At 43.3% G+C, this 115343-nt stretch carries 71 protein-coding genes and 2 pseudogenes (2 of these 73 cut by a window edge); 14 read left to right on the top strand and 59 right to left on the bottom strand.

Going from position 1 to position 115343, the window contains the following annotated elements; genetic code table 11:
* The 4 genes from CJF29_RS00535 to CJF29_RS00520 form a co-directional block, all read left to right on the top strand.
* On the top strand, positions 1 to 651 hold the 3' portion of the coding sequence (locus CJF29_RS00535; RefSeq protein WP_099146355.1) for a SusC/RagA family TonB-linked outer membrane protein. It extends 2538 nt beyond the left edge of the window; 651 of the gene's 3189 nt are visible here — the last part of the coding sequence; its start codon lies off the left edge, out of view; its stop codon occupies positions 649 to 651.
* Positions 652 to 662: 11 nt separating this feature from the next.
* Positions 663 to 2339: a SusD/RagB family nutrient-binding outer membrane lipoprotein gene (locus CJF29_RS00530; RefSeq protein WP_099146356.1), complete on the top strand. Its 1677-nt coding sequence runs from the start codon at positions 663 to 665 to the stop codon at positions 2337 to 2339.
* A gap of 20 nt (positions 2340 to 2359) precedes the next feature.
* Positions 2360 to 3622: a hypothetical protein gene (locus tag CJF29_RS00525; RefSeq protein WP_099146357.1), complete on the top strand. Its 1263-nt coding sequence runs from the start codon at positions 2360 to 2362 to the stop codon at positions 3620 to 3622.
* 112 nt (positions 3623 to 3734) lie between these two features.
* Positions 3735 to 6029: a glycoside hydrolase family 3 N-terminal domain-containing protein gene (locus tag CJF29_RS00520; RefSeq protein WP_099146358.1), complete on the top strand. Its 2295-nt coding sequence runs from the start codon at positions 3735 to 3737 to the stop codon at positions 6027 to 6029.
* A 254-nt stretch (positions 6030 to 6283) separates the two neighbouring features.
* Here CJF29_RS00520 and cysK read toward each other — a convergent pair whose 3' ends face one another.
* A complete protein-coding gene (gene cysK / locus CJF29_RS00515) occupies positions 6284 to 7231 on the bottom strand; it encodes a cysteine synthase A (RefSeq protein WP_004324060.1) in 948 nt (315 codons plus the stop codon).
* Between the two features lie 127 nt (positions 7232 to 7358).
* Positions 7359 to 8159: an alpha/beta hydrolase gene (locus CJF29_RS00510; RefSeq protein WP_004324061.1), complete on the bottom strand. Its 801-nt coding sequence runs from the start codon at positions 8157 to 8159 to the stop codon at positions 7359 to 7361.
* A 397-nt stretch (positions 8160 to 8556) separates the two neighbouring features.
* Between CJF29_RS00510 and CJF29_RS00505 the strand changes: the two genes are divergently transcribed.
* Together CJF29_RS00505 and CJF29_RS00500 are read left to right on the top strand one after the other, a co-directional pair.
* On the top strand, positions 8557 to 8751 hold the full coding sequence (locus CJF29_RS00505; protein ID WP_229036689.1) for a hypothetical protein: 195 nt from the start codon (positions 8557 to 8559) through the stop codon (positions 8749 to 8751).
* Positions 8752 to 8840: 89 nt separating this feature from the next.
* Positions 8841 to 9887, top strand: coding sequence for a TIM-barrel domain-containing protein (locus CJF29_RS00500; protein WP_229092016.1), 1047 nt, complete (start codon positions 8841 to 8843; stop codon positions 9885 to 9887).
* A gap of 153 nt (positions 9888 to 10040) precedes the next feature.
* On the opposite strand, the gene CJF29_RS00495 is transcribed toward CJF29_RS00500, so the two are convergent.
* The 11 genes from CJF29_RS00495 to CJF29_RS00445 all read right to left on the bottom strand — a co-directional run bounded on the left by CJF29_RS00495 (position 10041) and on the right by CJF29_RS00445 (position 26921).
* Positions 10041 to 10937, bottom strand: coding sequence for a heparin lyase I family protein (locus CJF29_RS00495; protein ID WP_074556590.1), 897 nt, complete (start codon positions 10935 to 10937; stop codon positions 10041 to 10043).
* Between the two features lie 4 nt (positions 10938 to 10941).
* Positions 10942 to 11931, bottom strand: coding sequence for an alpha/beta hydrolase (locus CJF29_RS00490; RefSeq protein WP_074556591.1), 990 nt, complete (start codon positions 11929 to 11931; stop codon positions 10942 to 10944).
* 27 nt (positions 11932 to 11958) lie between these two features.
* The gene (locus tag CJF29_RS00485; protein WP_074556592.1) at positions 11959 to 13161 is read right to left on the bottom strand and encodes an alginate lyase family protein; all 1203 of its coding nucleotides are present in this window, start codon (positions 13159 to 13161) and stop codon (positions 11959 to 11961) included.
* 225 nt (positions 13162 to 13386) lie between these two features.
* Positions 13387 to 14139 carry an SDR family NAD(P)-dependent oxidoreductase gene (locus CJF29_RS00480; RefSeq protein ID WP_004324067.1) on the bottom strand — a complete coding sequence of 251 codons (753 nt, stop codon included), beginning with the start codon at positions 14137 to 14139 and terminating at the stop codon, positions 13387 to 13389.
* Positions 14140 to 14161: 22 nt separating this feature from the next.
* Positions 14162 to 15628 carry an MFS transporter gene (locus CJF29_RS00475; protein ID WP_074556593.1) on the bottom strand — a complete coding sequence of 489 codons (1467 nt, stop codon included), beginning with the start codon at positions 15626 to 15628 and terminating at the stop codon, positions 14162 to 14164.
* A 4-nt stretch (positions 15629 to 15632) separates the two neighbouring features.
* The gene (locus tag CJF29_RS00470; protein ID WP_004324069.1) at positions 15633 to 15977 is read right to left on the bottom strand and encodes a cupin domain-containing protein; all 345 of its coding nucleotides are present in this window, start codon (positions 15975 to 15977) and stop codon (positions 15633 to 15635) included.
* A 26-nt stretch (positions 15978 to 16003) separates the two neighbouring features.
* Positions 16004 to 18211 carry a heparinase II/III family protein gene (locus CJF29_RS00465; protein ID WP_099146359.1) on the bottom strand — a complete coding sequence of 736 codons (2208 nt, stop codon included), beginning with the start codon at positions 18209 to 18211 and terminating at the stop codon, positions 16004 to 16006.
* 36 nt (positions 18212 to 18247) lie between these two features.
* Positions 18248 to 20524 carry a chondroitinase-B domain-containing protein gene (locus CJF29_RS00460; protein WP_074556595.1) on the bottom strand — a complete coding sequence of 759 codons (2277 nt, stop codon included), beginning with the start codon at positions 20522 to 20524 and terminating at the stop codon, positions 18248 to 18250.
* Positions 20525 to 20527: 3 nt separating this feature from the next.
* The gene (locus tag CJF29_RS00455; RefSeq protein ID WP_099146363.1) at positions 20528 to 22213 is read right to left on the bottom strand and encodes an IPT/TIG domain-containing protein; all 1686 of its coding nucleotides are present in this window, start codon (positions 22211 to 22213) and stop codon (positions 20528 to 20530) included.
* A 21-nt stretch (positions 22214 to 22234) separates the two neighbouring features.
* The gene (locus CJF29_RS00450; protein ID WP_074704284.1) at positions 22235 to 23752 is read right to left on the bottom strand and encodes a RagB/SusD family nutrient uptake outer membrane protein; all 1518 of its coding nucleotides are present in this window, start codon (positions 23750 to 23752) and stop codon (positions 22235 to 22237) included.
* Positions 23753 to 23765: 13 nt separating this feature from the next.
* Complete coding sequence (locus CJF29_RS00445; protein WP_004324074.1) at positions 23766 to 26921, bottom strand: SusC/RagA family TonB-linked outer membrane protein; 3156 nt, start codon at positions 26919 to 26921, stop codon at positions 23766 to 23768.
* A gap of 240 nt (positions 26922 to 27161) precedes the next feature.
* Here CJF29_RS00445 and CJF29_RS00440 point away from each other — a divergent pair, with 240 nt between their 5' ends.
* Positions 27162 to 27881: a FadR/GntR family transcriptional regulator gene (locus CJF29_RS00440; protein WP_074556597.1), complete on the top strand. Its 720-nt coding sequence runs from the start codon at positions 27162 to 27164 to the stop codon at positions 27879 to 27881.
* An 84-nt stretch (positions 27882 to 27965) separates the two neighbouring features.
* On the opposite strand, the gene CJF29_RS00435 is transcribed toward CJF29_RS00440, so the two are convergent.
* The 10 genes from CJF29_RS00435 to CJF29_RS00390 form a co-directional block, all read right to left on the bottom strand.
* Positions 27966 to 28451 (bottom strand): HU family DNA-binding protein, encoded by a 486-nt coding sequence (locus CJF29_RS00435; RefSeq protein WP_009001246.1) that lies wholly within the window; start codon positions 28449 to 28451, stop codon positions 27966 to 27968.
* A gap of 199 nt (positions 28452 to 28650) precedes the next feature.
* Complete coding sequence (locus CJF29_RS00430) at positions 28651 to 29445, bottom strand: endonuclease/exonuclease/phosphatase family protein (protein WP_009001247.1); 795 nt, start codon at positions 29443 to 29445, stop codon at positions 28651 to 28653.
* A gap of 61 nt (positions 29446 to 29506) precedes the next feature.
* The gene (locus tag CJF29_RS00425; protein ID WP_074635794.1) at positions 29507 to 30886 is read right to left on the bottom strand and encodes an SMP-30/gluconolactonase/LRE family protein; all 1380 of its coding nucleotides are present in this window, start codon (positions 30884 to 30886) and stop codon (positions 29507 to 29509) included.
* Between the two features lie 17 nt (positions 30887 to 30903).
* Entirely contained in the window at positions 30904 to 31737 is an 834-nt protein-coding gene (locus tag CJF29_RS00420; protein ID WP_074556598.1) for an endonuclease/exonuclease/phosphatase family protein, read from the bottom strand.
* A 26-nt stretch (positions 31738 to 31763) separates the two neighbouring features.
* A complete protein-coding gene (locus tag CJF29_RS00415) occupies positions 31764 to 32492 on the bottom strand; it encodes a DUF3823 domain-containing protein (RefSeq protein WP_009001250.1) in 729 nt (242 codons plus the stop codon).
* A gap of 32 nt (positions 32493 to 32524) precedes the next feature.
* The gene (locus CJF29_RS00410; protein ID WP_009001251.1) at positions 32525 to 34465 is read right to left on the bottom strand and encodes a RagB/SusD family nutrient uptake outer membrane protein; all 1941 of its coding nucleotides are present in this window, start codon (positions 34463 to 34465) and stop codon (positions 32525 to 32527) included.
* A gap of 14 nt (positions 34466 to 34479) precedes the next feature.
* Positions 34480 to 37647, bottom strand: a complete 3168-nt coding sequence (locus tag CJF29_RS00405; RefSeq protein ID WP_074556600.1) for a SusC/RagA family TonB-linked outer membrane protein — start codon at positions 37645 to 37647, stop codon at positions 34480 to 34482.
* 8 nt (positions 37648 to 37655) lie between these two features.
* Positions 37656 to 38816, bottom strand: coding sequence for a glycoside hydrolase family 130 protein (locus tag CJF29_RS00400; protein WP_175486871.1), 1161 nt, complete (start codon positions 38814 to 38816; stop codon positions 37656 to 37658).
* 166 nt (positions 38817 to 38982) lie between these two features.
* Positions 38983 to 40230 (bottom strand): MFS transporter, encoded by a 1248-nt coding sequence (locus tag CJF29_RS00395; protein WP_009001254.1) that lies wholly within the window; start codon positions 40228 to 40230, stop codon positions 38983 to 38985.
* Positions 40231 to 40247: 17 nt separating this feature from the next.
* On the bottom strand, positions 40248 to 41294 hold the full coding sequence (locus CJF29_RS00390) for a glycoside hydrolase family 130 protein (protein WP_007762513.1): 1047 nt from the start codon (positions 41292 to 41294) through the stop codon (positions 40248 to 40250).
* Between the two features lie 156 nt (positions 41295 to 41450).
* Here CJF29_RS00390 and CJF29_RS00385 point away from each other — a divergent pair, with 156 nt between their 5' ends.
* Together CJF29_RS00385 and CJF29_RS00380 are read left to right on the top strand one after the other, a co-directional pair.
* Entirely contained in the window at positions 41451 to 45434 is a 3984-nt protein-coding gene (locus tag CJF29_RS00385) for a hybrid sensor histidine kinase/response regulator transcription factor (protein WP_074556651.1), read from the top strand.
* A gap of 21 nt (positions 45435 to 45455) precedes the next feature.
* Positions 45456 to 46328: an endonuclease/exonuclease/phosphatase family protein gene (locus CJF29_RS00380; RefSeq protein WP_009001257.1), complete on the top strand. Its 873-nt coding sequence runs from the start codon at positions 45456 to 45458 to the stop codon at positions 46326 to 46328.
* Between the two features lie 188 nt (positions 46329 to 46516).
* On the opposite strand, the gene CJF29_RS00375 is transcribed toward CJF29_RS00380, so the two are convergent.
* The 7 genes from CJF29_RS00375 to CJF29_RS00345 form a co-directional block, all read right to left on the bottom strand.
* Complete coding sequence (locus tag CJF29_RS00375; RefSeq protein WP_099146360.1) at positions 46517 to 47950, bottom strand: sialate O-acetylesterase; 1434 nt, start codon at positions 47948 to 47950, stop codon at positions 46517 to 46519.
* Positions 47951 to 48021: 71 nt separating this feature from the next.
* Positions 48022 to 49263: a BACON domain-containing protein gene (locus CJF29_RS00370; protein WP_074556601.1), complete on the bottom strand. Its 1242-nt coding sequence runs from the start codon at positions 49261 to 49263 to the stop codon at positions 48022 to 48024.
* 17 nt (positions 49264 to 49280) lie between these two features.
* A complete protein-coding gene (locus tag CJF29_RS00365) occupies positions 49281 to 50765 on the bottom strand; it encodes an alginate lyase family protein (protein ID WP_074556602.1) in 1485 nt (494 codons plus the stop codon).
* Between the two features lie 27 nt (positions 50766 to 50792).
* Entirely contained in the window at positions 50793 to 51104 is a 312-nt protein-coding gene (gene rhaM, locus CJF29_RS00360) for an L-rhamnose mutarotase (protein ID WP_074556603.1), read from the bottom strand.
* Positions 51105 to 51150: 46 nt separating this feature from the next.
* Positions 51151 to 52872 carry a RagB/SusD family nutrient uptake outer membrane protein gene (locus tag CJF29_RS00355; protein ID WP_074556604.1) on the bottom strand — a complete coding sequence of 574 codons (1722 nt, stop codon included), beginning with the start codon at positions 52870 to 52872 and terminating at the stop codon, positions 51151 to 51153.
* Positions 52873 to 52883: 11 nt separating this feature from the next.
* A complete protein-coding gene (locus CJF29_RS00350; protein WP_074635808.1) occupies positions 52884 to 55976 on the bottom strand; it encodes a SusC/RagA family TonB-linked outer membrane protein in 3093 nt (1030 codons plus the stop codon).
* A 24-nt stretch (positions 55977 to 56000) separates the two neighbouring features.
* Positions 56001 to 56486 carry a hypothetical protein gene (locus CJF29_RS00345; protein WP_099146361.1) on the bottom strand — a complete coding sequence of 162 codons (486 nt, stop codon included), beginning with the start codon at positions 56484 to 56486 and terminating at the stop codon, positions 56001 to 56003.
* Between the two features lie 61 nt (positions 56487 to 56547).
* Here CJF29_RS00345 and CJF29_RS00340 point away from each other — a divergent pair, with 61 nt between their 5' ends.
* Positions 56548 to 57522, top strand: coding sequence for an IS982 family transposase (locus tag CJF29_RS00340; protein ID WP_004310694.1), 975 nt, complete (start codon positions 56548 to 56550; stop codon positions 57520 to 57522).
* Between the two features lie 111 nt (positions 57523 to 57633).
* Here the strand turns inward: CJF29_RS00340 and CJF29_RS00335 are convergent.
* Positions 57634 to 58017 (bottom strand): annotated as a pseudogene (locus CJF29_RS00335) (alginate lyase family protein); the annotation flags it as partial.
* A gap of 289 nt (positions 58018 to 58306) precedes the next feature.
* Positions 58307 to 59506, bottom strand: a complete 1200-nt coding sequence (locus CJF29_RS00330; protein ID WP_099147642.1) for a glycoside hydrolase family 88 protein — start codon at positions 59504 to 59506, stop codon at positions 58307 to 58309.
* Positions 59507 to 59838: 332 nt separating this feature from the next.
* On the opposite strand from CJF29_RS00330, the gene CJF29_RS00325 reads away from it, so the two are divergent.
* Positions 59839 to 62631 (top strand): two-component regulator propeller domain-containing protein, encoded by a 2793-nt coding sequence (locus CJF29_RS00325; protein WP_255299458.1) that lies wholly within the window; start codon positions 59839 to 59841, stop codon positions 62629 to 62631.
* A 27-nt stretch (positions 62632 to 62658) separates the two neighbouring features.
* Here the strand turns inward: CJF29_RS00325 and tnpC are convergent, their stop codons facing one another.
* The 3 genes from tnpC to CJF29_RS00310 all read right to left on the bottom strand — a co-directional run bounded on the left by tnpC (position 62659) and on the right by CJF29_RS00310 (position 65240).
* Positions 62659 to 64437: an IS66 family transposase gene (gene tnpC / locus CJF29_RS00320; protein ID WP_004300191.1), complete on the bottom strand. Its 1779-nt coding sequence runs from the start codon at positions 64435 to 64437 to the stop codon at positions 62659 to 62661.
* An 88-nt stretch (positions 64438 to 64525) separates the two neighbouring features.
* Positions 64526 to 64870: an IS66 family insertion sequence element accessory protein TnpB gene (gene tnpB / locus CJF29_RS00315; RefSeq protein WP_004297053.1), complete on the bottom strand. Its 345-nt coding sequence runs from the start codon at positions 64868 to 64870 to the stop codon at positions 64526 to 64528.
* Between the two features lies 1 nt (position 64871).
* Positions 64872 to 65240, bottom strand: coding sequence for a hypothetical protein (locus CJF29_RS00310; RefSeq protein WP_170834904.1), 369 nt, complete (start codon positions 65238 to 65240; stop codon positions 64872 to 64874).
* 102 nt (positions 65241 to 65342) lie between these two features.
* Between CJF29_RS00310 and CJF29_RS00305 the strand changes: the two genes are divergently transcribed.
* Entirely contained in the window at positions 65343 to 66656 is a 1314-nt protein-coding gene (locus tag CJF29_RS00305; RefSeq protein WP_255299376.1) for an ATP-binding protein, read from the top strand.
* A gap of 46 nt (positions 66657 to 66702) precedes the next feature.
* Here CJF29_RS00305 and CJF29_RS00300 read toward each other — a convergent pair whose 3' ends face one another.
* From CJF29_RS00300 to CJF29_RS00275, 6 genes are all read right to left on the bottom strand, one after another.
* Positions 66703 to 69219 (bottom strand): glycoside hydrolase family 31 protein, encoded by a 2517-nt coding sequence (locus CJF29_RS00300; RefSeq protein ID WP_074556608.1) that lies wholly within the window; start codon positions 69217 to 69219, stop codon positions 66703 to 66705.
* Between the two features lie 52 nt (positions 69220 to 69271).
* Positions 69272 to 71050 carry a glycoside hydrolase family 66 protein gene (locus CJF29_RS00295; protein WP_074556609.1) on the bottom strand — a complete coding sequence of 593 codons (1779 nt, stop codon included), beginning with the start codon at positions 71048 to 71050 and terminating at the stop codon, positions 69272 to 69274.
* Positions 71051 to 71064: 14 nt separating this feature from the next.
* Entirely contained in the window at positions 71065 to 72579 is a 1515-nt protein-coding gene (locus CJF29_RS00290) for a SusF/SusE family outer membrane protein (protein ID WP_074556610.1), read from the bottom strand.
* Positions 72580 to 72615: 36 nt separating this feature from the next.
* Complete coding sequence (locus tag CJF29_RS00285; RefSeq protein ID WP_371126684.1) at positions 72616 to 74079, bottom strand: RagB/SusD family nutrient uptake outer membrane protein; 1464 nt, start codon at positions 74077 to 74079, stop codon at positions 72616 to 72618.
* Between the two features lie 42 nt (positions 74080 to 74121).
* Positions 74122 to 77121, bottom strand: a complete 3000-nt coding sequence (locus tag CJF29_RS00280; protein WP_074556652.1) for a SusC/RagA family TonB-linked outer membrane protein — start codon at positions 77119 to 77121, stop codon at positions 74122 to 74124.
* Positions 77122 to 77332: 211 nt separating this feature from the next.
* A complete protein-coding gene (locus CJF29_RS00275) occupies positions 77333 to 78982 on the bottom strand; it encodes a DUF6377 domain-containing protein (protein ID WP_009001272.1) in 1650 nt (549 codons plus the stop codon).
* Between the two features lie 171 nt (positions 78983 to 79153).
* Here CJF29_RS00275 and CJF29_RS00270 point away from each other — a divergent pair.
* Positions 79154 to 80287: pseudogene (locus tag CJF29_RS00270) on the top strand (AAA family ATPase).
* A 511-nt stretch (positions 80288 to 80798) separates the two neighbouring features.
* On the opposite strand, the gene CJF29_RS00265 reads toward CJF29_RS00270, so the two are convergent.
* The 7 genes from CJF29_RS00265 to CJF29_RS00235 all read right to left on the bottom strand — a co-directional run bounded on the left by CJF29_RS00265 (position 80799) and on the right by CJF29_RS00235 (position 92675).
* Positions 80799 to 82526, bottom strand: coding sequence for an ATP-binding protein (locus CJF29_RS00265; RefSeq protein WP_074556613.1), 1728 nt, complete (start codon positions 82524 to 82526; stop codon positions 80799 to 80801).
* Between the two features lie 245 nt (positions 82527 to 82771).
* A complete protein-coding gene (locus tag CJF29_RS00260; RefSeq protein WP_074556614.1) occupies positions 82772 to 83233 on the bottom strand; it encodes a hypothetical protein in 462 nt (153 codons plus the stop codon).
* Between the two features lie 778 nt (positions 83234 to 84011).
* Positions 84012 to 86216 (bottom strand): glycoside hydrolase family 2 protein, encoded by a 2205-nt coding sequence (locus CJF29_RS00255; RefSeq protein WP_074556653.1) that lies wholly within the window; start codon positions 86214 to 86216, stop codon positions 84012 to 84014.
* 5 nt (positions 86217 to 86221) lie between these two features.
* Positions 86222 to 87889: an arylsulfatase gene (locus tag CJF29_RS00250; RefSeq protein WP_009001277.1), complete on the bottom strand. Its 1668-nt coding sequence runs from the start codon at positions 87887 to 87889 to the stop codon at positions 86222 to 86224.
* Positions 87886 to 89016, bottom strand: coding sequence for a family 43 glycosylhydrolase (locus tag CJF29_RS00245; RefSeq protein WP_099146769.1), 1131 nt, complete (start codon positions 89014 to 89016; stop codon positions 87886 to 87888). Before CJF29_RS00245 ends, CJF29_RS00250 begins: the two co-directional genes overlap by 4 nt.
* 30 nt (positions 89017 to 89046) lie before the next feature.
* Positions 89047 to 90591: a sulfatase gene (locus tag CJF29_RS00240; protein WP_099146770.1), complete on the bottom strand. Its 1545-nt coding sequence runs from the start codon at positions 90589 to 90591 to the stop codon at positions 89047 to 89049.
* A 26-nt stretch (positions 90592 to 90617) separates the two neighbouring features.
* On the bottom strand, positions 90618 to 92675 hold the full coding sequence (locus CJF29_RS00235; RefSeq protein WP_099146771.1) for an alpha-L-arabinofuranosidase C-terminal domain-containing protein: 2058 nt from the start codon (positions 92673 to 92675) through the stop codon (positions 90618 to 90620).
* A gap of 208 nt (positions 92676 to 92883) precedes the next feature.
* On the opposite strand from CJF29_RS00235, the gene CJF29_RS00230 reads away from it, so the two are divergent.
* Positions 92884 to 96894, top strand: a complete 4011-nt coding sequence (locus CJF29_RS00230; protein WP_099146772.1) for a two-component regulator propeller domain-containing protein — start codon at positions 92884 to 92886, stop codon at positions 96892 to 96894.
* Positions 96895 to 97334: 440 nt separating this feature from the next.
* Here the strand turns inward: CJF29_RS00230 and CJF29_RS00225 are convergent, their stop codons facing one another.
* The 11 genes from CJF29_RS00225 to CJF29_RS00175 form a co-directional block, all read right to left on the bottom strand.
* Entirely contained in the window at positions 97335 to 98237 is a 903-nt protein-coding gene (locus CJF29_RS00225; protein ID WP_099146773.1) for a BT_3987 domain-containing protein, read from the bottom strand.
* 29 nt (positions 98238 to 98266) lie between these two features.
* On the bottom strand, positions 98267 to 100063 hold the full coding sequence (locus CJF29_RS00220) for a RagB/SusD family nutrient uptake outer membrane protein (protein ID WP_099146774.1): 1797 nt from the start codon (positions 100061 to 100063) through the stop codon (positions 98267 to 98269).
* A 25-nt stretch (positions 100064 to 100088) separates the two neighbouring features.
* Positions 100089 to 103175 (bottom strand): SusC/RagA family TonB-linked outer membrane protein, encoded by a 3087-nt coding sequence (locus CJF29_RS00215; RefSeq protein ID WP_099146775.1) that lies wholly within the window; start codon positions 103173 to 103175, stop codon positions 100089 to 100091.
* A gap of 22 nt (positions 103176 to 103197) precedes the next feature.
* A complete protein-coding gene (locus CJF29_RS00210) occupies positions 103198 to 105084 on the bottom strand; it encodes a RagB/SusD family nutrient uptake outer membrane protein (protein ID WP_009001286.1) in 1887 nt (628 codons plus the stop codon).
* Positions 105085 to 105104: 20 nt separating this feature from the next.
* Complete coding sequence (locus tag CJF29_RS00205; RefSeq protein WP_099146786.1) at positions 105105 to 108290, bottom strand: SusC/RagA family TonB-linked outer membrane protein; 3186 nt, start codon at positions 108288 to 108290, stop codon at positions 105105 to 105107.
* Between the two features lie 140 nt (positions 108291 to 108430).
* On the bottom strand, positions 108431 to 109417 hold the full coding sequence (locus CJF29_RS00200; protein WP_099146776.1) for a glycoside hydrolase family 43 protein: 987 nt from the start codon (positions 109415 to 109417) through the stop codon (positions 108431 to 108433).
* A 28-nt stretch (positions 109418 to 109445) separates the two neighbouring features.
* A complete protein-coding gene (locus CJF29_RS00195) occupies positions 109446 to 111077 on the bottom strand; it encodes a DUF1735 domain-containing protein (RefSeq protein ID WP_099146777.1) in 1632 nt (543 codons plus the stop codon).
* A gap of 21 nt (positions 111078 to 111098) precedes the next feature.
* Positions 111099 to 111503, bottom strand: coding sequence for a hypothetical protein (locus CJF29_RS00190; RefSeq protein ID WP_009001290.1), 405 nt, complete (start codon positions 111501 to 111503; stop codon positions 111099 to 111101).
* Positions 111504 to 111524: 21 nt separating this feature from the next.
* The gene (locus CJF29_RS00185) at positions 111525 to 113183 is read right to left on the bottom strand and encodes a hypothetical protein (RefSeq protein ID WP_099146778.1); all 1659 of its coding nucleotides are present in this window, start codon (positions 113181 to 113183) and stop codon (positions 111525 to 111527) included.
* A gap of 113 nt (positions 113184 to 113296) precedes the next feature.
* Positions 113297 to 114820 carry a sulfatase-like hydrolase/transferase gene (locus tag CJF29_RS00180; protein WP_074635830.1) on the bottom strand — a complete coding sequence of 508 codons (1524 nt, stop codon included), beginning with the start codon at positions 114818 to 114820 and terminating at the stop codon, positions 113297 to 113299.
* 181 nt (positions 114821 to 115001) lie between these two features.
* On the bottom strand, positions 115002 to 115343 hold the end of the coding sequence (locus CJF29_RS00175) for a hypothetical protein (RefSeq protein ID WP_255299377.1). The gene runs 1281 nt beyond the window's last position; only the last 342 of its 1623 coding nucleotides appear in the window; its start codon lies beyond the right edge, outside the window; the stop codon is at positions 115002 to 115004.

The following is a 115343-nucleotide window of genomic DNA, read 5'->3' as shown; positions in this document are numbered from 1 at the left end:
CAAACCGGTCTGCCGCAATATGACAAGAGCAACCACGTATTGGGTAATGCCTCTTGGGACTGGACAGGTGGATTACTCACCAACTTTACCTACAAGAATCTCTCGCTGGTAGCAGTATTCGATGTGAAAGTAGGCGCCGACCTCTATTCTATGTCTGCCCGTGCTGCTTACGAATCGGGTAAAAGTCCGGAGACATTGGCAGGACGCGACGCCTGGTATCGCTCGGAAGAAGAAAGATTGGCAGCCGGCATTGCAAAAGGAGCCGATAACTGGAAGCCGACAGGCGGATTCGTTGCTCCGGGTGTCATCGACAACGGTGATGGAACGTATCGCCCCAACGACATCTACATCAATCCGGAAGACTACTGGATGAGCGTTTGCCGTAATGCACCTTCTATGTTTATTTACGACAACTCATACGTGAAATGCCGTGAACTGACGTTGAGTTATAATGTACCCAAATCCTGGCTGAAAAATGTAGTAAGCGGACTGACCGTTTCGTTCGTTGCCCGCAATCCGTTCATCGTATGGAAGAATATCCCGAATATCGACCCGGATTCCAACTACAACAATACCACCGGTATGGGACTTGAATACGGTTCGTTGCCTTCACGCAGAAGCTATGGTTTTAATGTAAATGTGAAATTCTAAAAAGATATATCATGAGACAATCTAAATACATCACAATCATCACGATGGCATGTGCCCTGTTTTTCGCTTCTTGCAGCGATGAATACATGGAAAACATGAATACCGACCCTTCCAAGGCCGCTACCATCGACCCGAATGCGCAGCTCACCACTGCCCAACTGCAAACGTACGGAGACCTTAGTATGATGGAAATCTACCGTAACTACCATTATGCATTCACCCAACAACTGATGGGATGTTGGAACACCACCAACTACGGCGGACGCCATACGCTAGACAATAATGAAATGAGCCGTATCTGGACATCGTTCTACACTCAATCCTTGAAGAATATCATTGATGCTCAATATCGCACAGCCGAAGATGCAGAGAAAGTGAACATCAACTCTGTGCTCCGCATTTATCGGGTTTATCTTATGTCTATCATCACCGACACTTACGGAGACGCTCCTTTCAGTGAAGCCGGCCTGGGATTCCTTGAAGGAAAGTTCAATCCGAAGTATGACAAACAGGAAGATATTTACAACGCTTTCTTTCTGGAGCTGGAAGATGCCGTCAATAAAATCGATCCGACCAAAGATAAAGTGACAGGTGACCTCATCTATGCCGGTGACGTAACTAAATGGCAACAACTGGCAAACTCGCTTCGCCTACGTTTTGCCATGCGAATCTCCAATGTCAATCCTACAAAGGCACAAACGGAATTTGAAAATGCTTTAGCTGCCAATGGGGGTGTGATAACGGACGCCTCAAGCGATGCGCTCATCAAATACATGACAATCGCATTTAGTTTCGGACAAGAAGCTTACTCTGATTATCGCGGATATTCATTGTCACAGTTGTTGTTCGGCAACGACCCCGCTAATAATCCAAGCTACCTCTGCTCCACTTTCTTTAATCAGCTACGCCAATCCGGTGACCCTCGTACATTCAAAATTTCCCGTTGTTATTATGACGGGCTGATGAGTGCCACCAGTCCCGACAATCGTGTCGACATCACCCAGGAGATGATTGAAAAAGGGATTGATTTCAGTCCGCGCGACCCGGGTGCCTACTCGTGGGAGCCATGGCCTACAGGATACGACAGCGATATTTGTAAGGAATTAGCCGTTAACAACCCTTCTGTTACAGCAACCATGGCTCGTGAAGTGGAACCCAAACTTGCCAATAATTTCCTAAAAAGCGACAATCCGGGCGTAGTGATGACCTCTGCAGAAGTGAAGTTCCTGATGGCAGAAGCTACCGTGAAAAAATGGAATGTCGGCAGTGTGTCGGCAGAAGAACTTTACAAGCAAGGAGTGCGTGCAGCTATGGATTTCCTGACAGACAACTACGGTTGCACGGCTACTACTGATGCAGAGTTTGATGCATTCATTCAAGGTAGAGGGACGTTCGGACATACGGACAATCAGAAACTTGAAGCTATCAATACACAGGCCTGGATTCTTCACTTCACCAATCCTGCCGAATGTTGGGCAAACGTGCGTCGTTCCGGTTATCCGAAGTTGAAATCACCGGCAGAATATGGGTTCGGACAATACCTCACCGGTGGAACGGAAATTCCGGTACGTCTCTGCTATCCTGTATTGGAATCTTCCTATAATAAGAAGAGCTACAACGAAGCCATCGAGCGCATGGGAGGAACAGATAATTGGCACAGCCTTCTGTGGTGGGATACTGAAAACTAACTATTAAACAATCATCCATTATGAAAAAGATATATATTGCACTATTTGCCCTACTCGCTGTAGGCTCCACATTTACTGCATGCACCGAGGAAGAACCGTTCGCTACGGTGACGGAAAATGATGATCCGCATATCCTTGCCCCGGTATTCCCTGACAGAACAAACGGGCAATTGGCTACATTCGCCAACATCAGCCGGGATGCGAACTTATCCATCGCGCTGACCGTGACTCCGAAAGATTACACCACAGTAACCTGGTTCATTGATGGGCAGGAAGTAGAATCGGGTACCGACTCCGACAAAGAAATCAACCGTAGTCTGAAGGCCGGTACGTATAATTTGAAAATAGAAGTGGAAACCGTGAAAGGGAAGAAGACTTCCCGTGAAGGATTGGTGGTGGTCAATCCGTTGGCTGATGACCCTCAATCTAAAGAAGTAGCCTTTGAGAGAATTGTATCTCCCGGTAAGACTGCCCGTTTATATGGCAGTAATTTACAGAACGTAACAGCCATCCTCTTGGGAGGAAACACGATCACCGATCCTACTTATGTTGAATCGGAAGACGAGAACTATCTGGAATACATCGTTCCGACAGGCGTAAGCGAAGGCGATTACCGTATCGTTCTGCAAGATGCCGCCGGCAATGAATATGGAGCCGACATGGTGAAAGTGACCAATGCTTCCCTTGTCATTTCGGGGGCTAACCGGGCTACTGCCAACGTGGACTGGACCATTTCCGGTATCAATCTTGAAAACATCGCTTCTCTAACTATCGGCGGACAGACGGTGTCTCAATTCAGCAATCAATCTTCTACGGAAGTTACGCTGACTTGTCCGGATTTGTCTGATGGAAGCTATACGCTGACAGGCAAAGCCCGTAGCGGAGAGGCTGTGCAGTTCTTGAACGACAATGCTACGACTACCGAACAGACTGTGACCGTATCTACCGAAATAACGCTTTGGTCAGGACACCATTACGTTTCGTGGGATAAGCCGGACGGTGACCCCAACAAGAGTTTCGGTCTGATTCCAAAAGATGTGTTTGCCGGTATCACAGCCGGATCAACACTGAAAGTAGTCTACTCCATAGAACCAACTGCCGAATATCATCAGATGCAACTTGCCACAGGTTGGTGGACTGGCCTGGCAGATAAGATAGAATTTACGGAAAACGGTGAATACACACTGGTACTGACACAAGAGATACTGAATAAGATTCAAACTGAAGACGGATTCTTATGTACGGGTCATGGCTATTATGTAGACCTGGTAACCGTGAAATAATGTTCCTAAGTAAGTTTAAAAATCATTCATACCATAAGTATCTGTCATTCTTCGGGTTAAATCCCTCTGAATGACAGATTACATAAACGATGCTACTTAAAAACAAATCATAATGAAACTAAGAAATATTATATTAATGACCGCATCTATCGCAATGACTGCCTGTTCCAAACAGGCAGTTCCCACTGCCATTCCTGAAGACGCAAAAATAGAACAACAAGTGGAAGAGCTTCTATCAAAGATGGACCTCGATGCCAAGATTGGGCAGATGACCGAGCTTGCCATTGATGTATTAGGAGAGACGATAAATGGTGAATTTCAATTGGACGAGGCAAAACTCCACAAAGCGATTGCTGAATACAAGGTAGGTTCGTTTCTCAATGCTCCCGGCCCGGTAGCACAAAGCCCTGAAAAGTGGAACGAGATTATCGGTCAAATACAAGAACTGTCGATGGCGGAGATTGGTATTCCATGTATCTACGGCCTGGATCAGAATCATGGTACTACCTATACATTGGGCGGCACGCTCTTTCCTCAAAATATCAATATGGGTGCTGCCTTCAATCCGGATTTGACCTACGAAGCGGCACGTGTAACGGCTTATGAAACAAGGGCTAGCAATTGTCCCTGGACATACTCCCCCACCGTCGATATGGCACGTGATCCCCGTTGGCCGCGTGTATGGGAAAATTATGGAGAAGACTGTTTAGTCAATGCCATTATGGGCAGCACTGCTGTCCGAGGCTTCCAAGGAGATGATCCTAACCATATTCCCGCCGACCGAATCGCCACCTCCGTGAAACATTACATGGGATACAGCATGCCACGTACCGGTAAAGACCGCACACCGGCTTATATATCGGTTTCCGAACTACGTGAGAAATGTTTTGCACCGTTCAAGGCTTGTGTGGAAGCTGGTGCACTGACTATAATGGTCAACAGTGGTTCCATCAACGGAAAGCCTGTGCACGCCGACCGCGAACTCCTTACACAATGGCTGAAAGAAGACTTGGGATGGGACGGAATGTTAATCACCGACTGGGCGGACATCAACAATCTTTATACCCGCGAACATGTGGCGGCAAACAAAAAAGAAGCCATCGAAATGGCAATCAATGCAGGTATAGACATGGCTATGGAACCGTATGATCTCAATTATTGTACACTATTAAAAGAGTTAGTGCAAGAGAAGAAAGTGCCCATGAGCCGTATTGACGATGCCGTCCGCAGGGTGCTTAGACTTAAATTCCGTCTAGGTCTGTTCGATCATCCGAACACTTTATTGAAAGATTATCCTCTCTTCGGCAGCAAGGAGCATGCACTTATCGCACTTCATGCAGCTGAAGAATCGGAAGTATTGCTAAAAAATAAAGATAATATTCTTCCGCTTCCTCAAGGGAAAAAGCTACTGGTAACCGGTCCGAACGCTAACTCTATGCGCTGCTTGAACGGCGGTTGGAGCTATTCGTGGCAAGGACATCTGACCGACAGATTTGCCGACAAATATAACACCATTTACGAAGCAATCTGCAACAAATTCGGAGCCGATCATGTCCGTCTGGAACAGGGCGTAACCTACAAACCCGAAGGTGCTTACATGGAAGAAAATGAACCGGAGATTGAGAAAGCTGTGGCCGCCGCCCGCAACGTGGATATTATTATCGCCTGCATCGGTGAGAATTCATATTGCGAAACACCCGGTAATCTTTCCGAACTTGCCATCTCTGCCAACCAAAGCAAACTGGTAAAGGCACTTGCCGCTACAGGAAAACCGATCATCCTGATACTCAATGAGGGTCGTCCCCGCATTATCAACGAGTTGGAGCCATTGGCTGATGCAGTTATTGACATTCTATTACCCGGAAACTATGGTGGCGACGCATTGGCGAACATTCTGGCAGGAGACGTGAACCCCAGTGCCAAGATGCCTTACACATATCCGCGACACGAAGCAGCACTGACTACCTACGATTATCGGGTGAGTGAAGAAATGGACAAAATGGAAGGAGCTTACGACTACAATGCGGTAGTCTCCGTTCAATGGCCTTTCGGATACGGATTGAGCTACACCACTTTCGAATACAGCAACTTCCAAACGGACAAATCTTCGTTTACCACAGGAGATGGTTTGCACTTTTCCATAGATGTAACCAATACCGGTAAATATGCCGGAAAAGAAGTTGTGATGCTGTTCAGCAGTGATCTTGTGGCATCGCTTACTCCCGAAAACCGTCGGTTACGAGCCTTCAAAAAGGTGGAACTGCAACCGGGCGAAACCCAGACTGTCACTCTATCCATCAAAGGCAGCGACTTGGCTTTTGTCAATTCTGACGGGCAATGGGTACTGGAACAAGGGGATTTCCGTATGCAATGCGGAAATCAAGTAGTGACTATTACTTATAAGTAGGCATTTATAAGTAGGTATTTATAAGTAAATGCGCATTATTAATGTATACACTCCCGACAATAACTCTATGAGACACTGCGTTACTTTGTGGTGAACTCAAATTATCATCTAACCGGTTGAACAGCCTCAAACGGCTGTTCAACCAAATTTAAACAACCGCTCCTCTTGATCCAAACGACCGTATGTCTACAACAAAAAGACAATCGTTTGAGCCCAAAGGAGCGATTGTTTTTATCTGAAGGAAAGCGGCATTATTACAAAGGGTATTCCTCAAAAGCATACAAAATGGTAGATAAATAACGTTCACCTGTATCGGGTAATAATGCAACAATCATTTTCCCGGCATTTTCCGGTCGCTTCGCCAGTTCCGTAGCAGCATATACGGCTGCTCCTGAAGATATGCCTACCAACAAACCTTCCTGTTTAGCCAATTCACGACTCGTACGAATGGCATCGTCATTCTGCACCTGAATAATTTCATCTACGACAGAAGCCTTGTACGTCTTAGGAATAAACCCTGCACCGATTCCCTGAATCTTATGCGGACCTGGTTTACCTCCCGATAGTACCGGAGAATCAGAAGGTTCTACTGCCACAATCTTTATACTCGGATCACGCATCTTCAGCGCTTCCCCTACACCGCTAACTGTCCCGCCAGTACCTACTCCGGCCACAAAGATATCGACTTTCCCCTCGGTATCTCTCCATATTTCCAGACCGGTAGTCCGTAAATGCATGGCAGGGTTAGCAGGATTCTCAAATTGTTGTAAAATGACAGCTCCCGAAGTGACCGCCTTCAGTTCTTCAGCTTTGGCAATGGCTCCTTTCATGCCATCCGCACCAGGAGTCAATACTAATTCCGCCCCTAAAGCTTTCAGAAGATTACGCCGTTCGATACTCATGGTATCGGGCATCGTCAGAATCAGTTTATAGCCTTTAGCAGCTGAAACAAAAGCCAATCCCACACCGGTATTCCCACTGGTCGGTTCAATGATAGTTGCTCCGGGATGCAAAATTCCTTTCGTTTCTGCATCCTCAATCATAGCCAATGCTATGCGGTCCTTCACGCTTCCTGCGGGATTGAAAGATTCAATCTTTACAATCAGACGAGCTTTCAGGTCGTTACTTGTATTATAGTTACTAAGTTCCAATAACGGAGTATTACCTACCAAATCCGTCAATTTTCTTGCTATCTTTTCCATATATATCTGTTTTAAATTTCTCTTGTTTTAATATATGACAAAGATAGTGCGGATTCTGTTCAGGGTAAATACCATATATATGGTAAATTCATACCACATATATCTGACTTCTTGCCAGAACAATATATCATTTGAATCTCTTCACATAATCTGCAATCAGATAACATGCCGGACCGAGTACTTGACCATGATCGAATCCTTGCATTTCGTACAAAGTCACTTTCTTGTTACCTATACTTTTCAAGACAGCTTCCAGCAACGCATTTTCTTCATACCTTGCCGCCATCTCCAGATGCTTGTCCCCCGTAATCAACACGAGAGGAGCTGTTTCCTTACGAGCCTTATTTACCGGAGCATACTCATCAACCACCGGAATACCGTCAGGCAAACCGCGTTCCTTGCGAATAGTGAAATGTGTCACTGTCTGACCACTCACCGGAAGATAAGCAGCTACACTATCGGCATCTGCTCCGTATGCTGCCATGTACTTTTTATCCATTGCCAGAATCAATGAAAGATAACCTCCCGCAGAATGACCGGAAACAAAAATATGATCCCTACGACCACCATACTTTTCAATATTCTTGAAAACCCATGCCACAGCTTCAGCCGCATCTTCGATGTAAGCCGGATTCTTTGCTTTCGGACTCAAACGGTAATTCACCGTCACTACTGCAAACCCTTGTTCTCTCAATTCTTTTGGGACAAATTTATTTCCGCCTTCCATACCACCACCGTGAAACCAGACAATAGTTGAGAAATCCTTCTTGTTTTCAGGGTAATAAATATCCAGTTTACAACGTTCCAGACGATAGGTATCCGTTTCGGAACCAGAGACATAAGATATATCTTTGTCTGTGCGATAAGCATTTTGTGCTTGAGCAATGCAAGTACAAAACAAAAAGAGAAGAAAGCAAATCTTTTTCATAACCACATTATTCAGTGTACTTAATAAAAATGCAATATTACGAAATCTTAATAAGAATAGAAAAGGAAAATTACTCCAATAACTACCACTCCACAAATCAACCAAACATTTAAAAGAATAAAAGCGTAAAAATCTCACAATTTTTATTTATGTTTATGACCTTATTTAACGGAAAGAGCCGCATAAAAAGTCATATATAAATAAAATCATTAATGGACCAATAACAATAAAGAAACTATTAATCTATCTTTCTCTAATTACAACAGGACTATTGTCCACTATACAAGTATCCGTCCAAAAAGAAATTGCTCCAGGGGTTATTAAACTACAAAAGGGAGAAATTGACCCTTTCACCCCCCCCTATTCTCTATTTGGCGGAAAGCCTGTTATAGAAACTATGAAGTCACTTCCTACAGCCAAGTTACCTTTCGACATTCAAGAAATACAAATAAAAATAACAGATAGAGGATGCTTGATAGAAGCCCCCTTGGAAGACAATGAACAAATCTATGGCTTCGGACTCCAGTTTGAAACCTTCGGTCAACGTGGCTTACGTAAACGTCCGATAGTGAACGACAACCCTCTAAACTGACTCGGATATACACACGCCCCACAAACATTCTACGTCTCTACCAAAGGTTATGGCATTCTCGTCAATACAGCACGTTATACCACTTTTTTATGCGGATCCAACCAAAAAAACAGCAAAATATACAAAACGCGAAAACCCGCAAACATATTTCCACCACCACGGAAGACTTATATAAAAATAGAAGCAATGGAGACAAAGTTTTTATCGACATTCCTGGTGCAAAAGGTATCGAAGTATTCATTATCACCGGACCGGAATTACTTGATGTAATGAAAAAATATAATCTTCTCTCCGGTGGAGGCTGTCTCCCCCCAATGTGGGGACTCGGATTCAAATACCGTGTGAAAGGAGATGCTATACAAGATTCTGTTATGCGTTTTGCTGATTATTTTCGTAACAATCATATTCCATGTGACGTACTAGGGCTTGAACCCGGATGGCAAACGGCTACTTATTCCTGCTCGTACATATGGAGTAAAGAACGATTCCCACAACACAAAGAAATGCTAGCCCAACTCCAGCAGAAAGGCTATAAGATCAATTTATGGGAACACGCTTACGTACACCCCACCTCTCCCATCCGAAAAGCGTTGGAACCTTACCTTTATACAGCTTTCCACACATACCAGCAAGAGGGAATACCTCCTTTTCGCCCGCTGCTGATGGATGATCCCAAGGATGAACGTCTGCGCACCATCAGCGATCAATACATGATTGGCAACGGAATGATGGCTGCTCCCCTGTACGAGAATAAGAAATCACGGAAAGTTTACTTCCCGGAAGGAGTCTGGTACAACTTCAACACCAATGAAAAGTACGAAGGTAACCGTGAATATGAGATAACGACCGAGCTTAATCAATTACCACTCTACGTACGTCAAGGAACGTTATTGCCTCTTGCCGAGCCTGTTCCTTATATAAATACGCAGACCGTATTCAACCTGAACTGCAAAATATACGGCACTCCCACCGCTACTTGCCAACTTTTCGAAGATGATGGTGTAAGCTATAATTTCCAGAAAGGGCAATTCAATCAGGTTACGTTGAATGCAGCTAAGGGAAAGGTCAAACTTACAAGAACAAAAGGCTGCAAGATTAAGAGATACAAGCTCAAAGGCTACGAATTTATCAACTAGAGCATGTCTTTTTAAGAAGATATACTTACTATATAACTTTCTTGAAAGGACATTTTCACCAGGGACACAATACGACAATCTCCCGCCCGAATATGTACCCGAAAACACATTTCCAGACAGGAGATCCACCATTATAGACAACAAAGTCCCTCTCTAAAGTTTCTTGATGGAGAAATCGGCGAAACGGATTTCTTCATCGCGCAACTGGTCTTGCCAGCTACGGTTCTCGCCCAAATAGCGGTAGATACCCCATTTGGGGCGAAGTCCCGTACAATCGGTGCGCCACATATCCATCTTTTGGGGATCGAGTTTCAAGAGAACTTTCCCGTCTTTCACGCGCGTGATGGTTACTTCATAAGAACCATCCTCACCGAAACGGGCTTTCTCTTCCACCTCTACCCAGTTACCGAGGAAGTCGGCCAAATCCGTGCTGGCAATAGTCGTAGTACTCTCGCCACGCTTGTCATAGCGCACACGTAACTGTTGTCCGCCCTTACTATTCGAATAGGCAGTCAGTGTGATGAGCGGAGAGCTGACGTCTGCCGTACCGGATGCGTTGTCGATGCCTTTCAACTGGTGAAGATGGGAGAATTTGGTAGTTGTACGAAATCCTGCCGGCAAACAGAATTTCCAACGGAACACCATTGTCTCTCCTTGCTGGCCAACAAGGCTTTGCGGAGATTTATTATCTGTTTTTATTTCATTCCGCTGACGGTCTGTGATATTCGGCAGACCGCGGTCGTCGTCTATCGCAGCATGAATAAAAAATGCGAATACATATTTGTTCAACTGATTGTCACGCACCTGCTGAATATGCTGGAAATGCTCCGTTTTATGCTCGCGCGAAGAATCGGGAGCCTCGTGGTTGTAGCCCGAGCGCTTTATCAAGTCGTACGTTTTCGCGCTGTTGCCATCGGCTATTAATGAACCGTCCACTTGCTGTTCCGGTTGTTCGGGCTTCGGCTGTTCCTTGTCGTCTATCACTTCGGATGAACTATTGGAGCAGGCAATAAAGGCAAAGAGGGCTAAGAATAAGATTCCTGTTTTCATACGTTTATTTCATATAGGTGGTCAGGAAATCGACAGACTTGAAGAAAATCTCTTCCATCTTATCAGAAGTCTTTGAACTTACGTTGTGGTCATAATACTTATACGTCAGCAGGTTGCAGACGCCTCCTTTTTTCTTTAGTGCCGATGCAAACATTTCACTTTGCTCACACTCTACCGTCACATCACACGTGCCACATACCAGCATGGAAGCAGGGATGTTCTTCTTTGGAATGAGATTGATAGGAGATGCTTCGCGCAGGACTTTCGGGTTCCGGTCACAGAAATAAGCGATGCGTTGAGCATCTTTTGTCTTCATGGTGATGGCAGCCTTTTCCAGGTCATAGATACCGGAATAGCCGACAAGTGCTTTCGTTCCGGGAACAGTCATGGCAGCAACTGCCGCTAGGTGTGCACCTGCAGAAGTGCCCAGGAAGCCGACACAGGCAGGATTTACATTCAATTCGGCAGCATGCTCCTGCACGTATTTCACAGCATCCAGAATATCTTGAATGGAGACTTTCACGGTTGCGTCGGATTGCGGTGCCAGTGTATAAGAGACACGTACACCTGTAATACCCTTTTGCTTTGCCAGGTATTGAGACAGAGATCTGGACGAACCATTATCTCCACGTGCCCATCCACCTCCGTGGATGTAGACCACGAACGGAGCGGGCTTGTCAGTCTCTGCAAAGTCTACTGTGAGTATCAGTTCATAATCCTTATGTTTCTTATACACAATGTCTTTGGTAGTCACTCCCTTATAGTCCTTGCTTTTCAGGCGGTCCGGCTGATAGGTATAAGGCACCATCACATCGGGAATGGTATTCACATCGATAAACTTCGCATATTTCTTTGCATACAGCAGCGCATAGGAGCCGTCCTCATTCTGCGTCATCTTCATGCCATAGCGATTGGAAAATTGCTGCGGTTGCGCTTCCTGGGCAAGGCAGAAAAGCGGCAGCATACACAAACATAAAATCAGTTTCAATTTCATGATATCACTTCATTAGGTGGGATAATCTTATTTCTTCTTTAAAATTAGATATGGTATCGTTTCTACATCCGACGTACTGTATTTCAGTCCGATGCACTTTGCCGTATCTATGTACTTCTGATTGCCCAATGCCGTTCCCGCTTCATAAAGAAGAATGGCGGCACGCGACTGGTCGAATGGTTTAATCTGCTTGAACTTCCAGCTTTCGGGGTTCACATAATAAGGATACAGATAGTCTACTGCCTGCGAAGCCACTTTGCCGTTGGCGGCCGGAGTATTCCACAAATTGATACCTATCTGGCTGGTAATCTGATTGGCTTCCATCAGAGCTTCGAGAGCGAAAGTTGAATAATGCAGGGAGAGCGTCCGTTCCAGTTCTTGGGGTAGTGAGCCGTCATCGGCAATCTGTGCACCCATTTTGGGGAGGATGCTTTGCTCGGCTACTTCACGGATGCGGTCGGTGCGGTCCAGATAGGCGAGTACCATCAGGTGAATGGCTTCGTACCACAGGCCATGATTGTTGGCAGCATGAGATTCTCTTTGTCCCTGTGTGCTGTTCTCCATCCAATAACAGAAAGCGGTAGCCCAGTCATCGAGCTTTTTCTTGTCCGAGGCAGTCCAGCTTTTCGAGCTTTCTATCAATTTGGCAACTCCCAGTGCACGACTGAAACGACGGGAGTCAATGAAGCCCGAACCACGCATATTTTTCATTCCCGGAACGGATTGTGCATAAGTCATATTGGGGTTCATACCCAATTTCGGGTCGGTAAACCATGTTCGTAAATGATCGGCACAGGCTTTGGCGTAGACTTCTTTTCCGGTGATGTAATAGAGTACGCCCAAACAGTAGGCAGCGTCGCCAAAACGGTTGGCATTCTCACGTTCAGGGTATTCATAAACTTCCGGGTTGCGTTCGCCATCCTTACGGATATAGGGAAGCCCATCTGTCTTCGTGGAGTCCGGCCACCAGTATGGGGATAGAGTCATATAATCCCGGGGGTCCTTGCTGGGAGGTAATTTCTTTTTAGCTGTTACCGACAGAGGAGACATCTTTATATATTTCTCTGCCGCCTTTTCCTGTAATTCGATGTACTGGGTCACCTCTTTATCGCCTTTCTGATAATCGGTCTTCAGCTTCTCGAGCAATGTCGCATTAAACGGTCCCAACGGTGCCGCGTTCAGTACTCCCCAACAAAGGTATAGAGCCCATATAGCAAAGATTCGTCTCATAAATGTATTCTTTTAGAGTAGTGGAGATGAGTGGTTAAAATAAGATGTGTAATGGTAAGATTAATAGTGAAGCAAGTAAGAGGTAAGTTAGCAAAAAGCAGGTAATCAGGAAATAAGCAACCAAGCAGTAAGTAGTTGAGTATAAAACATTTGCTACTTAACTACTCACTACTTGATTGCTAAATCTTTACTACTTATACTAGCTCCAGATTCGGTGATTCTTCTTTAAGAGAAGAAACAACCACCGTTAATATCAATATTCGTACCTGTCAGGTAAGAAGATTCGGAGCAAGCCAAGAAGCAAACCAGTTCGGCAACTTCATCAGCAGTTCCCTCACGACGCAATGCGTAAGAGCCTTTCATACGTTCACGATTCTCCGGTGTATTGAAGCGGTCGTGGAACGAAGTAGCAATCGTACCCGGACAGATAGCGTTGCAGCGGATTCCTTGAGGACCGAGTTCTTTGGCCATAGAGCGAGTGAATGTCATTACAGCGCCTTTGGCAGTTGCATACATGGAAGCTCCGTTGCCACCGCCGTCGCGGGCAGCCAATGAAGAGAAGTTTACGATAGAACCACCCTCCGGCATCATCGGAACTACCTCACGGGTACAAAGGAATACGGAACGCATATTGACATCCATCAGGAAGTCATACCAGTCTTCATCCTGTTCGGTGATTTTCTTACGACCTACGATTCCGCCTACTACATTTACCAATACATCTACCTTGTCGCCAAAAGCCTTGTTGCACTCTGCAAAAAGATTCTTCACCGCAGCAGCTTTCGTCATATCACCCTGAACAGCGATTGCTTCACCACCCACGTTTTTAATCAATGCTAGTGTTTCCTGTGCATCGGCTTCATTATCAAAATAGTTCAAACAAACTTTAGCGCCTTCTGCGGCTAATTTTACAGATATTGCGCGACCCAGGTCACGTGCACCACCAGTTACAATAGCAACTTTTCCTTCTAATTTCATAATTGTCTTTTTTAAAATACGTTTATTTATTGATTTGTTTAATCTCTCCTACTGTCAGGAAGATGGAGCACAACGATAGTGGTACCAAAGCTCCCAACAGGCTGAATAATAAAATCCAGTTTGTAATATAGCTGGCAAAAAGAATAGCCAGAATTGTACCCAACACGGCCGAAGCACCTCCCAGACCTGCCAAAGAACCTACCGACTTGCCGCTATGCAAATCGCTCGGAATGGTCTGCAAGTTCGTCATGCAGAACTGGAAGCCTCCCAATACCAGTGCCATAAAGAGAATGGCAACCGGAGCCGTGGTAGACATGATAGCTGCCAGAATGGACGGAATAATTATAAATCCACCAATCAGCATGGCTGCTTTGCGGGCATAGTTCACAGTCTTTCCACGGTTTATCAGCCAACCGGAATACCAGCCCCCGGCAACACTTCCCAAAGCCGCGCCCACATAAGGCACCCAGGCAGAGAACGCCACCTCTTTTATATTCAGATGGAATACGTCGGCAAGATAAAGCGGCAGGAAGGTTACAAACATCCACCAGATAGGGTCGAGGAAGAATCGGCCGAGAATGACAGACCAGTTCTTTTTCACACGCAACAGTTCGCCCCAGCTCTTTCCTTTATCTTCTGTCTTTATCTCCTTTTCGGGCTGACCGCTTAGAATATAAGTACGCTCTTCTTCCGTAATCCAGGGATGCTCTTTCGGAGTTGCCTTATTGATTATCAACCAGGGAATCAGCCAAATCAATCCCAATCCACCGACTACAATGAAAGTCAGTTTCCAGCCAAAGGCGATGAACAGCATCAGAATGATAATCGGAGCAAGAATGGAACCGATGGAAGCTGCCGCTCCAAACAATCCCTGTGCAAAAGCACGTTCTTTCTGCGGGAACCATTCGGCATTACTTTTCGTAGTGCCCGGCCATGGGCCGGCTTCACCCAAGCCCAACATCATCCGGAAAAAGGTCAGTGAGAAGATTCCTCTGGAAAGAGAGGCCAGCGCATCCGCCGCTCCCCATACCAGCACACTCCAGAAGAAACCTTTCCGGCATCCGATTTTATCGTACAACTTGCCGGAGACAAGTTGGCTGATGCCGTATGCAATCATAAAGAAAATCGTAATCAGGCCGAGAATGTCTTTCGCTTTCTGCGACGCATCGGGATCGTTACGGTCTATCAGACCGAGGTCGATGGCGATACCCTCGCGATTGGTGACAAAGGTGACTCCGTTCTTCTCTTTCATCTGCACATTGGCTACGCTGACCGAATCGCGGTTTCCGTTGGCGGCTGTCAGGATATACTGGTCGCCCACCAATGCGGCGTGGTTGCCTTTATCGCTCAACGCCTCCGCCTCGGGCAGAAGACGATAGTCGATATTAGCCACCCACATATAGTTGAGCGTGCCTCTATCCAGATAATTGATGATGGTTATCAACATGATTAATCCGATAACCACCCATCTAAGTCCTTTTACTTTCATGCGCCTAGAGGTTTAAGAAGTCTGCACGCACGGGACTAAAAGTATCAATCAGAATACCGGCTTCCAGGCAAACGCATCCGTGCCATTCATCCGGTGCTACGTAATAACCATCTCCGGCAGAAAGAATCTCTTTCTTATCGCCGATGGTGAGTTCGAATTTGCCGCTCACCACGTAAGTGGCCTGGCTGTGATAATGCTCGTGCATGGTTCCTACCGCACCTTTATCAAATTTCACTTTGACCATCATCAACTGTCCGTCATACGCCATAATCTGACGATTGACACCCGGAGCGGGGTTTTCCCACTTCAAATCTTTCTCAAACTGAAAAGTTTCACTACATGTTTTCATACTTTCTATCTATTAATGGTTTGTTCTCATTTGGCAAAAACTCCGCAACGACCGTTCCAGTCGTAATTCTTTCCTTCGACGGACAAGTGATGTTTATTCTCTTTGCTGTCTTCTGCGTTGGCCAGACAGAGTGTTACGGAATGTCCACCTTTATATATAGCTTTGATAACGGTGTATTCGGCCGTATCCATCACCACTTTCACTTCCTCGCAGGAGGATGTCAGATTGTTGGAAGTCTCCATCACTACGTCATAATCTCCATGCGTTTCGATGGAAGTAGCAAACGTGTGATTCTTCTGTTCTTTTTCTCTGATTAGAAACGCTGTCTCGTTTCGCAAATTGAAATCCGGATCATTAGCTCCCAGGCGAAGCATCTTTAGTTCTGTCTGGGGAGTGGTGGCCGCACTAATGGTATAGAGGCGGTTGTCCTTGACAAAAGTGAAACTGGAGGTGTTCATTTTCTCATTCTGTCCCCAGGCTTCCAGCCACAGATGCTGATAACCGTTCTTTGTTCCGAGGGTTTGCAATCCGTTGCTTGCTTTGGTATATGGGAAATTCAAAGAAACGAAGTGCCCGTTATACCATAGCGGATAGTCGTATTGGTGTTCCTTGTCGGAGTTGGCCTGCAACACGTCCAGTATCAGCGGGAATTGCAGGAAAGGAGTAGTCACATACACCAATGTACGTTTCATTTCCACTCCGGAATATGCATTGGTTTCTTTGGCTACCATCACTTGGAAATGATCTCCGTTGAAATCACTGTAAATGATGTCCGAATGATAACGGGAAGACACTTTTATATCGCCGCCGAAATTGGAAGTTTCATCGACCACCAGTGTGTTGTGTGCAATGGTCTGTTTGGCAAACGATTCGTTCTCACGTGTGTAATGTCCCTTATTCTTGGCTTCGATATTGAGAAAACGGGAAGCTCCGTAATCTGTCAGAATCTCGTTTCCATTATCGTAATAGGCCATTGTGAGTTTATCGTAATGTCCGTGGCTAAGGCCATGAGAAGTGGCTTTCAGGGTCAGGGCACTATTCAGTTTAGGGTCTGTCGAGCGAATCACGGCAATGCCTCCCTCGTCTCCTTTGCGTCCGTCGCGGAACACACTGCTGCGATATACGATTGGAGCAGCTTCGCCACGGGCAATATCACGGGCTACCCGGAAACCACCGATTGTAGGCAGATAAGTATGCTGGTATTCGTTCGCTACGAAGAGCAATGATTTATCCGACGGATGGACATTGTATAGAATATCTGCAGCGTAAACCAGTTCCTGTGCAGAAAGTCCTTTCAGCAGGGCATCGTTGATGTGGAAGAATTCTCCCTCATAAGATAGCTGTATTAACGTGGAAAGTGCTTTTGAGAGTATGCTGTCGCGATAGCTGAAGATTTTCAGCTCCGGCAGTTTGTTTTCAATGCATTGGGCGAAGATGACGAAAGGCCAGATGGCATAACGTTGATAGTAGGCCCCCTCTGTGAAATAGCCATCGGGAGAGAATAGATAATCCATTTGACGGATGAATCCTCCGTGTTTGCCTGTTTCGTCGGAGCCATAAAGGGCTTTCTTCACGTAATCTTCACGATTCATGGCGAAACCAATCATACCTACGGCAGCCGTAGCCCAAGTGGCATGATTATGCATCTTGTTGAAAGTCTTATTGTTTGCATGGTTATCGCCCATACCATCCATGATGAAGTCCGCCATTGGGGCAAACAGATTCTTTTCGATGGTGGTGCGCTGCTTGGCCGAGAGTGTATGATAGATGCAATCGTATGCTACTGCTGTATGTACCAGCCATACACTTTCATTCAGCGTCTGCCAGAACAGGCGTCCGGGAACAGGGGAAAGTGATACGGGATGGAAACTCAGTGTAGGATAGAGCTTTGCATAGGCTTCCAGCATATCTGCTACGTAATGGGCGTATTTCTTGTCACCGGTCAGCTGATAGGCAACTCCGCAATGAAACATGGCATAATAGTTCGACTTATGCTGTTCGTGTACCACCCCGCCACCGCCATCTGTCGGAACGGGAACGGAGATAGGAGAATTCAACGCTGCGTCGGCTGCGCTCAATACTTCCGAGAGCGTTTTATCGAATGCAGGCACGGTTCCCTTTCCTTCCCTCATCTCGTTCACTTCTTCCTGTGTGAAAAGAAGAGACGGATGTTGGGCAAACGAAAGGAGACATCCTCCCAAGACCATGAATATACAAATAATAAGTTTTCTCATCTAATCATTATTTTCTTGTTCCACTTACGGTTACGGTTATTGCGGAAGCGAATTCTTTTTCAAGCCAATAGAGAGTTTTTCCAATTCGCTGCCCGGCACTGGAGTATAATTGTATGCGTCGGCATTGATATATGCGGGACGGATATTATACATTTTTCCTTGTATAGCTTGGGAAGTGGTAGTTACCATTCTGCCGGAGTTCCACAGGTTACAGTTGGCTATGCGAACTTTCTCCCAGGTGGCCTCATCCAAACGGATGGTTGCTCCTCCGCGTCCGCTGTTGTCAAAATTACAATTCTCTACTGTCAGTACTTGTGGACCAATCAGGCGCATCACGCTTCCACGCTCTTTGTTACAACAGTCTGCGAAATTACAATGTCTGATAGTGATATAAGGGCCAGCCGTACTTTCATCACTTCCTCCACGATAAATATTAATAGGTAAACCCAGCAAACGATAGAAAGAACAGTTTTCAATCAGCATATCATCCGCATTGTAACGACCGATATCGTCTTTCTCGGCGGCATAGTTGATGGCATCTCCGGATAAGTCGCGGAAAAAGCAGTTTTTGATTGTCACACTCTTGGCGAAAGTGGCTTTCGTTCCTTTGATGGCAAAGAAGCCGCCCTCTCCGAAGTTCTGAAATTCGCAACCGTCTACTGTCAGTGTATAAGGTTGTATCATATCGATGGCTGTAGAAATTCCCGCCTTAGCCAAGGCTTTACCGGGTTCCAGCACTCCGTCAAATGCGATATTCTCAATAATCAGTTCACCACCGTCGGCGATGGTTACCATGTTATCCGGTTTCTCTCCGTTGAAACGAACCAACGGTTTATTGGCTGCGTTGGCAGCGCGAATTGTCAGCGGTTTATCGATGAACATGGCGCTTTGGATAGGATAGGTACCCTTAGCCAGAACAATAATCCCACCCGGTTCTGCTGAACGAATGATTTCAGAAAGATCAGTTCCCGGAGCTGCGTTGTATTCCTTATGAGTCTTTGCAGATGGTTGCGCTACCCGGTTTTCAAACCAGGAAGCACCTTTATCCTTACGTATTGCGGCCTGATCCGGCAACTGGGGAGCCTTTAGTTTCTCCGTAGTAAATCCCGGAGCCGAATAGTTCTTTGCCAGTTGCACTTTATTGCCTTTGAACTGAATACCTGATACATCATCAACGGCTATATAAGGTTGAGACAGTTCCTTATTTATTATGATATTATCCGTAAAGCTCACATTGTCCGGTGCAAGGGTACGTTCCATGTCTTTGCCTGTGCCGAATTCGATATTTGTACAGTCTACGAAAGTATTACGGTACATCTTCACGTCAACTACCTGGCAATAACGGTTAGGCAATGAATTAGGCACGGCATCCATCACTCCCAAAGCAGAGAAGAAACGGGTTCCTGCCAGACCGACCAAGGTATTGTCATAAATCTGATGTCCGGCATTGACCACGCGAATACCGCCTGTGTTACGGAGCCCGTTGCCAATAAACAGGTTATTATTAACCGTGTTACGGTCACCGTGTCGCAGTGCTACTACTCCCTCGCATTCTAGCAAGATATTGTTCCGAATCACATTATCGCTGGATTTTATAGAGATTACTTCCACTTCGCCGGAACAGCGTTCGAACAGGTTATTTTCAATTATTGTGTTCGAGGAACTGTATGCCTGTTGGGAAGTTCCCACACGCATGGTTTCCGCACCGTTCGAACCGTACACCGGCCTCTCTCCGAAATAATTATGGTCTATCTGATGATGATTTTCCAGACAACGTTCATCGTTGAGGATGACAATCAAGGTCACCCCCAAATTAAGTTTTCCTGTCAATGAGCAATGATCTACACGGTTATGACGACCATAAAGCAAGATATAGCTGTAAGCCTGGTCCCGACGGGACGGATTGAATCCGTCTATCACACAATTTGTCAGGCGACAGTGATTGGCCAGTTCCTGTCCGTTGCGGAATTCTATCACAGAACCTTTGGGAGCGTATCCATCTGTAAAATGTAATCCACCGACAGACATCCACTCTCCTGCTATCCGCAAAGTAGAGCCTCCCTCAATTTTTACTTTTCCAGGATTCAAGGCTTCTATCTTGATAGGAGCTTTCTCGGTTCCCTTACCTGTCCACTTCAACTGCATGTCTTTATACTGACCGTCTTTGATATAAATCTGGTCACCCGGTTGTGCAGTCTTCAAGCAGGAAGCTACTTCGGGAAGTGTCACATCATATCTCTTTGCAAAAGAGGTGAAGGGAAGCCCGATAAGTAAGGAGGCTATAATCGCTTTATGTATCTTTCGTGTCATCATTGGTTATTGAACTTTTAAGTAATCGTAGTCTTTCTTCTGCCAGTACATATCAAATTCAATGGAACTGGATGAAGGAGCATTGGTGTTATTGTACATTTTAAAGTCAATCGTCTTTATATGCAGTAGTCCAATACGTTTCACGTTATCAGCGACATTAGACGTCGAACCATTTACATTATAATATAATATAAGCAAGACGGCACCTACATTCACTTTTTGCTCTTTTCCCACTTCAAAAATACCAGGTGCCCATACATCTGTGTTTATTGATGTTTTCATGCTCGAAATGCTAAATCCACGACAAGTTTTAGCTTCAACATCTATCGGGAAGGTAGTTTCATCAATATTATCCAACGTACCGTTTTTCACTTCATCTATCAATGCTTTATAACCAGACTTAGTTGGGTCTAAGTATAAGAAAGTCAATACCGGAGTACCATAACAGTTTCCATTGATTCCTGGCACCCTATTCTCATCTGCCGAATTATTTATCATATAAAAATTCTTCAACTGTCCATTAGAACCCGCGGGGCTATTGATTTGCAATGTTCCTGCATTAACACCCGAGAAGAAGAAATAAGGATTCACAGAATTATATTCACTTTCAGAGACAGCCGGTTTATTATTTGCAGAACAAGTTGCAGCCTTGTATTGGTAAGATATTGGATCTACTTTTGTTCTCCAATCCGCATTTGCATACACCAATCCAGTTTCCGGAGAGAAGAATGAAGATAATTCTTCTACGTCACGGCCTTGTGCATATACTTTCTTGTTCTCCCAGAAATAAACGAAAGGCACTTTGACTACAAATGCATCTGTCAGAGTATGCACCTCACGTCCGTCAAAATAAGAAATCTTCAATGCCATCGTATTATCTCCATCCACATAGTTTTCCGACGAAGGTACGGCAAATTTCAGTTCATTCTCTGTTTGAAGAGCAATATTACATTCAATGGTTCCCAATATTACTTTATCAATCTTATTCAAATAAGTACCATTCAGAACGACTATATCTCCTATGTTTGCAGGTTCAAAAGAAGAAGTAGTAACATTCGGTTCATAACGTGCCACGGTCATCTGCGGTGCAGATTCAATCGGAGTTTCCACCTGTGACGTACCATTGAAATATCTGAATGTAATAGCAGCTTTATCACTTTCTACATAAGGAATCTTCACTAAGATTTCATCCTCATTCTGCGAAAGTATGCTAGCCTCGTTTCCAGTAGTATGTCCTTCAGCTGTAAAAAGCACAGCACTGATTACGTTCATATGGGAACCTGAAATCAACAGTTTATTACCCATCTCTACCTCGGTAGGCATTCCCGTTGAGGAAATAGTGGGAGCCGGATATTCAATGGTAAAATTGCCTTCTGAAACTCCTTCGCCAACTGAATTACTTAATACAATTTTTCCGCTCTTTGCATTACCGGTCACTTTGAGTGATAAACGCTCATTGGACACTTTTTGAAGTATCGTGACTTTTTCTCCTCCAATTGTCGCACTGACCACATCGTCCAGATACTCTCCGGTAACTACGATTTCACTTCCGATGCTTCCACTCTCCGGTGAGAAAGATACGATTTGTGGCGCACTGACCACAACGTCTTTCATGGATATAGAATCACAACTGGTCCAAAAGATAACACATGCAAATAAGGATGCAAGGCTCCATTTTCTATATTGTTTCATATTCGTATTCATTTTAAGAGATTAATAACCCGTATTCTGTGCAATATCCGGATTGATGTTGATTACACTTACCGGAATCGGGAGGAATGTCTGCCAATCAGCAATATCATTCACGACATAGGTATATTCCGAATAGAAAGTCTCACTTTTGAAATAATTATTCACTGTTTGAGCAGCCGTACCCCACCGGAGCATATCGAACCAACGCTGGTTTTCAAAAGCAAGTTCCAGTCTTCGTTCATTACGTACGGCTTCTCTGAAGTCGTAACGGTTAGAAAGATCGGCCAACGTATAAGTTGAAACACCGGCACGTTCGCAAATCATATTCAGATATTTCAAGTTATCAGCAGACGGACCCGATATTTCATTCGTCAGTTCTGCGTACAACAATGCGATATCGCCTACACGGATAATCGGCCAGTCACTCTCACCATCATACTGCGTAGACACAGGATTTGTGTACTTCTTGCAATAACGGCAGTTACCCGTAGTCACCCATTCTTGAGTAGTCGAGTTAAAGTACTTCTGGGCAATATTTACATCCAGGCGTTTGTCTGTTGCGCCTCTCATTGTATAGGCAGTAATGATATTATCACTTGGAGTATTATAGCCGGAAGAAGTTCCTATAATCACATTTGCACCATTATTGACCGGAGCAAACATATTACCGAATGGAGAACCGAGTCCTACATTACCCGAAAGATAACGGGCTGCAAAAATGATTTCCTTGTTCATCTCATTTGTGATGTCGAATATCTTATTATATGCTACCAGATCAGCACCTGTCTGCGGATTACCTACGGCAGCACTTTCAAGTACCTCCTTGCATAACTGTGCGGCGCGGGCATACTTGGCGTCTCCCGATTTATAATGAGTCGCATACACTTTTGCCAACAATGCTTTAGCAGCATTTCTGTCCGCACGCCCCATATCTGCATCCGCCATTCGTTCAGGTAACATTCCATTTTCAAGAATCCGTTCCAGATCACCCTCAATCAGTGCATAAACCTCTTCTACCGTAGAACGCTGCATATCACGGGCTACATCTGACGGAACCTTGGAAGTAACTATAAACACAGGACCCCATAAACGAACAAGATTAAAATATTCTAAAGAACGGAGAAACAAAACCTCTCCCTCATATTGATTCCGGGTAGTTTCATCTTCTACCACATCAAGATATGAAATCGCATTATTGACACGGGCAATCGTTGCATAACAAGAATTCCAATACTCTTCCACCCATTGGTGCTCTGCCACGATAGTTCCCTGGTCAAGCTGTTCAACCAATTTCGTAGTGCTGGCGGAAGAACCAGTAGCATACATACGTCCATTATCCGAACGTAATTCAGTCATTGCCCATTCATAATACATCACGTCATGAAGAGAATTATAGCAACCAAGTACCAGATTATTCACTGAAGAAGCATTTTTCACATATTCATCCGCAGCAACTTCCGAATAGGGATACTTGTCCAAATCACAAGATACAAACAGTAATGTTACTAACAGTAATCCTATATAATTTACCTTTTTCATCGTTCACTTTCCATTAAAAGTTAATATCAAAACCTGCGGAGATAGTACTGGTCAATGGGAATCCACCGCGCTGATATCCCGAAATCATAGAGCTTGAGTATTGAGAAGAAGTCAGGCGGGATTCCGGATTGATACCCTTATAACTGCTTCCCCAAATGTAGAGCAAGTTACTACCGGACACATAGAAACGTACACCCGACAGTTTCAACTTACGCGCAGCCGTACTTGGCAATGTATATCCCAATGTGAAGTTTCTCAAACATGCATAAGAAGCATCCTGCAAAGGATAATCAGTCAAACAGATATCATATCCCAACTTCAGATAAGGCACTTTTCCGTTACCCGGATTTTCTGCACTTACCCAACGATCCTTGGTGTAAGCTTTGTTCCATTTCACTGTCTCATTGTAATAAACGTCACCATTGTAAACGTCAATTCCCTGTACTCCCTGAATCAGGAACGAAATATCAAAATTCTTAATCTGGAATGTGTTCGTGATTCCCCATGTAAAATCCGGATACGGATTACCCAAAGGAACACGGTCTTCAGGAGTCAACGAACCGTCATTGTTGGTATCTACGATACGCAATCCACCCGGTACGTCATTCGAGAAGTGAGGATTCGCATTGATTTCCTCCACACTATTCCATACACCATTCGTTTTATATCCATAAAATTGAATCAACGGTGAGCCAACTTTAGCAATGTAACACTCGCTTCTTTCCCCCTGATTGATAACCTGTTGTTCACCTCCCAGCTCCAGCAATTTATTGCGCGACAAGGAGAAATTTATATTTGTATCCCATGAAAACTTACGATTCTTGATATTGTGCGTATCGATCTGTATTTCCACACCCGAATTACGTACCTTTCCAATATTATTCCAATAATAACTATATCCGGTGAATGACTGTGTAGGCTGCTCAAACAACAGAGCACGAGTCACAGAGTAATAAGCATCTATCGAGAGATTAATCCGGTTCTTGAAGAATCCCAGATCCAGACCATAGTTGAATTCATCTGTCTTCTCCCATGTAATGTGAGGATTAGCAAGCGAAGAAGATATATTTGCCGAACCATTAACCAGTTGTCCATTACCAGTACCTGTCACATAGTTCGCACTGTTCAATACTTCAAGAGCTGCATCATAACTGATACGGTTATTTCCCGTCACACCGTAAGAAGCACGGAGTTTCAAATTAGAAATAACTTCGATATTCTTCATAAACTTCTCCTCATTCACACGCCAGCCCAACGATACAGAAGGGAACCAGGCATTGCGATTTCCTTTCGAGAACAAGGAAGAACGGTCCAGACGTAAAGAAGTAGACAAGAGATAACGACCCAAATAACTGTAATTGATACGTCCCAAATAAGACTCTAATACCACATCCGGATAACGGAAAGTTCCCGTACCATCAGTATTCCCATTCCCTTTACTTGCCAATGAATAAACAGTTGCCGCATTCAGCGTATGAACATCATCAGTAGCAAATCCTGTTGCAGTCATGGCTACTCGCTGGTTGCGAGTGGACTCCACAGTATAACCCAACAAAGCATCAATGCTATGAGCATTATTTCTTCCGAAATCAATGTGATAATTCAATGTATTCTCGCTCAACAAATCTACATAGAGTGTGCTAAAATAAGTAGCTCTGCTCTCTTCTTTATCTTTTGTCGCGTCTTTATTACCATAATAGTAAGACGGGCTAAAACGGACATTCAAACCATTGGACGTCTTGAATTGCAACCCTTTACAAAGATCAATAGTCAGATACATACTTGCCAAACCCTGCATGGACTCACTCCAACGAGAAGTATTAGCCATCACACTACGGGGATTATTATTGGCTGACGAGAAAGGAGATGATTTCTCCAGCGTCGGATTTCCCTCCGCATCCGGTGTACCGGTAGGAGTCATGATATTATTGAAATGACTACCTCTTGCAAAACCTGAATACCCTGTCATTTCAGTACTCCAATCATTATGATAAACAGGAAGAAAAGACGGAGTACGATAGAAATCTATAAAATTATTTTTCGGACGTTCTGTTTTGGTATAAGTCCCGGATAAGTTGACCCCTACACTAACAATATTCGAGAGTTTGGCATCCAATTTCGTACGGAAATTCAATTTATCCAATGAGTTCTGCAACATCACACCCTCATCTTTGGTATAGGCAGCCGAAATAAAGTACTTCGTTTCTTTACGTCCACCGGAAACGCTCATCTGCACATTGGTAATACCTGCCATATCGCGCAATCCCTCTTTCTGCCAGTCGGTAGTCCCCATCTGACTTTCCAGATAAGCAGCGCCACGAGCTGCCGCCGGTACAGACGGACCTCCCATTTCTGCTTCCTGCGTCAACAGATTCAACCACTCGGAAGAAGTCATCATATCGTGCAACTGATAAGCATACTTAAATCCCTGATAGAACTTGAACGAATATTTCGGTTTATCGGGAGTACCGCTTTTGGTGGTTACCATGATAACACCATTTGCCGCACGTGACCCATAAATAGCGGCAGAAGCCGCATCTTTCAATATTTCAATAGACTTCACATCTGCCGCATTGATAGATGAAAGTCCACCGGCTACCGGAAAACCATCAATAATCACCAACGGCTCACTTTCAGCCGAGATGGAACCTGTTCCACGGACACGGATAGACGGTGTTACACCGACTTCAGACGTTTCATTAGAAACGGTAAGTCCGCTCATAGAACCTTGCAAAGCAGTAGTCATATCACTCACAGGAGCATTAATCAGTTTCTCACCTTCCAATTTAGAAATCGAACCCGTTAAATGAGACTTAGCCTGTGTACCGTAACCGATTACCACCACATCATCCAGCATCTTCGAATCTTCTTCCAACGTCACATTGACAACGGTGCGTTTGCCTACCGCCTCTGCCTTATCAACGTAACCGATATACGAATAAACCAAAATGGTCTTTGAGTTAGGAACTTTAATGGAGTATTTACCTTCAGCGTCTGTCACAGTACCTGTAGGAACAGCAGCATCTTTAATTGTCACTGAAGCCCCGATTAACGGACCTTGTTCATCTATCACCTTACCAGTAACTACATGCTGGGAGTAAACGTTCAATGCTCCAACTAACAACAAGAGCACCAATACGACTTTTTTAAAATGCAGAAGTTTGTTCATAGATTAGCGTTTTAATTTCTGTGACAAACGTAACGATTAAAATTGGTAAACCAAAATTTTGGTCTACCAATTATTATTTATTAACAACACTAAATAAACGTCTAATAAACAGTACGTTATGCGTACCTCTTTATAAAAAGGGAAAAGAATATTTTTGCTGTAAAGCTTTACTTTGAAAGATAATATTCGTACTTTTACACCCGAATTAAGAAAGAAAACCTTTTAAAATTTTTATATCTTATGAAGGACGAAGTAAATTCGCAACCAGTTAAACTTGTCATCGAGCACATAAAAAAACAAATCGCAGAACGTCAAATTCTGCCTGGTGAACGTCTACCGTCTGAACGGAAATTATCGGAACTGCTGAAGGTTAGCCGTTCCCATGTTCGTGAAGCTTTGCAAAAGATGGAGTTGTATGGTATTGTAAAAACATATCCTCAAAGTGGAACAGTGGTTTCCGAGTTCTCCAAAGATCAATTGGATACCATGATTACCGATGCTTTAAAGATAAGCAAATATGACTTTTCCAGTTTGGTATATGTACGCGTTCTGTTAGAGATCGAGGTCTGCAAACTGTGTGCATCAAACCGTACAGAAGAGGATTTGGAGAATATTGAAAAAACACTTATCGAATTGGAGGAAAAGTTTGATACAGAGCTTCGTGTTGAGAAAGATTTTGCGTTTCATCAAGCAATTGCACAAGGTGGACACAACCCGGTAATTAGTTCACTCTTGCTTATCATTACTCCTGATATATTAAAATATTATCAAAAATATAAAGTCTGCGCTGTTCCACAAAAAACAGTTCATGCAGAACATAGAGAAATGTTGCAAAAGATAAAAGATAAAGACAAGGACGGGATGAAAGAACTGGTACTTCGCCACTTGTCCAACCTGATTGATTTTGCCAAATTATCAGCTAAAGGAGAGATCCCTGAATTCGAATACGGGCATATCTAAAAAGCAAAAGAAAGCAATAAAAAATAATAGAGGAAGACATTTGTTCTCCTCTATTATTTAATATTATAACAGCCACTCTTTCAATTAAGCTGCCGGATCGGGAGCTTCCCCTTGATTGCCGCCCGGATTTTCGCCATTGCCAGGATCAGAGCCACTATTACTGCCACTTGTTGCCACAACATCCAATGGTACATATTTTGAGATACTCATCTTATTCAACATCGTTTTTAACTGGGTTCCCGGAGTAAAAACTATTTCTCTCACTATGATATTGCTACTATCGACATCCTTAGCTTCTATACCACTTTTAGCGTTAAAAGTAGGACGAAGTGTACCGAACTCACCTAACTTCACCGTTTTTCCCTCATCCATATATCCTTCCAATGAATCAAGCAGACCATCTAAGACTAATTTAACCTGACCACAATGAGTGCTACAAATCAATGATACATTTTTACACAATTTCGAAAAATCAATCACTCCGTCACTCACCGGAGCAGCAACATACTTCTTAGTTTTGGTTTCATCGAAATTAAAGACCCTTTCTTTTACTGCATACCGTAATCCCATAATTTTAAGTTTTAAATTATTTCATAAAAATGTTGTTTTGTGATCACGATGCAAAGATACAGCAGGAAAAAACCGTCGAAGTGCTTTAATGGTGCTTAACTACTCGTTAATCTAAAATAGTCCTTTTAGACAAATATTCGTGTAAGCCACCAGCACGATCTTCTTTCCATTGGAAACAACCTCAACTGGAAGGTTAATCTTATTTGATAAGATAAGTAGCCACTACCGGATAATGATCCGATTCTTTATCTGCCCAATAACAAACATTGTACGCCTTTACTGTAAAGGCTTCATTCGGAGCATAAATCAGCCAGTCGCAGGTATAAGTCGGACTTGGAACGGGCACCGTCCACGGAGCAGCATCACTCAAACAGTTTACTGTGAAATACTTTTGAAAAACAGCCATGGTAGCAGAACCACGACGGGAGTTCAAATCCCCACCGAGGATGATTGGTTTGTCCAGTTGTTCCATACAAGCAAGAATCTCATCAATCTGTTTCAGACGGGCAGCATCTTCGTACTCATGGTCCAGATGTGTCGTAGCAAAATAAAATTCTTTGCCCTCTTTCATCACTTTTACATAACCAAACGAACGAACGTAGTCGTTTTCCTTCAATACACTCAATTTAAAGCTTTTCTCTTCCGAAATCGGAAACTTGGAAAGAATTACATTTCCATAGTCTCCTCCGGTAGGAATATCAAGTGCGTGGGCAAAATAATAATACTTCATGCCTGTCAGTACCGATAATCTTTCAGGAGTATCCCAGGGATTAATCTCTGTATTTCTTTCTATTTCCTGAAGTGAAACAATGTCCGGATCTTCCAGTTTTATAACCTCGGCTATTTTATCAATACCTTGTTTGCGCCCACTGTAAGTATTGTAAGTCATCGCTTTTACTGTAACTTCTTTCTGCTTATTTTTGTCTCTCTGCGCCATCACAGGGGACAACAGACAGCATACCAGAAATAACAAAATGCATATTCTGAAATTCATATATCGTCAATTAGTGAGTGAATGTTATCCTTCAAAACAATCTTTTTTACCTAATACCCTATTAATCCTTTTCTATCTTGCGAATCTTATGATTCCAATAATCTGAAACATACAATGCACCGTCGAGCCCGAATTGCAGTCCTTCCGGATGATTGAATTGTGCCTTATCCAATGGCCCATCCGTAGTACCGGAAGTACCTGTACCTGTATAACTTGTCACTACTCCATCAGGTGTAATTTTCGCGATACGATGCTTTTTACGGACTGCCACATAAATATTACCTTCTTCATCCAAATCCATCTGACAAGGCTCCTCGAGTCTGGCATCGTTTCCTTGCCCTTCTACAAAGCCTGTTTTATCATACTGTCCAATCCAAATATGAAGATTAGAAAATAATCCGGTCACCATATCATAATCCCCTTTATAAATCACATCCTTCTCCTGTGAACTCATATACACTGTAGTTCCTTCCTTATCGAAAAGGATACAACGGATCTTCACTTTCGATGCATTCTTTCCGTCCGCATCGGGAAGTTGTTGTCCGGTAGTCACCATCGTATTCTGTTCCGGATCATATTTGTAAATCATGGCATTTCCATGAGCTACGGAAAAAACTTCTCCCGTAACAGGATGTACGCCCACATTGGTAACACCGTTACCTAAAGACGAAGTTATCGACCATATTGCAGCAAGACTTCCAGTATCATACTGATGCGCATCATTACTCCATGACATAGTGGCAATATGTGCGCTTCCAGAGCCATTCGCATCATTAGACAAGAACAAAGTGTTGCCATCCAGTGAGAAAGCGATATTCATCATTCTAAATGCAACTCCACCCGTTGCGTCCCCACGAAGAAAAGTAGCTACTTGATTATCTTTCGCAATACGAATATCACGGTCATCGTCTTCCACAATATACAAAGTGCCTTCCTTATCAAAGGCTATAGAACCCGGTTTCCAAAGGACTGCTTCCATCAAGGAACCCTCTTTTTTCTCTGTTTTGGCAGCAGGAACATAGCTGCCGATATACGAGCTTACAATAGGAGACTGAGAATATTCGAATTCCGTTTTATAAGTCAGTTCCTGAATGTTTTCCCCCTGACCGATATATATTTTCACCGGACCGGAGCCAGAACCTCTCTGCACATTGGCAGTAATAATATTCCCCAAAGCACCTGTCACCTCTGCATCTACTCCGTTGACCGTCACTCGGATATTATCCAAGTCCGTACCAAAATGAGTACCATATAAAGTCAGGCTAGTAGACTTTCCACCTGCCGTCGGAGTATACATCGTAATCTTAGGAGTAACTTCACCTTCTCCGATTTCAGGCGTCATATCCTGCCGATTCTCATCTTCGCAACCAGCAAAACCTACTGCCCCAAGCAATAGTGTATATATAGAAAATCGTTTCAAATGATGAATCAATGTTTTCATGTTTCTATCTTTTTAGATTAATCGTTTATACTGAATGTAGCTACTACCGGAAAATGGTCTGATTCTACATAAGCATCATAATACACATCATAAGCCTTCGGAGCCATTCCTTTATCCGGGGTATACAACACGAAGTCAATAGCCTTTACCGGAACGGGAGTTCCGGTCGTCAATCCATAGTTCCCGTTCAGGCAACCAATATCAAAACGCTCATACAATATCTTCATCGGACCCGAATCAGCCAACGCATTAAAGTCGCCGGTCAATATCATCGGGGCATCCATCCCCTTCGTTTTTTCCAGAATAGTTGAAGTCTGATTGATACGGTTGGTTTCATTACCGACATGAGACAAATGAGTTACTCCGAAATAGAAGTTCTTCCCCTCTTTTTCTGTTTTCATGACTCCCATAGAGCGTGGATAAACATCTTCCACGGTCTCTATTCTCGGTAAATCATAATTCACCTCGTCGCTTATCGGATATTTTGAGAGAATCAGATTACCGTATTCTCCACCATCCACATCACGGGTTTTAACGAAGAAAGCATATTGCATTCCCGTCACCTCCTTCATCAAAGCAATAATATCCGCATTCTCCACCTTATTGGTTTTCGTTTCAAACTCCTGTAAACCAGCCAGATCCGGATTTATCTTTTTAATCACTTGAGCAATAGCCTCCATTCCTTTCTTTCCAGAATAAACTTTCTGGCCGCTGTATATATTGTAGGACATGACTTTTACCAGTACTCCATCCTTATCGTCAGGAGGAGTTACACCATCATCATCCGAACTGCAGCCGATAAACAAACCGTTTATCAACAGTACCAGTAATAAATAGAATTTATGTTTCATTGTTACATTCTTTTTTATCGTTTACCTTATCTGATATCATTCACAGTTACTTCCACCACCCGGCTATAGTTCACATACGGTTTGCTTTCCGCCGTTACCGTAGCCGCAACACGCACGTATACCCGATTCTTATTGGAAACAATCTTATAGTGATTCTCAATAAATTCGGTATCACTCATCAAGTCAATGACATGCGTACCACTGGCCTTTGTTCCCAATGAAGAAAGAGTAGCATGATTAGCATTGTTCACGTCTACTCCCGGAGCATAATTCCAGATAACGGAAACATCTGTCAGTTGCAATGTTTCGTTCGATGTCTTTGCATCGTAGGTAAGTGTCAGTTTATTATCTGCGGATACAGTAACATCAAGACTAATACGCGAAAATGGAATGGTATATAAGTCAACCTGCGTTTGTCCGTTCACGGTGACATATCCCTCACACACTCCAACAAAAGGGCCGTCCTTTGCCTGAATGCGGTAATTACCATTAAATACTTTGGTATGCTCAAATGTCCCATCCTGCCGGGCCCGGAAATCGACCGAAGCAGTAGCTCCGGTGTTCTGCTCATACAAACTCATCATCACCCCACTACTTCCCGGCACAGGCATGGGAATCGGCTCATTCGTTTCCTTGTCATAAATGGTGCCATGCACACCGCCATTCGGCGCATCATAATTGTCGATGTCATTTTCGCATGCTACCATGAAGCAGGCGAATAATGCAGTCAATCCTATATTTATTATTTTATTCATATCGGTTTTTCTTTAACTTATAATTGAACATATCAGTTGCCGTAACCCGGATTCTGCGTCATCAACGGATTTGTACTCAAATCTTCCGCACGGAAAACCGTATAATAGTTCTTTTCGAGGAAAAGACGTTTTCTCTTTTCAGGTACCCCAGTTTCAAATGTGTATTTTCCACTCTTGACATTGTAATATGGACAAAGAGCTGTACCACGGAAATTAGTCAAGCCACCTTTGCTGACATCCAAATGGGCCAGACGCCAACGTTTCAAATCCCAGTAACGATGCTTCTCAAAAGCAAGTTCCACTTTTCGTTCATGGCGAACCTTGTCAAGAGTCAGATCGCCGGCAGTCAACAGCTTGATACCTGCCCTGCCACGGATCTCATTGATATCTTTCAAAGCCACATCCAAATGCTGATTCAACTCCATACAAGCCTCTGCACGATTCAGGTAGATTTCTGCCAGACGGAACACAACCCAAGGAGTAGAAGAACGTTTTGCATCAATATCCGTATAATCCGTCAGACTTTCGTCCAAAAACTTACGCTGATAGAAACCTGTTTTGCTGGCGTCACCTACACTTAATGAACCACCGTCTTTCCCGGAAGTATTGTAAGTCTGTCCGTCGATAACTACCTTATTCTCCTTATCCGGTTGAGCGGAAGCTTCATATTTGGTTCCTATTCCATCCTGTCCGTTGATTACTCCGCGCATCCACTCTATTTTACCACCGCCATATCCTTTATAATCAGCGCCAGGCAAGTAAACGGAACCTAATAAACGAGGATCTTTATTTTTAAAGATGTCATACGAACTGTCGTAGCTAATCGCCTTTCCACCGCTATCCTTCATTTTTAGTTTACCTTCTGTACCGTCGATATATTCAAATTCCTCAACCATTTCCAGAACCGGAGACATACCACATCCCCAACCATCACCACGATATGAGAAAGGAACGTTCAGTTTATCCCACATATGCCCTTTTCCGGCAGCTACATTATACTGTTTCTGAAAAATATACTCTCCATTATCTCCGTTCACTGTCTTAGAAAAAAGATTATAAAAGTTCTGTGCCAGCTCTTCCGGATCCGTACTTGTCGACTTGTACAAGCTATATACACGAGGAACCATCTCATCCAAAATCTTTGATGAAGCTGTATAACATTCGTCAAAGTAACGCTCTGCTTCTGTCTCTGGAATATAAACATAGCCTTTGGAAACGGCTTCCCCCGTCAAGGTAAGTGTTTTAGAGTATTTGGCAATAGTACCGGCATACAATGCTGCACGAGACCACAAAGCCAATACCGCCCCACGATTGGCCCGATATTTGGCATCGCTGTTGCGCACTTCCGGCAATGATCCATAGATGGCTTTACACTCTTTGATTATAAAATCATACGTAGCTGCTTCCGTATCACGAGCCTGATACAGCGCTTGCGTATTTCCGGCGGTGTATTCTTGAGGAATAGTTTGCAAAGGCACACCTCCGTAACGTTTCACCAACCCAAAATACTGCATTGCACGGATAAAGCGAGCTTCTGCTCCAATCTCTTCTTTTTCATCCTCACTCAGCACTGAAGTCTTTTCGATATTCAGCAGGAAGTTATTTACGATACGGATCTGTTTATAACGAGTCACCATATCGTCATTAAATACATAATCGCCATAAGAATAAGTAGAATTTGATTTATCAAATGCACTCTCTTTCTGATAACTGGCCGTAGCCTCATCCGAAAGACTGGTCTGATTCGCCAAATTCGCTTTCTTGCTTCCATACCAATCATCAAACTCATCCAGCTTTAATCCGGAATCATACATATCCGCCAAAACGGCTGTAATTGCTTTCGGATTCTGCCAAATTAGATCCGGAGTGTTAACCCCACTGGTACTTTCACGATTCAGGTAATCATCACATCCCGTCAATCCGAGGATAGATACTCCGGCTATCCATATATATTTCAAATAATTTCTATTCATTGTCTTTATAGATTTTAGAAGGTTACATTCACACCAAAGTTATATGTCTTCATTTGCGGGTAATAGCGCACTCCGCTAGAGTTGCTTTCCGGGTCAACATTCTTCATCAATCCATCACGATTAGTGAAAGTCAGCAGATTGTTGCAGTTGATGTAAAAACGCACACGGTCGATAGCTGCTTTCTTCGTCAATGCTTTAGGTAGTGTGTACCCTAGCTCCAATGTTTTCAGACGCAGATAACTTGCATTGTGCAGTGACCATGAATTACCAGAACGATTATCCGCAACACCCGCTACACGAGCGGCAGGCATATACCCGGAAATCCACTTACTATAAGGATCGGTCGGGTCTTCCCGATGCCAACGGTCGGTCATGATGGCCAGTCCATTACCCAAACCCTGCTGGATAAATGGGTCCAGAATATCCCCACTGACATAAATATCATGACCTGCTGCCCCCTGAAAGAATACCGTCAGGTCGAATCCTTTATATTCTCCGGACATATTCAATCCATAATACATACGTGGAGTAGCACCATGTCCGAGTGGCTGCGTATCGTTATCATCAATAATGCCATCCCCATTATAGTCTTCAAATTTCAGATCACCTGGCATTAATGAACGGTTACCGTCTTTATCCTGAACCGGTGAATTCAAGATTTCCTCGAAACTGGAGAACTGTCCAATAACTTTCTTTCCCCAACGAATATCTTTATAACGACCGTTCGTGTTATTACGCCAATCATCATACATATTGGTAGAAGCAGCTCTCTCTACATAATCATACTTAATCCGGGTAGTAGAGAAATTAGCCGACACATTATAATTGAAGTTACCAATCCGGTTCTTATGTCCAACTACAATCTCAAATCCCGTATTAATATCAGAATTCAGATTCTCCTGCGGCATTGATTCTCCGAAAATAGTAGGTAATGATCCTACACGAGTAGCAGGAAGTCCCGAACGGTTTCTACGGAACCAATCGAATTCTACGGAAATCAATCCTCTATGATAAGAGGCTTCAAAGCCAATATTCATAATCTTTGATTCATACCAGGTCAGCCACGGATTGGCCATACCTACCGTAGTCATACCGGAAGTCACTCCGTTGCTGCCCATAATATAGCTCCCATGAGATGTATATCCATCCAGATATTGAAAAGCGTCGAAGTCTCCTTCATCTCCCACTTTGGCATACGAAGCACGGATTTTCAGGTTGTCCATATCAGGCAACAGTTTCTTGAAAAAGGCCTCTTCGGAAACACGCCACCCTAAAGACACACCTGGAAAAAATCCCCAACGGTTACCTTCACGGAATTTATAGGTTCCATCGTAGCGGAAATTGAACTCAACAAGATAGCGATTGGAAAAATCATAATTCAAACGCCCCACCAGACCGGCATGTGCCGTTTCCTGTGTTTTACCGGAGGCTTCCTGATTGGTTTTATCTCCATAATCCAAGTCAGGAATGAGTCCGATAGCAAAATCACGTGTTCCGGTCACCCAACTTCTTTTGTCATTATACATTTCCCATACCAGCATAGCACCAATATTGTGCTTCTTGGCAAACGTATTATTATAGTTCATTGAGAACTGATAAGTCGGTTTATCATAATTTTCCAGTTTCGATTCCAGATGTGCGGTATTAATCACCTTCTCTATATACTCTTCATTGGCATAATCATAAGTATATTCCGACAAATCTTTCCTCCATGTTTTCCATTCCTTATTTGTATAATCATAAGCAACCAATGCTTTTGCCATCAGTCCTTTCACCCATGGAAGTTTCCAGGTAATAGCCAATGAGCTGTTAAATTCACGACGCAGACGATCTTCATATCCGCTGTCATCCGAACTGGATACATGTACAGGATTAGCCATATCACCTACCGCTCCCCAATAATCCGGATTATCATTGGCATACATGGAATAAGTCGGGATTGCCATTTGTGCCGAACGGAACAGATTATCGCCGTTATAAGGCTTCTTGCGGTTATCAAACCGTCCGCTCAAACGCAACTCTACGTTCACCCCTTTAGCAACTTCTACACTTAGGTTTGAACGGACATTGTAACGTTGGTAGTTCCAGTCGCCCGAACGGATGATGCCGCCCTGATCCATATATCCGATAGACATATAATATTTCACCTTCTCCGTACCTCCCGTCATGCTCAAGTTGTGTGAAGTTTGAGGAGCTGAGCTACGCATGGTTTCATTCCACCAATCCGTACCTGCCGTACCATTCCGGTAAGCTTCCAGCTGCTCCTGCGAGTAAGCAGAAGCTCCGCGCCACGGATTCGCATTATGAATCGCTTCATTGTAAAGTGAAGCATACTCATAGGCATTCATCATTTCCGGATAGCGGGTCACTTTCTGAAAACCTACGTAACCATTATATTCTATCTTTGCCTTTTGCTCCGTTCCTTTTTTAGTAGTCACCAATAAAACTCCATTAGAACCTTTAAAACCGTAAACAGCTGCGGCGGCATCCTTCAGTATGGAAATTGATTCGATGTCATTCGGGTCTAGTTGGGCATAATCACGCTCGATACCATCCACAATCACCAACATACTTCCATATCCGCGAATATCAACAGAAGCTCCGTCATCGCCAGGACTACCACTACGTTGCACGGCACGCAGCCCCGGCAAACGTCCGGCAAGCATATTTGTCACACTAGGAGCTTTTACCTCCATCAACTTATCCGAAGAGATGGCAGCTACCGATCCAGTCACAGAAGCTTTCTTCTGAATACCATAACCTACTACTACCACTTCATCCAACGTTTCCGTATCTTCCTGCAAAGTTACTTTCAATCCGGCTTGTCCGTTTACTTTCACTTCAGCCGTTTTATATCCGATATAGGATATTTGCAACACTCCGTTAGCCGGAACTGACAAAGTGAACTTACCATCCAAATCAGTAATCGTTCCTATACCGGTACTCCCCTTCAACTGTACCGAAGCTCCGATAACAGGTTCTCCATTGGCATCAACCACCACACCCTTTACCGAGATATTCCGTACCGTCTGTTCAACATCTGATATCAAAGGATTTTCTGCATATACCGTGAAAGGTAGACACAAGAACGTCCCTGCCATTAAAGCTGAAACAGTAGCTATCTTCAGCCGGTCATTGAACGACTTTGAGACAACCGTGTTCATTTTACAACCATGTTTCATAGATTAAATTAGTTATGTGTTTTGAGTTTTAAATCCATATTATTATCACATATCGCTACTGCAACCTGCGAATCAGCGCAGCCATAATAGAGATATAGTTTATTTTTGAAGTAAGCCAATCCTTCTATAAATACTGTTCCGTCTTTATATTGACCACTCTTCTCAAAAGCAGCCTCAGGCACAAAGAATGGTTTATCCAAACGACCCAGTACTTGATAAGGATCATCGGCATCGAACAAAAACTGCCCTGCACAATAAGCTCCAGCTGGATATTCCGAATCTCTTTCTTCTTTATATCCGTTCTTACCATTATACAGTAGGACAATACCATCTGTTGTTTTTATGGCAGGAGGACCACACTCTGTCAAACGACTATCAAAATAGCCGCTGCGGGGTTTGGCAATTTCTCTCAATTCATTATTCTCGTTCAATACCGGTGTCCAATCTGTCAGGTTGTCGGAAGTTGCTGCACATACGGCATTTTCCCCCCAATACATAAAATATTTGCCATTCACTTTCTCAATGACAAGTTTTCCATCCTTCACCCCGGTAACAATAGAAGCAGATTTGCTCGCTATATTGGCAAAACGTCCGTTATACGCTTTTGCAAAAGCAAGTCCATGCTTTGTCCAGTTCTTCAGGTCGGTGGAAGTAGCAACTGCCAGACGGGGGAGATGACGATTCCAAGCTGTATAGAGCATTACATATAATCCATCCTCCGTCATTGCCACACGCGGGTCTTCGCAACCTCCTTCCCATTCTATTTCTTTATAATCGTCTTCGGAAGGGAATAATACAGGGACATCCGATTGTTTCATCGTCACTCCATCCGTACTTTCTGCATAGCCAATGCGGGATGTTCTCTTTCCTATACCTTGCGCTGAATTATCTTCTGCCCGATAGAGTACTACAATCTTTCCATCTTTAACGGTGGCTGCCGGATTGAAAGTATCACTCTCCTCCCATTTTACCAACTGCTTGCGCATCGGGCATTGAAAAGTAGTCGGTTGTGGAGAAATCACCGGATTCACTCCTTCCGGACGAACGAAAGGACCTATTATCCAATGTTCGTTCTGCTCTTCAACAACAGCAGATGTTTGCTTCTGACCCGAGCATCCGGCAAGTGTCATCATACTAATTAAATAGATTACAGCTTTTAGTTTTATCATACGTCATTTTTTAGTTTTTCCGAATCAGTCGTTCCTTGTTTTTCTGTCAGCAAAACTACCCTCGCTCCACAAAAATTGAGTGTACTATATTCTCAAAAGGGTATATAGGTGCTGTACAACATAATAATTCATTCGTTTGCAACGACGATTTAACGATTTTGAAATATTAGCGAATAGCTTGATTCTGTCTGATGATGTTCCGGGCTAATGGATAGGCAATCAACTGCAAAGCTCCCACCAGGATCAATGCATACTTCAATGCAAAATCCTGTGATATGACAAATGCGAGTACCATAAAAAGTATTAGTCCGAAAGCACGTCCCAGAAATAGTCCGAACTCATGGCTTAAAATATAGGTATATTCATTTCTTTTTTCGATTTTTACTACTGCATCGATGGTTTGCATCATAATAGGGTAATAAGGCAAGTCAAACAATGGCTGAAAGATCACCTTACAGAGGACAAAGATAATCACTCCGGTGGCTGAAAACAAGATTCCGTTGAACAGAGTACCGATAAAAAAGACAAGTAGCCCGGCTATAAATACCTTCGACCGGTCTTCAGGTTTGGTTATTCGTCCCAATACATAAACCAAAACAGCTGTCAGTGTACCACTGATTCCCTGTATTAAACCCAATACGCCTTCATCACCTACTAACTTCAGAACCAGAATAGCAGGAGCGGTCACCAAAAATCCCTGTACCATTCCTTTCAGGGAAGCCAGCAACAACATTTTTTTCCAAAGTGTACAAAACCGGAAATACAGAAAATTCTTCTGCACCGGATTGGCGAACTTACCACGCCATAAAACGGCTACAGCAAACAAAGTCACTATGATTACTCCAACCGTCACCAACCGATAGGCTCCATTAATATCAATCAGGCATCCCATTATTTCCCTGCCATCTATCTGACTGATAAATGCTCCAATCAATAAAGGTACAGTAATCGAAGTAATGGAAAAGAAAAAAGACTCCAGCCCGAAGAAGTAGTTACGACTATCATCTGTCGTGTTATTCAGAGTCAGCAGATAGCGATTGGTCCAGAAGAAGCCCGATGCAGCTCCAAGTACAAATCCGGCTATACCCAATTCCACAAAGCCTAATGACTTTACCAACATCATGGCAAACATCGACAATCCACTAACTAATATCCCTCCTGCATACAGCATCTTCACACTCACATGTCGCAACAAGAAACCATTCACAAATGAGGTAGTGATGATACCAATGTACATGAAAAGCTGATAAAAAGCCACCGAAACCGGTTCACTGGTATGGCGCATCACATAAGCGCCCACAAAAATCTCAACTACAGGAAGCACCAGCGCATAAAGAAGATTAGTCATCAGCAAGACCCGTACATTAGAAGTTTGCTGTTTGAAGAACTGATACTCTCTTTTTAGTTTATTCATTATCTATCTTATTTATATTACGACTTTAATGAACGGAGAATCTCTGCAATAGACAACTCCGCCCCACAGATTACTTCATCACTGGCACCATAATAAAGCCTTATCTTATCTCCCTCTACCAAATGTCCGTTGGTGAAAACTACATTCCCGAAAAATCCGGTTTGTTCGTAAGGAGCAACAGGCTCCATGATAGGTTCTTTACTTCGGGCAATTACCTTTGAAGGATCATTTAAATCAAGTAGAAGAGCTCCCAGACAATAACGGTTTTGATAGTCCGCACCATGATAAATTTCCAACCACCCTTCCTCTGTACAAATAGGTGCCGCTCCTGCACCCACGCGGGCACAGTCCCAACTATCAGGACGGGTAGTTGCAATGCAACAGTGGTTGCCCCAATGCAGTCGGTCGGGTGATTCGGCAAGCCAAATATAGTTGCCACCCAACTCTGGGCTACTCGGACGATGCAGTGCAAGATATTTTCCGTTCACTTTCTCTTCAAACAGCGCGCAATCTTTATTATGAGGAGGGAAAATCATGCCATAACGAGTATAGTTTTTCCAGTCATAAGTATGAATCAGCCCTACACCAACAGCTACAGAAGAGACTTCCGTAAACGTAAGATAATAACCATCGGCAGTAGTGGCCACCCGGCAATCTTCAATGCCAAAAGCCTCTAATGCTCCTTTACCAAAAATAGGAGGATAATCCGGCTCTTCCTTGAAGTGAATTCCGTCTTCACTCGACACCAGTCGGAGATAAGACATGGTAGTCAGATAATTCTGCCCTGCATATCCTATCACACGAGGATCAGAAGCATCCAGTTTCGGGTCATTCTCATCGAAAGAGAGCACTTCTATTTTTCCATCTTTATTATATACGGGAAAACTAATAACTCCCTGTTTCTGCACAGGCCGTTCGGCCACTCGCAGTAATAACCAAATTTTTCCGTCGAAACGGAACACACCGGGATTCAGGAAACAGGTGATTTCCATACCTTCTATTCCTGGTTGTAAGTCGGAGGGTTTCAACAATGGGTTTTGATGAAATCGTTTTGCAATATCCATTTTCAGATTATTAAATATGTGTTGTTTTTATTTCTGGTGACAAAGCTACCCTGCACAACAACGGAAAAGGTGTACTATATTCTCAAAAGGGTATACAGGTGTTGTACAGCATATTTTTATCTTTGTTTTCTTATTTTTCCTCTCTATCTTTGCGACATGATTCTACGAAAACACTCATATTTCCGCTACATCTGCATCCTTATTTATTCATGCCTGATGCCTGTTTTATTACATTCCCAGAATGTAGTGAAACAGATTTCGAATGCAGACGGGTTATCCAATAATTCAGTGAATTGTTTTCTGGAAGATTCGGAACATACTCTCTGGGTAGGAACATGGGACGGGCTGAATGCCTACAACGGACGTAGCTTTAAAACCTATTCTTATAATAAAAAAAATGCAGGATCTATCAGTAATAATGTAATCTGGCAAATTATCGAGCAAAATGACTCTGTCTTGTGGGTATCTACCGACTATGGTGTCAACCGGTGGAAACGTTCCACACAGCAATTTACTCCTTATTATTTAGGTACGCAGAACAATCCGCCCAAACAAGAGAAATCATTCCTGCTGGGTATCACTTCCGGCAAATACATTATCTGCTATGTGAAGGAACAAGGTTTATTCTATTTTGACGACCGGAAACAGGACTTTGTTCCATTGAAGAATAATCTTCCTGATGACATCAAAAATTTCGTTATTGATTCCAAAGACCAAGTATTCTTCCTCACAGGACATGGACAATTATTACATTATCAACTATCTGTCCATAGCTCTAATCCAGAACTCTCGTTCAAAAAAGAAATCAAACAACCTGCTTCCATTTCCGGCATTTATCTTTCTCAAGATTATCTTATCATTAACGATGACCGGGCATTAACTGTTTCTTTGGACAACCGCATACTGAATAGCATAGATATTCCAGAAAATAAAACGGTTTCGCAAGTTATCCGCCACAAAGAGTATCTTCTCATCAGCTTTATCGAAGGGGGATGTATCAGGTATAATCTGGAAGATAATGCTTCAATGGAATTACCTCAATTACCAGCGAAAGCATCCATTTTCACCATCTACATCGGTTCGCAGAATATACTCTGGGTAGGCACCGACGGGCAAGGAGTATTGGAAGTCTATGAACACAGTTCTCCATTCCACACCGTAAAAACTGATTATCCCGTACGTTGTTTTTGCGAAGAAGATAATGGTAATATACTCGTGGGAACCAAAGGAGAAGGAATTCTGCTGCTTGACAAACAGGAACGGCAGGTCGAACCTTATCTGTCAACCGGCAACGGATTGATTTCCAATTCTGTCTATACTATCCGAAAAAATATGTCCGGAGACATATTTATCGGAACCGAGGGAACGGGCATCAATTATATTCCACTTAATAGCAGTCAGGTAAAGAAGTTAAGCATTCCTGCTGAATATCCGACTTTCAAAGCTGTATACAGCATTCTGTTCACTCATAACGACTCACTATTATGGTTGGGCACTTCCGGCTATGGACTTATCAAACTAACCTTGCAAAGGGAAGGAAAAAGTTATAAAGTGACAGAAATGAAACAATATAAATCTCCCGGACCTTCCTCACCAAGTAATAATATCATTTATTCGGTCATTGCCGGGTATAATGAAAATGAACTTTGGCTAGGCACACGAGGCGGCGGAATCAATAAGTTCGATATCGCATCCGAATGCTTCCAACAAATTCATGAGATAGACTCTACTTTATCCCTAACCAACAATGATATACTCTATCTGACCAAAGGAGATTCTGCCAGCATTTGGATAGGCACCAGTTACGGCCTCAATCGATTATCTCCGGCAGACATTCCGCCATCTATTATGGAATATACGGATCACAACGGACTACCCAACAATACGATTCACGGTATTCTGAAAGATGAAAACGGTAATATCTGGGCAAGTACCAATCAAGGTATCTCTTTTATTAATCTATCTTCGGGAAAGATTACTAACTATTCTTCCAGAAACGGATTACAAAATGATGAATTTTCCGATGGAGCGATTTTTAAGGATAAAGCAGGATGGTTGTATTTCGGAGGAGTCAGTGGGCTGAATTATTTCGATGAGAACAAAATACGTTTACGGGACCATATTGCTACTCTAAGTTTGAATAGTCTAAAAATTAATAATACCAGCCAAAACATTTACGAGCGTATTTTTAATCATACGCTCCGGCTCGACTATGACGAACCTTACATTACATTAGGGTTCACAGCACACGACTTTATCAACAACGAGAACTGCGAATTTAGTTATCGGATTATTGACTTCGCCGATGAATGGATTTACAACGAAAACAACCCCAATATCGTCATCACCAAACTTCCTCCGGGGAAATATAAACTGGAAGTAAAATGTACTAATGGTGACCGTGTATGGAGCAATCAGATCTACTCTCTTCATCTGGATGTCGCCTATCCCTGGTGGCTAAGTACTACTGCCTTTATTATCTATTTTATTTTAATTGCTATTGCTATTTATATAACACAGTCTGTCATCAAGAATCGTATCCGACTGAATCGCCAGATTTTACTAGAACATATTGAAAAGCAAAATCAACAACGTATTCATGAATCGAAGTTGAACTTCTTTACGAACGTGGCACATGAGTTCTTCACTCCGCTAACACTGATATATGGTCCGGCACAGCATCTGCTGGAAAAAGCAGACCTTGACAGTTATACGAAAAGGTATATCTACATCATCAAGAACAATGCCGACCGGATGCAGAAACTCATCAACGAACTAATGGAGTTTCGGAAAGCAGAATCGGGACATACGGCTATCTATACAGAGAAAGTAGATATCCAGCTACTCGTTGATTATGTGTCAGACAACTATACTGAAATTGCTGAAGAGAATAAAATAGACTTTAGTTTCAAAAGTAAAGAAGTGTCGTCTTTTACTACAGACCGGAATGCACTGGAAAAAATTATATTCAACTTATTATCTAACGCCTTCAAGTATACACCATCCGGAGGATATATCCGGGCTGAAATAAGACAGAATGCCACTACCGGAACATTACATTTCCGTATACGCAACTCTGGTAAGGGATTGACTGAAAAGCAAACGAGCGAAATATTCAGTCGCTTTAAGATTTTCGAGAGCAGTAACCTGAAGCACGCCGGAAGTACCGGAGTGGGTCTGAACCTAACCAAAAGCCTGACTGAATTATTAGGTGGAGAAATCACTATAGAAAGTACTTTGGGAGAATATGTAGAATTCAATGTATCCCTGCCTCCTATGCACGTGAATTCCGAAAAAGAAAGTCAGCCTACAGAAGAAGAGACAGAGATCAGTGAAATGCTTTTCATTCCTAAGCAGAAAGAAATTACCATACTGATTGTAGAAGACGAAAAGAATATCCGGGAACTGTTGAAAGATATTCTGCTTCCCTACTATCAGGTTCGCGAAGCTGCCGATGGAGAAGAGGCGCTGAAAGAAGTAGAACAAAAGCAACCGGACATCATTATCAGTGATGTATTAATGCCCAAACTAGATGGCATTACACTGACAGATATATTGAAGTCTAATGAACGGACAGCGCATATTCCGGTTATTCATATTTCTGCCAAAAACTCTATTGAAGACCAGATCAATGCCTATAATCACGGGACAGATTTGTATATCCCTAAACCTTTCCATCCAAGACATGTGTTGAGTGCGGTAGAGAATATGATTAATAAATACTCTCTGATGAAAGAGTATTTCAAATCCGGCCGTTCCTCTCTTATTGTAAGGGATGGGATCACCATGCACAAAGAGGATGAATTATTACTGAACAAGATTATCAAGTTCATTGAAGATAATATCGACGATGAATCCATGAATCCGGATTCTCTTGCAGACTTTATAGGAGTAAGTAAAGCAGGATTGTACCGCAAACTCAAAGAATTGACTGAAAAAACACCAAGCGAGTTTGTCCGTACCATTCGTTTAGAGTATGCCGCTAGCCTGCTAAAAACAACTAAGCTCACCGTTACCGAAATTATGTATAAATCAGGCTTCTCGAACAAGTCTTATTTCTACCGGGAGTTTGCGAAATTGTACAATACATCTCCCAAAGAATACAGAAGCGAACAAACAGAAGAAAAAGATACTAAATAACCATTTAACAATAAAAAGACAATGAGAAAACTTTTGATTGTATTGACGCTCTGTGGTGTGTCAATACTGAATGCGCAGCAACTAAATGTAGCCTCCTACAACGTACGAAACAGTAATCCCAACGATGCCAAAGCGGGAAATGGCTGGGAACAACGCTGCCCGGTACTTACCCAGTTAATCACTTTCCATGACTTCGATATTTTTGGAGCACAGGAAGTGAAACATAATCAACTGGAAGACATGCTCAACGCTCTGCCTGCGTACAACTACATAGGTGTAGGACGGGATGACGGCAAGACAAAAGGAGAATATGCTCCTATTTTCTATCGGAAAGATAAATTCAAGCTACTCAAGTCCGGCAACTTCTGGTTGTCGGAAGACACTACAAAGCCAAATAAAGGATGGGATGCTGCTTATACCCGCATCTGCACGTGGGGAGAATTCAAAGACAAAACCGGTAAGTTCAAATTCTGGTTCTTTAATCTGCACATGGATCATATCGGAGTGGTAGCCCGCCGAGAAAGTGCCAAACTGGTTATTAGCAAAATTAAGGAAATGTGCGGCAAAGATCCCGTTATACTGACAGGTGATTTCAATGTAGACCAAACCAGTGAAAGTTATCAGGTTCTTCATGAATCCGGAATATTATCAGATTCTTACGAGGTAGCTCAAATGAGATATGCGACTAATGGGACATGTACAGGCTGGAATCCGAATACATATACTCCGAACCGTATTGACCATATCTTCGTAACCCCCAATTTTACTGTAGAGAAATACGGTGTATTAACAGATACTTATCGCACCAAGAACGAAACTACTGGAAAGTATGAATCTCATATTCCTTCGGATCATTTCCCGGTAAAGGCAGTATTAAGGTTTAATAGAAAGTAAAAAACTGTATTATGATAATATTATTCAGGATAATATCAAACTTATTTCTTATGGGCTATCATAAAGAAAATATTATCAATTATCCTGAATATATTTTCTGAAAGTAATCACTTTTCGGAACAGCATACAAAAGAAATTGATTGCTGACTCTAAGCATTAAGTTGTATATCCAATACAAAACATCTTCTTTATTTCACATCATCCCACGCATCCGTCCGAAAAGGAAATGCAGCCAATCCAAAAGTATTACGCAGTAAGACATTTCCTACATAGTTACGAAAAGCATACCGCACAGCTATCGGTTGATTGACTTGTTCACTCCAAACTCTCACTGTGGGTGTACGATCTACAATTTGTGCTTGAGCCGGATAAAATTTCTTATCAGCTCCTGCAATCTCAAATCCTTCCAAGTTACAGAATGCCGGCGTTAATCCGGCAGAAGCATTATCAAAAGTGACAATTGCCTTACCCTCTAAGTAATCGACTTTCGTCATCGTCGGCCCAGTAGGTGGAAGTCTACAAATGTTATATGTTTTAGTTAAAGCCAGAGTAGCCAAACGAAGCCCTACTATGTCTTTTTGAGGTGGATGAATACAAAACTCATCACCAATGTCGGTAGTAGAAACCATACCGGAATTGGGTATCGCTTCAAGAGCTTTTGTCTGCGCTTCTCTTAATAAAGCTGCATCTGTATCCTGACTATCTTTATACTTATGAGGAGCAATCTGGACATAATAAAAAGGCATATCCGGTGCTTCCCAAACCTCTCTCCATAACTGAACCATAGCAGTCATCATCGGAGCATAACAGTAATAGTTGAAGATATTCGACTCCCCTTGATACCAAAGGAAACCACGTGCGGTAAAGTTCCTCACAGGCCACAACATGGTATCGTACATGCACTCCAAGCGATGATGCATTTTTAATTTCGAACTTCTGACAGCCTCTATGTCTACTCCATCAATAGAAGCTAATGTTTTCTCATTCATCCATGATTCTATCCGGGAACCTCCCCAGCTACTAATAACCAGCCCTACCGGAATATCGAGCACTTCTGTGACTTGTTTTGCAAAGAAATAAGCAACCGCACTACAAGTCATGATCGCTTCCGGTGCCGATACCTCCCATTTTCTCCCTTCAAAATCAGTTCGTTGCTGTACATCTTTCGTTCTTGAAACAGCAATAAAGCGGATACGGTTACGATAATTACCAGCATGCAGAATTGTCTCCAATGAACGATCAATAGGCTGTCCCGTATTTCCCATCATACGCATATCCATATTAGATTGACCGGAACAAATCCAAACCTCCCCTATCAATATATCTGAAAGGATAACCTCCTCTCCATCACTAATTGTAATGAAATAAGGAGTATAGCTTGCCCCAGGAGTATTCACCTTAACCAACCAGGCTCCGTTCTTATCCGTTAGTACCTGATAAGTCTGATTATTCCAGGAGGTAGTAACAGTAACTTTCTTATTATCCGCCCATCCCCACAGTTTAACGCTACTATTTTGCTGGAGTATCATATGATCTCCCATCATAGCAGGTAATTTAATCTTTCCCTGTATAAAAGATGAAAAACAGAAGCATAAAATCAAAATACTTAGAAGCTTTTTCATATTGTTCATATAAAGTTTGGCCCAGGATTACATTAAAATTGTACCCCTGGGCCAAGATTCGTTCATATCCGTTAATTCATTACCAAACTCATATCGTCAAGGAACGGCTGTTGATTTCCATTTCTTCTCCAAACAATATATACATCTGTCTTATCAGCAGGCATAGTGAAAGTATAAGAAACTTTCTTATGCTCATCAGAACTGCTTAAAACGCCATCGGAAGCCGCAACAAATCCAAAAGTAACTTCCGGAGCCAATGGATTGGATAATGTCGGTATGTCCGTTTCATTAATCACCGCACCAAGCCTGATATTTCCCGGCTGAGGCATTTCCACCGCTGAAGGAGTCTTGAACCAGAAGGAAAATGTATAAGACTTGCCTGGAGTCAACCCTTTCACCTTTCTCCATAACCAGTCTAAAGAATTGGCAGTTTCGTTCTCACGCATACGTACGAATAAATAAGATGATCCGGTATGAGGTATAGGCGAGTTTGCAGCAACCCGGACGGCAGTGGCACTTGCTCCGAATTTACCAATCCCCTGACTATCCGATCCACCCCATTCTCCAAGAGCCGGCCAATATTTGTTGGTAGTAATTCTCTCAAAGCTGTAATCTTCTTCAGGAGTATCCAATAAGTTCACTCCCCCCATTGCTTCAGTTTGCTGAACAATATCTACACTTTTAGTGATACCCTGAGCAGTAATAGTAATCTTTCCTTCCCGGATCACATCACCCCCATTCTTTTCCACTACAAAATTCAAGGTTCCATCCTCCAAGCCCGCGGTTTCGCTGGTAAAACTAATCCACTCTACATCGGTTGAAGCCTCCCAACCGACATTACAAACGAAAGATATAGAGTTTCTTCCACCCTCAAAATCCAGTTTGATAGGACTTTTGGTAGTGATGCTTAACTGTGGCGTAGAAGTATCTCTATATTTCTGATGAATATTCAATCTTTTTTCCAATTCACCGGCCACTATCTTAATCACACCCATTCTGTCCACCCCTTCATCATTTTTAGTAACCTTTGCATTTATGGTAGCACTCTGACTGCCTGCCTTAGCATCCAAAGTAATCCAAGCGGCATCTGTTGATACCTGCCAGTCCAAATTACAAAGGAATTCTATCGGTATAGTTCCCCCATAAGTGCTAAGAGCTTCAATATCTTCCGTTATGATATAAAGCGTCGGTTTGTTCTGTATTTCATCATCATCGTCACATGATTGCAAAACTCCGGCAGACACTCCGAATAGCCCGATGCCTATCATTATCATAAATGACTTTATCCAATGGTCTGAAATATATTTTCTCATAATCTATCGCTTTTGAATTATTCATTAATTTCTGCTGAAAGAAGCCGGGTATATCCCAATAAGTCCATATATGACGACTCTCTGTTGAATGTACCCGAGTTTATCAATTGCCTGATAGGTTCGCTATCCGGATAATATCGCAACCCCATTTCATACATACCCGGATTATCACCGGCTTTTGTCATACGTTCCGTTTCACCACAATAATATCCTGACTTTATACATGAATCCATAGACCGGTAGAAATCACTGTAATACTCAAAACAGTAACGTAAATTCTCTCCGGTCGGAGCTGTATACGCAAACAAATCCAACCCGTTATTATAGCACATACGAGCAGTTGTAGACAATAATGTGAGTGTGAGATGCGTATATTGCAATCCCTTTAATGGCCCTGTGTCGTGACGGTAACGATCATAAATTTCCCCCTTCACAGGAGGAGCCGAACCTGCTTTTTCTCTTGAGCACGGAGTATCGCCATCCATCAATATACAGCCGCTTAACAGTTCTTTTACATCCCTTGGGTTTGCAGGAGAATCAATAGCGAACTGAACCAATTCATCATCATCTGTAACCAGTCCGAGCATCAGTATTCCCATTGAATGGGCTACAAGATGATTCTGGTAATATTGCTTATTAAAGTAATCGTTATCTTCCCACAAATTGATACTAATCATCCCTTCCCTATATAGCACCTGTAACCAATCTGTTATATTCTTCTTTGTCTCATCACTCATGATATTCTCCGAAATCAGCATATCATAAGCACAAACCATTGGATACATACCTCTGGTAAGATACATCGCACTGCCCGCATCAGCCACATAACTAATGTCTTTACACGCTTTCGCCCAAGCCTCTATTATTTCAATTGATTTCCGGGCATATTTTTTATCCCCTGTAAACCAGTATGCCAAAGCCAGATCGCGGGAGTTTGATCCGGGAACATAACTCTCTTCAATAAACTTTGTAGGATCTTGTCCCGTATAAGGAGTCGCCGTATAAGTCAGTGCATTGTTACAGCGCTTCATCAGATTGTTGTAGGTCGTTGTTATACTTGCCGAACTGTTGCCTTCAACCATTTGTTTTATATTCAATAATTCCTCTTTGGTATAAAGGATAGAAGGATGTTTATGTTCTATATCAATCGTTTTTATAGATTGTCTGATTTCTATTATCTTTATGTTACCTCCACAAGTAATAGAGAGCTTTCCCGTACGATCCCCTCCAGATGTATTTTTCTCTATATGAATCTTTATAATTGCATTGCCGCTACCCTCTGTCGGCCCCCCAAATGTTATCCACGACACATCTGATGAAATTGTCCAGTTATCATAGCAAATAAACTTAATCAATTCTTCCCCGCCACCATATCCAATACTAACGGCATCATCTGAAACTAAAGCTATTTCCGTATTCTTCGCATTATCATTACACGCCATAAGCATCTGTGCTAACAACAGCAAAGTCAGGATGATCGAATGTTTATATCCTAATTTCATATTATTTTCGTTTAATAGTTAACGTTCTTATTCCATATAAAAAACTTCTTCCGATGGAATACTGACAGGTGAATTATCCGGATTAACTGCCATGATATCCGCCATATAGTCCCACCATTTTTTCACGATTTCATTATCGCCCATATCTTGCGAACCTGCACCATCATTCTTCTGCACAGCATACAATACATTCGTTTCCTGATCCCAGAATATAGAATAATCGGACACTCCGTTCGCCTTCAAAAGCTTTACCAGTTCAGGCCATATTTCGCTATGCCGCTTTTGATATTCTTTTTCAAAACCGGGTTTCAAATACATTTTAAAAGCTTCTCTTTTCATTGTTTACCTCCATTTGTTTACTAAGTACATACAAAAAACGGACAAGTTACCATCCCGGATTATTAGGTTTCAGAGCCGGATTCCGCTGAATTTCTTCACTTGGGATGGGCCACAGATAATCTCTTTCCGTAAACTTACGGGTAAAGCGAATCTCTCCGGTAAAGTCTTTCTCCTGACGATTATTCAGATATTGCACAGCCAACCCCCAACGTCTTAAATCACTGAAACGATGTCCTTCACCAACAAGTTCCACAGCCCGCTCGTGCATAATACGCTCGAACATATCCTCTTTATCTGAAACCTGTAACCAGACCGGTCCGCTATTTAATGCCGGCATATTCGTTGACTGTCTTTTTCTTACCTTATTCAGTTCAGCGACAGCCTTGTCCAATTGGTTATCTTCATTATAAGCTTCAGCCAGCATCAATAATACATCTGCAAAACGAATGATAGGGAAGTTGATAGGAGTGTAATTACGATTGGTGATAGCACCACCCATATCTTCAATCGGGACAAACTTCCGGTAAAAATACACATTCCAGCCTCTGTCATTCTGAATAAAACCATTGGCCACCGTAGTACCTGCCGCAATCGCATACAATTGCTTTTTAGCCCCTGTTCCCACTATATAGCCATTATAATAAGAGTAAGGAACAATCAATGACTGCATCATTCTCGGATCTCTTCCTCTGTAAATCTCACCTAACAGAGTGGTATCAGGGATTGTTTCCAATTTCTGTTTGGTCGAATTCAAGGTTGCCTGAAACGCTTTTTTCTTCACTGCATCACTTTCATTATATCCGGGAATATAATTATTCCAGTTAAACTTCTGTCCATCCTTCTCTTCATACATATCCGCCAAAGTTACCGACGGCATACAAGTAGCACGACCACCGCCATAAGAGCCGCGTGTTCCATACAAAGTACAAAGCGGCATACCATACAAATTGTCAGTAGTACCTTTATTTTGAATGGCAAATACCGTTTCATTATCATTAGGAACCGGTCCTGCCGAAGTGAACAAAGTCAGATAATCCGGATACAATTGATAACCATACTGATTGGTTTTGTTATATACAATTTCCTCAAAATCGGCAATCGCTTCAGACCAATTCTTTGTATAAAGATATGCTTTTCCACGTAATGCATAAGCCGCTCCCTTTGTCGCCCTTCCATAGTCGGAGACCGCCCATTTGAGAGGAAGGTTTGCAATAGCAAAAGTCAGATCTTTAATAATGAAATTCCAAACTTCCTCTCTTGAATTACGAGGCAGCAACATTTCATTGAAAGATTCGGAGACTTCCCAACTCTCATCATAGATAGGTACTCCGCCAAAAAAATCAGCTAAATGGAAATAATACAAAGCCCGCAGAAAATGAGCTTCTCCCAAGACGTTATTTTTCACCTGGTCGTCAATTGACATACCCGATACATTCTTAATAACGGTATTGGCACGCTGCACACCATCATAAGTGTCCCGCCAATTTTGCACCAGGAAATCATACGCACCGTTATATGTGCCCTGTTCAACAGGTCCGCCCGGTCCGTGACCTATATCCGAGTAAGTGTCGAAAAGAGGCATATAGCCATAAGCACCATAATCCTTCAGTTGGGCATATACCCCCATAACTCCCGATTTGGCATCGGCTTCCGTTTTCCAATAGTTATTTTGAGCGACCTTATCATACGGAGCCACATCCAGATCATAACAGCTGCTGAATCCCAGTGTCACGGCAACCGCTACCATAATATAATTGACTGTTTTCATAATCGTATTTTTTAAAAGACTACATTCACACCTACCGTTATCTGCTTCATCGTCGGATAAGTTGTACCACTTATCTCCGGATCAATCCCTTTATAGGAAGTAAAAGTTAGCATATTCTCCAAACTTGTGTATAGTCGAAGTTGGGATATATCCAGCTTTTGAAGAAGTTTCTTAGGAATCTTGTACCCTATCTGAACATTCTTTAATCGCAAATATGACTTATTCTGAACCCAAAAATCACTCGGCTGGGCATTTAACGTATTCAACCCGGTCAGTAATCTGGGATAAGTGGCATTTGTACGCCCTTCCCGCCAGGCACCTTCGGCTATTTCTTTGTTGATTACATCTCCATAATTAATATATCCCATATAGAATTTATCTTGCCAATATACCTGCAAACCGGCATTTCCCTGGAACAAACAAGAGAAGTCGAATCCATTCCATTCTGCCCCTAAGGAGAAGCCATACGTCAGACGGGGAGCAAGTCCATGCCCTACTGCATATTTATCATTATCGTCGATGACACCGTCACCATTCAAATCTTTATATAAGAAATCGCCTTTCTTCGGAGTTCCATAAGAAGCAAACGGGTTAACACGTTGTCCGGTAGCAGGATCGACCGGTGCGTCTTTAATCATCTTTTCAACAAACAACATATCTTCGTCCGTTTGAAGAATCCGGTCTACCGCCAATACATATTGAATATTGATAGGATAGCCTTCCTGAATCATGTTCGTCCCCGAAATCGATCTTTCCTCTCCTTTAAACCGGGTTACTTCATTATCTATGAAAGTAAAATTACCACCCACAAAATAGTTTACTTTACCAATCCTATGATTCCACTTCAGATTCATCTCCATACCTCTATTCCGCACTCTTGCTGCATTTTGAGTAGGGATAGACGCATTACCAACAAGCAATGGTGCCGGCAGATCGATAAGAATATCATGTGTATCTTTATTGAAAAATTCTATTGTTCCATCCAACTTTGAGCCAAAAAGACTGAAGTCAAGTCCGATATTGGTGACATAGGTCGTTTCCCATGAAACCAACGCATTAGCTAACTGTATCTGTGCCAACCCCGGCACAACAGAGTTTCCTAAGACATAATTATCTTTATTGTACACAGACTGGTATTCATAATTATCTACCGCATTATTACCCAATGCACCCCATGAAAGCCTCAACTTCAACATATCCAGCCATTTAATTGAATTCATAAAGTTTTCTTCCGACATACGCCATCCCAAGGAGAAGGAAGGGAACGTCCCCCACCGGTGATCTTTATGGAAGCGGGAAGAACCGTCCCGACGAATATTCCCTTCAAACAGATATTTGTCCGCCCATGACAGATTTATTCGTCCGAAATAAGAACGCATCACCCAGTCTGTGGCAGCCCCACTTGTTTCAGAATCCCCGGTGGCACCATTAATGACCGACAAATTATCTGCAAGAAGATCGTATCTCTTCGCCTCAAACCATTTTACATTATCCTTTTCCTGACTGGCTCCCGCCAATATGCCTACATCCAGCTTATCAAAAAAAGTCTTCTGATAGCGAGCTACCACATCAGCTACATGATGCGTATTAGTCCAATTCTTATTCCTTACAAACGTTCTACCGGCTGCCATCTGGGTTATTGTGTTGGATTGAAAACTCCAACGGTCAGCATAAACCGGAGTCTCTTCCTCTTGCAGATTATTACGGCGATACGTGTAAGAAGCCTCTATATTTAAACCTTTGAAAACCTTTATATTCGCCCAGAAACGGGAAGTGAGATTATTAACTTCAATATCTCCCTGATACATATTCAGATGATAAAGAGGACTTTGTACCTGCTGATTTTCCTCCGGATTCTCGGCAGATCCATACCTGCCATCCGGATGCCGGTAGACAATACCGGGACTGGAGATGTTACTAAAAAGCGAACTCATGTATTTGGAACCCATCTCGGCATTTGATTTCAGACCGCTGATATTCATCCCCATTGTAATCCAAGGCTTTAGTTCGGCATTCACGTTCAGACGGGCAGTAAATCTCTCATAAGCCGAATTCTCCACAATACCCGGATTGTTCAGATAAGCCACAGAGCCAAATGCTTTCAGTTTCTGGTTTCCGACAGAGAATGATAAATTATGATTAGTAGACACCCCTGTTGAAAAAACTTCATCCTCCCACTTTGTGTTCGGATACAAGTAAGGTTCATTGGGGTGAACTCTCCATTCCGCTATTTTCCGTTCCGAATATACCGGCATTGCCGTCGGGTCAACATTATAAGCCGCTTCGTTATAATACTCCATATAATCGGCATAGTTGTATACAGTTTCAATTGTATTCGAAGGTTTCTGGAAAGAAACATACCCATTATAGGAAATCGACGCTTTGCCTTCCGAGCCTTTCTTGGTCGTTATTAAAATGACTCCATTGGCAGCTCTTGAACCATAGATAGCAGAAGATGACGCATCTTTCAGTACAGATACTGATTCTACATCCTGTGGGTTAACCTCATTTATATTTCCTTCTGCCCCATCAATAATAATCAATGGCGAAGAATTATTCAGAGTTCCCTGTCCTCTGATAAGCAAGGTAGCTCCATCGTTATTAGGACGGGCTGATCCCTGATTGACATACAGTCCCGAACTTAATCCTGCCAATCCGGTTGAAAGGCTGGTCATCGGGCGGCTTTCAGCCTGTTCTGCCAGATTCACCGTAGATACCGAACCTGTCAGATTCACTTTTTTCTGGGTGGCGTATCCTACTACCACCACTTCTTCCAGTGTTTTCCCATCCTCAACCAGAGTAATAGTCGCTCCATTAGCCTTTGATGCAATCATTTCCTGAGAAGCATATCCCATATAAGAAATGACAAGTATATCTTTTGCCTGAACATTGACAGAAAACCGCCCCTCTATATTAGTGATAGTCCCCGTTTGCTTCCCTTTTACCTGAACGGTAGCTCCAATCAGGGGCTCATTGTTCACATCTACGACTTTACCGCTTATATTTAACGGATCTTGAGCCCACAGATCTCCTATCGGGATCATGAGCATGAACATAATCACATATAATGAATATATTCCTTTACTGATGTTTCTCTGTTTCATAGATATTAATTATTAAAGATTATTTTATTCAATACAGCGTCCATGAGTCAAAACCACCGGACCTAACAAATGCAGGTTATGAGCCGTACGATCATTGGTACGCAAAACTTCATTAAAGACTTTCTCCTCCGGATAACGGGCATGCCCTACCTCCCACAGTGTAAATACTGATTGATCGTTGTAGTTAATCCAAGAGTCTTCACCTGTATAGAATCCTCCCTTGATAGAAGCATCTTTAGTGATATAAAAATCAGCATAGAAGAGTAAAGGCAATTTAATACTCTCACCGGTAGGAGCTACATAATGATGAAGATCCAGCCCGTTCAAACGTCCCATTTCTGCTGCTATCATTAGCAAATTAGTCGATAATCCTGCATACTGTAAGGCTCTGTTCGGCTTCGTAGTCTGTCCGTAATGAGTCAATGCAAAATGCCTGTAACGATCCATTATCTCTCCATCTTGTGTTGGCCATGAGCCGGGTTCACCACAGTAAGGCGGTTGTCCTTTCATCAAAATGATACCCTCAATTACCTTCCTTACCCGTTGGCGGAATTAAAAAGATAATATATTGATGTTTAAAAAGTTGTGCATATTATTGATTTATAGTATATTAGAGATGGTCAAACCTTTAATATATCATCAATATATGCACAACTTATATACAATATTCAGTAAAATTCTTAAGATTTGCAAGCAATTTGGCGATAACCTCATAAATGAGAAGGGAAATATTCCTCGTCCAGGTGTTGTTCCCAAGTTTTCAGATATAGAAGTTATAGCTTTGAACCTTACATCCGAAGCCATGGGTATAGATAGTGAAAGTAATCTTTTCATTAGACTTTCTGAGTATAAGGATAAAATGCCCAATCTGATTTCAAGACGCCAGTATAATGACAGGCGTAAAACTACATCAACCTTATGCGACACTATCCGTAAAAGAATAGCTGAGAAGATAGATGGTGGTGAAGAATATTTCTGTATTGATTCAAAACCTATAGAGGTATGCCGGGTAGCTAGAGGGAAACGTTGTAAAATGGGCAGAAACGATTATAGTAAAGCTCCATCATTCGGATATTGTGCCTCTCAGAAGAATTATTACTATGGATATAAATTACACGCTATTTGCGGTTTAAGTGGAGTTATCCATTCCTTTGACCTGACAAAAGCAAGTGTTCACGATATCAATTATCTTAAAAATATCAGATATGAATATCATGACTGCAGCATTTTCGGAGATAGAGGATATATTAGTAAGAATGTGCAACTGGATTTGTTTGAGACTGCAAATATAAGACTTGAAGTTCCATATAGACTGAACCAAAAGGACTGGAGTCCTACATTCATCCCATTTGCTAAAGCCAGGAAAAGAATCGAAACGGATTTCTCACAACTATGCGATCAGTTCATGATAGTGAGAAATTATGCTAAAGATACAGTAGGATTGTTTACCAGAATACTCGGGAAAATAAGTGCATTTACAATCCTTCAATATATAAACCACATTAACAACAAACCTATTGGCAGACTTAAATATGCGCTTATTTAATTCCGCCAACGGGTCCTTCCTTATATTATGTGGATTTGTTTCTCCGTCATATACATAATTCACCAGCTCATTATCACGCAAAATAATACCAATAGACATCAACCCCACAACTTCCGCAACTATATGATTCTGAAAATATTGTTTTCCAAAGTAGTCATTCTCCACCCAGCGTTTCACGCCTTCTTCTATATGAGGAAGCAATATTCGGAGCCATGCCTCAAATTGTATCTGCTTACTTTTTTCTATCAAGTTATCCGCGCAAAGCAAATCATAGGCATAAAGGAACGCAAATACGCCACGTGAAACCAACATACCGGTATTAGGATAGAATTTATCCGGATCGAAATAAGTGCCCGGAGCATTTTTAGGAGAAGACCACTCATTGATTATTTCAATGGCTTTGTGCGCATAGCGTTTATCTTTAGTGATCTGATAGCCAATTGCCAAATCTCTTGCAGCCGACCCGTCACGTATAGCAGCTTTGTAGAAAGACATACTGGCATCTCCCCGATACACATTCGGTTTCCATTTCTTGTCTGCATAACCGTCTATTTCACCTTTCAGTTTTTTCCAAGCTGTTTTCCAAGGCTCAATATCCGAAAGAGCATTTCCCCGCATCAACTCAATGTCCGTACCCGACAGAATCAGGCGGGGATGTCCCGCTTTAATTCTAACCGATTGGTTCTGAGAAAGTGACTTGCCTGCGATGAGAACCATCAAAAACAGTAACAATGATACCTTCATCAACTTGTTTTTCATATAGTAATGATTTTAGTTAGTAACTCTATTCTTTCAAGTGCATGGCTCTATACCTCATTAATGCTTCTACAAAATAATAATCTGCATAAGTCAGAGGTACATCCACTTCGCTATTCTGCGGCAAAAAGCCTACACTGTGTTTAAGTATGAAATTACAGTTTTCTCCCGGCTTTGCCAGATACTCGTCCGAAGCCAGTGTTCTAAGCTGTGTTTCGGCAACAGCGATATATCCTTGTCCGGTTACCTTGTCTACATAACCCGACAGTTCCAGTAAAGCAGAAGCCATAATGGCAGCGGCTGAAGCATCTCTCAAGGCATCCGGAACTTTTGGATCGTCAAAGTCCCAATAAGGAATCTTGTCCTGAGGCATCTTCGGATGATTAAGAAGGAAGCCGGCAATATGCTTTGCCTGTTCCAGATAACGTGGTTGTTTCGTTTCCCGATACATCATAGTATATCCATACAATGCCCAAGACTGCCCCCTGCTCCATACTGATTCGTCACTATACCCTTGCCATGTACATTTCTGAAGTGCATTGCCGCTGATTGTATCATAATTCACCACGTGATAACAACTATAATCCGGTCTGAAATGATTCTCCATTGTTTTGTCAGCATGAGAAATTGCCATATCATAGAAACGTTTATCAACCGAGAACTCCGTTGCTCGACAAAGTAATTCAAGGTTCATCATATTGTCAATGATTACAGGAAACTGCCAATGCAAAGTGCCCGGATGACTCCATGAACGTGTGCATCCTACAGCAGAACGGTAACGTGTAGATAATGATCGGGCTGTAGTAGTGACTATATCCATGCAGGAAGTATCACCCAATAGCCGGTATTTATTTCCGAAAGAACAGTTTATCATAAAACCGACATCATGGTTATCTTTATTATACTTCTGGATCTCGACTCTATCACTCATCTTGGAAGCCATCTCCTTGAGCTGCTCATCTCCAGTATATTCATACAAATACCAAAGAGTCCCGGGATAAAAGCCACTCGTCCAGAAATAAGAATCCGAGGTTTCAAGCGCGCCATTTTTATCTATCGAACGGGGTAACATTTCCGGGATAGAATCCATAACAGAATACATATGCTTATATTGTTCTACCGCCCGGTTCAAGGCATAATCGACCATGTGTTCCATAGAAGGTTCCAAGGTTGTCGTACATCCTGATACCATCAATGAGAGCAGACATATTGCCACATAATTTTTCATATTTTCTTTGCTTATAATTTGAGATATATTAAAAATTTAAAGATCCATCCAAAGGTTTTCTCCTGATAGCAAGAGCAAAAGTAGGAGATTACAGGAAGCAGCATTGGATAAAAAAGTTCCAAAGGTTCTATAATTTTGTTCATATCCCTATTACAAACCGTTTTTTGTTTCATTATCTCAAAAAATAACGATACATTTGTAATTATCGAACCTGCTATCAGATATAAGATATATAATAATAGTCCCCCATTATATGAATCCCTAAGATTAATACCAAAACTAAATATAGGAAGTTCCGAAAACAATAGAAACTTAATTAACGCTTTTAATATATGCCTGAACATAACAGACTAGTCGCTATTATATTTATGCTGGTTTCATGCGTCTCATCCATCGCTGGATTCGAGACGATAAACTTCCAGCATTTATCACTCAATTCCATGTTTCCCCAGATTACGATTAACGGACTTTATCAGGATGAATCGGGTATCTTATGGATTGGAACTAAAGACGGTGTGAAGAAATATAATGGAAATTATATCGAATCTGTCAACTTCATGGGAATAAACAACTGGATACAGTCCAACCTTGTTCCGACAATCTGTGGGGATAAGAAAGGCCACTTATATGTCAATACGGATTACAGCATCATTGAATATGACCTGATAAAAGAGGAAAGCCGTATCATATTCAGCCAGCCCAACACACAGATATTGCCGTCCATCGCCTTCAATTATGGTACCAACTCATTATGGATCGGTTTATTGGATAGCGTCTATAATTATAAAGAAGGTATATGTCAGGCCAAATACAAAATTGATGGCAACAACCTAAGTATCTCATCGCTGAGAGAAACGTCCGGCAAATTATTATATATCGGCACCAAACATGACGGGGTATTTACCATTGATCCATCAGGCAGGCAACAGAAAGTACTGACTACCCGCAGTGAAATTATATCGATAAACGAAGATAGCCGGAACAACATCTGGGTGAGCACCCTGAATGAAGGATTATTCAAACTAACTCCATCGGGCGACGTTATCCAATATACGGAGCCTACCTTAGCCAGCAATTATGTAAGAACAGTATGTGAAGACAACAACGGAAATATCTGGATAGGAACCATGTTGGGATTGAATGTCATCAACTCGCAAACAGGTGATATCAGTTTTTATGGTCTGGAAAAAGAGGGTAGTGCGGGACTAAGCAACCTCTCTGTCTGGATTATCATGAAAGACGATCAAGGCACAATGTGGTTCGGTACCTACTATGGAGGGTTGGATTACTACAATCCGCATACTGACATCTTTGAATATAATAATCTGAAACTGGGACATGCCGGTATCGGACCCGTAATCAGCAAAATTATAGAAGACAAGACAGGACGGATATGGATCAGTACAGAAGGAGACGGGTTGGTATCCTACCTACCCGAAACAGATGCATATACATACTATACGAAAGAGAACAACACAATATCCCACAACAATATCAAGACCTTATATTATGATGATACATCCAGTACAATATGGATCGGGACTCATCTCGGCGGACTTTGCAGTTACTCGATTGACAGAAAAGAATTCAAACATTTCACAATCGATCCATCCGACCATACAAAACGGTCGGAAATCGTTCAGGCTATCATCCGTCACAAAAATATCTTATATCTGGGCACGCTTTCGGGAGTATATTATATGAATCTGGAAGATGGCAGCATTCAAAAGATACATCTTCTCGACAAATACATCTATGCTGTAAACTCATTGATGATAGACAAGCAGGACAACTTGTGGATTGGAGGGAATAACCTGTGCTATTACAGTATCAAACAGAATTATGTACGCAGTCTTGACAAATATCTTGCTAAAATCACCGCTTCTTCCAAGAATACCATTACGTCTCTTATTCAAGATAATAGCAATCGCATCATAGCCACCACATTAGGCGCAGGTATTCTTATTTATCATCCTACTCAAGATAGGCTCGAACAGATAAACAGCAAAAACAGCAATCTCGACAGTGATTATCTAAGCGCCGTTTATCCTCTGTCCGATCATCAGCTTTTGGTCACCAGTGCAAACGGCTTATCCCATATCGATCTCAAAACAAAAAGAAGCTATAATTATAAGTCACAAAACAAATTCGTCTTACCGTCAATGATTCCGGGTGACATAATGAAAAGCAGTGATAACCGTATCATCATGGGAGGAATAAACGGCCTTGCCATGATTTCTGAAAAGAATTTGTTTCCAGAAAGTCTATCCACTAAAATGTTCTTCTCCAAACTATTTGTTAATAATAAAGAAGTGTCGGTAAATGATTCTTCCCGAATATTATCTCGTTCTCTTTTTGCAACAGACTGCATCAGGTTGAAGCATCATGAGAATAATATATCTGTCGAAATCGGAACCAACGACTTCGTAAATCTCGGACAATCCAGATATCAGTATAAACTGGATGGCTATAACAATAGCTGGATTGAATTTCATCCCCAAAAATCAATCAACTACATGAACTTACCTTATGGAGACTATAAGCTAAAAGTAAGAAACATTTCTTTTAAAGATGAAGCCGAACTTAATGAAATCAGTCTGGGGATCACGATTATCCCTCCTGTTTATGCCACCTGGTACGCTTATCTATTATATACGTTGCTAATATTAGCCATCATTATCAGCATTGCCTATTTCTACCGTTCCAAGCTATTGTTAAGAAATTCACTGGAACTTGAAAGGCGGGATAAACTGCAAAAAGACGCGATAAATGAATCCAAAATGCGTTTCCTTGAAAATATATCACATGAGTTAAAAACACCGATCGCATTAATATCCGGACAACTGGAACTTATTCTTATGTCAAATTACTCATTGGCTACTATCCAGAACAGCTTGCGTGAGGTACATAACAGGGCTGCCAAAATGGGTGCTTTAATCAATGAACTACTCGACTTCCTGAAATATAACAAAGAAAATTTCACGTTAAGAATCAAACAGCAAGATATCGTTTTATTCACACAGGAAATATATGATTCTTTCGTTAGCTATGCCGAACTAAAGAATGTAACCATACTATTTTCCGCCACGCCAATTTTATCGGCTGTCTTTCAGCCGATAAAATAAAAATGCCCGTAAGAAAATATTTTTGTTTTAACATTCCGGTTTATAGAAACATGGCAGAAGAGCCTTCTTGTCGCAGTCCTTACCATGAAGAATACATTCAAACAAGTGTTTCAGGTAATTCTGAGGGTCTATGCCGTTCAACTTACAGCTTTCTATCAGAGAGAAGGTGAATGCAGAGTTTTCTGCCGCATCCTCACTGCCAACGTTCATACAGTTCTTGAGCAGCAGCTTTACAGGTTTCATCCTTTGCTCACAGAGGTTGTTCGAGATTTCTGCTGAACCGTCCTTGAGGATATTTCTCAAGGATTTCCACTGGTTTATCGTATAGTTCACGGCCTTTCTCATCAGTTCGTTAGCCATAATCTTCGCATCCTGCATCATAATGACCACCTTATGATGGATACGTTCAAGAATCGGTCCTGTTAGCTTAAGCCTTCTTTCCTTAATCTGCTCACCGCTGAGTTTCATCATACGGAACAGGTCTTCATTTCTGAACATCTCACCGATAGGATCTATTATGTCCATCGCTGTTCTGTCTGAAGGCAGGGCATCAACCCACAACCTTCTACAATGCGTCCAGCATCCTATATGAAGCACCTTTGAGTCGTCTCCGTCAAACATCCTGTAAACCGTATATCCGTCAGTGGATATGGTTCCCATAAAATATTCCAGGAATGATTTTGCCGCATCGGACGACCTGCTGCCGTTATTATAGTGATAATAGACCATCTTAATATGCTTGGCAAAGAAAGCCCATAAGTACTTTCTCCTGTAAGCCTTACCTTCCTTTGTTTCCACTCCAACAAGCTCAGTAGTCTCATCAACCATAAGGTAATTAGCTCTCTGTACAAACTCCTTGAAGACATCTTCCATGAACTCCCTTAGTTTGGCGATTCCGTTATGGATATAGCTGTTCAGCGTGGTATTGCTTATGTGGATACCCTCTCTTGCAAGCAGTCTTATCTGTCTGTTCTCAGGCATGCTGAAGTCATATTTCAGACAAAGCAGACGGGCAAGCAGTTCAGGAGAGAAGATACCTCCAAGGTTTTTCAGCGGATGTTCCATGGTGCTTGTGAAAGTGCCGTCCGCAAGCTTTACCCTTGCCACCTTGTAAACATGCTCCACGTTATAAGCCCTTACATGTTCTATGACCCTGTATTCCCACACATCAGGCATACCGTTGCGGTTCATAAACCGTCCCCCTTCTGGAAGCGTGTAATACTCGTCCACTTCATGTACTACCACCTTGTCAACTTTCAATTTTGTTTTCCCGGCACGTGGTGCGGTTTCCTTTCTCCTTGAAGGTTTGCTGTTCTGGGCAGGTATGTTGCCGGAAGAGGTATTGCTGCCGGTTTCGTTATCATCGGTCTTATTATTATCATCCTTCCTGTCAGAACCGTCATACTCGGATTGTTCCAGAGCGGACTTGTCGAGATTACGGTTGTTCAACAGCCTTCTTTGCTCGGAAGTACGGCCGAAACGGTGTTTCCTGCTGTCCTCAAGCTGAAGTCTGAGATTGGAGATCTCGTTTGCCAGCATCCTGTTCACCTCATCCTTTGCTTCAAGCTGCTTTCTCATAAGTTCCATTTCTTTCCTGTAATGTTCAACCGTGGTTGACTGCTTTTCGATGGTATCTTTGAGATCATTGATGGTATCTATCAGATTTTTAGAGTTCTCCCTGTTGGATTCTTCAATAGACTCAAGCCTCGCAATCAATTCTTTATTCTGTTTGCGAAGACCTGCCTTTTCCTCATTCGCCAGACCCAGCTGGCAGCAAAGTAACTCGTATGCTCTTTCATCAATCATGATATAAAGGTACGAAAAATCAGGCACTTACGCAAACTTTTTACCGTTTATTTTTTATACTATCCTGTTGATAATCAGTATGTTAATATTAGCCTTTCGGACTAACGTACATCTTGTCAACTACAATGCTTTCCGTAAGATAAGCCATGTCCGACCACTGTATCCGGTAGCACCTGGAGACTTCATCAAATACAGGTTTCTTGAATTTGCCCATAACAGGACGTTTTTCGTAAAGCACATAAAAACCGCGTTCGTAATGAAGTATCTTCACAACCTTTCGGTTCCGGGACATGAACATATATACATTGGACGCATCGCTCGGGTCAAGGGACATTTCTTCCCTTATACTCTCACACAGACGGAAAATGCCTTTCCGCAAATCAACATTACCGTTAAACAGGTAATAGTTAAGGTTAGCACTCAGTCCAAGCATATCATCCTATCATTTTATTAAGCAACAGGCTCAAATCAAGAACGGTGGTGTTTCTCAGGAACAGTGTTGCGCCAGACGCCAGCTGTAACTTGATCCATTTTATTGGTGGTTCACCTTCAGGATGTTTCACGTCCAACTTCACAGTTGGACTATTGCATGGTTTCCCGGTTATCTGGACTTTGGCAACCTTGGGCTGCTCAACCTGGACTGTCTTGCCTAACTTCTCACTCCACAACTGGTGACGCTGCCAGTTCATGAACTTGTCGTAATTTACACCATAATCAGCACAGAACTCTCGAAGATCTTTGGTCTCGCTGCATAACTGGTAGAGGTCATATACCTCCTGATAGTTTACTTTTTCTTTTGCCATAATCATTCTTGTTAAAGGTTACGGCGCAAAGATATGGCGGCTAACAACTTATGTCAAGGCGGAAAATAGAATGGTTACCTAAAGAATATTCATTTCAATTTTGTGTTCGACCAAAAGAGCCAATACACGTGGTTTGATGAAGTACAACTACAAAAGGTTTTCAATAACATTCTATCGAATGCTTTCAAATTCACTCCGGAAAATGGAACAGTCGAGATTAAAATAACGACTTCTGCGTCTTCCGTAATTATAACATTCAATGATTCCGGCATTGGGATACCCAAAGACATGACAGAACGAATCTTTGAACGTTTCTTTCAGGTAAACAACTCTGTAAACAGAGAACTATCCAACACCGGAACAGGGATAGGCTTATCACTGTCACTCAATATTGTAAAGGCACATCATGGACAAATAACGGTTGAAAGTGAAGTAGGAAAAGGTAGTTCATTCATTGTCGAATTACCAATCGGTAATGAGTACTTTAAAGAAGATAAAAACATCACCATCATAGAGAATCAAAGGAACACAGGGATAATCAATAGCCCGATTAGTATAGAGAATGAAGAAGAGAGCTTGGAAAACCTGGAAGATTTCATCATACAGCAGAAAAAGGATTTCGATCATTCATCGACTTTACTTATCGTTGAGGATGACGATGAATTGAGGAAATTACTCATAGAGATATTTGAACCCATCTTTGAAATCTATGAAGCAAAGAATGGCGAAGATGCATTCAAAATCGCACAGCTCAATTCACCGGATCTTATTTTATCAGATGTGATGATGCCCGGCATCTCCGGTATAAATCTATGTGCGAGGATAAAGTCTCATTTTGACACCAGCCATATTCCGGTCATTCTGCTCACTGCACTTAGTAGTGTGGAACATAATATTAAAGGACTCAATTGTGGAGCCGATGATTATATCACCAAACCATTTAATATCAGAATTCTAATCGCTAAATGCATTAACCTACTAAATAACAGACGAAAATTACAGGAACGATACAAAACTTTAGAAAACAATAGTGCAGAGCAACTGACCAACAATAAGCTCGACCAAGATTTCATCGATCATATAATAAGAATTGTACAAACCAAGTTGGAAAAAGGAAACGGAGATATTAACGTCACCCTGTTATGTTCAGAATTAGGACTAAGCCGGACAAAGCTATTCCTGAAAATGAAAAAGATAACAGGGGAATCTCCTCATTATTTTATTCAAAATATAAAACTGAAAACTGCTGCAAAAATGCTTCGGGAGAATGAAGAATACAACATTAGTGATATCAGTTTCCAACTGGGTTTCAGTTCATTAAACTATTTTGGAAAAAGCTTTAAAGAGTATTTCGGAATGTCTCCTACTGCTTATCGTAAGTTTCACCAGGAACAAAAAGATAATCACTCAATATAGTAATATGGATGCGTGCAAGATACTTTTGTCTTGCACGCTTCACCACTTATTTAAAAGTAATCATAATCTGCTCATCAATACCTTTATCAGGCATGCGCACACTACATATACCAGTTTCTTTATCCCAACTCCATAGTATAGATTCCGTGTCATTCTCTAAATCTTCTTCTAATCGTTCCGGTTTTACCTTCTTTATCTTCTTTCCTTTAGCAGTTACCTCTTTCGGAGCTTTCGCAGAATAAATACGGAATAATAGATTTCTCGGACCGGGAACAGTGTAGCCTTTTCCTTCACGGGCAGAGACGGTCAATTCATATCCATTTGCCAAAGTATTACAAACAATCGGCGTTTTGACAAATTCATCGCGCTGATATCCTAAGTTTTCTCCTTCATCTTCGTAGAGAGTAAAGGTAGCCTGTGCACCCTCTTGTGCAGGGAAAACTTCAAGAGTTAGTGGATATACCGGTTTCTCATGGGTGTAGTTCATCACCGGTATGGTGGGGATGATAGAACCTTGCTTCACAAACATAGGAACGGAGGACAAGGGAGCATCAACCGTAGTCCATTGCTCTCCGGTATAAACCGTCTTCTTGTTATTATAGTCAATCCATGTACCTTCGGGCAGATAGACATTTTTGGTACGAGCGCCTTTCTTCACCACAGGAGCTACCAGCAATTCACGACCGAACATAAATTGGGCATCCGTAGAAAATGTTTCCATATCCATTGGATATTCGAGAAACAGAGGGCGCATGATAGGCAATCCTGTATCATAAGCTTCGCGGGCATAGGTATAGATATAGGGCAATAAACGATATTTCAACTCGATAGCCGCCTTTGCGTTCTTTTCTGCTTCGGGACCGAAAAGCCACGGTTCCACCGGATTGTCTCCCTCGTGGTGAATACGGCTCAAAGGATTAAATGCCCCGAACTGTATCCAACGGGTATAGAGTTCGGCCATAGCCGGATAATCTTCAATATCTCCACAGTAACCAGTAATGTCACAGGAAGAAAACGGTATCAGTCCTAAACCGGCGGAAAGCATTACGGGAATCTGATTGGCTAACTGTCCCCAGCCTTGCAACACATCATCTCCGTTCCCGCTATCACCTGTCCAACCAAACGTATAACGTTGCAATCCGGCATAAGCAGCACGGGTCATTTGGAACACACGACGGTCCGGATTCCTCTTTTCAAATTGTTCTTTCACCACTTTATCCCAAGTCAATCCATAGACATTATGGATTTCATCGTGCATACCCAGATAGTGTTTCATGACGAGACGTTCCGTCTGCTCTTCGTTACTCCAGGCAGGTTCGCCCATGTCCGTCCAGAAGCCGGAGATACCGTCGTCAATTGGTTTCTGCTGATAAGTTCCCCACCAGTCGGCTACGGCAGGCAAGGTGAAATCCACCACTCCACAGTTGCCACCCCAAGGCCAGGGCATATCGTAGCTTTTACCGTTCGTACTGTCCTTTACAAAATAACCCAAACGATCCGCTTCTTCCCATTGCTTTTTGTTGGCTTGTGCAATTACCGGATCTTGAGATACGACTACCTTAAAACCCATCCCTTTCAAATCCGAAAGCATCTTCTTTGGATTCTCATAGTTTCCTTTGCGCCATTCGAAATCCTGCAAGTATTCCGTCCAGCCGATGTCCTGATAGATAATATCACAAGGGATTCCACGTTTCCGGTAACCCTCGGCTATTTCGCGACTTAGCTTTTCGCTTGTCAGCAGACCACGGCATTGAGCAAAACCCAGCGCCCATTTCGGCGGCATGATAGGTTTGCCCGTCAGTCCGACGTATTGGCCGATAATTTCCTTATAGTCCTTGCCGAAGATAAAATAGTAGATCATTTCACCGTTCGGAGCTTCAAAGCTGTAATAGCCGCGACTTTCCGTACCGAACTTGAATTCCGTTTTGTACGTATTATCAAGAAAAATACCATACCGATAACTGCTCATAAAGAAAGGAATACTCTTGTAGAGCGGATCTTCCACTATACTGTAACAGGGTTTGTCACTATTCCACATTTTATAAGATTCGCCACGACGGTCCATCTTTCCTGTCTTTTCTCCCAGTCCGAAAAAATGCTCGTCACGACGGAGCACTTTATATTCCGTCTTCTTTGTTCCTTCACTCACATGCCCCTTGTCGGCATAATCACTAAACAGGAGTTTCTGATACTTATCAAATATCTGAAGACTCAACGGAGATTTATTTACCCGAATACGCAATTTCGGAGTAAAGATCTCATAACAGGCTGCCTGTTCGTCCACATGGACGGTTCCTACATCTTCCAACTCTTCATTAATCACTGCAAAAGAGGCATTCTTCCGTTGCAGCTGTCCATCGGGCGAAAACCAAACTTTGACTACCGAAGGGCTACAAAGCTGTAACTGCAACGCAGCACTGTCCGTCAGGTGAAAAGTCACCTGACGTCCTTGTTGTGTAAAAGAAGTGCATGTATATATCGCATTTTCCGCCCATACCCATGTTGGAAACATCAGACACAATACCCACACCCATAACCTATATCTAATCTTCATACCTATCATTTTAGTTATTCTGCCACAGCCGATTTATTCAGCTAAGCATGCGCAATTAGTTTTATTCAGCCACAATCATTGTCCAGTATTTCAGGGACGGCAATGTGAAAGAAACAACTCCGTTCTCCTGCGTAAAAGCCAGTTCCTGCAAAGCGCCTCCATGTACATCCGGTGAAGCTACCCATAACTTGTTCACTTTGGCCGGCAGATTCATTTGTAAAGCAGCTTTCGTAATCAAGGTCGGTTCCGGCATCGTGCCGTCCACATCTCTCCAGCTAAGGCTGTTTGCTTGCGAGAAGTTAAGAAGATGTATCACCTGTTTGCTGCCCACCTGCTTGGCATAAGTAGTGACCGAACCTTGTTGGGGAGGCCATACATTCAACCTCATTTCCCCGTTGGTACAATTCATGGTGATACTATTTTCCGTACCTCCGTCACGAAGCAGATTCTGATAAGAAGTCAAGAAGTCATAATAATGAACCATCGCTGTTTTCAGTTCTTCGCTCATTGTCAGATTCTCATTCGGGAAGTACTCTTTGCACAACATGTGATCGCCTCCCAGTTCCAAATGCGAACCGCCCAAAGCAAACATGACAGCATCTGTCAGCAGAATACCCGGTGTATTAAATTCCCCCCGGTTATCCGCCTTGTTATAATTCATATAAGCTGCAAAAACCGTATTCAACTGATAATCGCCATATACTCCATTTTCATAAAGAATAGCTTTCAGATTGGTAAAATCAGCCTCATCCGCCCATACTTCATTATAGAAGAAATCCACTTTATCCGTCTCCCCTATCTGACGGGCACCGTAACGGCTCACCGCATTCATCACCAAACTCTTGTCCGGATGCACCTGCTTCATTGCCTCTATAAAAGAGGCATATCCCTCACGCAAGTTAACAGGAATACCACTATAATTATAAAGCGTGCTACGTCGTCCCAACTGGTCTATCTGATAACCGTCGAAAGCGAAGTTTGCATATACATCGTCATTCCTTTCGCCCAGATATTTCTGCCATTCCTTGTTAGAAGGGTCTACCAGATAGATATTACTTTTCCATCCGCCCGGCAGGTCATGGCTGTCCTTAGTAGTGTGAGAAGCATCCTTAAACAGATACCATTCCTCCTTCACTCCATCCGTAGCAGCATCTTTCAACGCTCCGAAACAAAGATTATAAAACATAGACTTCATACCGAAACGATGCTGCGCTTCAATGTAATTTTTCACCGAACTTGTATAAACTTCCCGGTTAGCGATATCCATATATACCTCATCCAACTGTGTACGTGTACCTCCCAACGGCCAATGATGTTTATTATGCCAATCCTGGAACTGCACCCAGTTAATATGATGACGGTTCAGATACTCCATCTCTTCCTGTGTCTTTTCGGCTGTCTTCTCCTGACTGAAATCAGCGACAAAACCATAACGCGGGAAACGTGCCGGATCACTGGATACATCTACCGCAATCGTACCGACTATTACATCCGTTCCGTTCTCCTGACGGTAAAGCTCTGCCATGTACCCTTTAAAATCAGTGGTAGGCGGTTGCCATGTCCAGCTCGTACCATTTACCGATTCTTCTCCCACCGTTTCACCCGAAAGGCGATAACGTACTTTAGTTCCGGCAGGCAGAGCGTCATCCGCTGTAAACACCACTTTCTCTCCCGGTTTGTAGAAAGCCTTGTCTGTCGACAGGTCTACACTCAAATCCGATGTTACCGGAGTCACTTCGGTGACACCGCCCGAAGCTCCTCCATTCTGTTGGTTCGACTCATTATCATCACTGCAAGCCATACACAGGAAAGCAGCTACCAGATATATTATTTTTTTCATCTTGAATTCTTGTTTTATTGTTTCACAATCGAGATCGTCTCTTTCAACTGGTCAACCGTAATCTGATAAGAACCGGCCTCCTGAATATTCCACTTATAGTCCAGACCACCCAAATCTGCATCCGGATACATACTGCTCAACTCTGCATCCGATTTAGTGACGAATAATGCTGTTTCCACTTCACCTGTAGGAGTTTTACCGTTCTTATCCGCCATAAACCAATCTCCGTTCCAGTCAGACTGCTTGTCGCAGGAAATCTTCATCTCACCGGCTTTCAGCGTGCCGCTCCAGGTAAAGATATAAGGACTGTCAGCACTCTTAGTCATCGGTGTAGCATTGTCCAGACTCCATCCGTTCGGAGTCGCCTCACCCACCAGATACAATCCTGCGTAAGGAGTAAACGGACGCATCAGCATCTTTTCTTTTCCTTTGCCTGTATAGAACCATACTTTATAAGGCTTGTCACATTCAGCCTCTTTCATTTGCCATTTATTATCTTCGCCTCCAAGCACTACTGACGTCGAAGTGTACGAAGCATTTGCTACGGCAGGATGGAAGAAAGCATCCGACTGGCCGAAGTCCGTCACAGAGCTAAACTTAAATTCTCCGTCTGCCTTCCAAGGAATCACAGCTCCATAATGGAATAAATCCATCTGAACAGCATCTTTAGACAGTGCCTCAAATCCCCATCCACCATTTCCGGTAAACGAACCGACAATGAAGAACTCTTCAAATCTCCAGCCAATGTCCTCCGTTTCGGTAAGTGTCAGCGTCAGATTGAGCAAGTCTACTTTGACGATATAAGTTGCTTCTTTATCAATTGTAAACTGGTCGTCCGGTTGGTCACCCGATGTACGGTAAGTCAGTTTGAGTGCTTCCCCGGCAGTGACGTTACGGTTGTACGACGGCAAGAATTGTCCCAATGTCGTTATAAATTTCAATGATCCTGCGTTCAGTTTTCCTGTCCATGTAAACTGTCCGTTATCCGTACGCTCCATCGCCGTCGCATTGTCGGCAGCCCATCCATTTGGAGCAGCATCACCAATCAGGTAAAGCGTAGTAGTAACCGGCTGATACGTAGTCACTGTAAAAGCAGTCGTCGCACTTTGTTTCTGCTCTTCCATTCCGGCAACAACCGCTGTGATACGTGCCTCCAACTCCGCTTTCACAGCATAACCGATACCGAACTGCGCATTCAGGAATTGGTTAAGTTCTTCCACTTTCTTAGTCCATTGATACGTTCCCGTACCTAAATCCACCGAATAAGCATTTGCAAAGTCCGTTCCAGCTTTCGCCAGCTCCAGCGTATAAGAGATACGGTTACCGCTTCCATAATTCGTTCCGGTAGTCCATGAGAGAGCGAGCGCTTCCTGGCTATGGTTCTTTTCGTTCAACACCAAGTCCTGCTGATTCACCGAAAGAGTGAGGGTATCATGTCCTTTATCTGTCTCCATATAATCTTCGGCACAGGCAACCATCGTTCCGCCGATGAAAAGAGAGCATAACAACTGATATATATATTTCTTCATGATATTATTTATCTAAATGAATGATTATAAAACGGATTAATAACCGGGATTTTGAGTCATCAGATGATTAGAGTCCATCTCTGTCTGCGGAATAGGCAACAGGAGACGTTCCTTGGTCACATTATTCTTACCGATGGATTTCAAGAATGTCAATGCATAATTTCCATTATCCACACGGATCATATCAAACCAGCGGTGTCCTTCAAAGGCAAGCTCCATCCGGCGTTCGTGAATAATCTTCTCCCTCATTTCAGTCTGCGTCAGAGTAGTCGGCACATCTGCCAGTCCGGCACGTTTGCGGACGATATTCAATGGTTCGGCAGCCTGGTCGGGATGTCCCTGCTCGTTCAATGCTTCCGCTTTCTTCAATAGAACATCTGCATAGCGATACACTACGAAGTTGTTGGGATTGGTATTATACTCCGGAGAAATAGTTTTCGACACAAGGAACTTGCGTACATTATAACCTGTATTCGACCAGGAACGTCTGTATTCCATGCCGTCAAAAGCGGGACAACCTTGATATAAGACAGTGACGTCTTTCCGCAAATCACCGTCTTCGTATTGCTTGACAAACTCTTCCGTAGGCAGGTTCCATCCATAAGCACCGGCCACCAGACTTGAGTTACGAGGTCCCATGAAAGTCGACAGCCAGGATGATTGGTTATCACCGCCCCAGAAATCATATTCCGTACTACCGGAATATTGTACTTCGAAAAGAGATTCCCTACCATTATTAATTGTTGCGTCAAAGTTATCGGCATAATTGCATTGAGTCAGATCATATCCCATTGCAGCAATGTTATTGCACAAAGTCACTACTTCATTATAATAGTCGCGATGATTGGGAGCCAATGTCAGGTAAATATCCGCCAGCATCGCCATTGCAGCTTCTTTGCAGGCACGTCCTCTATCACTGTCTCCATAACTGCTTTTCGGAGGAAGCATATTTACTGCATTCTTGCAGTCAGAAAAAATCTGGGCATATACCTCATCTACCGTATTACGGGCAATATCCGTAGATTCTCCCGGTTCAAACGGCGTTAAGCGCAAAGGCACACCTCCATACAGACGAACCAGAATATAGTAGTAATGTGCACGCAGGAAATAAGCCTCACCCATGCAACGGGTCTTTACCTCATCGGAGATAGCTGCCGAAGGCAGATTGGAAAGCACAATGTTACAACGTCCGATACCTACCCACGGAGAACGCCATACATACAAAGCAAAGCCATTATCACTCTGGGCTATGAAATTGGAAGCCTGCACAGTTTCCAGTCCGTCGGTTCCCCCTCCGGCGCCTACCTCACTGTTACCTGCGATAATATCGAGGCTCCAGATACGCTGGTTATACATATTAGATGACTGAAGAGTCTTGTAGCAGGCAGTAGTCAGTGCCACGGCAATCTCGTTCGTTACTTCCGATTCGGGATCGACGCCATATTTAGGATATTTATCTAAGAAATCGTTGCATGAGGTCAATGCCAGTATGGCAAACATCATCACCAAAGTTGTTATCTTTTTCATATTCTTCCTCCTGATTTAAAAGTTAAAGTTCAAACCCATGCTGAACGTACGTGAGATAGGGTAGCGGCTGCTGTCGATACCATTAACGTCAACCTCCGGGTCAAAGCCGGAATATCCGGTGATAGTCGCCACATTCTCGCAAGAGAAAGAGATGCGGGCATTTTCCAGTTGAATCTTTTGCATCCACTTTTTAGGCAGTGTATACGAAAGCGTAATGTTTTTCAGACGGAGGTAGGAACCGTTTTCCACAAATCGGTCGGATACGCGGCAGTTCTGATTCGGGTCTCCCCAGATAGCACGCGGCATGGAGTTACTTGTTCCTTCTCCCGTCCAGCGGTTCAGTACGGCCGTGGTCTGGTTGTAAGCGGCTGCCATTCCTTCGTTGTCTACATTGTTGGCATTATAAATCTTGTTTCCCGATACGCCTTGCAGGAAAACAGAGAGTTCCCATCCCTTATAAGAGAAATTATTGCTTAGAGAGAAGAACCAGTTCGGATTCGGGTTGCCGATAACGGTACGGTCTTCATCGTTGATAACTCCATCATTATTCAAGTCCCGGAAACGGATATCGCCCGGAGCAGCGCCCGGTTGGGTAGCATGGCGGTTCACTTCATCCCAGTTCTGGAAAAGTCCGTCGGTTACGTATCCGTAGAATACATTAATCGGATAACCGGCTCTAAGCATAGTCACGTATGAGTTACCCATCTGGTTGATGAACATCGGAGTTTCGCTGTTCAAGTCCTGAATTTCGTTCTTGTTATAAGTGGCTGTTAAGGCAGACTCCCAAGAGAAAAGCCCTTTCAGGTTGATAGTACGCAAGGTCATTTCCACCCCTTTATTGCGCATCTTGCCAGCATTGGTGAAAGTTTCGGTAGTATCTTCAAAACCGGAAGTGATAGGAATGGAAGCCTTCACCAACATATCTGCTGTCTTCTTGATATAAGCGTCCAGCGAAAGGTTGACACGTGAATTGAACAGGCTCATGTCTACACCAAAGTTGGTCTGGCGCACTTCTTCCCAATGAATATTCGGATTGGAGAGAGTAGTAGATACCAGAGCGGTGGAGTTGTTGTTGCCGAAAGGATAGACTCCTGTGTTATAGGAAGCAACAAAGCCGTAGTTACCGATTTCCTGATTACCAGTCACACCGTATCCGATACGCAGTTTGAGGTCATTCACCGGAGAGTTGTCTTTCGGGAACCATTCTTCCTGCGAAATACGCCATGCCAGAGAAACGGAAGGGAATGTTCCCCAACGGTTGTTCTTACCAAAACGGGAAGAACCGTCACGACGCACAGTAGCTGTAAGCAGGTATTTATCTTCGTAAGAATAGTTGAGACGTGCCATCAGAGAGAGCAGTGCCCAGTCACTCTGGCTACCGCCAAGACTGTACATCTTCTCGCCGTTGTCCATTTCGTGGATATTATCAAACATGAAGATATTCTTTTGAGCATTCAGGTAATCATAGTTGTTCCACTGGGCGGAAGAACCTGCCATCACCCCTACCCGGTGTTTCTGCGCAAAAGTGTGGTCGAATACAAAATAATTATCCCACAAATAGGTAAATGATTTGTTATCGCTCTTATAGCGGGAAGATTCTTCTACCGGATTCGGTTTCCAGTTGTAAGCCGGAGTAAAGTTGTCGACAAACCAGAATTTGGCGTCATAACCGAATGTACTTTTCAACTTCAGCCATTTGGTAAAGGTGATCTCTCCGGTGATGTTTGCCAGGAAGTTATATCCTTTTGTTTCATTGGTCATCATGTGCAGCGTACCGATCGGGTTACGGATGCTTCCGTACCATTGCGCCTCCTGTCCGGGACCGCTCCAACTGCCGTCCTCATTCTTCACCGGTTGGGTGGGGAGTGCTTTCATTGCATCACCGATGCTATAAGTTCCTCCTTCTTTCACGTCCGTACTGAATGTCAGGTTGGTAGTGAATTTCAGCCATTTATTAACTTGGGCATCGCTATTTGCCTGAAAGTTGAAACGACGGTAATTAACGCTTTCCACAATACCGGACTGGTCAAGGAAACCACCGGATACATAGTAATGTGCTTTTTCCGTACCACCGGAGTAGCTAACCGAATAGCTTTGCTTCACTCCCGTGCGCAGCATTTCATCCAGCCAGTTCGTTCCTGTTCCCAATAAAGAAGGGTCTGCCCAATAAGGGTTTGTATTATCATCATTATTAGACAGCATATCATTGCTTAAAGCGGCATATTGCGCAGCATTCAGCATATCGGGCACTTTAGTGGCATTCTGAATCGCCCAGTTAGCGTTTACCGTCACCTTTCCGGCACCCTCGGCACCACGTTTGCTGGTAATCATCACCACACCGTTCGCACCACGCGAACCATAAATAGCTGTTGCCGAAGCATCTTTCAATACGTCCACCCGTTCTACATCGGCCATATTCAGAGCAGACAATCCCAAGTCGGTAGGTATTCCGTCAATGACAATCAGCGGGTTACTGTTATTGATTGTTCCCAAGCCACGAATTTTAATGGTGACATTATCACCCGGCTTACCGGCATCGATAATCTGCACGCCGGACACCTTTCCCTGCATTGCCTGACCGATATTGGCCACCGGAGAGTCTTTGATATCCTTCACTCCGACAGAAGATACAGCTCCGGTCAGATCACTCTTTTTCATCGTTCCGTAACCCACTACTACAACTTCGTCCAATACTTCCGTATCTTCCTGCAAGGTTACTTTCAAAGAGTTTTTCCCGTTCACCGGAACTGTCTGCATTTTATAGCCGACAAAAGAGATAGTCAGCGTGCTGTTAGTCGGAACGCTTAATGAGAAATTACCGTCTACATCGGTAATTGTACCGTTCGTTGTACCTTTTTCTACCACACTGGCACCGATCACCGGTTCGCCCGTGGCATCTACGACATGTCCTTTTATTGAAATCTGTTGTGCGAATGCACTAAGAGATAGGAACAAGCCCCACATTATTAGTAAGAGGCGGCGTTCAAAGCCTTTCGACTTCATACTCTGTTTCATGTACATTAATTTAAAGTTAATATTAGGGTTACTTTTGTTTTACTCTCTGTGTCATTGCTGAAATGACCGTGAAACAAAAGTATCTACATTTCATACTGCTTCTTAAAGCAGATAGCAAAAATATAGTGATTTATACAGTATCTCACAGTATAAACCACTAAATATAAGAACGTTACAAAATAGAAGTCAGACAAAAAAAGTAGTGGTTTTCTTATTCTTCCACCTTCCCTATTTGCATTACTTTAGCCTCAAATTCATCTCTTTCTCCCACAGCCTTGTTACGGACACGGGTCCGGTAATTATAAATGGTAGTGACGGAGTAACGAAGGAATTGCGCTATTTTAGTGCTGTCCGTAATTCCCAGGCGGATGAGAGCGAAGATACGAAGTTCGGTATTCAGCTGTTCTCCCGGTTTGGGTTGCATCGGTTCGGTAAGCAGGGCATTAAATTCCTCCACAAAACTGGGGAAGAGTTGCAGGAAAGTCACGTCGAAGTTCGCATAAAACTCTTTCAGTTCTTCATCAAGGAATTGGGAAGATTTAATAGCCTTATATAGTTCTTCCACCCTTCCGGCAGCAGCAATCTTATTCAAGGAACGGCGGTATAAATCCATCTTATCGAGATAAGTGGAACATTGGTCCATGTATCTCCCGATATATTCCTCCTTGATATAGTTGGCTTCCGAAAGCGTATGATTCATTTCTTTCAGTTGCGAATTGGAATCGTGAAGTTCTTCGTTCAGTTCTTGCAGGAGCGTATTGGTATCGACCACTTCGCGGCGCGCAGCAGCTACCTTTTTCATCTGTTTATAGACAAAGAAAATGGCAACCAGTAAGAAAACGGAAAGCAGACTAATACATATCAACGAAACTTTCATCTCCTGTTGCTGACGTTTGGTTTTTAATTGATAGGCCTGGTCGATGATAGGAAAGACCTGCGAGATTTCCAACGTACGAAGACGGGCATTGCAAAGAGTGGCATCCTCCAGGGAACATTTCAGATAGTTGTAGGCACGGTCGATGTCTCCTGCTTCATAAACAAGAGAAGCGAGTTTGCGCAACGATACATATTCTTTTACCGCTGATTTCAAATCGGCGATGGCCGAAAGAGCCAGGTAATGTTTTTGCCCCTGCTTATCTCCTTTCAACCGATAGCCTTCGGAAATGGTATAAGTAATCATTGCCTGTGCATGGTCATCCAAAGACGGTTTACTGTAATATTTCATCAGCATATCAATCGCTTCATCGTATCGGGCATGAACGATGTACTTATCTGCCATCACCAATGCATGTCCCAGAGAGTCGGAAGCATTGATCTGTAACAGGGAATCCCGGTACAAATCCGTCATCCGGTAATATTCTTTCTTGGCTTTCTCCGTAACGGCATAATCACCCATCAATCCATAAATAGTGCGATATAGATGATAATAATAGCCATATAGATAGTCGGGCAGTGTTTTCTTATCAATTTTCCCCAATAACTCGAGGGCTTCTTTGTACATTCCGGTAGTTCCCATCACTTCCGCCATATTCATGGCAGAATCATCCAAGTAGTCCAGTTTATTTAAACGATGTGCCAGTTCCTCTTTCCGTTGGGCATAGACAAAAGACGAATCCAGATTATAAGCCCGGTATTCATCGAAAAGACGTCCGCAAAAACCATATCGCTGCTCATCAGAAGCAGCCTCAACCAACAATTTCTTCAAGTCAGCAATTCGTGCCTCCTTTTCCGCTCCATAAGTCTGACGGTTTTTAATGATACCATCAATCTCACGAAGTAACGCATCGGTACTCTTATTATCTTTTGCATAAAGCAGACCAGAAAGGACGATTGTCACAAAAATCAGAATAACTTTTTTCATAGTGCCGTATGTATTATATCTGCAAAGATAAAAGTCTTTCAGAAACTTCCGGCTTTCAGGAGAAGATTATTGCAGGTAGAAAGAACAATCTTTATTAAAAAGAGGAGGTAAATCGGATTTATTATAAACATAATTATTATATTTGTAATAATTGTATTTATAATAATCAGTATGGCAATCGTTAATAACCCTTTTATCGTAGGCGGATACCTATCTCCCCATTACTTTTGTGACCGCGAAGTGGAAACAGAACAGTTGATACGTAACATAACAAATGGAAGAAATGTCGTTATCATTTCTGTGCGTCGCATGGGAAAGACAGGTCTGATTCGTCATTGCTTTTATCAAGATGAGATCAAAGAGCATTACTATACATTCTTCATTGATATTTATGCGACAGCCAGCCTTAGGGAATTTGTATTCGCCTTGGGAAAAGAGATTTTCGAGAAACTCAAACCCAAAGGAATGAAGTTCATCGAACGTTTCTTCTCCGTCATTTCCTCACTGCGCGCAGGTTTTAAGTTGGATTCTGTTACGGGAGAGCCCACCTTCGATATTGGATTAGGAGACATCCATACAGCAGAAACAACACTGGATGAAATCTTCGCTTATTTAGAACAGGCTGATAAATCTTGTATCGTAGCCATTGACGAATTTCAGCAAATAGGCAATTACACAGAGAAGAATGTAGAAGCCATATTGAGAACTAAAGTCCAGCATTGCCAAAATGCTCGTTTCATCTTTGCCGGAAGCCAGAAACACATTATGATGAATATGTTCAACAGCCCGGCCCGACCTTTTTATCAAAGTGTCAATATGATGCAACTAAAGAGCATTCCGCTTACGGCATACAGGGCATTTGTTGAAAGGCTTTTCCTTGAAAACAAGAAACGTATTGAAGAAGAACTGATAGACGAAGTATATAATTTCTTTGAAGGACATACCTGGTATGTACAACTCATGTTTAATGAATTATATATACTGACCGGAAAAGGGGAAGTGTGTGATCGTTCCCTCTAAAGTATTGCCTTGACCAATATCCTGCAGATGCAGGACTTCACATATCAGGAGATTTTCTCCCGCCTTCCGGAAAAACAGAAAGAGGTGCTGATTGCTATCGGAAAAGAACAAAAAGCAACCGGAGTCACTTCAGGAAAATTCATAAAAAAATACAAGCTAAGTACTCCGAGTTCCGTACAAGCTGCACTCAAGGGGTTACTGGAAAAGAATCTAGTCTCACAGGAACAAAATCACTATGAAATAGCTGATAAACTATTGGGAGCCTGGCTACAAAAGAATTATTAGGTTATAAATCCTAGAAATTAATAGTTAAGAATAAGGTTTCATTCCTATACGGTTTTCACCACAGAGGACACAGAGGTGAATCTTGTTCATGACTGCACGGTAATGAGCTTATTATTACTAATAAGTTTCTTAGTTACTTTTAAGCAATCGTTTACCTATTGATAGCTATTTCATTGCCTAACAAGTTTTCGTTTGACAGTTGTCAAACGTTCGTTCAACAACTGTCAAACGAAAACTTGTTAGGCAATTGAAAAAGTAATATAAACAAGAGAAAGAAATAAAAGTTGCATATTGACAAGTTATTGTCAGCGATAGTATCTTTGGCTCCTTTCCGCACCGTATTGAATGAAAGTATAGTGATATAAATGGGAACTTGTATATTGGGGTTATTACAATAGTTGACCAAGCAGTACCATCCAAACAATCCGAGATACTACAATCTCTCTTTTGTCAGACTGTAGTACCTCAAATAAAATTTGTGTATTCAGAATAATTATATCAAACAGAATTTCTATATGACTTCTTCCATCCGCTCCAACTCCCATCCGCGAAACTGCATGACGATGCCATGCAACTCGGTGCCGTATATCATCCGGCGTACCTTAGGACCGGCAGCATAACCTTTTATCTGTTCTACAGCTTCTTTCCATTGGGCTTCGGCTTTCGCTCCCGAGTCTTTGGCAGAGAGATATTTTAGTTCGATGATATAGCTGTGCTTCACGTCATAGCGTATCAGGTCAGGCATCAGGAACAGATCACAATAACCGTGGTTCAATTCTACTTCCGGGGCTATCAGGTAATATGCATTCGTACTCAGGTAAGCAGTAAAGAAACCTTGCAGGTTGCGCTCTCCCTCAATAGCGCTGCGCACGGAAGAGTTTTCCTTGTAGGCATGGGCGATAAATTCCAACGTTTCACGCCAATGGCCGTCGTAAGCCATTTCGTAATACATCAGACCAAGGTCGTTCAGATTAATATGTCGATTGTCCTGATATTCTTCCAACAAGAATTCGTAATATTGTTTACGCACGTTATTATTGGGAATACTTAACACCAGATAGTTGCCGCGAGTGGCAGTAATGGTAAGCATACCATAATAAAAAAGCAGACTGGGGAAAATTTCAGGTTTGGTAATATCCGTAGCAGGAAAGGTAGTTGTCAACGTGGTAACAATCTGCCCATCTTCGGTGATTTTACGTAACACTCCTTTGCGGTTACCGTCCAACTTGTCTAGTCGGATAAGTTTTTTCATCTTATTATAATCCGTGCGAGTATTAGGGTCTATCATTTCTTTGGGGGATTTACCCAAAGTCATATAATGACGCAGATAATAAAACACCATGTCACAGTTGAACATCTTTGGGTCACGCTCCAAGCTTTCTTCGGCAAAACAATAATTGTCATACCATGGTCGCATCTCCTCTATCATCGCATCTATATTCGTATTGCCCGGCAACTGCCCGGCATCCTTATAATATTGGAGCATCTCGCGTACATCAGTCTCGCTGAATCCCAACATCATATTAAATTGATGATCGATACTGATATTCCAACCGATATTGAATCCACTAGTCAGGTCGTCCAGCGTTACGGGGCTGACACCGGTCATGAAGATGCGCTCGAACATGCCTTTGAACTTCTTGAAGATTTCGCGGTAGAAGCCACTGGCGTGGGTTAGGGCGTGATAGACTCTGTCACCCTGCTCGTTTAGCACCACATTAGTGAAATTATCATATTCATCCACTATCAGATAAAGCTTGGAGCCGTTATTACGTGCCTTGCGGTCCAGAAAGTTCAATTTGTTGGTAGTGCCGCACTGCGCTTTCATTTCCTCTTCGAAGCCGGGATAATAATAGGACTCATAAATAGAAGCGAAATCATCCAGTCCGCCGCAGCAATAATCATCAAAGTTTTGGGTAAGTGTCCCGTCAAGACCTCCCACTCTGGAGAAATCAAGAAAGAGTATTTGGAAAGTCCCTTGTAACTGTGTAGGATGACTGCCTATCCATAAATTGCTGAAACGCTTTTCGAACTTTTCTTTTTGGGCGATGTCATAATAAGTTCGGAGCATACTCAGAAAGATGCTCTTGCCGAAACGGCGGGGGCGGATAAAGAACAAATTGCTAGGTTGTTTTTCCAACAACGGCAGATACATAGTCTTGTCCACGTAATATTGATTCTGTTCCACCACTTCCACAAAGTTGGAAACTCCATAAGGGATTCTTTTTACTTCTTCCATAATTTGTTCCTTTCTTTAGTTCTCATATTTATGAGATAATGCAAAAGTAGCATATTCCCGCAGAAAGAACAAAGAAAGGGAAAGAAAGTTGGAGTGTTGCTGCACCAGAGTAATGGATATAATCCCTCTTACTTTTTCATGCCATTAGCCGAATAATGTTTATAATGGGTATCCATAATAGAATTAAAAAATGATTGAAGAACCTAATCTTACCTTTTTTCTATCATATAATAAGCAGATATTACTCATTTCTGCATCTTTGTAGCCCAATTCAGTTTTATTCTTTTGATCCCTATACACAGCTTTTTTAACGGGCATTTATAACAACCGCTCCGTCCCAATTCAAGTTCTATTTCTAAATCCCGTGTCCGTTCGTTTAGTTCTATCCACATGCCCCGCAATGCATCCCGCTGTGATTTGGCTTCCCTGTACATTTTGAGTTCCTTGTCGCGTGCCCCTAAGAGAAAAGCATACGCCGAACACACTTCAGATTTACTGATACAAAGCTGCTCCAAGACTTTCACATATTCCGGGCTAATTCCTTTCTCCCTAATCTTCAAGAATCCACGGAGACTCTGATCGTTTACGACGGTTCTGTAATCCTTGAAATATGACATGATTACCTGCATATCCGCCCAAAGTTGGATATACTCTTTTTCAATACCGTATTTCGTGGCCGCTTCTTCTACGCTAATCCATTCTGACATAATGTTCGTTTTTTATGTGTGATACAATGAAAGAGGGATACTCTTTTTATTATATTAGCACAACGGGCATCTACGCCTCCTGCAGTCCGGTGGGCGGGAATTGGTTAGGTTATATTGGGGCATTATGAATAAACCAACCGGATACAAGAAAGGCGTAGATGCTGTTGCACCATTATCCGTCTATGAGGCTTAGCAACACCTTGAGGAAGATAATGATAACAACAGACACCCACGCCAATCGTTTATATATAACACATCTCTTACGGATATGTTGATATACACCGTTCGCGTGGAGTATCTGCTGAATCACCTCTCTCCTTTAAAACTGCTAATTTTCATAGACGAGAGATAATACGCTTTTACTCCAATAAGAAATAAAATCACTTTCCACCTATTTCATCACGCCGATGGGCGGAAAGCGTGTGACAAAGATAAATGATTTATTTGGAATATATTGGAAATAAGGCAATAAATACAAGAAGTTTTGCACTGAATGTTTATAAAATCAATGCCTTTGTGGGCATGTTCCACCATATCTACCAGTTTTGATATGATACCAATGGTATTTGTATTTTGTATCCATTTTTTTGCGCTAAGGCGATAACTGAACAACCCCACTTTTAATTATGTCGAATTCTACACAATTAAAAGTGGGATTGTTCAGCTTCTCCCAAATGCCAAGAAATTCTACAGTGTTTCGATTCCTAAGCCTATTCGAGAAGAAGAATACAAAGGTAAGTACCTTACAATAGAAACAGACAAAAGAAAAACAATTCCGTTAATAAGCTCTCAACCCATAATCGAATCTCATCTTCTTGCTATCTTTCACTTCGATTTTCAACAGATTGTTTCCTTTTCGCAAATAACGGCTATAATCACTGATATTGTATTGATTGTACTGCCTAGTCTGTTTCGCCTCCTGTGCAAAGACTTCCACTCCATTCAACCACACTTTTGCTTCTCCGGCAACATTCAGCCATAAAGACAGATGGTTAAAGTCCTTATCTACATTAAAAGTAGCTTCAGATACTATTGTGGAACGAGGAGGACATTCGAAAGGCAAAGAAGTCATTTTCAGTTCCTGACCGTTCACACCGACAAGGCGGGTATTCTTGCTTCCGTTCTGGCCGTCCGCAATCAAAGTAACAGCTTTCACGGGGGTGATTTCATACAAACGGTTGTGCATCAGGTGCAACAAGCCTTCCGGTATTTTAGTCACTTTCCGGTCATAAGTAATCAAGCCGTTCACTTCCCCTTCCACATCAGTAGTTTGTGTATAGACTGCCGCACTCAATCCCTGGGCAATCAGCGTTTCCAAATCATATAACAGGCGACCATAGCTATCAATCAATGCCATTGCCCCGTCGATATTCTTATACCCCCAGTTTCTCATATTCGGATTCCAGATATGCTCCTTAATCGCCCAGCCATAACCGCCGAACTCTCCCAATACGGAAATACGGTTACCGTTATTCTCCGGCAGAATCATGGAAGTGACAGGATAATTATGCACGTCGTACATATCGCCTACGCCTCTATCCGTCCATCCGGTCACTCCGTTTATCAGACGTGTATCGTCGTACTTAATCACTTTATTCACGATTTCCACCGTATTGTGCTGTCCCCATCCTTCATTGAATACAACCCAAGTAGTGATACAGGGATAGAAACGGAGACGGTCAATCATCTCGAACATTTCTTTTTGCCATTGGCGGGTGTGTTCTTCGGGAGCATTCCAATCAGTAGTAGCCAACGGATTGACATGCTCCTCTTTTTTCCTTGACGTAGCAAAACCGGATACCATATCCTGCCACATCATCAGACCGAGAGAGTCGGCGTAATAATAATACTGTTCCGGCTCCACTTTGATATGTTTACGGATCATATTAAATCCCATCTTCTTCAACTGCACCATGTCCCACAGCATCGCTTCCTCGGAAGGAGGAGTCAGCAATCCGTCGGGCCACCAGCCTTGATCGAGGGGACCGTATTGGAAGATGGGTTGATTATTCAGGCAAATACGATTATATCCGCACTCATCTTTCCGTACATCTACTTTTCTCAAAGCAAAATAACTCTTTACCTGATCTAAAACACGCCCTCCATTGGATAAGGAAATATTCAGACGATACAGTTTCGGAGATTCCGGAGACCATAAGACAGCATCCGGAACGTCTATCTCCATCGTATTACTCAACTTCTGTTCCACCGTCCTGATTACTTTGCCATCATCCAATACTTCTATTTTTACCTCTTCATTACCTTTAGCTCCGGCTATGTCGAAGTTCAGCTTTACGGACTTCTTTTCAATATCAGTGGAAGGAAGCACCTGACGGATATAAGTTTTATCTACCGCTTCCAGCCAGACTGTCTGCCAAATACCCGATACGGGTGTATACCAAATTCCCTCCTGATTGAGTTGTTGCTTGCCACGGGAAATAGATTCCGTATCTGTCGGATCGGTTACAGCTACCTCAATGCTTTGAGGCCCGCTTTTCTTCAAAAACTTAGTAATATCAAACGAGAACGGATTATTCCCTCCTTTATGCGTGCCGGCCAACCGGTTATTCACCCACACCTGACATTCATAATCCACCGCTCCGAAATGCAGGATAGTAGATTTATTCTTCCAGGAGGGATTTAGTGTGAACTCACGTTGATACCATAGTTTATCCGTAGGAAGAAATGTTTTCTGCACTCCGGACAGAGACGATTCAATCGCAAACGGGACGAGGATTTCCCCCTCAAAGGAAACATTCTTCCGGACCGTGTTCTGATCCGTCACGGCATATTTCCACAATCCATTCAGATTGATCCATTCGGCCCGTTGCAACTGCGGTCTGGGATAACTTTGCCACACATTTTCCGGCGTCACCTGTTCAGCCCATACTGTTTTGATTTTATCACCTTTAGGCTCCCATGCATGGGCAAACACCTGCGACATGGCTCCTAAAGCCAGAGTAAATAAGATTCTTTTATCCATAAGCATTAGCGGGTTTTATATTCTTTAAAATCTTTCCGTCGATTCTTATTGTAGGTATTCCACATTTTCTGGAAATACAAGACATCGCTCTTGTCTGCCCATTCGAAATAGGCCGTTTCCAGTTCTTTTGCCATTTCAGGATATTTGCCGATCAGGTTGTGCTGCTCGGTACGGTCTTCCCTGATGTTGTACAATTCCCATTCATCTCCCTTAAAATTGGCCGAAACCAGCTTCCAGTCACCTTTACGCACCATGCGGTTGCCTTCATGCTCTGCATAAATATACCTTTCGGGCATCTTCTTCCCTTTCACAATCGGGAGGATGGATTTACCTGCCGTAGGCAGAATCGCTCTTCCCTGATATTCTTTCGGATAAGTGGCTCCTGCCAGTTCCACACAGGTAGACATGATATCGGAGAATTGTGCAGGCTGATGATCCAGTCCGCCTTTGTTCTTCACCTGATTCCCCCAGGAAATGATACATGGGGTTGAGATACCTCCTTCGTGAGCATAATGTTTATACAGCGTGAACGGTGTGCAACAAACATTCGCCCAGCCTGTGCCGTAATGATGATAAGTTCCGGGTAAGCCCATCTGGTCGAGTTCGGCTCCCGTATGCGTATGATATTCGACTCCGGTCTGTTTGTCAAAACCAAATTCGTGCCATTCGGCACAAGCTCCGTTATCGGACATAAACATGATAAATGTATTGTCCAACTCACCGTTCTTTTTCAACTCATCCACTACCCGGCCGATATTCGCGTCCATCACATCCACCATCGCTGCAAAAATGGACATACGACGTGCCAAGTCGGTCTGCTGATCTTTCGTCAATGAGTCCCATGCCGGTAACGGATGCGTTTCATCTTCAAACAGACTTTCGGGAACCACGCCGCGCGGGCTAAGTTCCGGTTTGCCTTGCATCAGTTTCAGGTCAACAATCCGTTTCCAACGTGCGTCACGAATCTTGTCCCATCCCTGCATATAGAGAGACATATATTTATCGGTCACTTCTTTCGGTGCGTGCAAAGGAAAATGGGGAGCATTATAAGCCAGATACAGGAACAGCGGTTTCTTTTCCTGATGTGCCTGGTCGATAAAGTCAATCGCATAATCCGTTATCACATTCGTTGCATAGAAAGTTCCTTCTTCATAGTGTCTGGGGGTACGGTCTTTCGGCAAACGGGTATATACTTCCGGATTCCAGAAAGAATTAAATCCGCCCAGCAATCCGTAATACTCTTGAAACCCACGAAGAATAGGATTCGACTTATTCCCCAGATGCCACTTTCCTGACATAGCCGTAAAATATCCGGCATCTTTCAGGACTTCTGCAATCGTGACGTTGTCCGAATTGGAACGGAAACCGGAATATCCTTTCGGCCAGGCAGGATGACTGCCGTCCATGTGTCCCAATCCCGTCTGATGCGGATAAAGTCCCGTCAACAGGTTGGCACGCGACGGACAACTGCGTGCACTGTTATACATCTGCGTCATACGGACGCCATTCTTTGCCAGTTTATCCAGTACCGGTGTATGAATCTCACCACCGAAGCAGCCGAGATCGGAGAAGCCCAAATCGTCTGCCAGTATGATAATAATATTCGGTTTGTCCTGTGCATACGTCATCGGGACCAGAGCCAGGCTGCCTGCTATCAATAAAGAAGTTTTCATTTGGTATTATAATTAAAGTTGGGTTTGAATTTACCATTCTCATAGATCATCGGAATTAATCCGGGACGGCACGTCACTTTATACTCTGCCGCCTGTGCCCCACGCGGATTGAAGAACATGGTAGCCCACCAGTTTCCATCCTTATCCTGGAAAAGGTTGTTGTGTCCTCCTCCCGTGATGGCATTGTAGCGTTCGCTATAGGGACCATACACATTATCGGCTGTCGAGATGATGCAGTCGTAACTATAACGTGTCTTCGGTGAGGTTACTCCCTTTTTCTCAATATAGGTATCTCCCTCCGACGTACGGTGCGACCATATAGCTTGTACGAGGTGATATTTGTTATCGTATTTGAAGATAAACGCTCCTTCAATATATGGTTCCGGATTATATTTTTTCTCTTTCAATGTTTTCAGTTCCTCGGCAAATCCGCTCATATCCGGTTTCATACGGGCGATATAATGGTTGTGCCCGACAAAGTAGACAGTGCCGTCCGTATCTTCGAACAAACTTCCGTCGATGTTCGGGAAGATAGCTTTATCTTTATTACCTTCGATATTCTCGTACGGTCCTTCCGGCTTTCCGGTCTTGCTCCGCAAAATGAAAGAACCTCTCCCACCTGCCGACTCATTCATGCAGGCAACGATAAACCAGTTCTTCACACTTTTGATATAATGCATTTCCGGAGCCCATACAGCATGGAAACGGTTGTCCATCGGATCACCGTTTATGGATTTTTTCTGATATTTCTCTCCTGCTTTATATACTTTCGGCTTCTTTTGCCAGGTTCCGTCTTTTTCCATCGACCATATTTGTCCTCTGGCTTCCCAGGACTTCATATCTTTGGAACGCCACAGGTACAAACCGTCGTTCCAGTCCCAGCAATGTCTCTGTCCCGGAAAGTAACGGTCGGGGGTAGAGGTCGTTCCTGTGATATAATAATAACCGTCGGGACCCAGCGTAGCCCAAGTGTCCCTCATCCAATAATCAAATGCCGGCTTTACGAATTTCGGAACACGTAGCTCCGGAGCGTTTGTATTTGCCGTTCCATATAACTGCGCTGATGCTGTACAGATGGAAATAAATCCTGTAAGCAAGATCAATCCTAATCGTCCAATCAATTTCATATATTTCTGTTTTATGTTTACGTATTCTTCCTATTTAAGATAGTTAAATGGATTCTGTTTAAAATGATAGCGTCTTTGCGGAAGAGGTAGTGGGTCCTGCAAACGTAATTCCCATGCCAGCAACCGGGTCAGAAGTTCCGTTTGAATTTCGCTATATTTCTTCTCACCAAACAGATTATGAACTTCCGAAGGGTCTTTCTTCAAGTTATAAAGTTCACCGTTTCCATAATGATTCATTACCAGTTTCCAGTCATCCTTTCTTATCATGCGTGAAGTGCCACTTTGTGTCCAGGTGTTCAGTTCGTCAAAGTGGGCTATTTTGCCGGGAGTCAATGCTCCTTCCTGTTCGAAAGTCAGGGAAGCGTCCAGTCCGACGTCAGCTCCACCGAAGCCTTGTTGAACCACCATGCTGGAGAATTCTTCTTTGGGATAAGCCTTCCCGGCCAACATCGGCCACAAGCTACGTCCCTGAACGCCTGCCGGTATTTCGGCACCGATGGCAGAGCAGAATGTAGGGAAAAGGTCGGCTATCGACACGTGGCCATCCATAGGTGCAGGCTGATTCTTGATCTGATAGCCCGCCCATACCATCGGAATACGTGCCAGGCTTTCGGAAAGTCCGGCTCCTTTACGGATTAATCCGTATTCTCCCCAATAATCACCGTGGTCGGAGAGTACAACAAAGATGGTATTTTCATATTGTCCGCTGGCTTTCAATGATTCGATCAATCTTTTGATCTGATCGTCTATCAACCGGATCATTCCGATATAGTTGGCACGGATTCGGGGCAGGTCCTGTTCCAGGTTGGGGCAGGATGCATCTTCCAGTTCTGCCAGAATACGGTATTTCTCTCCTTTCTTTGCCAAGTCCTTGCGTGATGTCTTCAATACGGGAAGTTTGTCGGGCGAGAACATGGAGTAATAGGGTTCGCATACCTGATAAGGGTTGTGGGGTTCCGGAAAGGATACCCATACGAAGAAAGGATTTTCTTTCTGTTTCTCAATCCATGCCAGTGCTTCGTTCACGATTTTGGTGGGATGCTGCTCTTCCAGGAAGATTGGAGAGGGTTCCAGCCATTGCCCCCTGGCTTGCTGATTCAGGAAACGGGCAGTCTCTTTCTCTGCGGGAGTCGTCTTTTTGTGCTTTCCCCAGTGTCCGTATTCAGACCAGAAATCCAAGTCGGCAGGTTTCAGGTAAGCGTGATTCTTGCCAACCAATGCTGTTTTATATCCGTTTTCTTTCAATACGCCCACTAAGTCCTGTTGATAGGAGATGTCGGGGATATTGTGATTCGTGCGTACGTGAGTGGCGGAAGGAAAACGCCCGGTGAACATGGAACAACGTGCCGGAGAGCTGGCCGGCATCACAGTGTATGCCTTATTGAACCATACATTCTCCTGCGCCAAACGGTCGACAAAGGGAGTCACTTCCAGCGGAAAACCTTCCCTGCCGCACAAATCGGCACGCTGCTGATCGGTCATAATAACCACAATATTCGGTTTGCCGGTTTGCGCCTGGACTGACATAGCCAAACCTTGTATGGCAAGTCCTGTGATACAAAAGATTGTTTTCATTTTATTTATTTCTTATTTAAAAGATCCTATTTAAAACGATATACAACCATGGAAGCGGCCTCCAGTTCGAGCGGCTGGTTCAGATCCAGTCCGACTTCCGTCTCTACCGGTTGGACTTCATTCGGAGCAAACGGTGTGTTTTCTTTTCCCGGAACCAGTACCAGGCTTGTTTTATGTGCCTTGACGGGACGTTTGAAGCCGGAAACTTCCGGTTGTAGAGTGACTTTTTTATCCTGCAGGTTTATCAGTTTCAGGATATATTGTTTGCTGGCCGTATCATATCCCATCGTAACAAAGATGTTCTGCAAACCTTCTATATCCTTGATCGCTGCATCCAGACACACGTCAAACGTGTTATCCCTGAACATCTTTGCCAGGTAGAAGAAGGAAGTCTTTACGCTACTGTCTACTCCATTAATCAACATCGGCAGGAAGATACGGTGTTCCAGAAAGTCCCAATGCCTCATCACCGGACGTTCGGCAAACAAGGGATTCAAATCGCCGTTGCGTTCTATTGACATACGGATGGCTCCGGTAGCCAGCAGGTTATAAGGATATTTTCCGCTAATACCCAATTCGCCGATAAACAGCTCGGCAACACCCCGTTTGTAGTTATCAAAACGATAATGCTGTTCGCAAGCCCATTCGATTGAGTTATAATAATGTTCATCGAACACTTTCACATTCTTCGGGTTGACAAAATTAGGAATATCCTTCCGTTTGTCATCATTCTCTCTTCCGACTACACGGATGACACTATTGGCTATATAAATCAAGTCAGGATATTTGGCGGACAATGCCTGATAAATTTTTTCATAACGTTCCCAATACACAGGTCCGAAATCTTCATTTCCAATCTCGATATATTTTAGCGGGAAAGGAGCGGGATGACCGTTCTTTGCCCGTTCGGCTCCCCATTTCGTAGTTGTATCACCAATGGCATACTCGATGGCATCCAACGCATCCTGGATATAAGCGTCCAGATCGACATCAATGTGTCTGAAATTCCACTGTGGACTTTGCTTCACCCAACCGCTGCAAATCATACCCGTAGGCATCACATACATCGCATCAGCTCCCACATATTCGCACAATTCATAAAACTCATGATAGCCGATTCCGTCGGTACGGTAATAAGGTGCCCATTTGCTCCACTGTCCCGGACGATTTTCAATCGGTCCGAGCGTCTTTTTCCAGTGATACATCGTTTCTTCATTGACTCCGTGCACGATGCATCCGCCCGGAAAACGGATAAAGCTGGGAGAAAACTCTTTCAGGTTCTGAACAATGTCTTTACGGAATACGGATTTTCCATCGTTCCAGGTATCGGACGGGAACAGGGAAACGACATCCATCTGAAATTGTCCTTTCGACATCGGTTGTATGGCAAACATTCCACGCCGGACGTTCTTTTCCGGTTTCAGTTCACCGGTATATTTTGTCCATTCCCGATTCCCTACATTCACTTCGATCACATTGCTCACCCGCTGTCCCAATTCGTCAACCAGAAATACACGTAACGGAGCGGAATAATTCCTGTTCTTCAGAAACAAGGAAAGGCGGTAAGACGTATCTGTCTTCAGGTTCATTCCATAATATCCACGGTTGAGAATCAGGGCATCCGAATGGTTCGCAATATCTTCCGTGACATTAACCAGCATCGAATACTTATTTTCCCCGCTCATCGGATTTTCATCCGTGCGACTGATAAATACAGGAGTATATGATAACGGATAAGTCGTCCATCCAATCAGCGGATCGGCCTGAAACACTTTTTTCTCTTTAACGCGGGGAGCCGGAACATTTTCATAAAGACCGTCCTTCACAGATAATCCGGCAGGCGGTGTAGCTTCTTCAAACGAACGGTTACGTATCAGTTCGGCGTGCAAGGCACCCTCGCCCATCATTCCTATTTCCTCATAATGGAAACCGTACTTTACGGGAGCCACTTTGTGGGTTTTCGATTTATTGATATACAATGTTCCATCGGAGGAAGACAGAGAGGAACTATTCCCATATACCAGAGGTAATGTGAAAAACAGACCGATACCAAACGTAAAGGATTTGAATGTCGAATGATTCATAGCATTTGTTTTTAGAGTTTCACATTGCAAATGTGGTCTTTTCTATCCAAGAAAAACAGAAAAATAATGCTTAATACCTGCAATCATGTATAAAAATCTGTAGCGAAGCGGCAAACTGAACATGAGTGCTGCCCGTTTGAACAATTCTACGACTGTTCAAAACAAAAAAAGACGTATCTTTAGGTCGTGAAAATCAATCAGAAAAGCCATGAGAACCACCTTACTTAAATTCGTACTTTTATTTAGTCTCGTGCTCTTAAATACAAGCTTGTCGACGGGACAGATTCAATATAATAACATACGCTTCAAACAGCTAAGTATAGCTGAAGGACTCCCGCACAATACGATCAATGCAATCACCCAGGACAACCATGGGTTCATCTGGTTTGGTACACGCAACGGATTGTGCCGATATGACGGTTATAATATCAACCTGTTCGCACATAATGAAGCCGACAGCACCTCACTCCGCCACAATTTCATCACACGCTTATATAACGATTCGCTCCGTAACATTCTATGGATCTCTACCGATCAGGGCATCTGCAGCTATAACTACGAGACAGAAGATTTCAGCCGTTACCAGATTAAAGGGAACACTAAGGATGATGTTTGTTTCCTGAACACCAGCGATGGTATGCTTCTGGCAGCTTGTAGCAACGGACTCTATCGCTACAATGAACAAGACAGCTTGTTCGTCCCTTTTCTTCTCGATAAAGAAAAGCCTCATGTGAGATACTTTGCGGAGGACGGAGACAAAACCTTATGGATAGATACCAACAAAGGACTGATGCGATACAGTCTGGAAAAGAAACAGTTCGTTTCCCTCCCGACTCTCATCCAGCCTTTTACACAGCAATGCAACAATGCCGTCCTGATCTCGTCCAACCAGCTTTTATTTAATACTAACAACGATTTTTTCGTCTATCATATACAAAGCAATACCCTGTGTAATCTTTCGAAAGACCTTGAAGTGAAAGACTTCCGGTGTGCGGCAACCGACCATACGGGGAATATATGGGTAGGCACGGAGTATGGCATCTTTGTCTTCAACAAACTCTATCAACTGATTGCACACTACGAACAATCGGAACGGGATTTAAGTGCGCTAAACGATTCTCCCATTTACAGCCTTTATCAGGACAAGGCTCATAATATGTGGGTGGGAACCTATTTCGGAGGAGTCAACTATTATATATTCGGTTCCGACCAGTTCCAGATATATCCATACGGAGCCAGTTTTAATCATTTGAGCGGAAAGGCTGTCCGCCAGATTATCAATGCTCCGGACAATGGTCTGTACATCGCCACCGAAGATGGCGGATTGAACTACCTGAACAATAAGAAAGAAATCACCCGTGCCGAACGGCTGCACAAGCAAATGCAAATTTACGCCAAGAACATACATTCTTTATGGCTCGACAAAGATAACAGCCTGTGGCTCGGACTGTTCCTGAAAGGAGCTCTTCACTATATACCGCATCTAAACCGCACGATAGACTATAATCTACTGTCGGATGAGGTTTCTTCCGGCTTCTGCATCATCGAAGACAAGAACGATCATATCTGGTACGGAGGCCCTTCCGGCTTATTCCTGATCGACAAGAAGAAAGCAAACTCCCGCCCGGAAAAAATTTCATCTCTCCGTGTCTTTAACCTGGTACAGTTTAATGACAGTATACTTTGGGCAGGAACCCGAAAAGGCAGTATATTTCAGATCAATACCCATACACTGAAAGTAACCTCGCTCCCCATCCTGCCGCATACCGATCTCTACATCACCTATATCTACCCCGATTCACATCAACGGATATGGATAGGTACAGACAACAACGGGCTTTATGTATCAGACCGCAACGGTAGCATTATCGCCTTTTACAGTAAAGAACAGTTGGGCTCCAACGCCATCAAAGGTATCATTGAAGATGAGATGAGTAATGTTTGGGTAGGTACCGGAAACGGACTTTGTTGTATCAATTTCCAAACAGGAAGCATTGACCGATATACCACGGCCGACGGATTGCCCATCAACCAGTTCAACTACTCCTCCGCCTGTAAGAAGCCTGACGGAGAATTGTATTTCGGAACTATCAACGGTATGATTTCTTTCTACCCGGAACAGGTACGCTCCGTCAATCCCCGTTTCAACATTGCACTGACTGCCATTTGGAGCAACAGCGAATATATGTCGCCCAACAATGAGAAAGCATTCATCCCTTCCTCTATCTCCGAACTGACAGAGATCACCCTGACGCACGAACAAGCCCAATCCCTGCGTCTCGAATATTCCGGCCTGAATTATCAATATACCGACAACACTCAATATGCGATGAAAATGGAAGGTATCGACAAGGACTGGCAGTTTGTAGGCAACCAGCATCAGGTACGCTTCTCCAATCTGCCTTCAGGAAGATATATCTTAAAGATCAAAGCCAGCAAAGATGGTATCCACTGGGACGAAACGGGCCAAAAGGACCTTGCCATCAGAGTCCTTCCTCCTTGGTGGCTCTCACCGGGAGCATATTTAGTTTATGCACTACTCTTCCTATTAATCATTTACGCCGCATACAGATATACCAAAACGCGTATCATCCTGCTCATGCGACTGAAAACGGAGCATGAACAACGCGTCAACATAGAGAATATGAATCAACAGAAGATCAATTTCTTCACTTACATTTCCCATGACCTGAAAACACCGCTGACCCTGATTCTATCACCTCTGCAACGATTGATCCAGCAGCCACAAATCAGCAACAACGATAAAGAGAAACTGGAAGTCATCTACCGAAACGCCAACCGGATGAATTATCTGATTAATGAACTATTGACGTTCAGTAAAATCGAGATGAAACAGATGCGTATCAGCGTCCGGAAGGGAGACATCATGCACTTTCTGGAAGAACTGTCGCACATCTTCGACATTGTAGCCGGGGAACGGGAAATTGACTTCATCGTCAACCTGGAAGACACCGAAGAGGAAGTCTGGTTCTCGCCTTCCAAGCTGGAACGGATTCTTTATAACTTGCTCTCAAACGCATTTAAATATACCCAGCCCGGCGGATACGTCAAGTTGAGTGCCAAACTAATAAAAGAAGAGAAAGGAACATTTGTGCAAATCTCCGTCAAAGACAATGGCAGGGGGATTCCTAAAGAAGCTCAAGAACAAATATTTGAAAGTTACTACCAAGTTGAGAAGCGCGACCATCGCGAAGGATTCGGACTGGGATTATCGCTTACGCGTTCGCTCATACACATGCACAAAGGGGAAATCCGGGTAGAAAGCGAAATCAACAAAGGTTCGGACTTTATCGTTACCCTGAATGTATCCGAGGATGCTTACAACCCCGATGAACGCTCGTCCGAGAACATCACGACCGAAGAAATACAGAAATATAACCAGCGAATCAAGGAAACCATCGAACTCATTCCCGAAAAGCTGACCAACAAAGAAAAAGATCCTGCCCGGGAATCTATTATGATTGTAGAGGACAATAAAGAAATGAATGATTATCTTGCCAGCATATTCAGCGAGAAATATGATATTATACGGGCGTATAACGGTGCGGAAGCCTGCAAGAAGATAGCCAAACAGCTGCCCAACCTCATTATATCGGATTTAATGATGCCGGTGATGGACGGCCTGGAATTCACGGAACGTGTCAAACAGGACGTAACGACCAGCCATATCCCCGTTATTCTCCTGACTGCAAAGACCGATGAGAACGACCATACGGAAGGTTATCTGCGGGGAGCCGATGCGTATATCACTAAACCTTTCAACGCCAAGAATCTGGAACTGCTGGTACAGAATATCCAAAAGAGCCGGAAACAGAGTATTGAACACTTCAAACAGGCAGAAGAACTGAACATCAAGCAAATAACCAACAACCCGCGGGATGAAATATTCATGAAAGAACTGATGGAACTGATTATGGCGAACCTCACCAAGGAAGACTTCGGAGTAACGGAAATCACAGCCCATCTCCGCATCAGCCGCAGCCTGTTGCACATGAAGCTGAAATCACTCACCGGATGCTCCATCACTCAATTCATACGGACGATCAAAATGAAAGAGGCTAAAACTCATTTACTGAATGGTATGAATGTCTCCGAAGCATCATTTGCCGTCGGTATATCAGATCCGAACTACTTTACAAAGTGTTTCAAGAAAGAATTTAATATCACTCCGACAGAGTTTCTCAAACAGTTGAAATAGAAAGCAAAAGTAACTGCTTCAGAAATTCAACCTACCCTTAGACAACGTGTCAACTATTAATAGAAAAGTTCTTTTGCTCCCTTTGCAAAGATCTCTTCCCTTCATAGTAAAGTTGTCTTTGCCCTATTTCAAACTATAAACGCAAGTTCCGTTTATATAATTGCAAGCTTTGTTTTTATAAACGGAACTTGCATTTATAAAAACAAAGCTTGCAATTATAGTTTGGAATGAAGAAAAAGGAAGTTATCCAACCGGCAAAAAGAAGTTTGGTCTATATCAAAAGGAAGTTAGCTATTAATAGCCAACAGGGCAAGTAGGTATATATTGTAAATCAACTACGCCCAACAGAAAAAGATATCGCCGGTAATTAATCTGCAACATTCACTGATGCAGCTAATTACCGGCGAGCAATAGAAATCTATAATCAACTCATACCTATTCTACCATTCCTGGAAGCGTAAATCAGCTTCCGGATTCTGACGACGAATCAGTTCCTCGTCAACCTGATAAGTGACGCCACCTTTCGTGTACTTATAAGAAAGGGTAAACTTAGGCTGTTTCCCTACAAATTCCAATGATTCGGCTGCAGGATCTAATGTGGCGGATGCATCTGTGATAGCGACGCTTCCTCCGGCTTCAATATTGACGCTTCCATCCGGATTGACTGTCAGATTCACCGACTCATTGTTTTCCAATGTGTTTCCGAAACCCGGTCTGCGTACTTTGTTTCTACCTAACGAAACAAAGTCGCGGGTCATATTCTGACTCAAATCCTTGTTACTATATTCAGTAACTTGCTGGGTGGACAAATTGGTAACTTTCCCTTTCACAAAGTATGTCCCATGATACTGGCTGACGAACTTGACAACTACAATGCTGTAATCCTTCAAATTGCCATTCACATCAGTACTAATTTCATCCTGATTATGATCGATCAACCGGAAAGGGATTGCATAGTGCTTGTTCAAAGCATCATCGTCTTCATAGAAAGCATCGGAGAAAGTCACTTTCACATCTGCTATTGCCAGATTCGGATTACTAATCGTCATCTTGTTCGGATTAGCCAACTGATAATAGTTTTCCGGCATCAGTGTCAAGCCCGTACCATCCAGTAAAGACGGATCGATCTCAAACGTAGCCCAATCATCGGTATGCACCTCTCTTTTACCGCCAATAGCCACTCCCACCTTTATCGACATATCTGTATCGGCTACCAGTGTCCGCAGAGGTTTTTGCGAAGCAAAGTACACAGAACTCTTATCGTAGTCCTTTTCATAATCGTCATAACAAGCAGTCATCAGAATGCTTATCAGTCCTATCCATAATATATTTAGTCTTTTCATTGTAAATAAGTATTTATATCAACAGCACGTTATTCCCAACCCTGATTATTCATTAGATTCTTATTCTTTTCCAGCTCTGCATACGGTAGCGGCATGAAATAGTTTTTCACTTCATATTTCCGTTGTTCCACTTTCTGTACTTTGAAGCTGAATGTACCATCTTCCTTACGGGTAACGGTAACACCCTCCACCTCTTCGTTCAACGGCAATACCCAACGACGCATATCAAAATAACGATGATTCTCGAAAGTAAATTCCAAGCGACGTTCGTTCTGAATCAACTTTCTGAACGAGTCCTTACTTTGAGCCATTTCATCCAGATAAAGATCAAAATTGATACCCCCGGCTTGCGAACGGATTGTTTTCAATATTTCGTATGCAGAATACAGGCATCCTTCGGCTTTCACCGTCGGGTTGCCCCAAGCCTCATTAGCAGCTTCGGCAAAGTTAAGAAGAACTTCCGATTTTCGTAACAAAGGATTGTAATGAACCGAGTTTAAAGTCTGAATCGGATTCAGCATAGCCGATTTCTTGGAAACGAATTTAGCCAGATAATAACCCGTACGTGTAGCATTCTCACTAAACGAAGGAGAATCTTTTCCACCCTCGGACATATCCAACGGCTGGCCGGAATCGCCAAATGTAGCACTATGATAGTAGACATTCAGTGCAAAGCGATTATCCAGTACGGCATAAAGCTGCGTCAGATCGAAATCAGGATCAGACAGATTGACACCGGAACGGACATCGGTTGCCGGATAACCATTCTTCGCATAAAAAGCCTTTACCAGATTATGAGAAGGAGTGGCACGGGCACTTCCGTAGTAGAATGGCGGGAAATGGTAACCTTCCAATAGGTTATTATTAAAATATCTGCGGAAAGCATAATCGGAACTTTCCGTCTGAACATCGGCAATGGAAGAAGCCGTAACAGGAACATAAGTTCCGAAACCTTCCATGCCCAGAATTTTATTGATCTCTTTGGCTACCGCTTCCCATTTTGCCTGATAAACCGTAGGGTTCAGTATTTCGAATTGTCCCATGCCGGTGATCTTCGTCACATCATCATCCTGCATGGCAGGGCTTGCGCTATATAAAAGCGCACGACTTTTCAGAACAGCTGCCGCCGCTTTCGTGGCACGACCGATTTGTGTATTACCAAACTCCAGGTCATCTCCCTGATACACATTCGGTAATAACTCGATGGCATTATCCAAATCGTTAACGATAAAATCGACTGTTGCCTGATAAGTAGGACGAAGAAATTCACCGTTCTGCGCGGCCTCATCCTGCGAAATAAAATGATCTGCCAACGGAATACCCAATGCTTTTCCATTCTTCGCCTTTCCGCCATACATCTTCAATAGCTCAAAATGCCACCATGCACGCAGGAAATACGATTCACCTTCCAGACGCAGCTTGATTTGCTTGTCCACTTCCGGGTCGGTACGGTTGTACTGCACCTGGTCGGTCAAGCCGTTTTCGAGGAAAGAGTTTACATAGTTCAGCATGTTGTACGCATTGCTCCAATTTCCGATCGGGTTGTTAAACGCTGTCATCCCACCCATATTTAATTTATAGACAGAAGAGCTGCGCAGATTAGTCACTGCATTATCGGTAGCACAATCCAGAAAGTTATCTTCAAAACAATCCGGACGGTTGGCTATGCCATTATAAGCTTTATATAGTACGCCTTGAGCAAGTTCCGGCACTCTCCAGGTATCAGAGTCTCCGATCTGCCATGTCACCTTTGTATCCAATGTGTCGTCACAAGCACAAAAGAGAAACAGACCTGCTAAAACGCAACTTCCTAATATATGTTTCATATTGCCATCTATTAATTGTTCAAAATTAAAATACAAAAGAGACTCCGCCTGTAAAAGTACGTGTCACCGGGTAGTTTGTCACACCGGCATTCAGCAGTTCAGGATCCAGATCTTTCACGGAAGAAAGGACAAATAAGTTTGCACCACGAGCGAAAACCTTCATCTTCTTCACTACCGAACTTGGGGAGAACTGATTGAACGTGTAGCTCAATTCAACATTCTTCATACGGAAGAAGCTTGTATTCTTCAACCAGAAAGAAGAATTGCGGAAATTGTTCTCACCGGCAGTGGTTGTCAGGCGCGGATAACTTCCGGTCGGATTGTTTGCCGGATGATAACGGTCTAATGCCAGTTTGGAGTATTTACCTTCTCCATTATTCCAGTAATAAGCATTCGTTGCCCAAGTGTGAACGCCCAGTTCGGAGTATCCCTGAAGATACAAGCCCCAACCTTTGTAGCTTACGCTGAAGTCAATGCCCAATGTGGTACGCGGGAATGAATTTCCGAGTTCCTTTACGTCACGACCATCAATAATCTTATCGCCGTTCAGGTCTTTGTAGGCGATGTCGCCTTCCTGATAATCGGCAAACGTCTGGGGGACATGTCCGTTGATGGCTACATCTTTGCCAAATAATCCTTCGGCAACCAGTCCCATCATAGCATCGGTAGAACGCCCCACTGTATAACGGTATTCTTCACCATGTTTCACCTGGTTCCATTTCAATACTTTATTCTTTGACCATACGAAATTGGCTCCTACCGAATAAGACCAGTCGTTGATACGGTCGCTCCAGGTGAACATTCCTTCTATACCATGATTCAAGACGGAGCCCATGTTATCCTGGTAGGTAAAGTTGCCAGTATAATCCCCGTAAGAGGCATCGACAGAAGCAATGATGTCCGTATGTTTCTCACGGAAATAGTTTATTTCGGTATATAAGCGGTTATTCAGGAACAGGCCTTCCACACCAATGTTCCATTCTGCTGCCTTTTCCCATTTCAGGTTCGGATTGCCCGCACGGACAAAAGTGGAATAGTAAGCCGTAGCGCCATTGTTCGTTGTTCCGAACCGGAAGCTGCCGTCTTGCGACCAGGCACGTTCATACAATAAATGTTCCGTGCTTCTGTCATAGCCCAATATACCGGCGCTGGTTTTCAGTTTCAGGAAGTTCACGTATTCATTGTCTTTCAGGAAATCTTCATTGCTTAGAATCCAGGCAAGGCCGCCCGCTGCCGAGAAGAAGTATTTATTTCCCGGTTTGAAACGGTTGCTTCCCATCAATGCCATGTCGGCTTCCACAGCATAACGGCGGTCATACATATAGTTTAAGCGCAATGCGTAGTTTGCATTGATGATGTCCTGGGTCACTCCCTGATTCGTTGTTTTCGAGTACATGTAAGTCAGCCGTGCCGATACATCATGCTTTTGGTTGAATGTATTCTCATAACCGGCAAAAGCATTCCATCCCAATGTCTGTTGCAAGGTAGTCGACTTCCGGCTTTGTGAAGTGGCTACATCTGTTTTCTTCATCTGGGTGTACATGATTTGTTCCTCACCGGCAAAGTCACGGTATGTCTTGATGGCATACGTCGGATAGACTTTGCTCAAAGAGAGTTGTAAGTAATCATAGTTGTCGAAAGAAAGGAAAGCACCGGCTTTCAATCCTTTTGTCAGCATATCAAGATCAAATTTCAAACCGATATTGGTCTGGCTGCGTGTATAGCGTTCGTCTGTATATCCTCCGTACATGGTTTCCGCATAAGCATTCATCGGCTGCCGGAGACTTGCACCGAATAAAGGAATCCCGTCCGAACCGCCTGCCAGTCCGGTTTCTTCCGGTGACATTGTCAGCGGGTATTCATTCGGACGATGAGTAGACAAGGCCGTAAATACCTGTCCGCAGTCCAGTTGCCCCCATTTACGCATTTCCATACGTCCGGCCACGTCTGCAGATATAGTCAGGAAATCCGTTACGTTGAAGTCGAGGTTTCCGCGAAGCGTCAGGCGGTTCAGTTGCGGAGTATAGCCAACGTCTTCAAATCCGCTCCCTCCTACATATCCGGCAATCAGCGCATAACGCACCCTGTCAGTACCACCCGTCATATCGAATGAAACTTTCCGGTAATTAGCGTTCTGGTTCAATAGCTGGTCGGCCAGATCGACGTTCGGGTAGAGCAGGTCATTGGCTCCTTTGGAGTTTTTATATCCTTCCAGTTGTTTTTGGTTATAGTAAGGAGTCATCCCGTCATTGGCACGCGCTTCATTATACAGATTAGCATACTGATAGGAATTCAGGAAATCCGGTGTGCGTGTCATCTGCACCACTCCTACTTCGGCAGTGGCATTATAAATACGGCGGTTGGCCTTTCCTCTGCGAGTAGTCACCCACAGCACACCATTCGCCGCACGTGCTCCGTAGAGAATCTTGGCAGTGGCATCTTTCAGCAACTCGATACGTTCGATTTCTTCAGGAATCAAATCCGCTGCCGGACGCTCCACACCGTCGATAATAACGATAGCCGTATTCTCCGACATACCATGCTGGCCACGGATAAATAAATCAGGCGTATTATTTCCCAATCCGCTGACCGTAGAGCGGACCTGTAAACCTAACATTTTACCTTGCAGCATATTCGTCAGAGTCAAATCCGGAAATGTTCCGAACTGTCCGTTCTCCAGTACGCTCGTTGCACCTACTTCATTTCCTTTATATGTCTTTCCGCCATCGGCTCTGTTCACCAGCGATTCTTCAGTCAGGAACAGGGGTTCTTTCTTCAGAACAATCTTTTCAGGCACTATATTGCTGCCCGACAGTTTATACACCTTATCCTCATATCCCAAAGCTTCGACCATGACGGTTGCATCATTCTCCACTTTCGTCTGAAAACGTCCCTTTGCATCTGTATATAGAACGACTGCACCTTCTCCACAAATGATAGAAACATTCTTCAACGGGCTACCTTTCTCGTCGGTAACAATAGAAACTATTTCCACCAGAGGCTTCTTCGCCGACTTTCTCTTTGATTTATTCTGCGCGAAAGTCAGATTAGAGCCAACGATAAGGACAAATATCAGCCCTATCAGTCTTATATATCTATTATTGTTTCTCATATACTTTTCTTTATTTTAGGTATCACCATCCGGGGTTCTGTTGAAGATTATCCAAAGCCGCCACTTCATCCATCGGTAGCGGATACCAATAATTACGCTTGTTAAACGTCCGCACGGCTGTCCTCACCGGAACATACTCATAAGTGAAGTCGGTCAACTTATAAGTACAGGCTTTTTCCACTTTCAACTGGTCGGGAGTATAAGAATGGTTAATCGGGGTGGCTTTAACGCCCATAATCGGATATTCACCCTTAAACAAGTCTTCAGCAATCATCCAACGGCGGATATCGTACCAGCGATGTCCTTCGAACATCAATTCCACACTACGTTCCCGGCGATAAGCTTCTCTAAAGTCCACTCCATCCGGCAGTTCACCGATTCCGGCCCTTACGCGGATTTTATTCAATGCCTGACGGGCCGACATCGTACAACCTGTCACTATTGCATCCGGATCACCTGTCGCTTCATAAGAAGCCTCTGCCATATCCAGATAAACCTGTGAAACGCGAATGTACACAGCCACCAAGCGATATAACTGGAAACCTGCATCACCAAACAAAGGAACACTTGCTTCCGGCCAGATAAACTTCTTACACATATATCCGGTTTGCTGGGAACCTCTCGTAAACTGGTTGGTAGAAATAAAGTTCTCGGAATAACCGCCCGAATAAGTGGTCACATAATAAGGAACACCCTGCAAATTCTTTCCCCACTGTTCACCGGGGACAAGGATATTGTTAGTGAGACGAGGATCTCTATCCGAATAAGGATCGGTAGTTTTTACCGCATCATAACCGGAACGCGGATCGGTGATTGGATAGTACTTGCCATCAGCTCCCATGCGTTCGTACATATCTACCGCATTTTGTGTCGGAGCATTATAAGGAGTACCTTCGGCACCGGTCTTGTTATCATAAGGTTGCGTCAACCACTGCGCTCTGACGAAAGCCGACCAGTTGCCGTGGTGCCAACGCAGGAACCATAAGTATTCCGGCTGTGCGAACTGGTTGGAATTAGGCATTAACTGAATACTGCGGTATTCGTCATGATTCATCAGACGATAATATTCGTGGCTTTCGATAGCATTGATAGCCTTCTGCGCACTACGGGCAGCCTCGGCAGCCATTTCTTTTCCATATCCTTTATTTTCAATCGAATTCAGGTCATTCTGCATCAAAGGGCTGGCCGCATAAAGTTGTGTCATTGCTTTTAATGCCATAGCACCCACTCTGTCAGGCCGTCCATGCTCAACATCCGACCAGCTTAATGGCAAATATTCAATGGCTTTATCCAGATCAGTCTGCATCCAGGCATTGGATTCCTGATAAGTTTTACGGGGGAAGTCGAAGTCGTCCGATGCTCCCCAAAGCTGGTCAAAGATAGGCATTCCACCATATCGTTTGATAATTTCAAAATAGAAATAGGCACGCAGGAAATGAGCCTGTCCCAGCAATTTTCTTTTCTGGTCTTCCGTAATCGATTTCACCTGATCGACTCCGTTAATCACACGGTTCACGATACGAAGTCCGGTATAAGCACGCGAAATAGCACTTTTGAAATTCGCTCCATCACTTTTACTTCCTATTTCGAAACGTGTACTCGCATTCTCCAGCCAGTTGCCTGCATTGACAAACTTCGACGGGTCATCATCGCGGACAGACGCATATTCATCGGATAAATTACCTACCGTTACATACGTATTTGAATAGGAGTTGATACCATGTGTGAAGATTAATATATCACCATTCAGAAAAATGCGGTCCATGAACCCTAATAAGCTGTTATAGTCTTTATAAACATCATCTTCGGAAAGTCCGTCATCAGGGGAGCGGTCCAGGTAGTCCTCACAACTTCCGAAAAACAACCCCAGCATAATGATCCATATCCAATTCAACTTATGTCTTCTCATATCAGTAAATTTAAAGTGTCTCATAATCCTAATCTAAAACCAATATTATAACGTCTCACCATCGGATACACATTCTGTCCCGAATGCTCCGGGTCACGACGTGAATCGCCTTTCGAGAATGTCAGCAGATTGGTACCGTTGATATATATCTGCAGCTTTGTCAGATGCACAGGTTGTAGCCAGCGTTTCGGAATCTCATAATTCACTTCCAGATTCTTCAGACGAAGATAAGCATGGTTGGTATACGTATAAGTACTACCCACCGAGTTGTAGTTTCTCTGTACATGAATACTGGGGCGAACGGCTCCGCTCTGAATCGGGGCATCGGCTGTCCATGTGTTCAATGTATTGGGTTGAGCTTTGATGTTACCTGCAGGGAAATCCCATAAGTAAGACGGAATCGCTTCCTTATAAACATCCATGGCACTGTACCACAACATATTGAATCCAAATCCTTTGTAAGAACCTCCCAGCGTAAATCCGAGGGTAGTTACCGGATAGTTCAGGTCTTTCATCGGAACCATATCTTTAGCATCGATCATACCGTCTCCGTTGTAATCAATGTAATACAAGTCACCGGGAATCAGTGTGTTGTGTGCACCGTTGGCAATGGTAGACTGCGCCGAGTTATAAATGTCATCCAACGACTGGAAGTTACCTGTTGCCAGGTACTTGTTTACGTATCCGATTGATTTCCCGGCTTTCTTCAGATATTCACTCTGATTCTTCGGGTCGTCAATAAAGACGATACGGTTCTCGCTGGTGGCAAAATTGAATTTCGCGTAATAATTGAACTTTCCAATCCGATCGTTCCAGGCAATATCCAGTTCGAGACCGTGATTTTTCGTCTTACCCAGATTCACCTGCGGGAAAGCGATACCACTGTCCGCCCAAGACGGAATCGTGTTACGCGTCATCAGAATGTTATTACGCTTTTCATCGAATAAATCCAACGTAAAGTTCAACTTGCCCCACAAACCTATCTCGATACCGATATTCTGTTTAACGGATTCTTCCCAGGTAGCATCCGGGTCGGCCAGCTTGCCTTCTTTATACAAAGGTCCCCAATTACTGGTCTGATATTTACCGAACTGTGTATTTTCGGAGAGTTGCTCGAATTTCTGAATATAGTTGAAACGGGTAGCACCTTTATCATTACCCACCACACCATACGAATAACGCACTTTCAGGTTGGTCAGTATTCCTTTGGTCCATTTCTTTACCCAAGGCTCTTCACTGATACGCCAACCGATAGAAGCGGACGGGAAAAAACCGAAGCGGTGTCCCGGAGCAAATTTTTCCGAGCCGGTATAAGCACCGTTAAACTCGGCCAGGTAACGTTCTTTGAAGTTGTAAGTCACACGACCCACCCAGTCTTCTTCATAAGCCGGGAAGTTCATAACGGCCACATTATCACTAGTCGATTCGTTCATCTTACGGTTGAACACAAACAAGGCACTTACATCATGGTCGCCAAACTGACGGTTGTAATTCAATGCCACTTCATAATACAACTTACGTCCGTAAGCCTTGAATCCGTCATAAGCACCACCGACAGGTAAATCTCCAGGGGCGTTTTCATCCGGATAGCGTTTCTCCGTATAATTATAAGTAATGGTTCCATCGGGATTGTAAATAGGATTGGCATAATCATACACACGATTGATACGGATATGCGTACGTTGAGCAACCAAATCATCTTTACCCAGAATCTTACCCGGCATAATCTGGGTACTCCATGATGAAGAAGTGGTATAAGACAAGGATGCTTTCAATGATAATCCTTTAGTGATAAAGTCCAGTTTCTGATTCAGGATCACGTCATAGAAACCTTGGTGTTGCTTAATGTTACGACTCCCCCCTTCTGTCATCAGACAGACAATGTTCTGATCGGAGCTTAACCCGTCTCCCCATATTCCATTGCTGTATTTAATCGGAAACTCATTACTCGGAGCTGTGAAGAACGTTCCAAAAAAACGTTCATCCGGAGAATCGACATTCTCATAATAGGACGGTTGATTCTGATAACCCATCTTACCGGCCACATTGAATGACAGTTTGGTAGTATTCGTTATATTGAAGTCGAAATTACTACGCCAGTTATAGCGGCGATAGGAGAAAGAAGGATCAAATTCCTCCTGTTTGGTCGTATTAAAGATATCGCCGTCATGCAGATAACCCAAAGAAACGAAATAACTCATTTTCTTCGTACCACCCCGCACATTCAGGTTGTAGTTCTGCTCGTAACCTACATTCTTTACCATTTCTTTCCACCAGTCCACTTGCGGGAAAGCGTCATTGTAAGGGCCATAGTTTCCGGTAGCATACGCATTTTCCCATGCGGCAATAGTAGATTCGGGAACCAGTGCCCCCCAGTTGGCATCATTCGCCTGGGCTCTGTTATACTGTTTCATGGAAGTCACATAGTCCGACCATTCGGGAGCGGCAGACGGTTGTTTGAAACCAAAGTTGGCAGTGAATGAAATCTCCGGTTTCTGTTCCAGTCCCCGCTTGGTGGTAAGCAAGATAACGCCGTTCGCACCTTTCACACCGTAAACAGCAGTGGCCGAAGCATCTTTCAATACAGAAATGGATTCTATTTCGTTCACATCGACATCATTGAAATCACGCTCGATACCGTCCACCAACACAAGCGGAGCAGCTTCTCCCCAAGTAGACTTACCGCGAATCAACAAAGAGGCCTTGTCGGCTCCCGGCTTCGAAGTAGAGTTGATGGCAACCACACCGGGCATCTGACCTTGCAAAGCTTCGGACACGGAGTTCACGCTACCTACCTTTAACAAGTCGTCTCCCTTTGCCGTAGCAATGGAACCCACACTGGATACCTTTTTCTGAACACCATATCCTACCACTACAACTTCCTCCAGTGTCTCCGCATCCTCTCCCAAAGAGATGACTCCCAACGTTGTCTTATTCTTTAAATCCAGTTCCAGAGTTTTATAGCCCACATAAGAAATGACAAGTATGTCTCCTTTCGATGCTTTCACGGAAAAATTACCGTCAAAATCAGTAATCGTACCGCTGCCTGTACCCTTCACGCGAACGCTGACACCAATCATCGGTTCGCCGGATACTGCATCCTTCACTTGTCCCTTCCAATAGATTTGTTGTGCATGCACACTTAATGTACAAAGCAAAAAGCAACAAAGACAGAAGAAAGAAAAATAAAGTCTGTTCCTTTTCATAAACATTATTTTTAACTGTTAACAAATTCTTTATCTCATAGCACAAATTAAGCGGGAAAATCTTCAAATGAAAGGGAAGAATCTCCTTAAAACCCGTACAAATGTGCAAAATAGATTTCTCTACTACATTTCTGAACAAATCACTTCCACATTGGCTTTATGACGTGTTCTTTGTCTACGGTGATACTGTATAAACCGTCATTTCCTTTCTCCAGGATGAGCGGAACAATACGTGTTTTACGAGGCTGCACGGTAGAATCCGAACGATGGACATGATAGACATAATAGTATTTTCCATCCAGCCCTTTAAACACATCTCCATGTCCCGATCCGTTTTCTCCTACCAGGCTACGATGAATGATCGGACTGTTCGGATGCTTCTTCCACGGACCGAAAGGAGAAGTAGCAGTAGCATAGCCCACCGCATAGTCAATATTCATAAAATGATTGGCGGAATAGAACAGGTAATACACCCCGTCCCACTTCATTACCGTCGGTCCTTCCATCACCGGTGCGGACTTGTAGTTCGGAGTCTTTTCCCAAGGCTCTGTGCAGTTCATACATTGTTTCAACGTTTCCGGTTTGATGCTTCCCTTCTTCATGTCAAACTCGGCTACCCAAAGGTAATTTCCTTTATTAAAGCGGACATGATACAGGTAGTATTTCCCATCATCATCCTTAAACAGAAAGGAGTCGATATTTTTGGCGGAAGCATCTATCGGTCTGACTTCTTTCTGCCGGAAAGGACCGAATACCGATTTTGAAGAAGCAATCACCGTTTGCTCATTGGCGGTATAAGTGAAATAATAGGTCCCTTTTTCCTTAAAATATTGAGGTGCCCAGAACCCTTTTTCGCCATACGTGCGGTCACCTTTCCGAAGAATCAGTTGCAGGGAACTGCCGTTGGGCACTGTCCAATGCTCCAAATCGGTCGATTCGAGAATGGAAAAGCCCAGCGGTTCCTGGTTGCGCGTACCGGTGAGGTAATACTTTCCGTTCTCTACAAAGATAGTAGGGTCGGCAAAAGATATTTCTTTCCAATCGTCAGCCTGCAGTTGGGAGACGGACATCAATGTCGCTCCCAAAGCAAGTGTCATTCGTAAGAGGATTTTATTGAATGTATTCATCAGTCTATAATTATTATGCTATTTCCTGTTAGTTCAGTTCCCATGCCAAACGGGGTTGTTCACCGTCAAGGTTCCATATAGAATTATCCCAGTCGAGGGTACGAACGGCTTCCATCAAGTTACTGATCGTAGTCAGACCGTTGTAACGATCTACCGTAGTGATAGTACCCACGTTTACGCTGGCCTGGTCAGGCAGTGCGGGATTACCAGAGAAAACACATTCCATCATAGGATTAGCGTAACAGGAATAAGCTACATTCTGGCTATACCGTCCGCACACCTTACCCGATTTTGGCGCGGCTTGAGAGAATAAATACGTATTCCATGCCACACAGTGATGAACGGTAATACCGCTCCCGGTAGTATTGTTGGCATTACCCATGATACCTCCCACCTGATTTTGTGCCGATACATCGCAATCGCTCCAGCAGTAAGATATAGTAGAGGTTGTAGAAGCACCGGACATCGGGTGCACCCATCCTGCAATACCACCGCCCGGATTAGCTACCACCATGGGAACCGCTTTCATCACTCCGTGTGAATAGCAGTGGGAAATAGTACTTCCAAGTAACCGGCTGGCAATACCGCCGACGCATGACTGGGTAGTGATATCACCTATATGATAACACTGTTCTATAGCAGCTCCCTCACGCACTTCACCGCAAATACCACCTGCCGACCACAAAGCGGTAATCTTCGTCTCCGAACCACATTGATAAATCTTACTTTCTGCTCCGTGAAGTCGTCCGCAGATACCGCCTGCCTGACCGTCATCCCATGCATTGTTTCCCGAAGTTAAATTGATAGTGCCCGATACCCGAACATTTTCCACTATACCCGCACCGGAAACGTTACCTGCCTGCCCGGCTACAATACCCGCAAGCTTCTTATCAGCGGTAACTTGCGCGTTCGTAAACGTCACATTGGCACATCGTCCCGTCAACATACCGAAGAAGCCCTGATAACCGGATGAAGAAGATGTAATTTTCAGATTATTGATAACGTGTCCGCAGCCGTCGAAATCCACAGGTCTGACAGCAGTGGCTTCCACCGGAGTCCAGTCCATCCCTTGCAGGTCGATGTCCGCACCCAGACGTACGTAAGTAGTCTGTCCGTCTTTGAGATATTCACCGAGCTTGGCCAAGTCTTTGGGCGCAGTGATGATATATGGATTACCGATACCACCCTGTTTTTGTTGCAGATAGAAAGTCATGGTACTCTTCTCTTCGTTGACGGCAAGATCGTCAGACTTCAGTTTCAGACCGAGCACGTATTTCTTGGTGTTGTCCAGCGTAGTAAGATCATGGAAACGCAAACCGACAGCATGCAACACATCGTCACCTTTGAAGTCGAGACTGTTGGCATCCAGGTCATAGTTAGCCGCAGGCAATAGCGTGTATTCCTCGCCAAACGAGTGGGCATCGACTACTGCAAATTCCGCTTTCGCTTCCTTTTCGCAATGGCTCTTCTCTACCATAATGGTATATTCATATTCAGGCTCATCCAGATATAGGTCATACTTGCCAGTCTGATTAAGTGACAAAGTGATACCGGAATAAGTAACTTCCGCCTTTTCCGGCTGCGTCAAATCCATAACTTCACCACAGGAAACCAATGAAAACGCCATCAACGACGCTGCAATAGGAATATATCTTTTCATAATTCAATTCTTTTTTAATGATTAAAAAACAGGGATTACCATACCAACATTGTCACCTGACAACCACACTTTTCCACCATCTATCCGAACTACTTCAATCTCCATCTCTTCTTTGAGGAAAGAAACTCCCCGGAATGAGAATGCCACCCTTATTTTCTGACCGACAGTTGCAGGTTTCCCGGTAAACTTCACATGAATGTATTTGCTTTGATCCGAATTCTGCAAACGATAAGTCAGGCGCTTGGAATTGATTGCAGCCTGAACCTGTTCCTGCTCCGCAAAAGTACAAACTCCATCCAGACTATAAAATCCTATTTCGGTATATCCCGTTATATCCTTTCTATCAACCCCGTTTTCAGCATAATCCGTTTCTGCGCAAGAGGCGAAAACCAACAGGCATGCCAATAATACATATATTACTTTCATAAGCGAATAAATTTAAGATAATTACTTTCTAATGGTTGCCGACAATGTTTCTACCGATCCATCCTTATAAGTCACTTCGGCCGTAAGCACTTGTCCGTTCAGGTTCTTATTCACTATATCGATTTCCCGTCCATCCACTTTCAACTTGTAAGAAGCGGCATCAGCCGGCAAATTCAACAGTTGCACCAACGCATATCCATCCACTTGCTGATATTTCAACAAAGGAAACTCTCCCGTCACAAGCTTAGTTTTGACATCATCTTCCCACAACACACTGTCATCCGACTTCAGCAACGCTACATGATATGTTGTGCCGGGAACAAGATTTTCAACCAGTGTATAATCGCTTTCCGAATCAAGCGGCTGACGTACTACCTCTGTCCCGTTCTTGTCTGTCACCAACAACACTCCCGTCTTATCAACTCCGTTACCCCAACTAATAAATAACTCCTGTTGCCCTTCGACAAGACTGGAAATAGCCAGCCCATTTTGAGCAGCGATGAAATCAGGATATAATAATGGATTGGGATTGTAGAACCCGTTTGCATCCAGTCCTAAATAACGGGAAAAATAAATTCCTCCAAGCTCCCACATTTCAGTATTCGCATCGTAAACAGCTCTCGCCCCACCGGGAACAACGCTAAAACGCCCGGTAATGGCATACGTATCATATTTCTTGAATACCTCATAAAAAGTCTTATACCAATTCTTCGGATACCAGGAGTAACTCTCAAAAAGACTCTTGAACTCGGCAGCACTAACCGGTGTACCGGCATTCGCCTTTTCAGCTATCAGATTAAGATATTCGTAGATTTTCATTCCGGCTGTATAACCATTCTTGGTTCCCCATTCTCCCAACGCATCGGCCACATGAGGATTCAACGCACGCACCATAGAGAATTCCGTGCAAATCAGTTTTTTGGTTACACCGTACTTATTGCGGATGATCCGGAAATCATCTTCCGCCTGATTGATATTCAATGCGTGAACATGCAGGTCGAGTCCCACCACATTAGGATTGTTATTAACCACAGAGACTACCGCAGGTACCGTTTCGCTCTTCGGCAACTCGGACACACGGTTCAATGCCCCGGCATAAATATCAAATGTCCAGCCGTTCGCCTGCTTCCAAGTAGTCAGCCGATTGGCAAACTCATTCAGAAATGCCCGGTAATCATCACCGTCGGCATGACAGAGGTCGGTATCCAATGCATTTTCCCACTCCGGTTCGTTACCCATAACCAAAATGTCAATATTCTGCGCCATCTGATAAGTTTGCAGTAACACTTCCGTTGCCCGGAATATGTACTCCATCTCCTTCGTCCCTACTTTGGGAACCGTATCGGTATATAATTCAAAAGGTATTTTCAGGCTTAATATGAACTTCACGCGGTCGCCCAACGCTTTCTTGGCCTGGATAAATTTCAGTGTGGGAATATGTGTCTTGATGGCTTCTTCTTTCACACCTACAATCTTCCCGTTTTCATTTTGAAGAAACAGAGTGGGGATATTGACAAACCCTCTCACCCAATTCACTTTCGACTGCTTCAGCATCTCTATTTCCGTAATCGGGTAGTCTATATTTTCATTATAGTTCGCCCCCAAATCCTGCGCCTTTGTTCCCATTGAACATAAGAACAGCAATACAAACATTAAAAAAGCTTTCATTTTCATATACATACTTCAAGGTTAATTGTCCGACATCGAACAGAACAAAGGTAGAGAAATAAATCCCGCTAGAATAGAACGATTGTTTTATCAACTGGATTTATGTTCAGAATAAACATTTGACCTTATTTTAATGGTTCTTCTTCTACTTCACTGCGATAATAACCGTCCACTTCAGCAAAGAAATTCTGCTTCAGGGAGTCCAGAAGTTCGGGCTGTTGTGCCGCCACATTCTGATGTTGAGTCCGGTCTTTTACATTGAATAATCCGTATTCACCCAGATTACCTAATTCATTTCCGGTCAGATTTCGTTCGGAACCTTTATAAGGAGGCATCATAATCCAGTCGCCTGAACGATAAGCCATACGTCCCTGCGCTTCCAACACTACATCCTTGCGGGCAGTCTGCTCTTTTCCGAAGAAAGCATCCAGATAGTTCCGACTATCCAAACCTTCCGGCAAATCGGCATGTATCATCGAACCCAGAGAAGCGAGAATATCTACCTGGCAAACCAGTGCATCGGACACAACCGGCTGAATCTTTCCTTTCCAATAAACAAACAAAGGAATATGCGTACCACCGTCGAACAAACTATATTTACCTCCGCGCAGACCTCCGGCAGGAAGATGATCGCCTGCCAGTTCGGGAGCACCGTCTTTGTAACCGTCATTCAGAACCGGCCCGTTATCACTGGAGAAGATAATCAGTGTCTTTTCCAACAATCCTTCTTTCTTCAAGTGAGCAAGCAGTTCGCCGACACACCAGTCTGCCTCAACGATGGCATCGCCACGAGGCCCCATCGTTGTTTTGCCCACAAAGCGCTGGTGGGGAGCACGAGGTACGTGAGGTTCGTGCAAGCCATAATACAGGAAGAAAGGAGCATTTTTGTGTTCAGTCACAAAGTTCTTTACCTTATCTACAAAATAGTCGGCCATATCCTCGTCTTTCCAACGGGCTTTCTGACCGCCTTTCATATATCCGATACGGGGAATTCCGTTTACTATAGAGTTATTGTGTCCGTGTGCCCACTGCATTTTTAGCATCTCCGGATGAGAAATGGCAGTCGGTTCGCCTTCAAAATTATGCTCGTAACTTACTTCGATGGGATCAGCCGGATCGAGTCCCACGACATCGCCGTTTTCCACGTAAACGGTCGGGACACGGTCATTGGTTGCTGCAATCAGGCAAGAATAGTCGAAACCGATTTCTTTGGCACCCGGTTTGACGGTTTCGTTCCAGTTGGCATTGCCGTCTCCCATCCCCAAGTGCCACTTTCCGATAGCTCCGGTCACATAACCGCATTGCTGCATCATCTTCGGTAAGGTAAACTGATTTTCATTAATGATAAGAGGAGCATCTCCCGGCAGGATTTTTGCATCCTTATTTTTCCACGGATACATTCCGGTCATCAAAGCGTAACGGCTGGGAGTGGAAGTTGCCGAAGTGGCATATCCGTTCATGAAACAAACTCCGCCATGAGCCAGACTGTCGATATTCGGAGTATGAATCGTAGTAGAGCCGTAAGCGCTGACATCACCAAATCCCAGATCATCGGCAAGAATCACAATCACATTCGGCTTTTCTTCTACGTGCTGTGAGGTACAACCTACTAAAGACAACGTAGGAACTAGATAGATTATCTTTTTCATAATATTATGTAGTTAATAACGATGCAAATTTAGCCACCACTTATTTATTTATGTAGAACAAATGTTTAATAATGGGGAGAAATGTCCATCCTGTTGTCGATTCTTGGAATATATACGCAAACAAAAGCAAAGGCGAGACCGCAAAACGATCCCGCCTTTGTATTCACGTACGTCAGTATGTCTAACGTCGAATCACCTTTTCCAGGGCCTTCCAATGCTCATCGGTCATCTCGCCGGGCGTAAAGAGGCTGATGCCGGCAGCTCCCGCTTTCATCGAACTCATCACAGCTTCTTCTATTTCAGAAGGAAGCAGGCCGGAGTTCTCAGGATCTATCACTTTATCTTTATTTCTCCAGTCGTGACAGATAAACAATCCACTGTAGACAGGAGCTTTGCCATTGACGGACTGAACTTCTTCTTTTGTCACTTTCCCCACCCATGTCGCGTTTTCCAGATAGAAATCATTGTAGTTCATCGGGAAGAAGGCATCAACATTCCACTTACTCCATTCTTGCCGCACCAT

This window comes from Bacteroides celer (assembly GCF_002632415.2).
GTDB lineage: Bacteria > Bacteroidota > Bacteroidia > Bacteroidales > Bacteroidaceae > Bacteroides.
This window is presented reverse-complemented; position numbering and strand designations above follow the sequence as displayed.

Coding starts and splice junctions, on each gene's coding strand:
- CJF29_RS00530 (WP_099146356.1), top strand. CDS start 663: ATGAGACAATCTAAATACATCACAATCATCACGATGGCATGTGCCCTG.
- CJF29_RS00525 (WP_099146357.1), top strand. CDS start 2,360: ATGAAAAAGATATATATTGCACTATTTGCCCTACTCGCTGTAGGCTCC.
- CJF29_RS00520 (WP_099146358.1), top strand. CDS start 3,735: ATGAAACTAAGAAATATTATATTAATGACCGCATCTATCGCAATGACT.
- cysK (WP_004324060.1), bottom strand. CDS start 7,231: ATGGAAAAGATAGCAAGAAAATTGACGGATTTGGTAGGTAATACTCCG.
- CJF29_RS00510 (WP_004324061.1), bottom strand. CDS start 8,159: ATGAAAAAGATTTGCTTTCTTCTCTTTTTGTTTTGTACTTGCATTGCT.
- CJF29_RS00505 (WP_229036689.1), top strand. CDS start 8,557: ATGAAGTCACTTCCTACAGCCAAGTTACCTTTCGACATTCAAGAAATA.
- CJF29_RS00500 (WP_229092016.1), top strand. CDS start 8,841: ATGCGGATCCAACCAAAAAAACAGCAAAATATACAAAACGCGAAAACC.
- CJF29_RS00495 (WP_074556590.1), bottom strand. CDS start 10,937: ATGAAAACAGGAATCTTATTCTTAGCCCTCTTTGCCTTTATTGCCTGC.
- CJF29_RS00490 (WP_074556591.1), bottom strand. CDS start 11,931: ATGAAATTGAAACTGATTTTATGTTTGTGTATGCTGCCGCTTTTCTGC.
- CJF29_RS00485 (WP_074556592.1), bottom strand. CDS start 13,161: ATGAGACGAATCTTTGCTATATGGGCTCTATACCTTTGTTGGGGAGTA.
- CJF29_RS00480 (WP_004324067.1), bottom strand. CDS start 14,139: ATGAAATTAGAAGGAAAAGTTGCTATTGTAACTGGTGGTGCACGTGAC.
- CJF29_RS00475 (WP_074556593.1), bottom strand. CDS start 15,628: ATGAAAGTAAAAGGACTTAGATGGGTGGTTATCGGATTAATCATGTTG.
- CJF29_RS00470 (WP_004324069.1), bottom strand. CDS start 15,977: ATGAAAACATGTAGTGAAACTTTTCAGTTTGAGAAAGATTTGAAGTGG.
- CJF29_RS00465 (WP_099146359.1), bottom strand. CDS start 18,211: ATGAGAAAACTTATTATTTGTATATTCATGGTCTTGGGAGGATGTCTC.
- CJF29_RS00460 (WP_074556595.1), bottom strand. CDS start 20,524: ATGATGACACGAAAGATACATAAAGCGATTATAGCCTCCTTACTTATC.
- CJF29_RS00455 (WP_099146363.1), bottom strand. CDS start 22,213: ATGAAACAATATAGAAAATGGAGCCTTGCATCCTTATTTGCATGTGTT.
- CJF29_RS00450 (WP_074704284.1), bottom strand. CDS start 23,752: ATGAAAAAGGTAAATTATATAGGATTACTGTTAGTAACATTACTGTTT.
- CJF29_RS00445 (WP_004324074.1), bottom strand. CDS start 26,921: ATGAACAAACTTCTGCATTTTAAAAAAGTCGTATTGGTGCTCTTGTTG.
- CJF29_RS00440 (WP_074556597.1), top strand. CDS start 27,162: ATGAAGGACGAAGTAAATTCGCAACCAGTTAAACTTGTCATCGAGCAC.
- CJF29_RS00435 (WP_009001246.1), bottom strand. CDS start 28,451: ATGGGATTACGGTATGCAGTAAAAGAAAGGGTCTTTAATTTCGATGAA.
- CJF29_RS00430 (WP_009001247.1), bottom strand. CDS start 29,445: ATGAATTTCAGAATATGCATTTTGTTATTTCTGGTATGCTGTCTGTTG.
- CJF29_RS00425 (WP_074635794.1), bottom strand. CDS start 30,886: ATGAAAACATTGATTCATCATTTGAAACGATTTTCTATATATACACTA.
- CJF29_RS00420 (WP_074556598.1), bottom strand. CDS start 31,737: ATGAAACATAAATTCTATTTATTACTGGTACTGTTGATAAACGGTTTG.
- CJF29_RS00415 (WP_009001250.1), bottom strand. CDS start 32,492: ATGAATAAAATAATAAATATAGGATTGACTGCATTATTCGCCTGCTTC.
- CJF29_RS00410 (WP_009001251.1), bottom strand. CDS start 34,465: ATGAATAGAAATTATTTGAAATATATATGGATAGCCGGAGTATCTATC.
- CJF29_RS00405 (WP_074556600.1), bottom strand. CDS start 37,647: ATGAAACATGGTTGTAAAATGAACACGGTTGTCTCAAAGTCGTTCAAT.
- CJF29_RS00400 (WP_175486871.1), bottom strand. CDS start 38,816: ATGATAAAACTAAAAGCTGTAATCTATTTAATTAGTATGATGACACTT.
- CJF29_RS00395 (WP_009001254.1), bottom strand. CDS start 40,230: ATGAATAAACTAAAAAGAGAGTATCAGTTCTTCAAACAGCAAACTTCT.
- CJF29_RS00390 (WP_007762513.1), bottom strand. CDS start 41,294: ATGGATATTGCAAAACGATTTCATCAAAACCCATTGTTGAAACCCTCC.
- CJF29_RS00385 (WP_074556651.1), top strand. CDS start 41,451: ATGATTCTACGAAAACACTCATATTTCCGCTACATCTGCATCCTTATT.
- CJF29_RS00380 (WP_009001257.1), top strand. CDS start 45,456: ATGAGAAAACTTTTGATTGTATTGACGCTCTGTGGTGTGTCAATACTG.
- CJF29_RS00375 (WP_099146360.1), bottom strand. CDS start 47,950: ATGAAAAAGCTTCTAAGTATTTTGATTTTATGCTTCTGTTTTTCATCT.
- CJF29_RS00370 (WP_074556601.1), bottom strand. CDS start 49,263: ATGAGAAAATATATTTCAGACCATTGGATAAAGTCATTTATGATAATG.
- CJF29_RS00365 (WP_074556602.1), bottom strand. CDS start 50,765: ATGAAATTAGGATATAAACATTCGATCATCCTGACTTTGCTGTTGTTA.
- rhaM (WP_074556603.1), bottom strand. CDS start 51,104: ATGAAAAGAGAAGCTTTTAAAATGTATTTGAAACCCGGTTTTGAAAAA.
- CJF29_RS00355 (WP_074556604.1), bottom strand. CDS start 52,872: ATGAAAACAGTCAATTATATTATGGTAGCGGTTGCCGTGACACTGGGA.
- CJF29_RS00350 (WP_074635808.1), bottom strand. CDS start 55,976: ATGAAACAGAGAAACATCAGTAAAGGAATATATTCATTATATGTGATT.
- CJF29_RS00345 (WP_099146361.1), bottom strand. CDS start 56,486: ATGAAAGGACAACCGCCTTACTGTGGTGAACCCGGCTCATGGCCAACA.
- CJF29_RS00340 (WP_004310694.1), top strand. CDS start 56,548: ATGTTTAAAAAGTTGTGCATATTATTGATTTATAGTATATTAGAGATG.
- CJF29_RS00330 (WP_099147642.1), bottom strand. CDS start 59,506: ATGAAAAATTATGTGGCAATATGTCTGCTCTCATTGATGGTATCAGGA.
- CJF29_RS00325 (WP_255299458.1), top strand. CDS start 59,839: ATGCCTGAACATAACAGACTAGTCGCTATTATATTTATGCTGGTTTCA.
- tnpC (WP_004300191.1), bottom strand. CDS start 64,437: ATGATTGATGAAAGAGCATACGAGTTACTTTGCTGCCAGCTGGGTCTG.
- tnpB (WP_004297053.1), bottom strand. CDS start 64,870: ATGCTTGGACTGAGTGCTAACCTTAACTATTACCTGTTTAACGGTAAT.
- CJF29_RS00310 (WP_170834904.1), bottom strand. CDS start 65,240: ATGGCAAAAGAAAAAGTAAACTATCAGGAGGTATATGACCTCTACCAG.
- CJF29_RS00300 (WP_074556608.1), bottom strand. CDS start 69,219: ATGATAGGTATGAAGATTAGATATAGGTTATGGGTGTGGGTATTGTGT.
- CJF29_RS00295 (WP_074556609.1), bottom strand. CDS start 71,050: ATGAAAAAAATAATATATCTGGTAGCTGCTTTCCTGTGTATGGCTTGC.
- CJF29_RS00290 (WP_074556610.1), bottom strand. CDS start 72,579: ATGAAGAAATATATATATCAGTTGTTATGCTCTCTTTTCATCGGCGGA.
- CJF29_RS00285 (WP_371126684.1), bottom strand. CDS start 74,079: ATGTTTGCCATACTGGCATTGACCTCATGCAACGATTTCTTAGATAAA.
- CJF29_RS00280 (WP_074556652.1), bottom strand. CDS start 77,121: ATGAAACAGAGTATGAAGTCGAAAGGCTTTGAACGCCGCCTCTTACTA.
- CJF29_RS00275 (WP_009001272.1), bottom strand. CDS start 78,982: ATGAAAAAAGTTATTCTGATTTTTGTGACAATCGTCCTTTCTGGTCTG.
- CJF29_RS00265 (WP_074556613.1), bottom strand. CDS start 82,526: ATGGAAGAAGTAAAAAGAATCCCTTATGGAGTTTCCAACTTTGTGGAA.
- CJF29_RS00260 (WP_074556614.1), bottom strand. CDS start 83,233: ATGTCAGAATGGATTAGCGTAGAAGAAGCGGCCACGAAATACGGTATT.
- CJF29_RS00255 (WP_074556653.1), bottom strand. CDS start 86,216: ATGGATAAAAGAATCTTATTTACTCTGGCTTTAGGAGCCATGTCGCAG.
- CJF29_RS00250 (WP_009001277.1), bottom strand. CDS start 87,889: ATGAAAACTTCTTTATTGATAGCAGGCAGCCTGGCTCTGGTCCCGATG.
- CJF29_RS00245 (WP_099146769.1), bottom strand. CDS start 89,016: ATGAAATTGATTGGACGATTAGGATTGATCTTGCTTACAGGATTTATT.
- CJF29_RS00240 (WP_099146770.1), bottom strand. CDS start 90,591: ATGAAAACAATCTTTTGTATCACAGGACTTGCCATACAAGGTTTGGCT.
- CJF29_RS00235 (WP_099146771.1), bottom strand. CDS start 92,675: ATGAATCATTCGACATTCAAATCCTTTACGTTTGGTATCGGTCTGTTT.
- CJF29_RS00230 (WP_099146772.1), top strand. CDS start 92,884: ATGAGAACCACCTTACTTAAATTCGTACTTTTATTTAGTCTCGTGCTC.
- CJF29_RS00225 (WP_099146773.1), bottom strand. CDS start 98,237: ATGAAAAGACTAAATATATTATGGATAGGACTGATAAGCATTCTGATG.
- CJF29_RS00220 (WP_099146774.1), bottom strand. CDS start 100,063: ATGAAACATATATTAGGAAGTTGCGTTTTAGCAGGTCTGTTTCTCTTT.
- CJF29_RS00215 (WP_099146775.1), bottom strand. CDS start 103,175: ATGAGAAACAATAATAGATATATAAGACTGATAGGGCTGATATTTGTC.
- CJF29_RS00210 (WP_009001286.1), bottom strand. CDS start 105,084: ATGAGAAGACATAAGTTGAATTGGATATGGATCATTATGCTGGGGTTG.
- CJF29_RS00205 (WP_099146786.1), bottom strand. CDS start 108,290: ATGAAAAGGAACAGACTTTATTTTTCTTTCTTCTGTCTTTGTTGCTTT.
- CJF29_RS00200 (WP_099146776.1), bottom strand. CDS start 109,417: ATGAATACATTCAATAAAATCCTCTTACGAATGACACTTGCTTTGGGA.
- CJF29_RS00195 (WP_099146777.1), bottom strand. CDS start 111,077: ATGAAAAGATATATTCCTATTGCAGCGTCGTTGATGGCGTTTTCATTG.
- CJF29_RS00190 (WP_009001290.1), bottom strand. CDS start 111,503: ATGAAAGTAATATATGTATTATTGGCATGCCTGTTGGTTTTCGCCTCT.
- CJF29_RS00185 (WP_099146778.1), bottom strand. CDS start 113,183: ATGTATATGAAAATGAAAGCTTTTTTAATGTTTGTATTGCTGTTCTTA.
- CJF29_RS00180 (WP_074635830.1), bottom strand. CDS start 114,820: ATGAAAAAGATAATCTATCTAGTTCCTACGTTGTCTTTAGTAGGTTGT.